Genomic DNA, 115,033 nt, shown 5'->3' with positions numbered 1-115,033 from the left:
GGCCATAGTCACCAAACACCGTGCCCTTCATCTCGATAAGGCTGGCCGGGGACAGTAACTGACCCCTCAGCAGCGCGGCTTGGAAGACGGAGATGTCCTCCACGGTGGACACCAGCCCTCCGTTGGCGATTCCGTCCGGGAGCCTGGTGCCGGTAACGTCCACGGTTTCTCCCGCCACTTGGACGTAACCGTGGACTACATCATCGGGGACAGTGGAGCCTGCATTCAGAAACTCCGTTGATTGGAGGTTCAAAGGTGTCAGGACGTCCGTTCGCAAGACAGCCCCCAGCGGCGCGCCTCGAAGCTGCTCCACCACCCGGATCAACAGGGCATCGGCATCGGGCGCCGCAGCGTCGGCCAGGGCATCGGCTTCGCCAAGAAGCTGACGGATCGTCACCGGACTACCTGCAGTGAGTGCGCCGGGAAGGTACGCCGTGACGGGGTCCTCCAACCCCAACCGGCCCTCTTCCACGAGCTTCATGACGGAGACTGCCAACATCGTCCGGAACTGGTCCCCTACAGGGAAACGGTCCCCCGGTTGTACAGCAGCCTGTCCCTCCCGGGTCAGGACTCCTTCTGCGAGCGTCCATTCCTGCTGGCCAACCTTGGCCTTGATGAGGACAGCCGATGCCCCTTCTTGCAGCTTCTCCCGTGAGAAGAGTTCAAGGGTGGCGCGGAGCTCCTGGAACGCAGGGGTGGTTACAGCGCTCGCCGTGGGCACCGGAGATGTGGTGGGTGTGGGTGCTGCGGGAGGGGCCGTCGTCGAAGGTGGAACTGTTGTTGGCATGAGCGGTACGGAGGTGGTGGGCTGAATCGGCTGCGGTTCGGGGGGTTCGGTGCAGGCGCTGAGGAAGAAACTGCTGAGCACCAATCCGCTGGCAAGCCAGCCGCATGCGAGGGCGGTAGTCGGTATCCCCCTCGGTGGACGTCGCGGCACACGCACTCCCGCTGCGGTCTCTCCGGCCTACTCCTCCGGCGTGCGAGCCCGGCTCGGCTGCACGCGCATGGGTTCGCCCGGCATCTTGGGGAATTCCGGTGGGAAGGGCATTTCGCCCTGACCGTTCTTGACGTCGCGCTCCCACCACTTCAGCAGGACGTCGATGTCTCCCGGGTGGTCGTGCATGGATTTCCACGGGTCGCCCACTTTAGCCAAGCGATCCGGGACTGTCTTGATGGTGTACTTCCCAGGATCGGCGTTCTCCAGTTCGTCCCACGTCAACGGGCAGGACACCTGGGCCGTGGGTACTGCACGGGGACTGTAGGCCCCGGCAATAGTCCGGTCCCTGTTGGCTTGGTTGAAGTCCACGAAAATCCTGGTCCCGCGTTCTTCTTTCCACCAGGCCGTAGTGACCTTCTCCGGCATGCGCCGCTCCAACTCGCGTCCGGCAGCAATCACTGCGTGACGGACATCCAGGAATTCATGCTTGGGATGGATAGGTGCATAAATGTGGAGACCACGGTTGCCGGAGGTTTTGATGAACGCCGTAAGTCCGGCTTCTTCCAGTACGGAGCGCAGTTCCAGGGCGGCCGGGATGGCGTCGTCGAAGTCTGTGCCAAGTTGGGGATCCAGATCGATCCTGAGCTGGTCCGGGTTGTCGGGATCATTGGCCCGGGACGCCCAAGGGTGGAACACCACGGTATTCATTTGGGCTGCCCACACTGCAGCCGCCGGCTCGTCGATCACCAACTGCGGGTGGGAACGGGCGCTGGGGTAGGTTACGGGCACGGACCGGACGTACTCCGGGGCGCCTTTGGGCGGGTTCTTGGAGAAGAACATTTCGCCTTCAATGCTGCCCGAGTACCGCTGGAGGCTGATCGGCCGGTTCCCGTTTGCCGTTACGAAAGCCTCGCCGACGTCGATGAGGTAGTTGGCAAGGTCCAGCTTGGTTAGTCCCGCTTCAGGCCACATCACCCGGCTGGGACTCGAAATCCTGACCTCGCGGGGGCCGTCAGGACCAGGGACAGTAACAGTGGTTGCTTCGCTCGCCATGGCCACAAGCTACCGCGTTTAGGCCGTGCGCGTCAGCACCCGGGACGTTTTGGTTTTGTGGGCAATGATGGAGGCATGCCAAACACTGAAACATCCGTGACCATAGCCGTCGGTGAAACCGAAGTGTCCGCCCTCCACATCCGGCCGCCGCAGCCCTTCGCCACCCTTGTTGTGGCACACGGAGCGGGAGCCGGAATGGAACACCCGTTCCTTGAAGGTTTCGCCAAGGCGATGGCAGTGGAAGGCGTAGCCACGTTGCGCTTCAACTTTCCCTACCGAGAGGCTGGCAGGCGTTTTCCGGACCGCCCGCCGCTGGCCATCGCCACCTGGCGGGCAGTCATGGACAAAGCAGCTGAGCTAGGCGACGGTGAGCCCCTTTGGGCAGCGGGTAAATCCTTCGGTGGACGCATGGCTTCCATGGCAGTAGCCGAGGGCATGCCCGCAGTGGGTTTGGTGTACCTCGGCTACCCGCTCCACGCACCTGGCAAGCCGGAGAAACTGCGGGATGAACACCTCTACGGCGTCACTGTTCCCATGCTTTTCCTCCAAGGCACACGCGATACGTTCGCTACGCCGGAACTGCTGGAGGCAGTGGTGGCGAAGATAGGCCCGACCGCGACACTCCAGTGGAGCGAGGGCGGTGACCATTCGTTCGCGGTCAAGGGCCTGAAACGTGGGGCGGCCGAGGTTGGGGCGGCGCTTGCCCCGGCAGTTGCTGCTTTCTTGCGGGCGAACGCCTAGACCTGCTTCGGCAGGGGTTCGTGGCGAAGGAAGGACCGACGAAAACGGCCCGTCCCTGCAGTGAGGGCACGGAGTTCTATGGCATACCGAAGGAGCTCCTGATCCGGCACTTCGGCACTGATTTCCGTTCCTTCACCGTCAGCGGCGGTAGTGCCGGTCACACGGCCCCTGCGTCCGGACAGATCACTCATCACCGCGCCCACGTATTCGTCGGGAACGCTGATTACAACGGATGAGACGGGTTCCAGCAGCTGGATCCTGGCCGTGGCCGCAGCTTCCCTCAGGGCCAACGCGCCGGCCGCCTGGAAGGCTGCGTCGGAGGAGTCCACACTATGGGTTTTTCCACCTACCACCGTCACCTTGATGTCCACCACAGGGAATCCGGCGGAGACACCCTTCAGCATTTGTGAGCGGACGCCCTTCTCGACGGATGTGACAAATGTCCCGGGGATTGCCCCGCCCACGATTTTGTCCCTGAACTCGAAACCCTCACCGCGGGCCAGAGGCTCCACCTCAATGTCACAGATAGCGAACTGTCCGTGGCCGCCGGATTGCTTGACATGCCGCCCATGTCCGGTTGCCTTGCTGGCAAAGGTTTCCCTGAGGGGCGTGATGACATCCACGGTCTGGAGTTTGACACCCTGGTTCCGCAGCCTGTCCAGGACCACCTCGGCGTGGGCCTCTCCCATGCACCACAGGATGAGCTGGTGCGTATCCTGGTTGCGTTCCAAACGAAGTGTTGGATCGGCTGCCGCAACCTTTCCGATGCTCTTGGCAAGTGCGTCCTCATCACTGCGCGATGCCCCTTCAATAGCTACAGGCATCAAGGGCTCGGGCATGTTCCAGGTCTCGATAAGTAGCGGCGCCTCACGGTCCGAGACTGTGTCGCCTGTCTCTGCGCTGGCCAGCTTGCTGATGGCGCAGATGTCACCGGCAATGCACAGCGGAATGGCCTTAAGGCTCGAACCCACAGGTGAGTAGAGATGGGTAATGCGCTCATCGGCGTCGTGGTCCTCATGCCCCCGGTCCGCCAAGCCCCTGCCGCCGATATGGATTGAAGAGTCTTCCCGCAGGGTCCCTGAAAAGACCCGCACCAAGCAGACGCGGCCGAGGAAAGGATCCACGGTGGTCCGCACTACTTCTGCGGCAAGTCGTCCGGCCGGGTCACACGGCAAGGGCTTCAATGAGGAGCCGTCCAGTTTCATCACCGCCGGGGTGATTCGTTCCAACGGCGACGGCAAGGCATCTGCCAACAGTGCCATGAGTTCGGGAAGGCCCAGGCCCGTTTCGGCCGACGTCGGCATAACCGGGAAGAAGCTGCCCCGTGCCACCGCAGTTTCAAGATCATTGATGAGGTCCGCAAGGGGCAGTTCTTCACCGCCAAGGTACCTGTCCATGAGGGTTTCATCTTCGCTTTCGGCGATGATGCCTTCGATCAAGGGTGCCCTGGCTTCTTCGACATCCGAAACCGGCTCCAGGTCCTCATTCGCAGTGTCGTCGGGATTCTCGCTGGCGTGGAGCACGCCGATGAGTCCGGCGTTGCCCACCGCTGGGAGATACAGCGGGAGGACAGCCTCACCGAACGCTGCCTGGCAACGCGCGACGGCGGCTCTGAAGTCAGCGCGGGGATGGTCCAGTTTGCTGATTACCACCGCTCGAGGCATCCGGATCTTCTCGCACTCGCCCCACAACGCGACAGTGGCACCGTCAATTCCGTCAACAGCAGACACAACGAAAAGGGCCGCATCTGCGGCCCTCAAACCAGCGCGCAGTTCGCCGGTGAAGTCGGTGTAACCGGGGGTGTCGATCAGGTTGACCTTGATGTCCCCCACAAGAACCGGGGCTACGGACAACGTGACGGATCGTTGCTGGTGGATCGCGGAGGGGTCCGAATCACTGACAGTGGTGCCTTCGCTGATGGAGCCCATCCGGGTGATGGCACCCGTTGCGGCCAGTAAGGCCTCCACCAGCATCGATTTGCCAGAGCCTGAATGCCCCACGAGTGCCACGTTCCGGATCTTTGCCGGATTGCTGGCGGCCAAGACGGCTCCGTTGTCACCGCGCTTGGCGTCGGTGGCGCCAGGTCCTGTTCCTTTTGCTGTTTCGCGCGTGCCCTTCGCTGACATGGGCACCTCCTGGTGTTGTATCCCGGCACGGTGTCCGAACACATCCAGTTCGAACGTTAAAGAGGATTGGACACCCTGAAGCGACCACAGGGCAAGGCCTGGCGGCGACGAAAGCCGGACTATCGGCGTCGGAGCCAGGAGCGCCGGTGAACAACGGCACTAAACCGTGAGTATCCCCCACAGCAACCACACCGACGCTACGGCGCATCCAGTGATCACCACCGTAAATCCGGTCAACCATACGAATGCAGGCACGCCGGTGGTTCGGCCCAGAATGAAGGCATCAGAGGCGGCCAAGCGGTCGCGGCGTCGGGTGTGTACGCCGGCAAGTTTGAATAGATCCCTGACACCGCCCACGGATAGGGCGACACCGAGCACAAGGACTACATAGTTGACTACTGTGGGAGTCGCGAACAGGATCAGGAGTTGCGCGATGGCAGCGCTCAACACGGCCACAAGGATCCCAGTGAGGTTCCTCAGGAAGATGAGGGAAACCAGCAGGATCAGCGCCCCGATGGACATGGCCGCGCCGGACCTGCCAGAGGCAAAAGCTGCGATCAGGCACAAACCGACCACTGCCGGCGCGGGATAGCCCCAGAATCCGGACCACGCTGCCCCGAAGGGACTCCGGCCACTGCTGACAAGACGCCCCGAATGGTCGAGGCCGATTCGGAGCCCATGGACAAAGCGTCCCGTCATGAGTGCGGCGTAGGCATGGCCCAGCTCATGGACGAAAGTGACGTAGAGGCCGAACCACCTCCAGGTTGCACGGGGGATGCTCAGGACGACGGCGCACGCGAGGATGCCCAGCAGGGCAGGTATGGGCACTGCGGTGGTGTGCGTGTCGGTGAAGCCGCGGACCACCGCTTCCCACCAATCTTGCGCGAGATTCAAGGCGTCCTCCAGAATCCCGGAGCTCCCGGAGCTACCGGTGCTACCGAATTCACAGCACCGTCGACTGAAGACGGGAATGCAGTCCGGCTATGAGGATCTCGAGGCCGAACTCGAAGGCTGCCTCGCCTCGCTCATCAGTGGGTCCGGCATGAGCCAAGGCGCTGGTGAGGGCGGGGTACCCCTGCGCCGGTGGCGCCCAGACGACGTCGGGAGCTGCCAGGTCCAGCGCGAACCCCAGGGCGAAACTATCAATGGTGGAAATCGCTGACATAACATCCCGGCCCCGGAATCCTGCTGCTTCGAGGGCCACCGCCAGGTTCTCGTAGAGGGCCATGACTTTGTCATCCTGAACGGTTTGGAGTACCAGCAGGGGCGCGAGTTTTGGGTGCCGAGCGAACGCGTCGCGATAACTCCGGACGATGGCTCGAAGTGACGCCTCCCAATCCCGTTCGTCCTCCAGGACGTAGGGGCTCTCGGAGATGATCCGGCCACGCATGAGCTCAAGGATCTCCTCCCGCCCACTGACATGGTTGTAGATGGAGGACTGGCTCACACCGATCCGCTTGGCCAGTTTTGGCAGGCTGAAGTCCCCTGCCTCGTCCACCAGCTCAAGGGCGGCGGTGACGAGCGCGTCAATCGATATCAGTGGGACCAGCGGGCGTGCCATACGGGTGTCTCCATTCGAGGTTGTTGTTACGACTCTAGCCAGAAGTTTGCGTCGAGGTATTGTGCGCGGGGTCACAAGGACCTACGATAAACGAAAGCCTTTCGCTTTATGTTCGGCTTCTCTTGAAAGCTCCCCTCCCCGAATACCCCAGAGGATCCCCATGTCTGACCTCGAAACCCGACCCCCGGCAGCAGACGCCGGAAATGGGCTCAAACGAAATGCCATAGGCACCGGCGGTATTGCCTTCCTGGTAATCTCGGCAGCAGCTCCCCTCACCGTGATGGCCGGCGTGGCACCTGTAGCAATCGGCGTTGCGGGCATAGGCGCCCCCATGGGCTACGCCATTGCCGGAGCTGTCCTGCTGGTCTTCGCCGTCTCCTTCATGGCCATGACCAAACACGTCAAAGCCGCCGGCGGCTTCTACACGTACATCACCTTGGCCATGGGCAAAACCGTGGGCCTGGCCTCAGCCATCCTGGCAATCGTTTCCTATAACTGCCTGCAAATCGGCGTCTACGGATTGTTCGCCGTCCAAACCCAAGCCATGCTCCTCGCACTCTTTGGTTGGGACGTGCCCTGGCCTGCCGTCGCTTTGGTGGCAATCGCGGCCGTGTGGTTCCTGGGATACCGAGGCATCGATGTTGGCGCGAAAGTCCTTGGCGTCCTGCTCATCGCAGAGACTGCGATCCTGGCCATCATGGGCTTCGGAATCCTTGCACGCGGCGGCGCTGAAGGCATCAGCTTCGCCTCGTTCTCCCCCGAGCATGCTTTCACTCCGGGTGTCCTGGCCATCCTGGCTGTCTGCTTCGCAGCATTCATGGGCTTCGAGTCCACCGTGCTGTACCGCCGCGAGGCACGAAATCCTGACAAATCCGTCCCCCGGGCAACCTACATCGCAGTGGGTTTCATGTCCGTCTTCTATGCCTTCATTGTGTGGACCGTCATCCAGGCCTACGGCGATGGAAACGTGGTTGTTGCCGCCGGCGAACTGGCCGATGGAATGTTCTTTGCCACAATCAACCAGTACGTAGGCCCTTGGGCGGAAGTAGTCATGTACGTGCTGATCGTGACCAGCGTCTATGCGTCCCAGCTGGCGTTCCACAACGCCATCAACCGCTACGTGTACATGCTCGCCAAAGACGGCGTGCTGCCCGCGTTCCTTGGCAGGACCCACCCCAAGTACAAGTCACCGCATCGCGCCGGGCAGATCCAAACCATTCTGGCCGCCGTCGTGATCATCATTTGTGCCGTCGCCGGCGCGGACCCCTACAAGCAGCTGCTGATCTGGGTCAACACGCCGGGCATCTTTGGGATCGTGGCCCTTCAAGGCCTCGTGTCGGTAGCAGCCTTCATCTACCTGCGGCGCAATCCCACCGCAGCCACACACCGATTGCTCATTCCCCTGAGCGTGACATCAGCCATCCTGCTGTTCGGCGTGGTGGCACTGATCGCCATCAACATCGAACTCCTGACCTTTGCGGATGCGCTAACGAACACCATCCTGCTCCTGGTCGCGCCCGTCGTATTCCTCGCAGGATTGCTGATTGCCCGCAGGCTGCGCACCAGCCGTCCTGACGTCTTCTCCCGGATTGGAAGCTTTGAAACCCATGACTCCTGACCTCATCGTCCTTGCCGACACCGTTCACACGATGGATGGGCGAGACCACGACCGGCCTGTCCAAGCCGTCTCCGTCAGCGGCGGGTTGATCGCCGCCGTCGGAAGCCGCCAAGACGCCAGGGACTGGCAACGGGCGGGAACACGGGTACTGGACCTCGGTAACGCAACGCTCACGCCCGGATTGGTGGATTGCCATATCCACCCGGTGTTCGGCTTGGACCTGACAATCGGCGTGGACCTCGCCGCCGCTACGTCGCTGGATGAAGTGCTCACACTTCTGCGGGCAGAAGCAACGCACGACGGCGGCTGGTTGCGAGGATGGGGACTGAACCCGAATGCCTTCGGAACAGTTCCGTTGCATCGCAGCGCGCTTGACGGCGTCTCCGGCGACCAGCCTGCATTCATCCGGTTGTTTGATGGGCATTCGGCATTGGCGAACAGCCGCGCCCTGGAGCTGGCCGGAATACATGGCCGATTGGAATTCGACCAAGCCTCTGAGGTGGTCTGCGACGCAGACGGCGTTCCCACAGGGCTCCTGCTCGAGGCTGCGGCCATGGAATTGGTTCAGCGCCACATCCCGCAAGAGTCTTTCGCCCAACGCAAAACGCGGCTGGCCGAGCTCCTGGGGAATTTCGCACGCTCGGGCATGACGGGCGGCCACATCATGGACCACAGCGAGGAATCCACCGCTCTCTTCCAGGCTTTGGAGGCGGACGGCGAACTCCCGCTACGGCTTCGGACCGCGCCGTGGTGCATGCCGGGCAGCGGTGAAGACGAATGGAAAGAACTGGCGCGCAGCATCGGCACAGGAGGCCGCCGCTGGTCCATCGAAGCCATCAAACTCTTCGTCGATGGCACGGTGGACAACGGAACAGCCTGGCTCTACGAACCTGATGTTCATGGCCAATCCACCGCACCGTTCTGGCCGCGGCCCGAGGAATACTCCGCCGCCGTCCGGTACTTCGCCTCCCGCGGTATCCCCACTGCTACGCACGCCATCGGCGATGCCGGGGTGGCCCACGTGTTGGAGGCCCTGGAATCGCTGCGAAACGACGTACCTGCTGACGTCCTGCGCCGTACCATCCACAGGATCGAGCACATTGAAACAGTTCCCGATGATCTGGTGGCACGCTTCAAGGGCGCAGGCGTGGTGGCCAGCATGCAGCCGACCCATTGCACCCACTACTCCCTTGCGGATCACAGCGACAACTGGTCAACGCGATTGGGTGCGGAGCGGGCGGACCGGGCATGGCGCTGCCGTGATCTTCGCGACGCCGGAGTGACTTTGGGTATCGGATCTGACTGGCCGATCGCACCCTACGAGCCGCTTCCAATCATCGCGGACGCCCAGCTGCGCCGTCGTTCGGGCAATCCTGAACAGGAACCCATCGCACCGTCCCAAGCCCTCACCGCGCTCCAAGCCTTGGAAGGATACACCTCCCACGCAGCGAAGGCTGCAGGTCAGTGGGACGTTTCGGGCTCCATCACCGTGGGCAAGCGCGCCGATTTCACGGCGTTCGAACTCGATCCCCTGGCAACAGCCCCGGACGAATTTGCCGCAAGCAGCGTGCTCGGAACGTTCTTGGACGGGGAAATCCAGTTCATGTTGGAGCGGCAGGCTTAGCCGGCCCCTCCGGGGACGAGGCTACATCCTGCTCTTCGTCCTGGCCGTGGCAGGTGCGGTCCACGGGTCTTCGGGCCAGGGATGCCTGGGATAACGCCCACGCATCTCGGCCCGAACCTGGGAGTAGGGACCCGACCAAAAAGAGGCGAAATCGTCCGTGACGGCCAAAGGCCTTCCTGCTGGGGATAACAAGTGAAACAGCACGGGGACCCTACCCTCCACGAGACGCGGCGTGCGGTCCCAACCGAAGCATTCCTGAAGCTTGACCGCCACAACCGGGCGGCCGTCGTCGTGACCACTGCCGCTGCTGTCCGAAACCTCGGGGTAGTCGATCCGGACACGCGAACCACTCGGCACCGCCAAGCGCTCCGGCACGAGATCTTCGAGCCGGGCAGCCTCCGGCCAAGGGAGCAGGCGCCTCAGTGGGTCAACGAGGTTGATGGAACTCACCGAGGCCCCGGCGGCAATCGCTTCCAGCTCCGGGCCCAGCCAGTCTTCCAGCTTGGCCAGCAGGGCGCCTTCGCGTACGTCGGGCCAGGGACTTCCGAGCTCGCGGTACAGCAATGCAAGACGGCGGCGCAGGGCATCAGCCGCGGTCGACCAGCCGATCATTGACAAACCTGCCTTCGCCAACGCCTCGGAAACTGCACGACGCCCGGACTCGGCGCTTGGACGGATGGGCGTGGTGGACAACACGATTGCTCCCATACGGCGCTCCAGCCTTGCCATTACCCGGCCTTGGTCAAACTTTGCCTGCACCGTCTCCGTGAGGAGATCCGGGGCGGCAGCCTCCGCCAATTCAAGCGACAAGGGCGCGGCGGAACGGATGACCGCGCCAGTGCCGACGGCATCGCGCCCCTGGGCGCGCGACACCTCGGCAACGGCAAGCCAGTCCTGCCCGCACAGTGAACTGCCAGTGGGGAGCCCGGCCCGCGTCCCTGACGAGAGCAAATACGTGGTGGATCCATCGCCGGGTACACGCCTGGCCACGCGGTCCGGGAAAGCCAGCGCCACCACAAAGCCGGGTGCTTCCCTCGCCGTGACGTCGGCAGGCGGCCTGGGATGCACGACGGCGGCCACCTCCTGCCGTACCCGCGTCTCCTTCTGTATCAGCGACTCCATCCGCCTGACGTCCTCCGCGAAACGTCGGGCGCCCGGATCTGATCCGGAACGCAGCGCAGTAAGCAGCTTTGTAAGGTCGGCGCCGGGCGCTCTTTGATCGCCGGAGACGAGTGCCACTGTTTCAGCCGCTGCGCGCCGGCCCACAACAGCCGATCCGTCCAACAAAGCGCGGGCAAGCCGGGGGTCGGCTGGGATGCGCGCCAAGGTCTTGCCCGGGGCGGTGACAGATCCGTCGCGCATAACAGCACCCAGTTCGCGGAGGACCTCCACGGCATCGTTCATGGCCGCGGCTGGCGGTGCGTCCGGTAGCTGCAAACCTGAACCGCCGGGCGCGCCCCAGCAGGCAAGGACCAAGGCAGCGCTGGTGAGGTCTGCAACGGAGATTTCAGGGGTCTGATGTGCCGGAGCTGCAGCATAGGCTTGCTGGTCGTAGCAGCGAACCACCGTGCCCGGTCCTTGTCTCGCTGCGCGACCGGCGCGTTGATCTGCGGAGGCGCGCGAACAGGAAACGGTCACGAGGCCGGACATTCCGCGGCCAGCGTCCCGTCGTGGTTCCCTTGAAAGGCCGGAATCGATGACCAACCGTACGCCGGGGACGGTCAGGGACGATTCCGCCAAGGACGTGGACACAATGATCCGGGGCGGCCCACCGGGCTCACGGCCGGATACGGCGCGGTCCTGGTCTTCCGGAGCGATCTGGCCGTGCAGCTCGAGCACCTCCACACCTTGTGGCAGCTGCCCGCGAAGACGAGTAGCGACGTCGGAAACTTCCCGGGCCCCCGGGAGGAAGACCAGTGCGTCTACCTCAGCGTTCCGGCTCAGGGCCGCTGCGTGGGATGTCGCAGCCGTGTGGGCCACATGATCGAGGAAACTGCGGGATACGCCCCGGGTATCCAGTCGATGCCCCCGGGCCGGAGCCCACTGGATCTCCAGCGGGTACAGCGCGGAAGGACAGTCGACGACCGGAGCCGGCCCGCCGCCGTCGAGCCCTGTCCCAAGAAGCTGCGCGAAACGCGGGGCATCGAGGGTTGCCGACATAGCCACCAGCGTGAGGTCACCGCGCAACTCACGGACCTCCGCGAGCATGCCGACCAACAGATCCGTTTCGAGTCCACGTTCGTGGACTTCATCCAGGACCACCGCGTGGACGTCCTCAAGGCCGGGGTCAGCCAGGAGACGCCGAAGGAGAATCCCTGGCGTGACGAATTCCACCACGGTGTCCTGGCTGGCTTTGCTCTCACCTCTGACGGTATAGCCCACCCTGCCACCAAGGCGGCTTCCGTCCAGAGCCGCAAGGCGGCGGGCGGCTGAGCGGGCGGCCACACGCCGGGGTTGAGTGACGACAACGCGCGGCTGGGCCGGGTTTTGTTCGGACACGAGATTGGCGAGCAGCGGTGGAACCAGTGTGGTCTTGCCTGTGCCCGGTGGCGCCTGCACAACTGCTGTTCCACCCACTACTGTGCCGCCGTCGCCCTGGTCTTTCAAAGCGATTGCAAGCTTGGCGAGGGATTCCGCAAAGACCAGCCCCGTACCGATGGTGTCCAGTCTGAAAGTCACCAGACCATTGTCCCTGCTGGATGGCAATGGAAAGGCCACGCCCTCAAAGGGAGCGTGGCCTTTCTTATGGTGCTGCTACTGGAGTGCTGCGTATCTAGCCGATGGTGGAGGCGTCGATGACAAAGCGGTAGCGGACATCGGAGGCAAGGACGCGTTCGTAGGCATCGTTGATCTTGCTGGCCGGAATGACCTCGATCTCGGCGCCAAGGCCGTGCTCTGCGCAGAAGTTCAGCATTTCCTGGGTTTCGCGGATACCGCCGATCGCGGAACCGGCGAAACGACGACGACCCATAATCAGCGAGAACACATTGACCGGGAGCGGCTCGGCGGGCGCGCCAACGTTGACCAACGTTCCGTCGAGCGTGAGCAGCTGCAAGTAAGCGCTGATATCGATGGAAGCACTGACAGTGTTGATGATGAGGTCGAAGGTGCCAGCGAGCTGTTCGAACGTGGCCGGATCGCTGGTGGCGTAGTAGTGGTCCGCGCCCAACTTGAGCCCGTCTTCCATCTTCTTCAGCGACTGCGAGAGCACTGTTACCTCGGCGCCCATGGCATCGGCAATCTTCACAGCCATGTGGCCCAGCCCACCAAGGCCGACGACGGCAACCTTCTTACCGGGACCGGCGCCCCAGTGGTGCAAAGGTGAGTAGGTAGTGATGCCGGCGCACAGCAGAGGTGCGGCGACGTCAAGGTCCAAGCCCTCCGGGATGGTGACGACGAAGTCCTCATTCACCACCACGTTGCTGGAGTAGCCGCCCTGCGTGATGGTGCCGTCGCGGTCTACGGCGCCGTAGGTGCCCACGTTTCCCTGAAGGCAATACTGTTCCTCGCCTGCCAGGCAGTTTTTGCACTCTTTGCAGGAGTTCACCATGCAGCCGACGCCTACACGGTCGCCCACCTTGTGTTTGGTGACCTCCGAGCCAACCTCGGTGACGATTCCCGCGATTTCGTGGCCGGGGGCCAAGGGGTATTGCTGGGGGCCCCAATCACCGCGGACAGTGTGGATGTCCGAGTGGCAGATGCCGGCGAACTTGATGTCGATGTGGACGTCGTTCGGACCCACCTCGCGACGTTCTATGGTGGTCAGGGTCAGGTCGCCCGTGGCCGAGGGGGCAGCGTAAGCGTTAGCGGTAGGCATGTTTCTCCTGCGTGGTGAACGTTGTTGGATGTTTCCATCTAACCTCCTTTCCCTGAGTGGAAGGAGTTACTGCTGTTAGGGGTAATGACAGGGACTCCCTTAGCGGGCCAAAGGTCATACCGTTGAAGCATGGACAACCGGACAGAGACGCGCGATTTCCTCTCCACGCGACGGGCGAAGATTACGCCCGAGCAAGCGGGACTGGCCGCCTATGGCGCCAATCGCCGCGTACCGGGCCTCCGCCGCGGCGAAGTGGCCATGCTGGCCGGAGTAAGCGTGGAGTACTACACCCGCTTGGAGCGGGGAAATCTTGCGGGCGTCTCGGAAAGCGTCCTGGAGTCCCTGGCGAACGCCCTGCAACTCGACGACGCCGAACGCGCCCACCTGTACGACCTCGCCCGCGCGGCGAGTGACGGTGGTAGGTCACGACGCCGGCCAGTCCGGAAGCAAGCCATCAGACCAGGCGTTCAGCTCACCCTGGATGCGATTAGCGGCTCACCCGCTTTCGTCCGGAACGGTCGGCTGGATCTCCTGGCAACGAACGCCCTGGGGCGCGCGTTGTACTCGGACATTTACGATAGCCCCGCAGGTCCCCCCAACCACGCCCGTTTCCTTTTCCTCGATCCGCGCAGCCGGGATTTCTATACGGATTGGGAACGGGCGGCCAACGACACGGTGGCCATCATGCGGACCGAGGCAGGCCGCGATCCTTACGACCGGGGTCTCAGCGACCTTGTGGGTGAGCTGTCCACGCGCAGCGAGGAATTCCGGGTTCGTTGGGCATCCCATAACGTGCGCCAGCATTACACCGGGAAGAAGCACTTCCGGCATCGGGTAGTTGGCGATCTGCATTTGCTGTACGAAGCCCTTGAGTTGTCCGCCGATGCCGGCTTGACGTTGACAGTCTACAACGCGGAACCCGGGACGGGTACGGCGGATGCCCTGCAGCTACTCGCAAGCTGGGCCGCGACGACCCCCGCAATTTCCGAAGATTCCGGGGAGCTCCGGACCACTTTATGAGCCACTTGGCCATGTGGGAAACCGCTGGCATCACTGATGGTTCGGAAACGACGTGGGGTGAGTTGGTCACCGACGATGAGTACGGCTACCCCGAGTGATCGGGGTTGATCGTTTGCTGATGACGCATTGACCGAGGTACGAAGGGCGAAGATCCAGGGGAAACGCTTTTCCTAAAGCTGCCTCAGCGGAGTCAACGATGTGAACCCCAATACCAGCCGGCATACTTGATGCCTACGCTGTAGGCATCTTTCCTTCGGTTGCCACCGGAATGCCCTCTTCTTCGCCGTCACACAGCAGGGTCATTGCGTAGGAGCTAAAAATGTCAGACCCCCGTGACAGGGTTGATTTATGGGAATCATCGGGCAGGTGGTGGCACGGCGGGTCGGTTCGCCGCGCGCCAATGAGCTGCTTCGTCAGCGCGCCCGGCGATCTGTAGGCGTACCTGCCCGGCTGACCGCGTGCTGGGATTCCACTGACAAGGACACTGAGCATGTTGGCTCTGCGGCGGCAGGCACCGACGCGGAATCCTCACTGGCTCCTGAGCTACTTCCTGGACTCGAGTCGGCGCCCGCTGCCGGAGAGTCTGTACCTCCAGGGTCGCCCGACTGGTCCGCGCCCGGCTGGTCCGCGCCCGAAAACGCAGCACCCGAGGAGGAGGTGCCCGGGCAGTTGCCCTGGCCAAGGGCCTCCGCCCCCGACAAGTTGCCGGATTCTTTGTGGCCGGAGCCGCTGCCGCCGGTATCCTCGCCGTCGGGTTTGCCGGCACTGGAAGCGGCCCTCCTTGAGAGTGCAGCCGCAGCGGACGCGCTGAGATCAATAGCTGCCGATGAGGCCCGGTTGTTTGGGTTCGTTGAGGCTGCCGACTTTGCGGGCAGCATCGAAGAGATCTCCCGGTCGTTGGAGTACCTGCAGGTTGTCGCGGCGCAGGCGGTGGAAAGGACCCGGAAGGAAGCACAGCAAACAGGACCTGGGTCGTTGGGGTCGACGGGTGGCGCGCCGGAGTGGCGGACCGGTTGGACAGAACCAGAGTCAGGATCCGGTGTGGGACCAAGATCCGGTGTTGCGCCGGATTCCCCTGGTGAAGCACGCTCCACGAGCGCAGAAGCTTTCAGGAGCGGGGCCGTTTCCGTGCCCGGTCCGGGGCCCGTAACTAGGCCCGGATCCGTATTCGGGGCGGGATCCGGAGGACCGGCTGCTGATTCAAAAGTGAGCCCTTTGGATGACGGGTACCGGAATGCCGCTGAGTTCCTTCGGGCCCGGCTGCGGATCAGCATCGGAGAAGCCCGGCGCAGGCTCGCCCTCGCCCCCGAGGTCCTCCCCCAGACGGGAATGGCCGGGCAACAAATCCCGGCCCGACGCGAAATACTGGCCGAGGCCCTCTCCGCAGGAGACCTGCCGTCCCGGTCCGCGACGATCATCAGCACCGCCCTGGACACCGTCCGGCAACTCACCGATGAGGACACCATCACCCGGATGGAACACGCCCTCACCACCACCGCCCTCGAATCCGACCCGGACTTCGTCACCAAAATGACCAAACGCTGGACCGACAGGATCGACCAGGACGGCCCCGAACCGTCCGAAGAAGTCCTCCGCCAACTCCAAGGCGCGTTCCTCCGCCGCCGACGCCGCCACGGACTCCACCACCTCGAAATCTTCGCCACCGCCGAACAATACGAAACCCTCACCACCGCCATGAACACCGCCACCAACCCACGACTCACCACCGGCAACAATCCCACCGGCAACAATCCCACCGGGCCAGAACACAGACCAGAACACAGACCAGGCAAAGCAGACCTGGACCGCCGCAGCCGGGCCCAGAAACTCCTCAACGGCCTCGTCGGAGCCTGCGCCCTCGCCATGACCACCGGGAAACTGCCCCCCAACGGCGGACTCCGACCCCAACTCACCGTCACCATCGACGAACGCGACCTCTTCGAACGACTCAACAACCACAACCACCAACGACTCAGCACCGGCCCGGCCGGGAACCCGCTCAGCACCGGCACAGCAACCTTCACCGGCCCGATCCACCCCAACACCATCCGCAAAATCGCCTGCGACGCCGACATCATCCCCGTCCTGCTCGGAACCGACTCCCGCGTCCTGGACATCGGCCGCACCACCCGGATCTTCCCACCCCACATCCGCAAAGCCATCACCGCCCGCGACGGCGGCTGCACCTTCCCCGACTGCACCACACCCGCGCCCTGGTGCGAAGCCCACCACACCACCTACTGGTCCCACGGCGGCACCACATCAACACACAACGGCACCCTGCTCTGCAGCCACCACCACCACCTCATCCACAAAGAACAATGGCGCATCGACATCACCACGGGGACCCCCTGGTTCATCCCCCCACCCCACCTCGACCCCCAACAAACACCCCGACGCAACCACCACCACACACCCCAGAGAACATAAAGATGTAGTGTCGCGGGCGGAAGCATTGGTGACTTGTCAGTTCCCTTTGCCTGCCAATTCTGCGATCTTCCGCTCCAACGCGCTCCGTTCGGCGGCGTTCGAGCAGAGGTCGAGTGCTTCCCACAGGGCTACCTTGGCTTCCGCATGTCGGCCGAGCCGGGTGAGGAGCTCGCCTCGCACTGTCGGCACTATGTGCGAGCCCTTCAGCTCACCCCTGTTCGCAAGGGCATCCATGAGTTGCAGACCGACGGCTGGCCCCGAAGCCATGGCAACTGCAACTGCATGATTCAGTTCAACAACAGGGGATGGAACCAGCCGCGTCAGTGCCTCGTACAGAATCACGATTCGTTGCCAATTCGTCTCCTCTGCAGTTCGAGCCACCGCGTGGCATTCCGCAATGGAGGCCTGCAATCCATACGCGCCAAGACCTCGGCCGGCCGCCACCGCCGTCGAGAGTGCCGCCCTACCCCGGCGTATCGCGGACTGGTCCCACCGCCGTCGGTCCTGGTCTTCGAGAAGAACAGGCAGGCCGGCCGCGTCGAGCCTGGCAGGAAAACGTGCTGCCGTCAGTTCCATCAGGGCCAAGAGGCCAAAAACCTCGGGCCCAGGGGCCAGCCGCACCAAAACCCGGGCCAGACGACGTGCTTCGCCAGCCAGTTCCGTGCGCATCCACGAGTCACCGCCGGAGGCAAAGGCGCCTTCCGAAAAGATCAGGTAAACCACCTGAAGCACTGAGCCCAGTCGATCTGCAATTTCAGACTTCTCCGGCACCGCAAAGGGGACGTGCGCTGCTGCCAGGGTTTTTTTGGCGCGCGTAATGCGGGCCTGGATGGTCGGAACGGGAACCAGGAACGACCTGGCAATCTCTTCCGTGCCCATGCCGCCCACCACACGAAGCGTAAGGGCAATTCGCGCTTCCTTTGACAGCACGGGATGGCAGGAGACAAACATCAATGAGAGAACGTCGTCATCGATCGCATCAGGGTTGAATAGAGAGTCCACGCCCGGCTCATCTTCGGACAGATCGCGGGCCAGCAAGGCGTACTTTTCGTCGCGAACAGCACGACGCCGGAACGAATCGATCGCCCGACGCCGGCCGGCAGTAAGAAGCCAACCCGACGGTTGCGCGGGGATGCCGTTCACGGACCAGGACACGAGGGCTTCTGCCAGCGCTTCCTGTGCCAGGTCCTCTGCCAAAGTAAAGTCCCCGGTATAGCGGGCAAGGGCGCCGACGATGCGGGCGGATTCGCTCCGCCACACCGCTTCGACGGCGGCCCTTGACTCATTGCTGCTCACGCCGGTTGTTGATGACCGGGGTTCCGGCGGCGAATCTCAGAGCTGGCCGGTCTGCTCGCGCCATGCGCGTTCCTTTTGGATCCATTCGTTGTCCTGAGGGAACTCGTCAATGCTGGTGACGCGACGGATTTCGGTCTTGGTACCTGCAGTCATTGGCGCACGCTTCGCCCATTCGATCGCTTCCTGTTTAGAAGCTACGTCAAGGATGTAATAGCCGCCGAAGAGTTCCTTTGTTTCACCGTAGGGGCCGTCACTGACCACCGGGGTTTCACCGGTGAAGTCCACCACCACTCCGTCCTTGGCGTCGTCCAGGCCTTCAGCGGCCAAGAGGACTCCGGCGCGGATCAGCTCGTCATTGAATTTGCCCATTGCCTCAAGGATTTCGTTGAAATCGATGTTCTCGAACTTGGCGTAGGAATCGTCGTCTGCCCGCATGATCAACATGTACTTTGCCATTTGACTCAATCTCCTGTGTTGTGGAAAGCCGCCCTTCGACCTTCTCATCCATAGGTCGAACAGCGCGAGCAGAAATCGACAACTGCTTGAAAACAAATTCCTGGCTCTTTGTTGGTGCCACCGGCGTACCCTGAAGGGACGGTGGGAAACGATTCTGTTGAGTCCGCCGGTAAGTGGTTCGAGGCATCATGGCACCAGAACGTTCGTCCGATGGAATTCAATCGGACCGGGTTGCCGCCCGGACGGTTCTTTCGTACTCCACACTCCTGAAGTCCGTGCGCAATGCCGGATTGCTGAAACGCCGCAGAGGGTTCTACATCACGGTGTTTGTGATCCTGATGGTGGCCTGGGCGGGGACCTGGAGTGGGTTCGTTTTGCTGCGGGACACGTGGTTCCAGCTTCTGATCGCGGCGGGAATGGGCGTGGTCCTCACCCAGTTCGCATTCCTGGCCCATGAAGCCGCGCATCGGCAGGTGTTCAAGTCCAAGGGCATGAATGAGTGGTCCGCGCGGCTTGTTGGTACAGGCCTGGTGGGTATCAGCTATTCAATGTGGGCGCAGAAACACACCCGTCACCACAACTTTCCCAATGTGATCGACAAGGATCCGGACATCCATACCGGCGCTATCGCGTTTCACCCTGAAGCGGCAAGCTCGCGCCGGGGCGTCATGGTGCATGTAACACGCAAACAGGGCTGGTTATTGTTTCCCTTGTTGTTCTTCCTCGGTGTTAGCCTGCATATTGATTCCCTGAAGTATCTGCTGCACCAGAGACAAGTCGATCACCGCTGGGTGGAGATTCCGGTCATCATGCTGCGTCTGCTGGTGGTGCCCGTCCTGGTCTTCTCGTTGCTGCCTTTGGGTATGGCGTTCGCTTTCCTTGGAGTGCAGTTGGGCGTTTTCGGTTTCTATATGGGTGCGTCTTTTGCCCCCAATCACAAAGGCATGCCGGTACTGCCCAGTTCAACCAGGACAGACTTCCTCAACCGTCAGGTGCTCACTGCCCGGAACATCTCCGGTGGCCGGTTCATGGACACACTGATGGGCGGACTGAACCGGCAGATTGAACACCATCTCTTCCCGGACATGCCTCGCCCATACCTGCACCGCGCCTCCGGCATCGTGAAGGAGTGCTGCGGCGAACTGGGCATCCCTTATACCGAAACCAGTTTGGTGGCCTCTTACACGGCGGTAGTCAAGTACTTGGATGACGTCGGACTCTTCGCGGGTGAGCCCTTCGAATGTCCGGTGGTGGACCAATTCCGACATCGGTAGGCCCATCGACAAGAGCTACGTAGAGGAGCCCCCGGATCAATCCGAGGGCTCCTCTACTGCAGGCATTGGCGCCCTTAACTTAGCGCCCGCCTCCCCCGATGACCCCGGCTTCAACAGCTTTGGTCACGGCATCAGCTTCGGCTTGTGTGAGCTTGCCGTCCGTGACCGCCTTGTCCAGTTTGGTCTTCAGGGCGGCGGAACGTTCCGCTTGGCCCGCGGCTCGGATTTCTTCCAGTGCAGAGGTGACCTTGGCTTCGTCTACGCCCAATGCTTCAGCGAGCGACTTTGCCAGGGCAGCGTCCAGTGCTGAACGGTCAGGCCTTGCTCCTTCCGTTCCTTCGGCAGGCGGCGTGGAGGGTTTGGTTGCTTCACGGAACGCCTTCAGGGCTTCGGTGACTTTGGCTTCGTCCACACCAAGCTTTGTGGCCAACTCAGCTGCTATTTGTCCCCGATCGCGTCCGTGCCCGCCGAGCTTTCCCCCACGATCCGACGGGGTGGTTGCATCCCCGGACGACGTGGCGCCAGGGGACGACGTAGCGCTGGGCGACGGTGTGGTGGCTGCCGTCGCGATGCTGGTTGCACTAAGACCCGCGCCTAGTGCCAGGGCTCCGGCTGCCATACCCAGGCTGATTCTCTTGATTTTCGACATGTGCCTCTCCTCAATGAGCCGTTAGTACGGCTGGTGTGTGAGGGACGGTCAATGGATCCGTCCTCCTAACACGATGAGAGACCCACCCCAGCCCTGGCTGTTTCGAACCTGTCATTGGGCTGTGAAAGTGAACGGGTTTCTGTGATGGGTGTCCTCAGCGGACCCGATCGAGCGCGTCCAGCAGCCGCTTGACCGATCCACCCAGATTCCAGTCATTGGCCAGCTGCTCAAGTTCGGCCCGCGCGTCTCCGGTGACCGGATGCAGCTCGGCGCGTAGTTCTTCCAGCGTCGGCACCTTTAAGTCACGCACGACATTCACGACGGCGGGCGCCACCTTTAGGTAGTCAGCTGCCGCGGACAGTTTGGCCCGGACGGAAGCTGACAACCCGCCGTCGGGAGCTTCCGCCGCCTCAAGAAGTCCGTCCAAGGAACCGTGCGTGCCAAGCAACGATGCCGCAGTCTTTTCGCCGATGCCGGCGACTCCGGGCAGCCCGTCGGAGGCATCGCCCCGGAGTGTTGCGTAGTCGGCATACTGTTGGGGCAGTACGCGGTACTTGCCTACCACTACGGCGTCGGTGAGGACTTCCAGGTTCTTCATGCCGCGGGCCGTGTAAATGACGCGGATCCCTCGGTCGTCATCCACGAGCTGGAAGAGGTCGCGATCACCAGTTACCACGTCCGTCGGGAAGGTCGCCTGGCTCGCATAGGTGCCTATGACGTCATCAGCCTCATGCTCGTCAACTCCCACCACAGCGATCCCGGCAAGGTCCAATACTCTGCGGATCATGGGAATCTGCGCCTCGAGCGGGTCCGGGACAACCTCAACATCCGGACCATTCGGAACGATCTCTGCGACCCTGTGCGACTTATAGCTGGGAATCAGGTCAACGCGCCATTGAGGGCGCCAGTCGTTGTCCCAGCAAGCCACCAAGTGCGTGGCTTCGTAGTCGGTGGTGAGGCGGGCGATCATATCCATCAGTCCCCGCACCGCGTTCACGGGCGTTCCGTCGGATCGACGAATGGAATCGGGCACACCGTAGAAGGCGCGGAAATACAAGGAGGCAGTATCCAAGAGCATTAGTCGCGGCATACCTGATCCTGACATGCCCATGGGTCAATCCGTCGGAAGCTACACAAGGGTCCATCATAAGACTGTTCAAGGACTTGAACACGGATGTGAGCCGCATTACCATTGTGTGAGCGATAATAGAACACACTGTTCTATTATCGAACATTCAAATGCGATAGCCCACAAAGAAGTGAGGAAAGCCCGTGCAGTTCCACCACCACGGTTACGTATCCGGTGACCCCCGGGTTGAGCCGGCCGCCGGCGTCGGCATCAACCGCCCAGCCGAGCTTCCCGACGAGGTTGACGTCCTTATCGTGGGCACTGGCCCTGCAGGGATGCTGACCGCAGCACAGCTTTCCCAGTTCCCGGATGTCACCACACGTATCATCGAGCGCCGCCCGGGGCGCTTGGCCATCGGCCAGGCAGACGGTATCCAAGCCCGCAGCGTCGAGACCTTCCAAGCCTTCGGATTTGCCGAACGCATCACCTCCGAGGCCTACCGCATTACGGAGATGGCATTCTGGAAGCCCGACCCCGCCGACCATTCGCGCATCGTCCGGGCTGCCCGGGCAGTGGATGATCCCGCGGGGATCAGCGAATTCCCGCACCTGATCGTCAACCAGGCCCGGGTCCTGGACTACTTCGCAGAATTCATGGCCAACTCCCCCACACGCATGACACCGGACTACGGATACGAGTTCCACAGCCTCAATGTCACCGGAAAGGGCGACTACCCGGTCACCGTAACGCTCGCCCACACTTCCGGGCCCAACGAAGGCCGGGAACGGGTCATTCGAGCCAAGTATGTGGTGGGCGCGGACGGAGCGCGCAGCAAGGTCCGCGAGTCCATCGGCTGCCACCTCGCCGGCGACCAAGCCAACCATGCCTGGGGAGTCATGGACGTACTTGCCGTCACAGACTTCCCGGACATCCGAACCAAGTGCGCCATCCAGTCCGGCGCCGGCGGCAGCATCCTGCTGATCCCCCGCGAAGGCGGGCACCTGTTCCGGATGTACGTGGACCTTGGCGAAGTTAACCCCAACGACAAGGGCGCCGTGCGCAAGACCACGATCGAACAGATCATCCAAAAAGCCAACGACATCCTCCACCCCTACACGCTGGATGTGCGCAACGTGGCCTGGCACAGCGTGTACGAGGTAGGCCACCGGCTAACGGACAGGTTCGACGACGTTCTGCCGGAGGAGCGCGGCACCCGGACCCCGCGGGTGTTCATCACCGGCGACGCCTGCCACACCCACAGCGCTAAAGCCGGCCAGGGCATGAATGTGTCCATGCAGGACGGTTTCAACATCGGTTGGAAGCTCGGACATGTCCTCGAGGGCCGGAGCCCCGAAAGCCTGCTGGACACCTACTCGGCTGAACGCCAAGTGGTGGCCAAGAACCTCATCGACTTCGATAAGCAGTGGTCCACCTTGATGGCCAAGAAGCCCGAAGAGTTCGAAGACCCCGCGGAACTGGAGACTTTCTACACCAGCACCGCCGAGTTCCCCGCGGGCTTTATGACGCAGTACGCGCCCTCAATGCTGGTTGCGGAGGCGCAGCACCAGGAACTCGCCACCGGCTTCCCCGTGGGTAAACGCTTCAAATCAGCGCCAGTCCAGAGAGTTTGCGACACCAACCCCATGCACCTGGGCCACCACGCCAAGGCGGACGGCCGCTGGCGCATCTACGTCTTCGCTGATGGTGCCCAGGCGGGCGCGCAAGGACCGGTGGCAGACTTCGCCGAGTGGATCACGAACTCGCCGGCCTCGCCGCTGGCCGCGACGCCGTCGGACGCTGACCGTGACGCTTGGTTCGATGTGAAGGTGATCTACCAGCAGGACCACACCAGCATTGATATCAACGCTGTACCCGCGGCGTTCAAACCCACCGTAGGGCCGTTCAAGCTCACCTACCTCGAAAAAGTCTTCGGCACAGACCCCAACAACGACATCTTCGAGCTGCGCGGTCTTAGCCGCGACGGCGTGGTTGTGGTGGTCCGGCCGGATCAGTACGTCGCCAACGTGCTGCCGTTGTCAGCGATGGCTGAACTCGGCGATTTCTTTGCACCGCTGCTTTCAGCGGGGCGAACTGAAGCCACCTCGGAGAAGCCGGGATTGGTGAGCAACCAAGCATAGCCCGCCGGACGTTTGTGGTTTTTGTCCCCGCTTAGGCGTACAACAGGCGTATGGGCAAAAGTCGCGTCGGGGCCCTGATTGTCCTGGTGCTCATTGCGTGGTTCCTCAATGGTTGCACCGGTGGTAACGCCGGTCCGTCTCCGTCTCCAACTGCGTCCAGCGCTGCGATTGTTTCGTTGGAGGGCACCATCAAGCGCTTCATGGATGACGGGGTCACGTCTGTAGTGGTGCAGGTCCGCTGGCCGGGCGGAGAATGGTCGAAGGCCTACGGCGTCCGGGACGGCGGGACGAACGAACCGGCACGCCCCGAAGACAGGTTTTCCATAGGTAGTGTCACGAAATCGATGACCGCTGCCGCCGTGATGAAGCTCGTGGACGAAGGCCTCATAGGGCTTGATGACCCGGTGAACGGGATCCTGGAGAGTTTTAACACCCCGTTGAAGCCTCCGGGACCCATCACCGTGCGCCAACTCCTGAGCCACACATCAGGGATGCCTGAGTTTCTGTCCGTGTATGAGCAATCCGGGACGCCCAAAGAACTGATAACAAGTGGATTCAGTATGCAGCGCGGACTGGAGATGACTGCAACGTTGCCTTGGGACCCCAGGAACGTTGGGCACTTCGCGTATTCGAACAGTAACTACCTTGTCCTCGGACAGCTGCTGGAGAAGCTCCGGGAAAAAGCAATTGGGGATGTGCTCAGGGACGACATCTTCCGGCCGCTCGGCCTTGACCGCTCGACCCTTAGTGCACAGGACCGGGAAGCGCAGGACAACCTTCGTACCTATGTAGAGGTGGATGGAGAACGCGTGGAGGTCACGCAGGCCGAGCAGTTGATCGGCTTCCCGGGAGGCGGCGTGGTCTCCACCGCTGAGGATGTCAATGACTTTTTCCGCGGCCTTTTCACAGGCGGATTGATATCTGCCCCAGCCCTCAAGGAAATGAAGACAGTGGAATCCACAAACTATGCCCTCGGACTCATGCGGTGGCGTGACACGTGCTCCTCTTCCGGCTATCGCTACGGTCACCGCGGGAGCGTCACCGGTTACCTCACCAACGCCGTGGTGAGTGACGACGGCGACTCTCAGATCGTCATCGCGATGGCACTGCCCACACTGCCTATGAAAGTCGGCGATCCAGTCACCGCACGCAAGGTGGATCAGTACGATTCGCAGATGGAATTGGCCGCCAACAAGGCACTGGACCAGTTGTGTGCTTGACTCCTAACGCCCTGGGGTAACGCTGGTCCAAACGCCACACCGTGACTGCTGTTCTATAGTGTCGGAGCCGTCAGGCAGAATGTGATTCATGGGGCGTTGGAGCGAAGAGACAGTGATGAACGCCGCCCCGGACTCGTCCTCGCTTGCAGCAGCACGGAAACTGGCGCATCCGGGCCCGTGGTCCGACTCGGGTAGCAACGATGTCCTTGTCTGGGGAAAGTGCCAAGGCAGCGGGAAGACGCCATACCAAGTGAGCGTGGACATCGTCGCACCCGCCTACCGGTGCTCGTGTCCCAGCCGGAAGTTTCCCTGCAAGCACGCGCTGGCCTTGCTGCTTCTTTGGTCCCGGGGTGAGGCTGCCGAGGCCGGAGCCGACACCGCTGATTTCGCAAAGGAGTGGGCCGATCAACGTGCTGATCGTGCCTCGGCAAAAGAACGGCGTCGGGCCGAGCAACCAGTAGATCCCGAAGCGCAGGCAAAACGGCTCGCCGCCAGGCTCGCCCTCATGGATGCCGGGATCGATGATTTCTCGCGCTGGCTAACGGACCTCGTACGAACCGGACTTGCCGCTGCGCGCAACCAGCCGTATTCGTGGTGGGATGGCGTGGCAGCCCGCTTGGTGGACTCCCAACTCCCCGGTTTGGCCGAACAAGTGCGGGAAATGGCGTCCCAAATTCACGGTAGGACGGACTGGGCAGACCATCTCCTCCTTCACTCGGGCCGTTGGTGGGCCCTGACAAAGGCATGGTCGGCAAGAGAGGCGCTCTCCCCGGACGAATTCGCTGACGTCAAAGCTGCCCTCGGCTGGGCCACGGCGTCGGCTGGCTTACAGGACACCGAGGCTTTGGCGGGCCCGTGGCTGGTGCTCGGAGCTCACCGCAGTGACGACGGACGCCTCCAGCAACAACGGACGTGGCTTCGCGCACCCGACGGAACGATAGTTGTCATCCTTGACTTCGCCGGCCAAGGCCAGGGGCTGGCTGCGCCGCAACTCGCGGGAGCGCAGCTTCATGTCACAGTTGCCCACTACCCTGGTTCAGCGCCACAGCGTGCTTTGTTCACCGGACCCATCACCCCGCAAGGCATAGCCACAAGTCTCGGCACCGGCTACAGCATCCGGCAAGCCCTCGAACAGGAGTCAGCAGCAGTTGCCCGCTCGCCGTGGCGGACCAGGCATCCCGTACTGCTGGAAGGAGTCACCATCAACCCGCAGGGCCTGGGGTGGCTGCACGATCGGAGCGGCGACGCACTTCCTTTGGTGGATGCTCCTCTCGACTCCCTGCTGGCGCTGACAGGTGGCCATGCTGCCGATATTTTCGGCGAACTGGAAGATGGCCACCTGCGTCCGCTGACCGTCGTCGTCGATGGAATGGTGGTTACCCCATGATCTGGTTGGCCGAACTCCGAACTGCGGCCCTCGTGGGAACGGCACGGCACGACGCCCCCGAGCCGCCCGTCGAACTGCGATTTCGTGCTCCGGATGGCCTGACCCGTGAGGAATCCCTGCTGGATCAAGCGGCCCTGGCCGACGTCATAACCCGTGCGTCCCGGACGGCATCCTCAGGCCCAGCCACTGGTCTGGCTTCCCCGGCCCCGGCTGACACAGAGCCCCAAGCCAGTGGCGATGCCGCCCGGCTTCTGGAGCTGTTACTGACTCAGCCGCCCGTGGGACTCGAGCTAAGAACCCAGCTGGTTGTGGACTGGCTGCAGTTTGCCGAAGAATCACGACGGCGGGTCCCCCACCGCCTGCTTCCGGCGTTGCTCAACTTGGCGGAGACCAGATCTGCTGTTTTCAGGCGTCTCAAACCGGCGATTGGTACGCGCGGCTGCTGGTTGCAGGACCTCAAGAGCCCACCGTCCCACGAACCGGCAGCAGAATGGTCTGAACTTGGGAGCGCTGCCGCAGCGGAGGAGTTTGAACGTTTGCGGGGCCGGGACCCGGCAGCGGCGCGCGAGCAACTCCATGCGCACTGGACGTCGTTAAGCGCCAAGGAGCGCGCCGGCAACCTGTCTCTGTTTGCCGCCAACCTCAATGAGGACGACGAAGCATTGCTGGAACAAGCCTTGGACGACAAAGCGAAGAGCGTACGCGAGGTTGCACTCCGACTCCTCGACCAACTCCCCCGGAGTGCGCGTGCGGCCCGAATGGCAGCCCGGCTCCTACCCCTGTTGCACGTCAAGGGGCTCCTGAACAAGCGATTGGAAATCGATCTCCCCCCGGACCCTGACCCGGAGGCACTACGCGACGGAATTCCCGCCGACCCGCGCAGAGGTGAAGCTGATCGGCTTGCACGGTTGGACGTGATCATCCGTGGTGCGCCGCTGGAGGTTTGGACATCGGCAACCGGCCGGAACCAGGCGGCCACCGCGGCGCTGCTGCAGGGCGAAGAGCGCACCCTGGAAGCACTGATCGCCACCACTGCTGTCCGCGATGATGCTGAATGGGCCCGTGCACTGCTCACGATCAAGACAGACAGAAGACTCCTGGGTTGCCTCCCTCCCAACGAGCGCGCACAGTGGCTGGAACGGCACGTTCGGGACAGTGGCGACGAACCGCTGGCGCTGGCTTCACTACTGCAGGACGTCCCGCAGCCTTGGTCCGCGCCGTTGGCCGAAGCGGTTCTGACATTGATTTCGGGCAAGGATGGCGGTCGCCTAGCAGCGACGCTGGCCGCAGTCCTGCCTACCGCCCTTCCGCCCGCGGCCACCGAACAATGCCGGCAACTTTTGGCGCGAACAGACGACGACGCCGTCCGGCGCCGGGTGCTGCGCGACGCCGTCCAATACCAATCATTCAGACAATCCCTGACGGAGGCTTTCCGATGACAGATGCCCAGAATGCAACGGAGGTTCTTCGCGCCCACGCAGAGAATGCGTACGCCGATGAACTCAGCGCCTTGGCCGCTGTTGACGACCGTCCGCGTCCACCCAGTTGGCGTCTCTCCCCGTGGGCTGTCACCACCTACATCCTCGGTGGGACCTTGGCCAATGGGACCCTGATCACTCCAAAGTACCTAGGCTCTGAACGCTTGGTGGAAATCGCCGTGGCGTCACTGGCAACAGACCGTGCATTACTATTGCTGGGCGTTCCGGGAACCGCGAAGACATGGCTGGGTGAGCATCTGGCTGCAGCCATCTCAGGCTCGTCCACGCTGGTAGTTCAGGGAACTGCGGGTACGCCGGAAGAGGCTTTGCGGTATGGATGGAACTACGCCCGCCTCTTGGCGGATGGACCCTCCCGCACAGCCATGGTCCCGGGTCCGGTCATGCGGGCCATGGAAACAGGAAGCCTGGTCCGGGTGGAGGAACTTACGCGTATTCCTTCCGATGTGCAGGACTCCCTCATCACCATCCTCAGCGAAAAGTCCCTGCCGATTCCCGAGCTCAACGAGGAAGTACAAGCACGGAAGGGCTTCAACGTGATCGCCACCGCGAACAACCGCGACAAAGGCGTCAACGACCTCTCGTCTGCCCTTCGCCGCCGGTTTAACACTGTGGTCCTGCCGCTCCCGGACAGCATCGACCAAGAGGTGGAGATTGTGACCACCCGTGTTCGCAGTCTTGGTGAGTCCTTGGAGCTGCCGGCGGATTTGGCTGCACTTTCCGAGATCCGGAGGGTGGTCACCGTCATGCGCGAACTGCGGTCCGGCGTTACCCAGGACCAGCGCACCACCATCAAATCGCCATCGGCTACACTGTCCACGGCAGAGGCCATTTCGGTGATGACCAACGGGCTCTCCCTGGCGGCGCACTTTGGAGATGGCACCGTCCGGGCGGAGGATGTAGCCGCAAGCCTGGTGGGCGCAGTGGTCAAGGATCCCGTCCAGGACCGCGTGATCTGGCAGGAGTACTTGGAGACCGTCGTCCGGAACCGGCCTGAATGGAAAGACCTCTACCGGGCCTGCCGTGACCTCGAGTCGTCGAACTAAAACATGACAGACGTCCACATTCTGGGGATCCGCCACCACGGTCCGGGTTCGGCCCACTCCGTCGCCGAAGCCTTGGCAACCCTTCGACCCGATCTTGTGTTGGTAGAAGGGCCGCCGGAACTTGATCAGGTCATCCCCCTGGTCACGGATCCGGACATGGTTCCACCGGTCGCCGGCCTGATTTACGCGGCGGACGAGCCCCGCTTGGCCTCCTTCTATCCGATGGCTAGTTTCTCGCCTGAGTGGGTAGCAATCCGATGGGCCTTGGCCACCGGAAAGGCCGTACGTGCCATCGACCTGCCTGCGGCACACACCTTTGCACTTCGAGTGGCGGATGAACGTGCTTTGTCGGCTTCGGCGGAGGATGAGCTTACGGCCACCGCCGACGGCGAAGACACCTCCGACGTCGTCGAGGAACCGCCCGCAGACCCCCGGCAGGAAGTGCCGCACCAGACAATCCGGCATCCTTTTCGGCCCGACGCCATTGGCATGTTGGCCGAGGCTGCGGGGTACAGCGATGCGGAGCGCTGGTGGGAGGACGCTGTGGAGCACCGGAACACGGACCCTGTTGAGCGGTTCGAAGCCCTCATCGATGCGATTTCGGAAATCCGCGGCATGGATCGGCGACCTGCTGACCATCCTGACGTGGTGGAGAACAACCGCAGGGAAGCTGCGATGCGGCGCATCCTGCGCGCTGCCATGCGGGAAGGGCACGCGCGCATCGTTGTGGTGTGCGGGGCCTATCACGCTCCGGCATTGGTACCCGCCGGCTTTCCATCAGTTTCTGCCGACAATAAAGTACTCGCCGGTTTGCCGAAAACCAAGGTGGCCGTCACATGGGTTCCCTGGACCTCGAACCGGCTCAGCTTAGGCAGCGGATACGGCGCAGGGGTCACTGCGCCGGGCTGGTATCAACACCTGTTCGCACATTGGATGGGGAACGATCCCACAAGGGATGTGGCCACCACCTGGCTGGTTCGGGTAGCCCATGCGCTTCGCAAAGAGAACCTGGATGCGTCCACTGCGTCGGTGGTAGAGGCCAGCAGGATGGCTAGCGCGTTGGCCGCCGTTCGCGGAAGACCCAGCCCTGGCCTACCCGAATTGGACGATGCCGCGCAGACTGTTCTTTGCGACGGCTCTCCCCTGCCGCTGGCCTTGGTTCATCGCGAACTTACTGTTGGCCGTGAGCTAGGGAACGTCCCTGACTCTGTGCCGACGCTCCCGTTGGCCGCTGACCTCGCCACTATCCAGCGCAAGCTACGCATGAAACCAAGCGCCTTGGAAGAAGTCATGGTCCTGGATTTGCGCAAGCCGAACCACTTGGCGCGTTCGGTGCTTCTCCACCGCCTTGCGCTGCTGGGCGTGGACTGGGGTCAGCCGACCGACACCGGAAGGACCACCGGCACTTTCAAGGAAGCGTGGACCCTCCTATGGAAGCCTGAATTGGCTGTTTCCGTGGTGGAAGCCAGCCGATACGGCACCACCGTTGCCTCAGCCGCAAGCACTTTCGTCTCGGAACAGGCACAGGCAGCCGAAGGCCTGCCGGTCCTTGGCAAACTGTTGGAAGGCTGTCTCCTGGCCGAGCTGCCCGACGGTATTGCCGGCGTCGTGTCCGCCCTGGCTGAACGTACTGCCCTTCAGCAGGATGTCGCTCCCCTTTTGGAAACCATAGCCCCCTTGGCCCGCACTTGCAGGTACGGCAACGTTCGAGCGGTGGATGTGAGTAATGTTCGGAAGATCCTCGATGCTACGGTGGTGCGCGCCTGCGTGGGACTGCCCACGGCCTGTGCAGGCTTGGACGACGATGCTGCTGGTGCGATGCGCCGGGCCATTGATTCGGCGCAGGATGGTTTGGCTTTGCTGCCTGAGCTGCCGTCGGATGACTGGCATACAGCGCTTGCCGCTGTGGCCCGATCAGACACAATCCATGGTGCGGTGGCTGGCCGGGCCACTCGGCTTCTGATGGACGCGGGATTGGTGGAAGGAGACGACGTGGCGACACGTCTTAGTCGTCGACTCTCCATCGCCACGCCTGCACCGGAAGCCGCTGCTTGGCTGGACGGTCTGCTGTCCGGGGACGCCACGCTGCTCATCCACGATCGGCGCCTCCTGCAAATCGTAGATGACTGGGTGGAAGGAGTGGACGATGAGGTGTTCGAGGACGTCTTGCCATTGGTCAGAAGGACGTTCTCGGCTTTCAGCAGGCCCGAGCGGCGCGAAATCGGCGAACAACTGAGCCGGGTCGGGTCTGGCGGCACCACCGCGGAGGCCATCAACATGGACCTGGCTGGAGCTGGCCCGGCACTACAAACGATGGCAAGAATTCTGGGATGGGAGGCCACGGCATGACGGGTATTTCCGACCCCACGCATGGTTCAGACGCGGGCGATGTATCCGGTAATGCTTCCGCCGGTGCCAGCCGGGACCGGTTGAGCCGGTGGCGTCTGGTGCTGGGCGGGCAGCACGCGGACGGCATCTCAACAGAGGATGGCGTGCCCGTGCAGCTATCCGGCGATGATGTTCGGCGTGACCAGGCACTGGAAGAGCTCTACGGTGGCGGGTCCGGGCAGCGTGGCGGACTGGGGTCATCGAGTCCACGCGTGGCCCGTTGGCTCGGGGATATTCGCGGGTACTTTCCCTCCTCGGTGGTCCAAGTGATGCAGTCTGATGCCATGGACCGGCTAGGCCTGAGGCAGTTGCTGTTGGAGCCGGAGATGCTGCGCACCGTACAACCGGACATCGGGTTGGTGAGCACCCTGGTGGGGCTGGGGCGGGTAATCCCCGAAGAGTCCAGGGAAACCGCCAGGTCAGTTATTCGGCAGGTCACCACGGAGCTTGAAGAACGGCTCCGCGCCAAGACAATCCAAGCAGTCTCAGGTGCCCTCAACCGTTCCGCCAGGACGCGCAGGCCAAGGCACAGGGATATCGACTGGAACAGGACCATTGCCGCCAACCTCAAGCACTACCAGCCCGAGTACCGTACGGTGGTGCCTGAGCGGCTGCATGGCCATGCAAGGCGCAGCACCGAGATTCAGCGCGAGATCATCCTGTGTATTGACCAATCAGGGTCAATGGCCGAATCCGTGGTGTACTCCAGTGTCTTTGGAGCAGTGCTCAGCTCCCTGCGGTCCGTGAGCACCAGGTTGGTGGTTTTTGACACCGAAGTTGTAGACCTGACGGACGACCTGGATGATCCCGTTGATGTGCTGTTCGGTGTACAGCTGGGCGGAGGGACCGACATCAACCGTGCCCTTGCCTACTGCCAGGATCAGATAACCAAGCCCTCCGAGACCATCCTGGTGCTGATCAGCGACCTCTATGAAGGCGGCATAGCCGACGAGATGCTGCGCCGAGCCGCCACAATTGTGGGTGGAGGGACCACCATGATTGCTTTGCTGGCTTTGAGCGACAGCGGCCACCCGTCCTTCGACTCAAGTCATGCAGCGGCTCTGGCCGGCATCGGCGTGCCGGCTTTCGCGTGCACGCCGGATCTCTTTCCGGAGATGATGGCCGCGGCCATTGAGCGCCGGGATGTCGGCGAATGGGCAGCCTCCCAGGACATCCCCACAAGTCACGAAACGTAGTTCTCCATCCACGGCGCACTGGCGGAGGACGGGCAACGGGGCGAGAATTAGCTGGTGGTCCCTCCTCGCACCGGCGAGGGCGGCGACACCCTGAATGACGCCGCCCGCAAGATCCAACGCGTTTATCTGACATTGACGCTGGGCAATACCGTTGCGGCGTCCTTCATCTGGGGAATCAATACGCTGTTCCTGCTGGATGCCGGTCTAAGTAACCTGGAGGCGTTTGCCGCCAACGCATTTTTCACCGTGGGCATGGTGCTGTTTGAGGTCCCTACGGGAGTGATCGCTGACGGGTGGGGCCGGCGGGCGTCGTTCCTGCTGGGAACGGTGACGCTGGCCGTGTCCACTTATCTGTACTTCGTGATGTGGCAGATTTCCGCGCCGTTCTGGATGTGGGCTGTGGTCTCGGTCCTTTTGGGCCTCGGCTTTACGTTCTTCTCCGGTGCGGTTGAAGCATGGCTCGTGGATGCCCTGCGTTTCTCGGGCTACGAAGGCGGGCTGGAATCTGTGCTTGGCCGAGGCCAGATGGTGCAGGGTGTTGCGATGCTGGTGGGCTCAGTAGCAGGAGGGGTGATTGCCCAGGCCACCAATCTTGGCGTGCCCTTCCTCCTTCGTGTGCTGGTGCTGCTCGCCATGTTTGCGGTGGCCTTTGGACTCATGCACGACGTCGGCTTCACGCCTGAGCGTTCGACGCACCCCCTCCGCGCGACCCGCGCGGTGCTATCCGCATCGATCGAGAACGGCTTGAAAAACCCGCCCGTGCGTTATGTGATGCTGGCCGCCCCCTTTAGTGCCGGCGTCGGTATCTACGTCTTCTACGCACTGCAGCCGTACCTGCTTGACCTTTTTGGAGATCCCAGGGCCTATTCGATCGCGGGCTTGGCCGCCGCAATCGTTGCGGGATCGCAGATCCTCGGGGGCTGGCTCGCACCGCATGCCCGGCGGCTTTTCCACAGGCGCACCTCCGTGCTCATCCTTGGAGCGATGGTGGGTGGCATCATCCTTCTGGTCCTCGGTTTCACGCGTATCTTCTGGGTGGCGCTGATATTGCTCGCCCTCTGGGCCGTCGTCGGTTCTGCCGCCACGCCCGTCCGGCAGGCCTATGTCAACGACATGATCCCTTCGAAGCAGCGGGCCACGGTCCTAAGCTTCGATTCCCTGATGGGCTCCAGCGGCGGCGTAGTCATCCAGCCGGTCCTCGGCCGGGGAGCCGACCTCTTCGGCTATCCGGCATCATTGGCCATGGCAGGATTCATCGAGCTCATCGCGCTGCCGTTCCTGCTGGCCAGCCGGAAGCAGGGCGCAGCAGCCGACCGGGCCAGCACTACTGAAACCTCCCCCGACACGGAAACCTCCCCGGACACGGAATCCTTGCCGTGAGTAAGGTGTTCGGGGGCATGGCTGCCAGCTTGGACGGGTACATCGCGTCAGCGACCGGAGACCTTTCATGGCTGAACGAAGCCATGGCGAAGGACGAGGACTACGGTTTTGAAGCCACTGAACGCAGAACCGGGGCTTACATCGTGGGCGCCAACACGTACCGCGAGGTAGCAACCATGGGAGGCGGAGGGTCCAAAGTCCCAACGTATGTGGTCACCCACGATCAAACACTCGCTACCAAGGGCAACACGGAACTCTTCTCCGGTGATCTGTGGGAACTGGTTGCACGGATCAAGGAAACCACTGCTGTGGAGAAGGACATCTGCCTTTTCGGCGGTGGTGAGTTGGTCACGGAATTCGTCGACCTGGGGCTGATCGATGAGTTGGGTATCTCCGTGATCCCCGTGATCCTGGGCGGTGGCGTTCCGTTCTTCGGCCGGGTCAGCCGGTGGACGAAGTTGGAACTCATGGAGTGCCGTCATTACCCGTCCGGAATCGTCCTGCTGAATTACCGGTTGAAGGGCCCGGGGACTTAGGGAAATCGGTCAGCGCAGGGCATCTGAGATTGACTTCGCTCCTCCGTGGCTGCTCTGTCCACCGTCAACTGGCAGGTCCACTCCAGTGACGAAAGCGGCCATGGGGCTCAGGAGGAAAAGCACGACGGCGGCCACCTCCTCCGGCGTCCCGGTCCGGCCCAGCGGGGTTTCGGCGATGGTGGCTTCCCGGAATACGGGGTTGGCATCGGCCGTCATGGGGGTCTCTATGAATCCTGGATGTACCGAATTGACACGGATTCCCTGCGGCCCGAGTTCCGTGGCGGCGGCGATGGTTAGCCCACGCAGAGCCCATTTGCTGGCAGTGTAGGCAACCGGATAGTGCCCGCTGAGCGCTGCCACTGATCCAACATTGACGATGGAACCCCCGGACTTCATCAGCGGGACGCAGGCCTGCATTCCCAGCAGTGCCCCCGTAACGTTCACATCGGATACCGCGGCGAGATCGGCCGGGGTTACCTCGAGCAGGCGGCTGCGTCGGGTGATGCCGGCGTTGTTGACCAAGCCGTCCAGCCGGGCGTGCTCGTTTTGCAGGAACTTAGCCAATGCCGTCCACTCATCCGTCCGGGTGACATCGAGCTGGCGGTAAGTAATACGGTCCGGGTATTCATCGGTTGCCGTCTTCATGGCTGCCGAGGGTTCCGCGGCCAGGTCTGCCGCGACTACGGCGGCTCCTGTCGCGGCCAACATCAGGGTTTCGGCAAGGCCCTGGCCACCATTGGCGCCAGTGACCACAAAGTTTCGATCAGTCATGTCAATCACGGCAAAGAAGTCCTTTATTTCCGAAACGGCTCATCCGGGCAGAACAGCCGACCAGCCGCCGTCGCCATGAGGTTGGCGCCGGTGACGTAGGAGGCCTCATCGGAAGCAAGGAACAGCGCGCAGTTGGCATCGGACTCGGTGGCGGGAGTGCGGATCATGCCGGGACTGACACAATTCGCGCGTAGAAATACGACGTCCACCTCGTGCCGGAAATTCCAGGTCCAGTCGACATAGCTGATCGCCTCCAACGCTGCAAAGCGGGTGGCGGCCGCGTTGGCGAAGAGTACGTCAACCCGGCCATGGAGCCTGTCCGCGACGCCTGCCCATGTCTGTCATCCCACCATCCTGTGGCCACGTCAGCTGATGGGGAATACCACATTCAGGATAGGAGCTATCCATGCCGTGGATGGGCGCTGGCTAGCTGCTTTGACCTGCCGACACAACGACAGGATGCGCCGTCACGGGAAAGATCTCATGGAGCTGTGAACAGGCACGCTGGACTACGGAACGGAGCCAGACGTTTGCGGGATCCTCGGTCTGTGAGGGATGCCAGTACATGGCCTCCACCAAAGCAGCTTCGAGCTCTTCGGTGAACTCAAGGACTTCGATGTTCGCCCCTCGCTGCGCCCTTGAGGCCAGCATGCGCGGAACCAGCGCCACAAGATCCGTGCCCTCTACCAGGAGCGGCAGTGACAGGAAGCCGGCCACCACGGCCGCTACACGTCGTCGAACGCCTCGGGATTCAAAAAGCTTATCGGCCGGTGTGCTGATGCCCTCGCCGAAGTATCCAACAGCGTGCGGCACCGCAACGAGGTCCTCCAGCGTCAATCGGGGCAGCTGGAGAACCGGATTTCCTGCATCGGCCACAGCCACGAAGCTGTCCCGGAAAAGCTGTTTGCTCTCACCCTGCATCCTGTAGCCGGTGGGCCCCACCAACAGGTCCATCCTGGAATATTCGGCCATGGTTCCCTGGAGCCCGGACGTGGGGACGAAATCCACCACCACCCGTGGCGCCTCCTGCTGAAGGATCCCGCGCAAAGGACCCACGATGAGTGCCGCCGCGTAATCAGATGCGGCGATCACAAACTCCCGCTCGCTTCTGCTGGCATCGAACCCGGACCGGACGCGCGTGGCCCGCTGGATGTGGAGCATGGCTTCATCAACCAACGGGACCAAAGATTGCGCGAAGGGGGTGAGCTCATAGGTGCGCCCGTTGCGGACCAGAAGTTCGTCGTCGAAATGCCTCCTGAGCCTTGCCATCGCAGCACTCGTGGCCGGCTGGCTAAGCTGCAGCCGCTCGGCCGCCCGGGAAACATTCCGCAGCTCCAACAGAACCTGGAGTTGTGGCAGCAGGTTCAGGTCTAGGTTCTTCATGCCCCTAGGTTATCCAGCGGTGGAGGACATTAGTGCGTTGCGCTCACAAGCCGCGGTCCTCGAACCAGGACGGCCAGCAGCGCGAGGGCACAAGCTCCGCCCAATGCCCCGAGTGCGAGGGCGAGGTTCCCCAGGGCGGCAGCCGTTGCGCCGAGGACGATGGGCGTCAAGAATTGCCCGATGAACAAAGTTGCTGTCCAGATACCTGTGCCACGGCCGCGCTGGGAAAACTCCAGGCCGTTGACGGCCCACGTCAGGAGTGTCGGCAACAGCACACCGGTACCGGCGCTGGCCACAACGGCACCCAGTATTGCCAAAGGAACGCTGGCCGCTGCCGACACCACGCAGAGCCCGACGGCGGCAAGGCCGAAGGCGCCCACCAGCAGTTTGCGGGTGCCCAACTTGGCGAGGTAACGGAAGGAGATGGCACCTGCTGCAGTGGCCAAGGAAGCAACCGCGGCCGCTCCACCGATGAGCCCGGTGTCCGTAACGCCCAGCCCGGTGATGACGTAGGGCAGGTGGACGATCAAAGCGTAAAACACAATGCCACCGAACAGTGTCACAGCGGCTGGCGCACCGATTTGTCGCCATGGCACCGGCTGTTTCGCTGTCGAACCGCCGTGGGCTTGGCCCTTTGCCGGCTCCCACAGTTTGAAAATCATGGGGACCACCAGCACGGCGCTGACGGCGTACAGCCAGAAGGGAGTCCTCCAGCTGATGCTGCCCAGGATGCCACCCAGTGCAAAGAAGGCAGTGGCTGCCAGCGCGCTGACCATGGTCTGGAGACCCAAGTACTTGTTCCGCTGCTGACCCGCGTAGTAGTCCGTGATCAGGGTGGTGCAGCACGTCATGATGGCAGCCTCGGCGATACCTACGCCGACTCGCGACAAAGCTATGGCACCGAGGGAGTCCAGCCATAGAGGCGCCGTTCCGAAGAGGGCGTACGCCAGCATCGCAACTATAAGAAGTTGCTTGCGTCCCACACGATCCGCCACGTACCCGGCCAGCGGCGAGAACAACGCCACAAACAGGGCCGGCAAGGTAAGGACCAAGGGAACCAGGATGGCGACTCCGGCGGTATCGGCGAAGACCTGGTTCAGGGTGGGGAGTACGGGTGCCAGCAGAACTGCACCCAGTACGGGCATGCAGCTGCCGGCGACCAGTAGCGCAGCCTGTGTCTTTCCGGCCGCTCGGCCGGCAAGTGGCGGGCGGGTTTCAGTTGCCGTTGGGTCCATGGTGCTCATGAGGTGTTCCTTCGCCTTTGAAGATGGTCCCCGGGGTGGCAGAAGCGCCGGGAGGGACTGCATTCACTGTGGCAAGTGGTCAGTAGGCGGAGAATAGCGGTTTTGGTATAGCAGGTATTTGTTTGAGTGATATCCAGCCATGCACTGCAACTATTTGTTCAACAGATAGTTGCTATCAGATAGTTGCCCTTCTCCGAATACGTGATGTGGCTCATGGTTGTTACAGGACCTGCAGATAACTGTCCGAGCAACCAGAGCACTTAGAAGGAATTCATCGTGGAAACTCCCCTCTCCCATCTCGCCCACCTCGAAATCACCACGCCGGACATCGAAGCCTCGGCACGGTTCTATGAGGAAAAATTCGGCATGCGCATTATCGACCGCGTAGATGGCAATGTTTACCTGCGATGCTGGGGCGATTACTACCGTTACAGCCTGGTCATCACCGAAGGCCCGGAGGCCTCTTTGGGGCGGATGGCGTGGCGTACCAACTCGCAGGCCGCGCTCGAAGCCGCAGCAGCCCGCGTTGAAGCAACCGGGGTGCAGGGCACATGGACTGCCGGAGGCCACGGCTTCGGCAAAGCCTACGAGTTCACGGGCCCTTACGGACACCACATGCGCCTGTTCTATGACGTGGAGAAGTTCGTCGCAGAACCCGGCTTTGAATCCACCTATCCGGACCGTCCCGAGCGTCGCAGCAGCCATGCCGCTGCTCCCCGCTTCCTGGACCACGTCACGGTCGCTTCCTCTGACGTCCGGGGCTTCGCCAAGTGGTACAACGAGGCTCTTGGCTTCCGCGTCATGGCCTTCGTCGACCTGGATGAAGCACCCATCACGGTGTTCTCAGTGCTGACCACCAACGAGAAGTCCCACGACCTCGGCGTCGTGCTCGATACCTCCAAGCGCGCCGGCCGCGTCAACCACATCGCATTCTGGGTGGACGCTACCGAGGACCTGCTCCGCACCGCCGATGTGATGATGGAAAACGGCACGCCCATGGAATATGGTCCGTCCATTCACGGCGTGGGCGAGCAGAACTTCCTGTACTTCCGCGACCCGTCGGGCCTGCGGGTGGAGCTGAACTCCGGCGGCTACCGCAACTACGTTCCGGACTGGGACGCCAACACGTGGAAGCCCTCAGAAGGATCCAACAACTTCTACAAGAATGGTGCGATGCCACACTCCATGACAGAATCCTTCCCGCCGGCCGAAGGGTTCACCGCGACGGAGGAAGGCGCTTCCGCAGAAATGAAAGAAGCCCTCCTGAACCCCTACGCAAAGCAGGGTCGGGGCTAAATCCATGGCGAACGCAACATACTCCCTGATCCGGTTCCAGGAACCCGGCGACAGCAAAGCCAAATCGGGCCTGCTGGTAGGCGAACGTGTCCTGCCACTGGATACGGACATCAACTCACTGATCCAGCACTGGGAAACCACTGAAAGCGAGCTTGACGAGCTTGCCGCTTCGGCCGGTGAGCAGTCAGGTTTGGCACTCGCCGGCGTCGAGGTCCTGGCCCCGGTGGAACCCGCCCAAGTGCTGCAAACCGGAGCCAACTACCGCAAGCACGTGATTGACCTTGCGGTGGCACACCGGGAATCCGGCCAGGACGCAGAAGAGGTGCGGGCCAGTACGGCGGCCATGATGGACAAGCGCGCAGGCCAAGGGACGCCGTACTTCTTTATCGGGCTTCCTACCGCCATTGCTCCGGCTACAGCCGACCTCGTCCTGCCGGGTTATAGCAAGTCCCACGACTGGGAGCTGGAACTGGCGGCCGTGATCGGTAAAGAAGCCTTCCGTGTCACTCCCGAAGAGGCCCTCGAATACGTCTTCGGATACACCATGGTCAATGACATCACCACGCGGGAGTACGTCTTCCGCAAGGACATGCCCGCCATCGGCTCGGACTGGTACCGGGCCAAGAACGCCCCCGGCTTCCTGCCCAGCGGTCCCCTGCTGGTTCCGGCCAAGTTCTTTGGCGACCCACAGGACGTCCAAGTCACGCTGAAGCTCAACGGCAAGGCCATGCAGGACGAGTCCACTCAAGACATGATCTTCGGCGTCGCCAAGCTTGTCAGCGAAGCGTCGCAGATCATGCCGCTCCGACCGGGCGATCTGGTGCTGACAGGCAGCCCCGCCGGAAACGGCCAGCACTGGGGCAGGCTCCTCCAGGACGGCGACGTCATGGAAGGCACTATCACGGGACTCGGTACCCAGCTCATCCACTGCAAGGACGAACAGTGACTACCGACGCAGTTGACGCGCCCACGATTCAGCGGGCGGATCCGATGGCCAGCATCACCGCTGCCGCCAAGCTATACAACAACTGGGGTCGCTGGGGTGAAGACGATGTCCTGGGTACCCTCAATTTCATAGACAATGGCAAGCGTGTAGAGGCGGCCTCACTGGTGAAGTCGGGCGAGGCATTCTCTTTGTCCCAACCGTTCGACACCAATGGACCCCAGAAGGGCTGGCGTCGCCGAACCAACCCGGTCCACACCATGACCGACACCGGTGTGGATGCTGAGCGCGGCAACCAGGGATTTCCCCATGGGTTCGGCGGGGCTGATGACGTGATCGCCATGCCGCTGCAGTGTTCAACGCAATGGGACGGTTTGGGCCATATCTTTGATCGTGGCAAAGCCTGGAACGGCCGGGCAGCAGGCGACGTCGTGACGTCAGAGGGCGACCTGGTGACAGGAATCGAAACCGCTGCCGCCAAAATCATTACACGCGGCGTTCTGCTGGACGTTGGCCGCGCACTGGGCCCGGAGCTGGGACGGGCTGACGGAGAATTACCCGACGGCTTCGCCATCACTCCGGAGCACCTGGAGCGGACCATTGAGCGCCAGGGAGCCACCTCCGCAGTTCGCCGCGGTGACATCGTGGTGATCCGCACGGGCCAGTACACACGGGCCCGCCGCGAAGGCTGGGGTGAGTACGCAGGCGGGTCGGCGCCGGGTCTGTCCTTCACCACCGCATCGTGGCTGCACGCCTCGGAAATCGCCGGGGTAGCAACGGACACCTGGGGCTTCGAGGTCCGGCCCAATGAGTTTGAGGGTGCTTTCCAGCCGCTTCACCAGATCGCCATTCCAAACCTCGGATTGTTCCTGGGCGAAATGTGGGATCCGGATACTCTGGCCGAGGCGTGTGCGGCAGACGGCAGGTACGAGTTCATGCTCACCGCCGCTCCACTCCCCATCACGGGCGCTGTCGGTTCACCGGTCAACCCCATCGCCGTCCGCTAGCAAATCTGTTACAACGCAGCACAATAGGCAGTAACGCCGTCACCACAAAGGAGTCAAAGATGGCAGCAGTACAGAGGGTCGGAATCGTCGGAGCGGGAGCCGCGGGACTGGCCGCCGCCATCCTTCTGGCCGAAGCCGGCGTCGAGGTGGAGGTTCTGGAGAAGGCCACCGAACCGCAAACCCTGGGCTCCGGCATCACCTTGCAAGGAAACGCCTTGCGCATCCTGCGCACCCTGGGTGTTTGGGAACAGGTGGAAGCAAAAGGCTACGGGTTCAGCACCCTCGGCCTGCGGGCGCCCAATCCCGACGGCACCGTCCTGGCGGTCCTCGAGGACATCAAAACCGGTGGTGACCACCTCCCGGCCACGTTGGGAATGTACCGCCCGGACTTGACCGCGATCCTTCGGGAACGGGCCGTAGACGCCGGTGCAAGGATCAGCTACGGCAAGACCGTCACAGCTATGACGGACGACGGCGGCACCGTCACCGTCCGCACTGCCGACGGCGGCAGCTCGCGCTATGACCTGCTTATTGGCGCCGACGGACTCCACTCGGCCGTCCGCAAAGCGATCGGCATCAACGAGGAGCCACAACCCACCGGCATGGGTATCTGGCGGGCCTTCGTCGAGCGGCCCGAGGAAGTCGTCAGGACTGATCTCACCTACGGTGGGCCGTGTTTCATCGCCGGATACTGCCCCACCGGACCTGACACCATCTACGCCTACCTCGTGGAGAAAGCCCAGGAACGCCGGCACGAGGACGGACCCAAGGTGATGGCGGAACTCGCCGCTGCGTACGGCGGCCCGTGGAACGAGATCACATCCAACCTGGACCATGGCGCGCGTATCAACTACACCTGGTTTACCTCGCACCTCGTCGAAGGCCCCTGGAACCGTGGGCGCATCGTCATCATCGGCGATGCAGCGCACAGTTGCCCGCCCACTGTTGCCCAGGGCGCTGCCATGGCTTTGGAAGATGCTGCGGTACTCGCCGAGCTGTTGATTGCCGCAGACCACGTGACTGAGACTCTCTGGAAGGAGTTCGCCGACCGTCGCTTGGAGAGGGCAACCGCCGTGGTGAGGGCGTCCGTCCAGTTGGGCCAGTGGATGCTGGACGGCGTCCGGGACGCAGACGTTCCAGGCCTCATGAACTCGCTCTCCACCATGCTTAAGGAACCCGCATGAACCACATCGCCACAGTTCAACACCCCGTTGTGGATGTCCACGCGCATATTCTCATTCCGGCCCTCCAGCAGCTAGTGGCCGAAGGCGACCCTCAAGGATTCGCTGAGCTGCAGGCTCTGGAAGTGAGGCGAAACGGGCCCGAGTCCATGGCCAACTCCGGCCTGATGATTAAGGAGCGTTGGCCAAAGCTCACTAACCTCGAACGTCGCTTGGCCGACATGGATGCCCAAGGTGTGGACGTGCAGCTGGTTTCGCCCTCGCCGTCGCACTTCTACTATTTCGCCGGTGGAGACCTCGCGCTCAAGCTCGCCAAACAGTCCAACGAGGCAGTGCGCGATGTGGTGCAGCAGGCGCCCGACCGGTTGAACGGATTAGGTTTGGTTCCGTTGCAGCACCCGCAACTCATGGTCGAAGCCTTGGAACATGCCGTTCTTGGCTGTGGCCTCATGGGCGTGGAGATCGGGTCCTTTGCGGCCACTCCCGGAGACCCGGAACACAGCACCGTTGAACTCTCCGATCCACGATTGGAACCCTTCTGGAACCGAGCCTCGGAACTGGGCGCCATTGTGTTCCTGCACCCGTTCGGTTGCTCATTGGACGAGCGATTGGATCGCTTCTACCTGGCCAACACGGTCTCCCAGCCTGCAGAGAACGCCGTAGCTCTGTCCCACCTGATTTTCAGTGGAGTGCTGGACAGGCACCCCGGCCTCAAGATCCTCGCCGCACATGGGGGTGGCTACCTTCCCACCACCATCGGCCGGTCGGACCACGCCTGGAAGGTTCGCCCTGAGGCGCAGCGGTGTGCCGAAGCGCCGTCGTCCTACCTTCAGCGGATCTTCTTCGACTCCCTGGTGCACGGGCCCAGCGAACTGCGCGCCCTCGTCGAAGTCGCAGGCCCCGGGCAGGTGATGCTCGGGTCGGACTACCCGTTCGACATGGGCTCCGACAATCCCGTGGGTGAAGTCCATGGAGCCGGGCTCCCCATGACCGATGCCGCCAAGGTTCTCGCCGGAAACGCTGCCGCCCTCGGCATCACCGCTGCGGCAGCCCTCACCGCCCGCTCTACAGCGTAAGGAAGAAGACATGGTCAAGATCGCCCGCTGGAATGACGACGGCGGTACTCACGCCGGGTTCGTGGCTGACGGCAGTTGCTTCGCGTTGCCCGGAGGACAAACCGTGAACCACCTGTTAAATGCGGGTTTGGCCGAAACGCTGGAGATCGCGGCAGAAACTCTTCGAACGGCACAGTCCGTCCCCCTATCAGCCGTGAAGTTACTGGCACCGCTAGTACCGGCCACTATTCGCGACTTCGTGGCGTTCGAGGAACATGTGGAAGGCGTACGGAAGAGTATTGACGGCGTGGCCGGCGTGGTGCCCGAGTGGTATGAGGCACCCACCTTCTACTTCACGAATCCGCATACTGTGACCGGCACGGAAGAAGTGATCGGGATTCCGGCGGGTTGCAACGAACTGGACTTTGAAACAGAAGTAGCGGCCGTCGTCGGACATGTCCCGGGAAGTGACGGGAGGAACCTGTCTTCGGCGGATGCACACCGGCACATCTTTGGCTACACAGTCCTCAACGACTGGTCGGCGCGGGATCTCCAACGGCGTGAGATGAAGGTCAGCCTTGGCCCCTGCAAGGGAAAAGACTTCGCCAATACCCTCGGGCCGTGGATCGTGACCGCTGATGAATTCGAGCACCTGCACGACGCCGAAGGCTTCTTGCCGATCGCCATGGCCGTTGAGGTCAATGGCGAACACATTGGACAGGATCTGCTGTCCAACATGGGCTGGCCGTTCGCCGAACTCGTAGCGTACGCATCGCAAGACTCAGTGGTGCGGCCCGGCGACGTTTTGGGCTCCGGGACATGCGGTAGAGGATGCCTCGCTGAACTTTGGGGACGGAACGGTGCCAAGACTCCCCCACCCTTGAAGACCGGAGACGTGGTCCGGATGACCGTGGAGGGAATCGGAAGCATCGAGAATACCGTTGGTGAGCGGCGGACGGCCATCACCAGGGTTCCTGCGCTGAGCCGGCCGCGTCACCGTGTTGCGGCCACTGCTGAGAGACTGTAGGTAACAATCGTCGAAAGGGCGGAATTCTTGATTTCCCTGCAGCAGGACGCGCAAGGCTTTATCCGAATGAACAGGCACTTCCCGGGAACCGTGTCAGTGAGCGTGGTTTTCGCCGACGGAACCACGGAAGTCTTCACCGGGCGGCGGCTCAACGAGATTTATGACCAAGCGCTGGCAGCCTACCGTGCCGGCAACCACCTGGACGCCAAAGGGTTCAACCGGGGCCCCAGGAAGAAGGTCCGGCAGGGCATTGAGTTCGTGCCGGTTTCGCCGGGAATGTCCAGCTGACTCAGCTTCTTCCTGAGGCATGGTTGACGCAGAACGGCGTCCACGGCCTCGCCTCCAACCTGCCCTCGGGTATGGCCACGCCGCACACCGCGCACAGTCCGTAGGTTCCTGCCGCTATCCTCGCCAGTGCGTCATCGATCTGCTCCAAGCCAACCTGGCTTTGGCTCATGAGGGCGGACGCTTGGGAGAGCTCGAAGGCTATGGTGCTGCCCTCGGGATCGTGTTCGTCGTCCACATTGGAGTCTTGCCGGGCGAGGCTAACCGAACTGATGTCGCTTCGCAGCGCCTTGAGCAGTTCGAGTTTGCGACTCCTTTCCTCCTCCAAAAGGACCCGAAACCGCTCGACGTCAACCATGGCGGGTCATAGTTCCACTGTGCCGCTTTCGCCCACGCTGAAGCGGGAGTGGGTGACCTTGGACTTGACCCATTGAAGTACCGTTGCTGCCGTTCCGCCCGGGCTCGTCCAGTACTCTGCCGAATCCGAATCCACGTGAATCAGGCAAACTTCCGGGGTGTCCGGACCGTCAGGGAACCATGCCTCCACAACCTGGTTCCACATCTCGTGGATCTTCTGCCGGTCCGTGACCACGTGGGCAGTCCCTGCTACGGATACCCATTCGGTGTTCTTGCCGAAGGAGACATTGACTCGCGGATCCTGCCGCACATGGGCAACCTGGGAGGTTCCCAGCCCCGTAAAGAACCACATATCGCCGTCGTCCTTGACTTCCTGGACAGCAAGCGGCCGGCTGACCAGCGCGCCTTCTTCGTTGACAGTGGTCAGCATTCCGATCTTGGAATCGTTGATGATGTCCGTGACTTTGCTGATGGGTTGCTCTTCAGTCATGCGGGCCTCACTTCTCTTCGCGTTCGGGGCCTTTCCCCACAACCACCCTATTAGTAAGGCTACTGATTTGCTAGGCAGCCAAGGAAAGCCAAGGACAAAAACCAAATCACGGGCCTTTCAGGGAATCTTGCTGCGGCTTCATCCGTTCTGTTTGATAGTGACATGCCGACGGCGGTCAGGCTTGCCCACTCGGGCCAGGCGAAACGACGGGAAGTTTGGGGACTACCATGACGTTGAATGAAACTATCGCCCGGCTTCGGGCCGCGCACCTCATGGTCCGCGATGCCCATGAATGGGACAGCCTTTCCGCAGCTCTCTCGGCCGCCTACAACAGCGGCGACGATGACCTGATTGAGCAACTGCAGCAGCCCTTTGTCCAGTCCTGGCGCACGGTCACACACTATGTCCTGCGGGACACTTTCGATGCAGCCGGCATCTCCGTGGGCGACCCAAGCCAGCCTTGGGGAATTGCCACCTTGACCGCCAACGGCATCAGCCGCGAACCTGTTCTCTGCCACGTGGACCCAGCAGACCCGCAGGGTTCGGCAGTTGCCGCCGCGGACGGACCAAAGTTGCTTACTTTCGCCGAGGCCATGACCTTTTACGCGGACTGCCTCACTCCACTGTTTGAACACGTTAGCCAAGGTCAGGCACTGAACGTTAGGTAAGGGTAGTGCCGCTAATACTTGGCGGGTTATGACAGGGAAGAAGGCTGTTCGAGTAGGGAGCGGAGCCGTGCGTTCGGATCGGAAATCTCGGCCCCATGCGAGAACAGCATCCTGTTGTGCGATACCTCGGCGAGTTTTCGGAGCGATGATTCAGCCTCCACTGGGTCAGCAGTAAAGGGAGCGGGAGGGCGAACCATGACCCCGTTCATGGTGCCTACCGCATCACCGACGAACAACAGGCCGTCACTTTCATGCAGCAAACTGATGTGCCCTTGCGTATGCCCGGGAGTGTGGATGACGCGCAGCCCGCGGATTGAAGCACCGTCGGCTGCGGCCCGGGCGTGGGAAGGCAAAGCGCTTAACTCCGCCTCGCCTGCCCACAGTAGAGCATCCCCCGCTCTCGAAAGGACATCGTCCAAACCGCCTACATGGTCTGCATGGGAGTGGGTGAGCACCACATCGGAGACATCACCCCAACGGGCGCCCAAACGTTCCAGCGCCTGGTGGATATGCATGGCACTGCCTCCCATACCCGTGTCAATCAAAACAATCCCACCGGAAACAGGCAGCACGAAGCAGCGAACATCGAAACTGATCTCTGTGGGGCCCGCAACGCCTGCAGGCAGCTGCACCTGCTGGACAATGACGTCGGGCAAGGGGCCGGCTTCCGGTTGGGATTCAGGTAAATTCGGAATTGATTCGCTGCCTGCACCCATGTGGACTCAACCCTGCCTTGCTGGTGGCGGGCCCTCGATGACAGTGGGTATGTACTCCAGTAGCTGCGAGCGCCCATCGAACGTCCGGCTGTCCACCAATTCCAAGGCGACATCCGGGTAGCCGTCATAGATTCGCTCACTACCGGTCCTCCCGGTTATTACGGGAAAAATCACCAAGCGATACCTGTCCACCAGACCGGCCGTCAGCAGGGAACGGCAAAGGCTCAAGCTGCCCAGAGTGCTCAAGGTGCCGGTGCGGGTCCGCTTTAGTTCCCGGACGGCTTCCACAGCATCACCTGAAATGAGTTCCGAGTTGGGCCATGCCAAGGGCTCCTTCAGGGTGGAGGAAAAGATGATCTTTGGCATGGCAGCCAACCCGCTCAGGCTGGCGCCCTCCTCCTCTGAAAACCCCGAACTATCTTCAGAGGCTTCCACCGACATACTCGACATCACCCGGTATGTGTTCGCGCCCATCAGTGTGGTGAAGTCCTTCTTTCCCTCTTCATCCAACCAGGCCAGGTACTCCGGACCTTCCAATCCCCACCAACCAGGCCAGCCTTCGGCAGAAGCGTAGCCGTCCAGGGAAATGATCAGGTCCACCATCAGCCTTGCGGTCGTCTCACTCATAGCAGTCTCCTAGGTTTACGGTGCGCGTTGACCGTGCGCGCAAATGCTAGCCCCGGAGTAAATGGACGTTCAAGGGGTTCCCGCTAGAGAAGGAGAAGGACGAACCCGCCGAGGGTGCTCAGTATCCCAACACCAGTGAGGATCCAGCCGAGAATCAGGACAGTGTTGTCGTGGCGCGGCGGATGCAGCGAGCATCGGGAGGGATGGCAGAGGTCGTAGTGGACAAGCACAGCGCCTGACTCAACGTTCCTGTCATGGGCAGGGATATCAAGCAGGACCTTTTGTTCCTCGTTCGCCCGATCCACCCAGCGCACTCCCAGAAACCCACCTGCGGCGAACTGTTCTCCGTTGGCAGTTGCCCAAACGCACCGGCGCTTGGCAATGACCCACGCCCACAAAAGCAGAGGCACGCCGGGGACAAACCCCACCCACGTCATCATTTCCAAGATGGGGCCAAGAACATCCAGGGAACCGGCCATGACTCGATCCTAAGCGCCTAAGCGTGTGGATCGAGACTATGTTCCAGACCAAAGACCGGGATGTCAGGAAATGCCTTCCGTTGCAGCGTGGGATCGAAAGCCGCTTGGCCCGACTCCATCCAGAGTGCCGCCGCTGCCATTCTGGCCATGAAAGGCGAGAACGGCCGTGCAGCAACGGACATCATACGCAAGGCGGGCACTGGTATTCGCTTGATTGAACCTCCGCCGGCGTTGGCCAGTATTGCACCGGCAAGTGCATTGAACGAATGGGTCCCGGATCCCCACTCTATGGTTCGCCCTCGCAATGCCGGTTCCGCAAGGGCACGGACAACCAGTGCCGCGGCGTCGGCCGTGGAGGTGAATGTCACCGGGGCGCGTCCCGATCCGAAGACCAGCACCTTGCCCTTCTCCTTGAGGGGCTGGCTCATGGAGGCTAGAAACTGTTCAAGGTTGGCACCCATTCGAATAATCGTCCAAGCCATTCCCGAGGACCTGAGAGCCTCTTCTGCAGCAAACTTCATGCGGAGAAACTCCAGTGGCGCGTCCGCAGCAGCGCCGTGCATGGACATCATCACCAAGTGTTCCACCCTGCCGTGTTTCGCCGCTTCCAGGAGCCGCAATGCACCATCGCGGTCAACACTGCGCGGAGTGCCTCCCCTTTTCAATCCGAATCCCGACGCCGCAAACACCACCTGCCGGCAACCAGCTACGGCAAGCATGCAGTCCGACCTTGAGGACAAGTCACCGGGAACCACCTCCACGCCGCTAAGTCGCGTTTCAGGAAATGGTTGCGAGTTGCCGCGAGCCATGATGCGGACGGCCTGCCCGGTACCCGCCAAGTCGCCCACCACACGCACACCAAGGCGACCTGTGCCGCCCACGATGAGGATCATGGGCTGGGCGCCACAAGCAGGTGTAAGCCGGCGATGGAACTGACCACGGCGGAACCTCCTTCGTGTACGTTGCCCCAACTCTAGCGGCGAACGTCATCGGAGGTTAGACCATGCGGTCCACCCGTGAACGCCAGAGCAGATATACAAAGTAGGGCGCGCCCACTAGCGCCGTCATGATTCCGGCAGGTATCTGGGCCGGCGCTATGACGGTGCGGCCAATGACATCGGCGAGCACCACGGTGCAGGCGCCGATCAATGCTGCCACGGGCAGGACCCTTGAGTGCCGTGCGCCTACGAGTGTGCGGGCGGCGTGGGGTGCCACAAGTCCCACGAAAGCGATCACGCCCACCGAAGAGACGGCACCGGCGGTCAAAAGCACAGCCACCGTAAGCAGGAGCACCCGGGATCCGGATAGCCCTACGCCCAGCACGCGCGGAGAATCGTCATCCACGGCAATCAGATCGAGATCCCGCCTCATGCCCGCCAGCACAGGCAGCGCAAGCACCAGGGCCAGCAGCGGTGGCAGGACAGAGGCAAAGTTGCGGCCATAGGTAGAGCCTGACAACCAAGTGAGGGCCTTTGTCTGGTTGAACGGATCTGTCGTCACCAGGAGGACGGTGATAGCGGCCGCCAGCCCCGCGGAGATGCCGATGCCGATCAACACCAGCTTGTTCTGTTGAAGCCCGCCGCGGAAAGCCAATCCGAAGACCAGCAGGGCAGAAAGTGCCGCACCCCCAAGCGCGGAGCCAGTGACCACCCACGAGCCCGCCGTCGGGACTGTGGTGATGACGATGATTGCTGCGAGTCCGCCACCGCCGGAGACGCCAAGAATGCCGGGCTCGGCCAGGGAATTGCGGGACACCGCTTGGATCAGTGCACCGGCGAGGGCCAAGGCCGCGCCGGCGAGGACCGCCGCCAGGACACGCGGCATTCGTGTACCCAGGACGGCGCTGACACGATTTCCCGACTGCCCGGTGAGCCAGTTGACGAGATCCCCGAGCAGGAGCTTCGCATCGCCCAGTAGGGCACCCGCTACCAGCAAGCCGGTGAGCAGGACAAGGAGCCCGATCAATACGGTGAGGAAGAACCTGCGGGTGCGAAGTCTTGCCAGGGCATCACCGGCAACACTCAACCCGGCGTCGGACATCCGCATAGCCAGGATCACTAGGAATACGGCCCCGAAGACCGTAGTGACTGCGCCGGTGGGGACTTCAACGCCTGCTTGGGCACCGAAAAGACCACGAACAAGGACGTCCGCTCCGATGACCACCACTGCACCGGCCAAGCCGGAGATGGGCAGCAACGCCCTATGCCGGCCAAGGCCGCGAAGACGGGAGGCCAGAAGACGCACGATTGCAGGGGCACAGAGTCCAACAAATCCGATCGGGCCGGCGATCGTCACCGCCGCTGCCGACAGTACGACGGCAAGCACGACGGCGCCCACCCGGGCCAGGCGCGGATCCGCACCCGCCAGCCTGGAGGCGTCGTCACCCAAGCCGAGCAGGTCCATCCGACGTGCGAGGAGAAAGAGTGCGGCGATACCCATGAGGACTATGGGCGTGAACTGGATCAACTCGTCGGTGCGGGACTGGGCAAGGCTTCCCTGCCCCCACGCATACAAACCCGTGGTTTCCTGACTGAACAAAAGAAGGAGTGCGCTGGTGGCCGAATGCAGGCCCAACGCCAGCGCTGTGCCGGCGAGCACCAGGCGAATCGGACCTCCGTTCCCGTTGGCACCACCGCCCGACAGCGCCAAAACAAGCACCGCCGCCGCCAGACCGCCGATGAAGGCAATGCCACCGGACAGAAGGGCCGGAAGGGAAAGACCGAAAGCGGCCACAGCCACTATCGCGAAATGAGCGCCGGCGTTCACAGCCAGCGTGTCAGGGGAAGCAAGGACGTTGCGGGTGGCCGACTGCAAAGCCGCGCCAGCCACCCCCAACGCCACGCCGACCAACAAACCGGCGAAAAGTCGCGGTACCCGCGAGGCAACCAACACTGCGGTTTCCTGGTCCGTTCCGCCTCCGGTGAGCAGCCCCAACAGCTGGAAAGGGCCGACGTCGGCCGTTCCTTGTGTGAGGTGGATCAGCGAAAACAGAGCCAGGATAACCACCCCGGCGCCAGCCACCAGGACCGGTCCGGAGCGACGGCGGACATTTCGTCCAGTCGACGCGGCAGGTACGGGAGCACCCGCCACGGCCGTGGGAACGGTCATGGCGGGCCTCTTCACAGTGTCGGTCATGCGGATGGGACTACTTGGTGAGGGACGCGACGATTGCGTCGACGTACTGGGTCATCGAGGCTGGGCCACCGAACATCCAGATGCCGTCAGAGAGGCGGTGGACCTTGCCGGCCGACACGAACGGAAGCGACTTCCAGACTGCGTTGTCGGTCAACTGCTCGGTGAAGTCGCCATCGGCGCTGTTGGTGATGTAGACGAAATGGTCGGCATTGACGGCGGTCAAGCCCTCGACGTCTGTGGAGCCCAGCCCGTAGGCAGGGTCGCCTTCAACCGTCCACGGATTCACGAGACCAAGCTCGGTGTTGATGTCGGCCAGCAGGGATCCCTTGGTGAACGGGCGGATGGACACCTTGCCATCAGCAACCCAGCCGTCTGCGAAAGCTACGCGTGAACCGCCCAGGCCTGCCTTCTCAAGATCGGCCTTGCCCTCGGCCACGGCGGCGTCGAAGGCTGCGATGGCCTCATCAGCTTTCTTTTCGGTACCGGTTGCCTTGGCTACAAGCTTCAAGTTGTCCTCGGCCTGCGCGATCTGACGGCTGCCATCGGCGGACTTGACCACAACAACGGGAGCCAGCTCTTCCAGCTGCTTGATCACAGGCTCGGCGAGGTCGGTGGTGGCAACGATCAAGTCAGGATCGAGGGAGGCAATGGTGTCAAAGCTGGGCTCGTTGCGCGTTCCGATGTCGGTGGGAGTGGTGTCCAGCTTGCCGGCCGTAACCCAAGCGCTGAAACCCTTGACGTCCGCAACGCCTACCGGCATGACGCCGAGGGTGGTCAAGTTCTCCACCACGTTCCATTCGGTGCCGACCACGCGCTTGGCGGGGCCATCCAGCTTGACCTCGGTGCCGCGGGCGTCTGTCAGGGTGATGGCCTCTCCCGCGCCGGCACTGTTCGAAGCGGAGCTCGCAGGGCCTTCAGTGGTTCCGCAACCGGTGAGCAGGACTGCCACGGCAGCGGTGGCGGCCAGGGCTTTGTGGATCTTCATGGACACAGGGGTCCCTTTCGTGTTGGGGGGCTTACGTTTATGAGGGGGTTTCAGCTGTCGCTGTGCCGGCCTACAGCGCGGGTGCGCAGCCTGCCGGTCAGCGGGTCAGTGTGGGTAACGATGGGAATTGAGTAGACGTCACTGAGGAGCTCTGCATCGAGTGCCTCATGCGCCGGTCCGGCGGCTGCGATCCGGCCTTCCGACAGAACCACCACGTGATCGGCAAGTGCGGCTGCTTCGTCGAGGTCGTGGAGGACCACGCCGATTGCCACACCGTGAATGCGGGCAAGGTCGTATACGAGATCGAAGATCTCCACCTTGTAGCGGAGGTCCAAGTGGTTGGTTGGTTCATCGAGCAGCAGCACCGATGTGTCCTGCGCAAGGCAACTTGCCAGCCACACCCGTTGCAGTTGCCCGCCCGAAAGTTCGTGGACGCCCCGACTGGCAAGTTCCGCCACACCGGTCAGCCCCATGGCGCGGTCGACGGCGCCCGGCCCCTCGGGATCGGCAGCGCGCCACCGCCCGCGGTAGGGATGGCGGCCGAACTCGACGACGTCCCGGACGCTGAGGCCGTGCGGCACGGGCCGGCTTTGCGAGAGCAGGGTCACGTGCCGGGCGAAATCGCTGCGCTTCATCATCAGCGCATCTGCAACGTCGCCGTCCGCAGGTTTGACCGTCACGGTTCCGGAAGAGGCCTCGTGCAACCGGGCCAGCGCGCGCAGCAGGGTGGATTTGCCGCTGCCGTTCGGGCCTACCAGGGCAACTATGCGCCCCGGCTCCAAGCGGAGCCCGGCTCCATGGACAACGTCCTTGTCCCCGTAACGGAGGACCAGATCCGTGGCCTCGAGCCCCGAGAGTTCAGTCAGTTCAATCACAAAACAGAAGATTAGCTTAGGCTTACCTAATTTCTAAAAACGTGTCGGAGGATGTCGTAGCGAACGTGTCAGCGTAGGCCGCTGTGACATGCAAGGCTTGACCCATGGACCTGGAAATCTCCCCTTCGCTGACGATCCCCGCCGCGGAACTCAATTGGCGATTCTCCCGCTCCTCCGGGCCGGGCGGCCAACACGTCAACACCACGGACAGTCGGGCCGAATTGATGTGGAACGTCGACGGTTCTGCCACCCTGACTGACGAGCAGCGGCAGTTGCTGCTCAAACGCCTGGGGCGAAAACTCGTCGGCGGAACCATCACAGTGACTGCATCGGAGGAACGATCTCAACTACGTAATCGTGAGATCGCCATGGCCAAGCTTGCTGAGCTGATAAGGACGGGCCTCGTTCCCGAAGCTGTTCGCCGCGCTTCCAAACCGACCCGCGGCTCCGCCCGCCGCCACCGTGTGGCAAAAGAACTGAGGTCGGCCACCAAACAACAACGACGGCGACCTGCCGCGGAGTAGCCCCGGGCATTATTTTGGGGCGAAAAGCAACTAAGTACTACTGATTTCAACCCACTGCGAACGCCATTCCGGGGCCGGGAATGCCTCACTCCAGTACGCCGTTTCTTTCGCAATCCTGCCGTCGCGGAACTCAAAGATGAAGACGGTTTGATAGCTCGGACCCGCGTAGTCAAGTAACGCCTCAGCCACCACCAAGTTGCCTCCGCTGAGCAGGCGCTTGGGCGTGATGGTGGGCAACTGCGGAAAGGCGTTGTAGATACCCCTACGGTTCTCCGCTCCGCGTACCACTTCCCCGGATTGAGGCCAATGCATCACGGCGTCGTCGTGGAACAGCTCATCCATGACTTCGATGTGGCGATCATTGATGCAGTCGATCAGCCGCCTGACCACATTCTCATTGACGCCCTGCTCAGTAACGCCCTGTTCACCAACAATTTGTTCAGCCATGATCGGCATTGTCCTCTTGGGGACCGGATTACGCCATGGCTTACTGTTCCCGCATCAACATCTTGATCAGGTAGCGGGACGTTCCTCGATTCCACACCACTCCGCGATGAACAAGGCGATGCTCTTGGTGATCCGCCGGATCGATTCAACAGAAACCCGTTCGTCGAAGCCATGGATCGATTCTGAGACGGGGCCGTACACCAGCGTGGGAGTGTCCGCGTAGAGGGTGAACACCCGTCCGTCGAGGTAACCGGGGGTGGTGAAGCTGTCCAGTTCAGTGCCGAACACCTGTGCATGTGTACGCTCCAGCACGGCTTCGGCCTCACTGCCCGGTTCCAATACGTAACCTTCTGCAAAGAAGCCTGTCTTGGTAGGAACGGCATCAATGGGCTGCTCACCGTTGCCCAGGTTCGCCAAGCATGCCTTGAGCTCGGTCCAGGCCTGATCGGCGCTGATGCCCGGGTAGACCGCTGCGCGAACGTCGAACTCGCACCACGCCGGTACGCTGGAGGGCCAGTCCCCACCAACTATGCCCCCAAAGTTGAAGTTGATGGGGTGGTCCAGATCCTCAAAATACCGGTGATTCGCCTGCTCCGTGTTCCACTTTTCTTCGACTTCCCGCAGGGCTGCCATGGCAGTATAGGCGGCATCGATGGCATTGAAACCCGAGCCCATTTCCCGCGGATGCGTCGGCTTTCCGGATACCCGGACCTTGAACCACAGGACGCCCACGTTGGCCCGCACCAACATGTCTTCCTCTGGTTCGGGAATGACGACGGCGTCGGCGCGGTAGCCGCGCATCAGGGCGGAAAGCGATCCGTTGCCGGTGCATTCTTCTTCCACCACCGACTGGAGGTGAATCCGACCCGCGGGATCGAAGCCGGCGGCACGAACGGCGTCGAAAGCGAACAGGTTCGCCGCGAGCCCTGCCTTCATGTCACCTGCGCCGCGGCCGTACATCCATCCGTCAATGATCGGGGCGTCCCAAGGTGAACGTGACCACATTTCCGCTGGACCTTCCGGTACGACGTCAACGTGCCCGTTGAGGATGAGGGACCGCCCCGTCTCGGTGACCGGCTGGTACGTGCCCACAACGTTGGTGACGTTTTCGTAGGAAACGGTCACGGCTCCGTGCCCCGAATGGGTGGAAAGCTCCCCCGCGTCCAGCTCCCATTGGTCCATCGCCAAGCCCCGGGCGGCCATTGCGGCATGGAGCAGTTCCTGGGCGCTGCCCTCCTTGGTGCGGAGCGAGGGGTGTTTGACAAGTTCCTGGGTGAAGGAAAGTTGGGCGTCAAAGGCGGCGTCGACGGAATCGAGGATTCGCCGGGATTGTTCGTCGGTGATCATGTTCAATTCCCCTGGGCTGTGGTGTCGGGTTGTCCGGTGGCGCTAGTTATCCCGGACCAGGCGCTTATCCTCCACGCGGAGGCGCTCCCCCAGGAAGCCGCCCACCGCGGTAAGCAGCGAGATGATGACCAGGATCAGAGCAGCGCCCCATGACTGGTTGCCGGACACTCCGAGCATGGCCGTAGCAAGCAAGGGCATGAATCCGCTGGTAGCGCCGGCGATGTTGTAGCCCAGGGCCACACCGGAGTAGCGCAGCTTCGGGGGGAACAGCTCGGTCAGCAGGGCACCGTTGACGGCGTAGGCGATGGCAATCAGCATGATTCCAACGGTGATGGCGAGGGTGATCAGCAGCGGCGACTTGGTGTCGATCATGGCGAACAGGGGAAACGCCATGACGGCGCTGGCGATGCCGCCCCACATGGTGACCTTGCCGGGGCCGATCTTTTCGGCCAGGCGTCCCATGAAGAAGGTCACTACGATTTGCGCCACGGCGGCAATCAGCGTGGCGTTGACCATGACATTGCGGTCCATGCCGAGGGTATTTGATCCATAGCTGACGACGAACGTGGTGATCATGTAGAAGCCACCAACGCCAAGCAACGCAGCGAGCACTGCCACTACGAGGCGGCCACTGGCATGACGGAAAACTTCGAATGCCGGGACCTTGGACGTCTCGCCCATGGACAGCAAGTCCTTGAAGATCGGCGATTCCTCAACCTTGAGGCGGATCCAGAGGGCAACACCCAGCATGGGGAAAGCCAACAGGAACGGAATACGCCAGCCCCACGCATCGAAGGCCTCAGACGGGAAGAGCAGGACCAGGGAGAAGGCGCCGGAGGCGAGCAGCGTGGCTACGGGAGATCCCACTTGGACGAGTGCTGCGTAGCGGCCGCGCTTCTCGGCGGGGGCATGCTCGACCGCCATGGTTACCGCACCGCCCCATTCACCGCCGACAGCCAATCCTTGGACAAGCCGCAGCACTGCCAGGAGGATGGGCGCCGCCAAGCCAATGCTGCCGAAGTCGGGCAGCAGGCCGATGAGTGCAGTAGCAACGCCGATCATCACGATGGTGATGAGCAGTGCCGGCCGGCGTCCGAAGCGGTCACCGATGTAACCGAAGATCATGGCCCCCAGCGGCCTGGCAGCGAAGCCGACGCCGAACGTGGCAAAGGAGGCCAGCAAGGCAGCGGTGGGGTCCATGTTGGTGAAGAACAGCCGGTTGAAAACCAGTGCCGCAGCGGTTCCGAAGAGGTAGTAGTCGTACCATTCCAGCGCGGTACCAACTAAGGCGGCACGGGCAATCTTTCCGGCGTCCTTGCCGGAGATGACCGGAGGGGCGCCCTCGGTGGTCGGAACGGGATGTGAGGTGGTCACGATGTGAGCCTTTCGAACGGGTGGAGTCTGGTTCGCATGCAACTGCCGGGATGACTCCGGCTGTTTATTGGGGAGTTATCTACGACACTAAGGCAGTGAGAACGCACTCATCAATGACAATATCCACCCGCTTCGCTTCAGCTAATTGTGCAAACTCACAATGCTGGAGGCTTTTCCTCATAAGCGCTCATGGCTACCAGTGCCAAGGCCGCTTCCTCAGGGATGGTCATATCCAAGCCGATCACTTGCTGCAGGCTGTGCAACCTGTTAACAGTAGTATTTCTGTGGCAATAGAGCTCCTCCGAAGTTTCCTTGATGGACCCGGTTCGTCCGTAAATGCGGGCAACCTGGAGCAGTCGCTGCCGCTCGTGGGGTGTGCACTGATTCAGGGCCTCGGTGACTTGGGCGGAAAACCCCGGGAGTGTTTGTTCCAAGAGAGCGGAGGCTATGGCCATCCATGTGTTCTCCACGGTTGCCAACCCGACGGCTGCACCCCCCTGGTTTGCCAGCACCAGTGCGGCTGTGGCAGCTGGGGGGACACCAACCAGCCCCCTGACATCCGGCACATAACCGGCCGGAAAGCCCGGTCCGGCCTCCCGCCAACTCCTGCCTTTTCGCTGCTGTCGAAAAATGTAAAGGGCTCCGGCGTGCTCGTACAGGAACGCTCGGGAGCCTGATTCGAATTGGCGCTGGGCCTGAGCGATGTTGCCCGCGGCTACTCCCAACACTTCAAACGTGTCGTCGGCCTGCACACCCAAGGCCGCAGCCATGTCTTGAACCTCGCCGGCGGCGGCCGTCTCTTCACTATTGATGCCTATACCGCTGTTGAATAAGCGCGAAAGGATTCTTTGCCTGTAGAGCTGCTTATTGCGGGTCAGCCGGGCTTCCTCCTCGGCGTACGCCTGCTGGATACTGCTGACGTATCCTTCCACGGTATCCAGGACCCGGGTCATGTTGGCCACCAGGAGGGCGATTCCGGAGTCTCCTGCGACCCGCTCCAGCCCCTTCCAGAGGACACGGAAGTCATTCCGTATGGCCTCCAGGAATGCATCAAGCGGGACTCCCTGACTGGCCCTGCGTCGCGCAACTTCACGCGGCAGGACCTGCAAGTCCGGCGGTAATTCCACCCCGGCCATGCGGAACAGAAGCAAGTCCATGGTGTCCTCCGCTGTGCGGTAAACATCCTCTGCGGGTACCGACGCTTGGCCATAGGAGATGTCGGCGAAGCGTTCCAGGAAGTCACTGACCAGCAGGGACCGCTCCTTCCACAGGCGTTCGATCAAGCCGGTCCATTCCGGCTCGGTCGACGGCGGAGGGTTGAAGACCCGGGAACGGGCGGAGAGGGAACCAGTGCTTTCGCGAGAATCCGGGCTCATATGTCAATTTTAGGCAAATGCCCAAGATCTGTCTGCAAGGCAGCGGCTTTTGTCCATTGAAGTCGCCATTTTTCCAGCGTTGAATGGAAGTCGGCCCCATACGCTCCGGAAATCCGGGGCCCTATCAAAGAGGATTCATGCTCGTAGACCTCCTGATCCGCAACGCCCACATCCTGACGCAGGATCCCTCGCGCCCCACAGCGGAGAGCCTGCTGATCCACGAAGGCAAGATACTCGATATCGACCCCGACGCCGGCATGGCCGCCCGGGCCACGCGCACCATCGACGCCAAAGGCGCCACGGTCGTCCCGGGCTTCAACGACGTTCATGCCCACAGTGTGTGGTTCGGGCTGGGCCTGCTGGAGGCCGGGCTTGGGACGGTGAAAAGCCTGGAAGAGGTTTACGACGTCATCGCGGAAGCTGCAGCCACGGTAGGCACCGATGAATGGGTTGTTGCCTCAGGTTTCAGCCCACTCCTTCTCGACGGCAAGCAGCCGGACCGCGACCGGCTGGACGCCGCCGCAGGCGGGCGACCTGTGTGGATCAAGCACTCCTCAGGCCACGCCTGCACGCTCAATGGAGTGGCGCTGGACTTGATTGAGGCCGAAGGCGCTGACCTTGAAGCCGGGATCGACGGCGGCGCGGTGGTCATGGGCATGGATGGCCGGCCCACAGGACTTTTGGAAGAAAATGCCATGCGGCTCGTCCAGGACCTCCTGCTGCCCTATCCGCTGGAGACCATCGAACGTGCCCTCGATCTGGCCACCTCGCATTACTTGACGGAGGGGATCACGAGCGTCACTGATGCTGGAATTGCAGGCGGCTGGATTGGGCATTCGCCCCAGGAATTCGCGGCCTATCAGAACGCGAAGGACAAGGGTCTCCTCAGTGTCAGGATGCAGCCGATGATCGTACTCGATGCCCTGCACCCGTTGCAGGGCCATGCAGCGGATTCCGTGACCAGCGGACTAGACACCGGTATACGTACAGGCCTGGGCGATGATTGGCTCCGGTTGGGCCCGGTCAAGATCTTCAGCGATGGTTCTCTGCTTGGCAGCACCGCCTTTGTCACCGAAGAATACGTCGGCTGCACCCACAACCACGGCTACCTTCAGATGGACGCGGAGAAGCTGCGCGAAGCAGCACTCAAGGCCTATAGTGCCGGCTGGGCGGTTGCGATGCATGCGATTGGCGACCACGCAATCGACCATGCGATTGACATCCTGACAGAAGCGCAGGACACCTACGGCCCCAACGCCATGCCCAACCGGATCGAGCACGGGGGTGTGGTCCGCCCGGAGCAGCTGGACCGGATTGCGGCAGCCGGCATTGTTCTGGTTCCCCAGCCGCACTTCATTACCGAGTTCGGCGATGGAATGGCCCGCCTGCTGGGACCGAAACGCACACTATGGTCTTACCCGGGCAAGAGCCTGCTGACACGCGGAGTGGTTCTGCCTGGCAGCTCCGACCGGCCTGTCTCCAACGGACGCCCCCTGGATGTCATCCAGTCGTTCGTGGAGAGGTTGACACCAACCGGGGAGGTCTACGGTCCTGCTGAGAGGATCACAGCTGCGGAGGCACTGGCCGCCTACACAACAGGGTCGGCTGCAGCTACGGGCGCCGAGGACGTGAAAGGCCGCTTGTCGCCCGGGTACTTGGCTGACTTGGTGTTCCTCAACCAAGATCCCACCAAAGTGGTCCCCTCCGCCATTGGAGCCACCCAGGTCCTGGCAACCATGGTGGGCGGGGAAATCCGTTTCGGTGCGGACAGGTTCCCTCCACGCGTCCGAACTGAAGAACTTGAACCAGCAATGAGCACTTCCACCAGCACTCACAGCTAAGGAAAACCATGAGCAAAACTTACTCCGACTTCCTGGATGACTTCGCGGCAATGTCCTCCTTTGGCTCCACCGACGGTGGTGGGGTGGACCGGCAGGCAGGCACCGCCGAGGACCACGGCACCCGCCGGTGGTTCGGGCAGTGGCTGAGCCGGCACGGGTACACCGAGACGGTGGATGAAGCCGGAAACCAATTCGGTACCATCGAGCTGGTTCCGGGAGCTCCTTATGTATTGCTTGGCTCCCACCTTGACTCCCAGCCTTTGGCTGGAAGGTACGACGGCGCGTATGGGGTGCTTGCTGCGGCCACGGCCGGAAGCACCGTGGCCGCGGAAGCCCGGGCCGGGAAGGTGAACCCCGCCTACAACCTTGCCGTGGTCAATTGGTTCAACGAGGAAGGCAGCCGTTTCCCGCCAAGCATGATGGGAAGTTCGGTCTTTACCGGCAAGCTTCCGCTCAAGGATGCATTGGCTACGACTGATCACAGTGGAAGCACCGTGGCGGAGGCCTTAGCCGATGGGCATCTTTTCCCGGATGGTACCGCGCCCACTCTCAGCAAGGTGGCGCGCTACGCGGAGATCCACATCGAACAGGGCCGGAACCTTGAAGAAAGCGGCATGCAGGTGGGGGTGGTGGACCGTACGTGGGCTGCAAGCAAGTTCCGGGTAACCGTCGACGGAGCCCAGTCACACACCGGCGCCACACGAATGGAGGATCGCCGGGACGCCCTCTACGGTGCGGCTCTGCTCATCGCCGCCGCGCGGGAACTGGCAGCGGAGTTTGAGCCCGGCCTATTGCACACCTCGGTGTCCGAACTGTACGTCCTTCCCAATTCCCCCGTCACCATTGCCAGGCAGGTCATCATGAACCTTGACCTTCGGTCCCCGGACGAAGAGGTACTTGCCCGGGCAGTCGATCTTTTGGGGAAATGGGCAGGTGAAGCCAGTGACCGATCCCGCACCGATGTCCACATGGAGCTGACACATCAGTGGGGCTTGGTGGACTACCAGCCAGAAGGTGTTGCCCTTGGTATCGCAAGCGCTGAACGCCTGGGCTTCACGCACACGAACATCATGACGGTTGCCGGCCACGACTCGACCAACATGAAAGACGTTGTCCCCACAGTGATGCTGTTCGTTCCCAGTGTGGAGGGAATCTCGCACAATGAGGCTGAGTACACCAAGGACGAAGATGCGCTCCGTGGTGTCGAGCTGCTGGCAGAGGTGACGCGTCGCCTTCTCCAGGGCGACATGGGCTAGCTGATTCTAAAGCTGACCTTGCCACTGGACCCGAACCAGTGGATGCTACCTCCCTGGTAGTCCTGCACTACAGCGCCGGCTGAAGCGTACTCATCGGAGATCGGGTAACCGAGCTTGCCTTTCTCGAACCCGTGCTGGGCCCAAAGGTTTCGAATCGCACCCATGCTGAGGTGTGCGCCACTGGAAGGCGAGTAATAGATGGAACCGTTTTCGTACGCCTGCCCCACGCCACCGTTCACCATGCCCCGGATCTCGTCGGTGACCGGGTACCCCAGGATGCCCGCCTCGTAGCCGAGGGAGGCCCATTTGCGGCGGATCAAGCCAGTACTGACGTGCGCTCCGGTTGCGGGCGTGAAGTAGATGGAACCACCTTCGTATGCTTGACCGATGCCGCCCTTGGCCATGCCGGTTATCTCGTCCGTGGTTGGGTAGCCGAGGTAGCCTCTTTCGTATCCGGTGGAACCCCATGCAGCACGAATGGCGCCCATACTGATGTGCACGCCCGTGCTGCCGCCCCAGTAGATGGATCCGTTCTGATATGCCTGGCCCAACGCTCCCCGGGTCATCCGTATCTCATCGGACGCCGGGTAACCGAGGAATCCGTTTTCAAAGCCTGTTGAACCCCACTTGCCGCGAATCACTCCGGTGCTGAAGAAAGTACCGGACAGTGGCGAGTGATAGATGGAGCCGTAGTGGAAAGCTTGGCCGGCACCACCATTTTTGAGGCCATACATCTCGTTGCTGATGGGATCACCGGCGTAGGCAGGCCCGCCGATGGCGGCGTACTTGTTGGTGATAGCCCCGAACGGTGAGCTGCTGTAGGGAGTAAAGACGTCCTCCACGGCGCCCATGATGATGCGGTCACCGGGCCGGTTCGTCTTCAGGAGTTGGGTTACGGTCCCCAAGTGCGTCGAAATGCAGCCAGCGCTCGGGACGTTGCCGGCGTGGAAGAAGATCGCATAGGACGCCCCTTGAACAGTTGGCATATCCGGGTATCGGTTCCAGTTGATCACCGCGGCTTGCTCATAGAATCCTTGGTTCATATACGTCCAAAGGTTCTCGTCCGATTCGCCGCCCGGCCCCTCGAAATACTGGTTATAGGTGGGTCCATGTTCACCTCCCCAGCGGGAATTGGGATTCACCGTGTAGTACTTCAAAGCTGTACCCGGATTGGACCGGCCCAAGGCCTCCGTGAAACTGAAGCTTCCGGTGGGAGACTTCCAAGTGTCTTCCCACGCCAGGTTCTGCGCCGAGAACCCCTTGGAACCGGCGAACCCGGTGGTTTGCCACTCCTGCGCGTACCCGCTCCCCGCCCGTACACACCCCGTGATGACCACGGCCGACTGCGAACGGTCTGTCGCAGTGGCGAACGTGACACGATTGGCCGCATAAGACGGAAACTTCACCTGCCCGGCACTAAGGCGCTGGCACGGATTGTAGACCTGTACGCCCGCTTCCGCCGGCATTGCAGGCACCAACGACGCCACCGCCAAAACCGCCGCAAGGAACCAGACGGACACTATTCTTCTGATCACGACTCTTCCCCCAACGAGACCATCAAGCGAAAGATTCACAGCGAAACTTTCAACGCAGCGCGAACGCTCCCGAACAAAAGGTTATGGGACCGGCTGGCAAGATCCCCTCATGGCCACAACGAATCGCGTGGGTTACTGGCGCCCGATAGAGTCATTTCAATGGACAGCAAACTGACAATTGCCCGGCGCCCAGCTTCCACCCAAGGGTCAGCAGGGTTTGCCGACGCTGAGGACGGGTTCGTCAGGGTCCGCGGAGCCCGCGAGAATAACCTCCGAAACGTGGATGTGGACGTACCCCGCGACGCAATCGTCGCGTTCACTGGAGTTTCGGGCTCCGGAAAATCGTCCCTGGCATTCGGCACCATTTTCGCCGAGGCCCAACGCCGCTATTTCGAATCCGTGGCCCCCTACGCGCGGCGCCTCATCCAACAGGGCCACAATCCCAAGGTGGAAGCGATCACAGGGCTGCCACCCGCCGTCGCCCTCCAACAGCGCCGGGGCACGGCAACCGCCCGTTCCAGCGTTGGCACACTGACCACGCTGTCCAATTCCCTGCGAATGCTCTTCTCACGTGCCGGGAGTTACTCGGAGGGGGCCGGGCAATTGGACTCCGACGCCTTCTCCCCCAACACTTCTGCCGGCGCTTGCCCTGAGTGTCACGGGCTGGGTGTCGCCCACACGGTCACTGAGGCGTCCCTGGTTCCCGACCCGTCCCTCAGCATCCGGGACGGTGCCATCGCCGCGTGGCCAGGCGCCTGGCAAGGCAAAAATCTCCGCGACATCCTCACACATCTTGGTTACGACGTCGACACCCCCTGGCGAAAGCTACCGAAGAAGGACCGCGATTGGATTCTCTTCACCGAGGAGCAGCCCGTTGTGGAAGTGACGCCGCAACGGGACCGCGTAGCCAAGCCCTACAAGGGCCGGTTCTGGAGCGCCAAAAGCTATGTGCTTCACACCTTGGCCGACTCCAAAAGCACCACGATGCGTGACAGGGTGCTGCGCTTCATGGAAACTGGACGCTGCCCGCAGTGTGGCGGCAGCGGGCTCCGCCCGGAAGCCCTTGCCGTCACGTTCGCTGGCAAGACCATCGCTGAGCTCAATGCGCTGCCGATGACCGACTTGGCCAACATCATCCGCCCCACCACGGAATTGACGGCGGCCGGCACAGCCTCACGGACTGAGACCTCCGGCGAAACCAACGAGGTAGCCGTCGCCATCACCCGAGACCTTCTGAGCCGGGTCACGGTACTTTTGGATCTGGGCCTGGGTTACCTCGCGCTGGGTCGTTCAACACCGACGCTCTCTCCCGGCGAGATGCAGCGCCTCAGGATCGCCACACAGCTGCGTTCCGGGCTTTTCGGCGTCATTTACGTGCTTGATGAACCATCTGCAGGACTTCACCCGGCTGATGCCGAGCCGCTCCTCGCAGTGCTCGACCAGCTCAAGGGCTCAGGCAACTCGGTATTCGTGGTGGAGCACAACATGGATTTCGTCAGGGCAGCCGATTGGCTGGTCGATGTCGGACCCCGCGCCGGCGATGGCGGTGGCCAGGTCCTCTTCAGCGGTCCCGTGGCCGGACTTGCTGACGTTCAGGATTCCATCACGCGGCCATTCCTGTTCCCTGACAGCGACAACGCCCGCCCACCAAAAGAGATCCGTCCTCCAAAAGCGCCCCGCCAGCCAAAGGAGTGGCTCAAGCTTCAGAACATCAACAGGCACAACCTTCGCGACGTGAAGGCCGACTTCCCATTAGGCGTGCTGACAGCGGTCACTGGCGTGTCCGGCTCGGGTAAGTCCACTTTGGTCAGTCAGGTTCTCGCCGAGGTGGTGGGTGCCGAGCTGCATCCGGAAGCAGAAGCGCCGCACGCGGCGAACACTGTGGGCTTGGTATCCGGGCTCCACCAGCTCGACCGGCTCGTCAAGGTGGACCAGAAGCCCATCGGGCGGACCCCGCGCTCCAACCTGGCCACCTACACCGGGCTCTTCGACGGAGTCCGGAAGGAATTCGCAGCCACTGATGCAGCCCGTTCCCGTGGCTTCGGGGCTGGCCGGTTCTCGTTCAACGTGGCCGGCGGCCGTTGCGAAACCTGCCAGGGAGAAGGGTTCGTGGCAGTGGAACTACTGTTCCTCCCCGGGAGTTACGGGCCCTGCCCCGAATGCCACGGTTCGCGGTTCAACCCCGAAACCCTGGAAGTCACTTACCGTGGACACAATATTGCCGACGTCCTGGGCATGACCGTGAACGCGGCTGCCGAATTCCTGTCCGATCTTCCCGGCGTTGCCCGCAGCCTCCAAACCCTTCGCGAGGTGGGCTTGGGCTACCTTCGCCTGGGTCAGCCCGCCACTGAGCTTTCAGGCGGCGAAGCACAGCGCATCAAGCTCGCCACCGAACTGCAGCGCATCCAACGCGGCCACACCCTGTATCTACTGGATGAGCCCACCACTGGCCTGCACCCTGCCGACGTTCAACTCCTGATGGCCCAGTTGCAAAAGCTAGTGGATGCAGGCAACACGGTCATCGTGGTGGAACATGAGATGGATGTCGTGGCAGGCGCTGATTGGGTGATCGATTTGGGTCCCGGCGGTGGCGACGCCGGCGGCGAGATCATGGTCGCAGGCCCGCCAGCCGTCGTCGCGCGTTCCCAAACGAGCCGGACAGCGCCCTACCTCGATGCTGCTACCCGGCGGCGGTAACTACCGCCGAGGAATGTTCCGCAGGTTGCTTCGCGCCATGCTGACAGCCTCCCCGGCGCCGCGGTTAAGAACCACCTTGGACATGGCCGTAGCGAATCCAATAACCTGCGACCCCGAAATTTTCGGCGGGATGGACAGGGCATTGGGGTCGGTGATGAGCTCCACCAAGGATGGGCCGGGGTGCGCAAAAGCTGCCCGGTACGCTGCCTCGATGTCCGCCGGATCCGTGACGCGCACGGAGTGGAACCCCAGGGCTTTGGCCACCTCTGCGTAGTTGGCGTCCGGAACGTCCACTCCGAAGTCGGGCAGCCCGTCTACCAACATTTCGAGCTTGACCATGCCGAGCGTGGAGTTGTTGAACACCACCACATTCACGGGTAGCTTGTGCGCGGCCACTGTGATGAGCTCGCCCATCAGCATGGATAGGCCACCGTCGCCCGACACGGAAATCACCTGTCGCCCGGGATAGGCCACTTGCGCGCCAATGGCGTGCGGAAGGGCGTTCGCCATGGATCCGTGGAGGAACGAGCCGATCAGCCGACGGGTGCCCAGCGGGTTGATGTAACGCGCTGTCCAAACGTTGCACATGCCGGTGTCGGCCGTAAAGATCGCGTCGTCCGCTGCAACCTGGTCCAGGAGCGAGGCCGCGTATTCGGGGTGGATGGGCTGCTTTTTCTCTACTTTGCGCGTGTAGGCGCCCACGGCTTTGTTCATCAGGCGGTCATGCTTCTTCAGCATCTGGTCAAGGAAACGTCGGCTCTTCTTCGGCGTCACCAAAGGCAGCAAAGCTGTCAAGGTGGGGCGTACGTCGCCATGGACTGCGATGTCGACGTCGGTCCGCCTCCCCAGCCGCTGTGCGGCCCTGTCAACCTGGGCCGTGCGGGTGTCCGGCAGGAACTGGTCGTAGGGAAAATCAGTGCCGAGCAGGATCAGCAGATCCGCGTCTTCAATACCCTCGGCTGCCGCTCCATAACCGAGCAGCCCGGTCATTCCGATGTCAAAAGGGTTGTCGTACTGGACGAAGTCCTTGCCCCTCAGGGAGTGGCCTATTGGTGCGTTTATCAATTCTGCCAGGGCGATCAGTTCGTCATGCGAGCCTTCGACGCCGGCACCGGCGAAAATAGCCACCTTACCGGCGTCGTTTATGGCATCAGCGAGTTCCCGGACGCTGGCTGGATCGGGCACCAGGGCCGCCGGACGGAAGGTGGCCGGCGCAGGGGTTGGTGCCACAGCTTCAAGCCCGGCGATGTCGCCCGGAAGCGTAACAACCGCAACTCCCCCAAGGCCAACTGCGTTCTGTATGGCGCTGTGCATGACCCGCGGTGCTTGCTCGGCCGTACTGATCATCTCCGAATACACGGAGCACTCGTTGAAAAGCCGGTCGGGATGCGTTTCCTGGAAGAAGCCGCTGCCAATCTGCTTACTGGGAATGTGCGACGCGATGGCAAGCACCGGGGCTCCGGTGCGGTTGGCGTCGTACAACCCGTTGATCAGGTGCAGATTGCCGGGACCGCATGAGCCCGCGCAGACCGCTAATTTTCCTGTCAACTGCGCCTCTGCAGCGGCAGCAAATGCGGCCGCCTCCTCATGGCGGACATGGATCCAGTCGATGCCTCCCTTCGTGGAGCCTCCAGTTTGCCGGACAGCGTCCACGATTGGGTTAAGGCTGTCGCCAACGATTCCGTAGATCCGCTGCACTCCCGCAGCCTGGAGTTGTTCGATGAGTTGGGTGGCAAGTTCCTTGGCCATAGTGTGCAGGCTCCCTCAATGGTGGTGTTGGGCTGACAGGGCCAATATAGTCGGCCCGCCCCGTCCCCACCTGTGAACTCCTTCTGCTTAAGCTGCCAGCCGCGTCTCGAACAGGCGCTCTGCCAGGCTCAACAGATGACATGGGACATTCTCATCGCGACCGCTGGTCCCGTGACCGAGGAAAACGGCAGTGCCACTGACGGTGCTTTCCATTGGAGTGCCTGCCTCGCGGATCAAGACCTCGGCCCGCGGGTTGAGGGGCAAAGGAATGTGCATTGCTTGGTCATTCAGGAGAACGTGCCAACCCCGACCCGTTATTGCTTCAACATTTCCTCCCACGAGAGACTGCTGAATTGTCATGACGGGCTCGATTCTCTCCATCCGAATACACTCACTGAGGCGCGCAGGAATAATGAGCGCAGTAATGAGCTGCTGCATTGGTGTGATTTCCACTCCTATTGCTACGCGGCCTACCTACCGCTGGTTTTTCCGGGGTTTCGAAAAGAGGTTTTCACTACCTTCAGCCTTCGCCCTCTTTTCGGCCCTCTTTTCGGTAATGGTCTTCCCTGACTTCTTCGACTTGGCACTGCTTGGCGATTTTCCCGACATTTTTTGCTCCTTGGTTCTTGGTTATGACAACACCATACCAACTTATATTTTTAAAGCCATTTGCAGAATTCTGGTTTTTGCCGAACGGAGTTTAATGCTTTTCTCCAGCCTGGCTCTGGCTGGGAGGGCTGTTGCTTGCTAGCGTGGCCGCATGAACCCGTCGAAGTCTCCGGCCGAGATCCTCGAGATTGCCGGCAATGAGGTCCGCATCTCCAACCCGGACAAGGTGGTGTTTCCCGAGCCAGGGCTGACGAAGCTCGATCTGGTGAAGTACTACCTCGCAGTGGCTGAGGGGGCGCTACGCGGCGCTGGCGGCCGTCCCATGGTGCTCAAGCGCTTTCCCAAGGGCATCGACGCCGAACCGTTCTTCCAGAAGCGCGTCCCTGAAAACCATCCTGACTTCATTGACACAGCCACTCTCCACTACTCGTCCGGCACCTCCGCCGAGGAGACGGTGATCCGCGATGCTGCAGGTTTGGCGTGGGTGGTGAATCTCGGATGCCTGGACCTCAATCCGCACCCTGTCCGTGCGGAGGACCTTGACCACCCGGACGAACTGCGGGTGGATTTGGACCCTATGCCCGGCGTCGACTGGTCCCGGATTGTGGACACCGCCTACGTTGCGCAGGATGTCCTGGATGATGTCGGGTTGGTGGGGTGGCCAAAGACAAGCGGCTCCCGGGGGCTCCATATCCTGGTCCGAATAGCACCGCAGTGGTCTTACCGCGATGTGCGGCTCGCCGCCGAGACCCTTGCCCGCGAGGTGGAAAACCGTGCTCCGGGGCTGGCAACTGCCAAATGGTGGAAGGAGGAGCGTGGGGAGAGCGTATTCGTTGACTTCAACCAGAACGCCAAGGACCGCACCGTAGCTTCGGCTTACTCTGTCCGTTCCCGGCCCGATGCCCGCGTCTCTACCCCGCTCACTTGGGAGGAGGTGCGCTCCGCCCGGCCGGAGCAGTTCACAGTCCGCTCAGTACCCCATCGTTTTTCGGATCTGGGGGACCCCCACGCGGGAATCGACGACGCGGCCGGCTCGCTGGATGGACTCCTTTCCCTGGCTGCCGAGCTTGGCCCAGCCGAGAAGGCGCCCAGGAGCGGCGACGGCTCGGGTCGCCGGATGTCAACGATGCCGCTGATCGAGGTGGCCCGCACCAAGACCAAGCCCGAGGCCGAGGCAGCTCTCGATGAATGGAAAGCCCGGCACGCTGACCTGGTTTCCCTGCTGCACCCTGCCGACGTCCTTGTCGACGGGATGCGGGGCTCAAGTTCCCTTTGGTATCGGGTGCGGGTAAACCTTCAGCACATCCCTGAAGACAGGCGCCCGCCCCAAGAGAAGCTCATCGCAGATTATGACCCGTGGGCGGGCAAGGAATGGTCCGGCAGACCAGCTTCCTGACGCTGTCTGGAACCTGGAGATGCAGCTAGTCCTGGCCGATGGTGATGCCCGTAATCGGCGCACCGGCACGCTCGTAGGAAAGCAACACCGCTCCCTTCGGGAACGCCCGAGGTGGTTGCGCAAAACGAAAAGCCGCCGGGACTCCCGAGCCATCGGTAAACAACCGCTTTCCCGAGCCGAACGTGAGCGGGTAAAGGAAGAGGTTCAGTCGATCGAGAAGGTCGGCCTCCAGCAGCGAGCGAATAAGGTGTCCGCTGCCGAACATGTGGATATCCAGGAACCGCTCCTTCAATTCAGCCAGCTCCGATACCCCGGCAAGTGCCGTGGTGCCTTCCCATTCCGGGCGGGTCAAAGTTCCTGAGACAACAAACTTTGGCAAGGCGTTGAACGTCTCGCCGATGTGGTCCTTCTGATGCGGCCAGAACCCCGCGAAGATGTCATAGGTTTTTCGCCCAAGCAACAAGGCGTCCATGCGGTCAATCCCCGCCCCGATGGCTTCGCCTGTCTCGTCGTCAAAATATGCTCCCTGCCAGCCTCCGAATTCGAAGCCACCCTCCCTGTCTTCTTCCGGGCCCCCCGGTGCCTGGTAGACGCCGTCGAGCGTAATGAACAGATTAGCGGTGAGGATTCCCATCATGTGCTCCTTCTCATGCCCCCTGCCGAATGCCGCGGGAGCTGTGGCGCCTTCCTCGATCAGTATGCTGCTTGGCGGGTTGCTCGCGGAACCCTGAACCGCTGGTTCGAGGGCCCCAGGACTTTCGACGCAGGACTTCTGGCGCAGCGAGAGTGGTGGCGGTAGCTTTGGAGTACTTTTCCTTGAAACAGCCAAGGTACCGGAGGCACTGCCGATGCAAGGCTTGTCCACGTCACTGGTCCTCATCGCCGTCCTGGCTGTCGTGGCACCGCTTGCCACCCGGCTCCTTGACCGTTGGATCAAAGTGCCGATCGTAGTCTTTGAAATTCTTCTTGGCATCCTGTTCGGCCCCAGCCTCCTGGGGTGGGTGCAGTCCACCGCATTCACCGATACATTGGCCGACTTCGGGCTGGCCATGTTGTTCTTCGTGGCCGGCAACGAGATCGATTTCACGGCGATCCGAGGCCGACCCATTTACCGCGCGTCCGCAGGCTGGCTCATTTCCTTGGCCGCAGGTATAGGGGCGGGTTTCGTCCTGGTCCCTTCACCGGAAGCGGCCGTGATTATCGGAGTTGCCTTGTGCTCCACGGCTTTGGGCGCGCTGCTGCCCATCCTTCGGGACGCCGGCGCCGCCAAGTCACCGGTTGGTATCGCGGTAACTGCCTTGGGCGCGGCGGGCGAGTTCGGTCCGCTAATTGCCATCTCATTGTTCTTCAGTGGGAAACAGCTCGGCATCGCATCAGGAGTCCTGCTCGGCTTCGTTCTCCTGACTGGTGTGGCAATTTACTTCGCTTCCCAGGCACGGCACACGTTATTCCATGCCCAAGTCACTGCCACACTGCATACGAGCAGCCAATTCGCCATGCGTTCCATCCTGTTGATTCTTAGCGGGCTGGTAGTGCTCAGCATGATCCTGGGACTCGATATGCTGCTCGGTGCCTTCGCCGCCGGGGTCCTCTGGAAGGTCACCATCGCGCGCGCTCCTGAAGTAGACCGGAACGTCATAGAGACGAAGATCGATGCCGTCGCCTTTGGCTTCCTGGTGCCCATCTTCTTCATCGATACCGGCATTGACTTCGATCTGGGCGCCCTGACATCCAATCCCCTGACGCTGGCCATGGTCCCGCTGTTCCTTGCCCTGTTGCTGATCATCCGCGGCCTCCCGTCTTTGCTCGCTGCGCCTCCTGGCTCCACCCGAGCAGACAAACGGGCCCTCATGCTGTTCGGTGCCACAGCTTTGCCAATCATCGTTGCCGTGACAACCATTGGCCGCGAGCATGGGTTCATCAGCAGTGGAATTTCCTCAGCCCTCATAGGCGCGGGGATGCTCTCGGTACTCCTGTTTCCGCTGCTGGCCCTTCGCGCACTAGGCCGCGCAGAAGCAGCGGACCGTGCTCTGCTCCCACCCAAAGCGTGACGCGGCCCGGCTGCCCTGAAGCAGCCCTGGCGAAGGCAACAAGCAAACGACGTCGGCCTCCCGCCGTCGGACGTTCTTCCCACCGACGCCTACGCGTCTCCGCAAATGTGTTGCCCCAAGCGGAACCGGCCCATAGGCTCGTATCGTGAGTGGCAGGGACGGCAAACCGACCAGCGGGACCGACCAGCGACCGGGTGAAGGAAATAAAGGCATGGCAACAGGAACAGTTAAGTGGTTTAACGCTGAAAAGGGTTTCGGATTCATCGCCCCGGACGATGGAGGCCCTGACGTGTTTGCTCACTACTCAGCGATTACGTCGAGCGGATACCGTTCGCTGGAGGAGAACCAGAAGGTGCAATTCGACATTACGCAGGGCCCCAAAGGTCCGCAGGCGGAGAACATTCAACCCGCCTAGGTTCACAACATGGGATTTAGAACAAGGGGACCGGTCAGGCCGTTTGCCGGACCGGTCCCTTTGCGTCTCCTACGCCCGGCCTTTGAGGATCAGGTGCCAGTAAACCTGCGGAAACATATCGCGGTCGACCCACCAGGAGAGCCGGCTTTCTTTCCATGTGGGAACCTTTGGGATGGTCGGCATGGGCCGGTATTGGGGGTCGAACTCGGCGAATACCACTGTGCTCCGCGAAACGGTGAACGGACATACGGAGTATCCGTTGTACTTCTGGCTGAGCGTTTCGCCTTTGCGGGCCGACAACAAGTTTCTCGCCAGAACCTTGGTCTGCTTGCGCAGCGCCCCGCCGGCTTTGGAGTTAGTGGTTCCTGCAGCGTCGCCCAGTGACCAGACATTGGGGTACCTGGGGTGGCGCAACGTTTGCGTGTCCACCTCCACGAAACCGTGCTGGTCCCCGTCGGCTGGCAGGGTCGTGGTTTTGAGCCATTCGGGCGCAGACTGGGGCGGAACGGCGTTGAGGACATCGTAGGCCAAGTCTTCTGACGTGTTGTCCGCGTAGTTCCGGATAGTGGCCGTACGTGCAGCGGGATTCACGGCGACCAGTTCGCTGTTTGTCCTCAGTTCGATTCCGTACTCGGCAATCTTACGGTCAAGCTCCCGATCTATTTCGGGAATACCGAAAACTGTGGGATAAGGCTGGACCATGACAACCCGGATGTTCTCCAGGACGCCTTGCTCTTTCCAGTAGTCACAGGCCAAATACATCGGTTTCTGGCTGGCTCCACCGCATTTCACAGGTCCCGAAGGCATGGTGAAAATGACGGTGCCCGATTTCATAGCGCTCAAGAGGGTCCAGAGTTTCGGCGCAAGCTCGAACTCGTAATGAGAAGAACCGTACGGTGATTGCACCGCCTCGGCCAGCCCGGGCACGGCATCCCAGTTGTACTGCAGCCCAGGGCACACCACAAGGTGTCCGTAGGTCACTGTGGAACCGGACGCCAGCGTCACTGAGTTAGCATCTGCATCCACCGTGACCGCCCTGTCCTTGATCCACGTGACGCCTTTGGGCGTCACGGACTCCTGGCTTCGGACTGCTTCTTTGACCTGGGCACAGCCACCCGCGATATGCGAGAACAAGGGCTGGTACAGGTGATGCTCCTTGGGCTCGATGAGGGCGATGTCCTTGAGGCCATATCGCTTCAAGCGGGCAGCCAGTGACACACCTGCATTGCCGCCGCCGATGATGATTACCTCGTGTTGCGGTGCCATGCGACTAACTCTTTTCAGTCAATGCGGAGCCCTTGTGCGCTGCCCTGGCACCGGTTTTTTCTGACTCCACTACATACTGAGGCTCGTCCTCACTGGCCACGTGTTTGTTGCCATCCAGTACAAACTCGCTGGTTTTCTTTACCACGATCTTTCCGTGCGTCTTGCCCTGCGGGGTGTTCCACTCCACGCGTGTTCCCTTGCTCAGTGCCATGTCCGCTCCTAGTGTGGTGTCCCTCTCCGACTTCGACTGCCCCACAATAGTAAGCATGATGATCATCTCGCGATACCTGGCAGGACAGACGGATACAAAGTGCCAAGGAAGGGAATTCTGATGTTGATCTGCGCGACCTGCGCCGTTGAACGCGATGAGCCTACGCCGGACGTTTGTCCCATCTGCGCCGACGAACGGCAATACGTGCCCGAGGACGGACAGCAGTGGCTCACTCTGGACGAACTGGCTGGTGCCGGGCGGAAGATCGTGCTGGAGCAAAATGAACCCGGCCTCATAGCAGTCAGCACCGAGCCCAAAGCAGGTATCGGGCAGACTGCCCAGCTCGTGGTCACGCCCAAGGGCTCGCTGCTGTGGGATCCCGTGGGTTACGTCGATGACAACGCTGTGGCAGGGGTCCTCGAACACGGCCCCGTTGCAGCTATCGCCGCCAGCCATCCGCACATGTTCGGCGTGCAGGTGGAATGGTCGCGCCGTCTTGGCAACGTCCCGGTCCTGGTCGCCGAGGCCGACCGCGAATGGCTCGGCCGCAGCGACCCAAGCGTTACCTACTGGTCCGGCAGCACAACAATCGCGGATGGATTGGTCCTGCATCAGACGGGTGGGCATTTCCCAGGCAGTGCGGTGGCGCACTGGGCAGCAGGAGCCGGTGGCAAAGGGGTATTGCTGACGGGTGACACCGTGTTTCCCAATCCCGATCGTCGCACGGTCGCGTTCATGCGCAGCTATCCCAATCGTTTACCCCTGTCCGGGGCGGTGGCGTTACGTATCGCAGCCCAGCTGGAAATGCTGACGTTCGACCGTATCTACGGCAACTTCAACAACGTCATCGCCTCCGGAGCGAAAGACGCACTGCACGACTCGGCCCAACGGCACGCAGCATGGACGCGGGGAGACTTCGACCACCTGACCTGATTCCGGGTTATTCCTGCGGCGGCCGCTGTCCACCTTGGCTTTCTGTATCCGCCTCCCCGCGGGCTGGTTCTTCCCTTCCGGTATTGGTCCGCCTGGTGATTAGCCAGGTAATGAACCACAGCACCACGCCGATGGCCATAAGGCCGCCAGCCACTTGGTACTGGATGGGGTTCCTGCCCACCCATGGACCAGCGAGGAAGGCACACAGTACGGCTGCCACCAACGGCAGTTGTCCCGGAGACGTGAAGAACACCTTCCGGTGGGGATCCCGCTTTCGGCGAAGAACGACGCAGGCGACGTTTACCAGGGTGAACACGCACAGCAGCAGGAACGCCGTGGTCCCGGAAAGATTGGCCACGATGTTGCTTGCGGGGTCGATGCTGACGTACCAAATCAGCCCCATGGCAAGGACGGTGGAGAACGCGATGCCAGCCCACGGCGAACGACGACCCGGCAATACTCTTCCCAAGGAGCGGGGCAAAACGTGCTGGCGTGCCATGCCATAAATCAGCCGGCTGGCCATCAACATGTTGATCAACGCCGTGTTGGCCACTGCGAACACGGCGAGGAAAGGAAAGATCCTGTCGATGGGGAAATCCGGTGATCCCTTGTGCACTACTTCCAGGAGCGCTGCTCCTTCAGCTTCCCTGATCTCCCCCAGCTCTGCCGGGGTCAGCACACTCACCACGGACACAGCCACCAGCATGTAGAGGATCACTGCGATTCCGAGGCCAGTTAACATGGTGCGGGGGAAAATCCGCTCCGGATTCCTGGTTTCCTCAACCATGTTCACGGAGTCCTCGAAGCCAACCATGGCAAAGAATGCAATGGACGTAGCTGCAGTGACGGCTAGAAACAGCCCCTTGTCCTGGTAATCGGTAAAAACGAAGATCTCCTGGACATTGCCGGTTCCCTGGGCCATGACGAAGAAGCCAACCCCGATCACCACGCATAGTGCCAGCACCTCAACGGCGGTGAGTATGACGTTGAATTTAACGCTTTCCCCCACGCCGCGCAGGTTGATCACCGCAAGCAGCAGCATGAAGCCCAGCGCCACGGCGGTGATCACGCCACGGTCCGGCACATCCATCCAGCCGTTAACCTCCAAGCCGCCAAAAAAGTTCTGGGCAAGGACATTGGCGGATGTCGACGCGCTGGTAATGCCGGAGCAAACAACAGCGAACGCCACGAGGAACGTGACGAAATGGATCCCGAAGGCCTTATGCGTATAAAGCGCGGCGCCTGCTGCCTGAGGGTATTGCGTCACTAACTCAAGGTAGGAAAACGCAGTGAGGGTGGCGACGATAAAGGCGAGCAGGAAGGGCAACCAGACGATGCCGCCAACTGTCCCTGCCATGGTCCCGGTGACCGCGTAGACGCCAGCTCCCAGAATGTCGCCGACAATAAAGAGCAGGAGAAGTTTGGGTCCAAGCACGCGTTTTAGCTCTGGTTCCTCACCTGCGGGCGTTGCTTCCAAGGCGTTGTCTGACGTGGTGCTCATGGTCCACCCCCGGCCCGTACACGGCCCCCCGGACCATGTAAGTGATCTGATTTATCTCACTTTGATCCTGCGGTTAGGGTTTGGCAACACTAATCCGGTGAAAAGGCAGAACCGCCCTTCCGATCCCGGCCTGTTTCCCTATGGCCGGATACTCGAACCGTAGTGTTCGGCCAGCCTCGCCAGTCCCTCATCAATCGAAACAGCAGGCTTCCAGTTGAGGAGCTCACGGGTTACGCGTTGGTCGAACCAGTGCGCGGTGGAGAGCTGTTCAGCGAGGAACCTGGTCATCGGCGGTTCCTCTTTGCGCCCCGCCCAGGTCCAGAGTTTTTCCACTACTGCTCCGACTGCCCTTGCCGCACCGCCCGGCACAGACCACGACGGCGGGGCCACGCCACCCGCTGAGCAGATGCCGGCCAGCAGCTCGCCGATGGGCCGGGGCTCCCCATTGCTCACCACCACGGCCTTGCCATGGACGTGCTCCATCCGGTGCAGGGCAGCAACGATGGCAGACGCGGCGTTGTCCACGTAAGTCGTATCGATCAGGGCAGCGCCGGCGTCGAGCAATGGCAGACGACTGTGGCTGGCGCGAGCCAGGACGCGTTCCACCAACTGGGTGTCGCCGGGGCCCCACACAATGTGGGGCCGCACTGCTGCCACCCGGAACTCCGGTCGATCTGCCGCGAGGGCCAGCAATTCTGCCTCGGCCTTGGTGCGGGCATAGTCGCCGCGCGCGTGGTGTGGGTCAGCCTGCGCCGCCCCCGATCCCACGATGGCTGCCCCGGAGTGGGCCACCGACGGTGACGAGACATATACGACGTCCCGCACGCCGGCCGCCTGTGCGAGGTTGAGCAACCGGAGTGTCCCCTCCACATTTACTGCATCAAACTCGGCCGCGCGCCCTGTAATGGACACTTTGGCGGCGAGGTGGATGATTCCTTCCGCCCCGGCGACTGCGTTGCGGAGAGCCGCTACATCGTCAATGGAACCGCAGAAGTCCTCCGCGCCGTCCACGCCCGACGGGCGGCGCTGGAAGGTTGCGACGGCATGGCCTTGGCGAAGCAGTTGCCGTGCAACCTCCCCTCCCAGGAGCCCGCTGGCACCGGTGACCAGAACCCTCATGGCTTCCCCGGACGTCCGCCAGCCAGCACCCGTGAAGCCCAGCGGGCCAGGCGGGTCCTGTCGATCTTGGCGTTGTGCCGGATGTCGGTGGGCTGTGCAGGGACCACCAGCACAGCGCTGACATCGACCCCGGCTTCGGCGGCCGCTCGTCGGACACGCCCCGCGAGTTGCGGCCCGGCGGGGCCGGCTTTGGGCACGGGAGGCGCGGTCTCCACTACCGCAACCACTGCCTGGGTTCCCGACGGTCCAACCCCGGCGATGGCGGCCACCCGTACGCCGTCCAGGCGTTCGATGGATTGTTCTGCCCCGACCGGCGTCACCACAGTCCCAGGCGCCGTCACAACATGGGCAAGGCGTCCCTCCACCCAAAGACGGCCAGCGGCGTCGAAGTGTCCCACGTCGCCCGTGCGGTGCCATCCGCTCACGCCGGCACTCTCCCGTTGGGTCAGCCAGAGCCTGTCGTAGGCTTCCTTGACGTGCGGCGCGCTGACCAGGATTTCGCCGGTGACCCCTGCCTCGGTCACAAGGTCCGATCCGGGTGCGGTTCCATCCGTCGCCAACGGAACAACAGCCAGGTCGGCTCCGTGAACCGGATTCCCCACGCAAACCCCGTTCCCGGCCCCGAGGACGGTCCCGGCAGCCGCGTCGGTTTCCGCGGCTTGAATTTCTTCCAGGCTGATGTCCGTGACTGGAAGCGCCTCCGTCATCCCGTAGGGCGTATGCAGGGAGGCTTGGGGCATCAACTGCTGCACCTGTGCCAGGAGCGGCTCGGGGACGGGCGCGCCTGCGGATAGGAGTAGCTCAATTTTGTGAAGAGCAATGCGCCCTGTCCCGCTCAGGGCATCCCGGGTGGCTATGACGTTACGCAACGCTGCGGGCGAGGCGAAGACCACGGTAGCGGAGATGCCAGCGACGGCGTCCGCCAGTGCTCGGGCCGTCAAGGTGCGGGGCGCAGTAACGTCCATGGCCGGGGTTACCGAAACTGCTCCGAGCGCCGGACCCAGCAAAGCAAAGGGGGCGAAGCCCGCTACAAGGCGGGTACCGGAACGGATCCCGAAAGTCGCGGCAACCGTATCCCGCATCGCGGCCAACTGCCCGTGGGTGTATAGCACTCCCTTAGCGGGGCCAGTGGAACCGGACGTGAACAAGACAGCGGCTGGGGCAGCTGGATCCACACTCGTCCTTGGCATCTCGTCGCCACGCCCGGCGCCGCCTATGGCTCCACGCCTTCCCAAGGCCGCGAGCGAGGTCTCAACCCCCAGGATTCGACGGCGGGTGGCGGGGAGGTCCTGCACGCTGATGCGCCGCCCCGGCCAGCCGAGCACCGAGGCTGCAGCGAGTGCCTTGTCGATGCCAATGATGAAATCCGGGGTAGCACCCTTCACCGCGCGGCTCATGCCTTTGGTTCCCAGACCGGCGTCGGCCACCACTACTACCGCACCCACCTTCAGGCAGGCATAGAGGGCCACGGTGAGTTCGGTGCCGGGTGGGACCATGAGGCTCACCCGGCTACCGCGCCCTACACCGACTTCCCGAAGGCCGGCGGCCAGGTCAAGGATGTTCCGGTCCAGCTGTTGCCAACTGAGCGAACGGCTCACGCTGCCGTCGGGCGCCATTTCGGCCACAGCAATGTCTTCGTTTGACGGTCCAGCCGCCAGCTCGCCGAGAAGTCCCCACAGTGGACGGAGGGCCGGGTCCTTCTCCTCGGCCATATCCTTGACCGGCTCTCCGCTGACAGTAGAAACGGGAACTTGGGAATCGTCGCCACTGATTGCGACACCATGTACGGCAAGCCAATCAAAGATGGGCGTGGCAATGTCCCGGTCCTCCGGCAAGAGGTGTCCGGCTCCTTCGAAGCGATGGACGTCAGCGTGCGGAAGCCGGCCGATAAGGTCTTTGAGGTACCTGTCGGAGAATATTGGATCCTTGGGCCCCCAGAGCATCAGGGTGGGAACCTTCAACCCGCGCAGGCCTTCGGCTACACGGGTAAGCGCCGGGAAGCTGGGATGGTCAGCGTCTGCAGGGATGTCCGCAACAAAATTCCCCACCCCTGCCCGCCGTCCGGCTCCGCGGTAGGGTGCCATGAAAGCCCTTCCGACGTCGGCCTGCAGCGGCGGGTTCGCCAGTGAGTGCGTTACCCGCAGGAACGCGTCCGACGTCGTGGTGCCCCACTTGTGTACGGCGGGGTGCAAGGCGAGCCGAAGGGCTGGCGGGATTGGCGAATCCGAGGGTTGATGTACGGCCGTATTGGTCAGCACCACACCCGTGACGAGCTGCGGATGTTCCAGCGCCCAGCCCATGCTGACCACGCCACCCCAGTCGTGGCCTACCGTCACCACCGGCCCCTCCAGACCCAGCGCATCAGTGAGATCACCGAGATCGTGGATCCTGTCAGCCAGGCGACGGAATGTGCCGGTACGCTCTGAATAACCCATGTCCAGCTGGTCCACGGCAACAACCCGCCACGGATGGGCGGAGTCTGATCCCGCACTCAACAGCGTCCGCCAAAGGTAGGACCAGGTGGGGTTGCCATGCACGCACAGCAAAGTCCCGATCGGGGTCAGGCCACGGCGCGCGAGCTGGGCGCCGTTATCCAGCAAGTGCCAGCGGCGAACAGAGCCCGGAGCGTCAACCTCCGACGTGGACACTACGCGGATTGTCCGCGACCATTCAGGGTCCACACCGGGCCAGTTGGCGGCTACCAAACGATTTCCACCATTCCTGCGTTCAGTCCCGAGCCAACCCCCATGCACAGGACCCGGTCACCCGATGTCAATGACTGCGCCTGGGCTGCGAGCGTCATGGGGAGCGACGCGGGCCCCACATTGCCCCAGTGCGGGAACGTAATGGGGACCTTCTCCGGGTCCAGGTCGATGGCATTGATGATCGCCTGGGTGTAGGCATTGCTGACCTGGTGTGTGACATAGCGGTCCATGCTGGCCCAGTCCCACTCGGGCTGGGCTTCATGCCAGGCATCCACCACAAGCTGCAGGCCGCCGTCGAGCAAGCCCTTGGTATCGGTGGACATGCCATCGATACCTCCAACGCACAATTCGTGGTGTTCCGTGCCGGCCCGCATGACGCCGCCCACAAGCCGATGCGCCCCCGGGTGCTCGTCCACAGGGCCCAGGACGGCCGCGGCGGCCCCGGACCCCAGAGTCAACGTGGCAAACTCCCGGTTGAAATCCTCGCGCGTGGTCTCAGGCCTCTGGAGTCGCTCCAGCGTGGCCTCTTGAGTGCCCTGCGCGTCCTCTCCGTTGACGATGACCGCATACCGGATCTGGCCCGAGTCGATCATGTTCGCCGCCAGGATCAAGCCGTTCACGAATCCGAGGCAGGCGTTGGCCAAGTCAAAGTTCATGGCCGACGACGGCAGGCCGAGTTCGTGGTGGATTTTGACCGCCACGGACGGCTCAAGGTTGCGCCTGGTAACCGATGTATTGATCAGCAAGCCGATTTCCGAGGCTTCGACGCCGGCTTCAGCCAAGGCTTTGGCGCCCGCCTCCACCGCAGCGTCATCGAACGATGTCCCTGCGGCCCACCAGCGGCGATGCGTGATGCCTGCAACGCGCTCGAGCAATCGCGGTGGAAACTTCAGCCGCTGCAGGGTCGAAGCCAATCTCCGGTCGAAATCCGTGGAGCTCACTATCCTCGGAGCCTCGACGCTGCTCACCGAGAGCAGCGCGGTGTTGCTGTGCCGGAAGGTCGCATTCCCTGCCAAGTTAAGCCCCTGTTCGTTTCTGTCCTGCCTTCATGCGGTGACTGTACCCATAAAGTGCAACCCCAAGACGTTAACTATGCCGGTGCGAACCGGTTCCTGCATATTTGGCGCATGTCGGACCCAGTCAAGAGCAGGCGGGATGATGAGGGGCTAGCCTTCCCGAGCCTTCCGCGTTGCGGCGTCGTTGGCCTTCTGCAGCGCTTCCACCAGCTCATTCTTGTCCATTTTCGAGCGACCCTTGATGTCCAACTCCCGCGCGCGCCGGTAGAGGTGCTCTTTGGAGGCATTGGCATCCACACCCCCGGCCGTGGGCTTGGCTGAATCCACGCCCTCCTCCGCGCGGGCATCGGAAGGTCCGCGTTCCTCCTTGGGCTCCCAGTGGTCGCCCACCTTTTCGTAACTGTGCTTCAGAGCCGCAAACGCCGTGCGGGCTGCCCTGCTCGAATCGTTGTCATAAGACTCCATGGCCGAATCGTAGGTCTTGGCAAAAGTGTCCTGGGCCTTCTGGTCCGAGCGCTGCAGGGTGGACGGCAACTCGTCCTTGCGGGCGTGATCATTCTTTCCGGTCTTTGGCAATGCACTCATCCTCCCGACGTCTTGTGCTCTGACATAAACCATTTGACCATCGAAAGTTGACTGCTACCATCGAGGGAGAAAGTATGTCCTATCAAGCGAACAAATGGCTACATACCTTGAGCATCCGCCCGGAGGCAACAGGTTGCGCCTGAAACCCGGGGTATCCAGTGGTTACAAAACTTGGTCTTAACATCGACCGCTCTTCTCCCGTGCCTCTTTACCACCAAGTTGTACAGGGTATCGAGGCAGCCATCCACAGCGGAGTATTGGAACCCGGCAGTCGCCTTGAGAACGAAATCGATCTTGCAGCCCAGCTCAATCTGTCCAGGCCAACCATGCGTAAGGCCATGGACGAGTTGGTCCGCTCCGGTCTCCTGGTTCGCAAACGCGGGGTAGGTACCCAAGTGGTGTCCAGCCAGGTCCGGCGACCCTTGGAACTTTCCAGCCTTTTCGACGACCTGACCAATAACGGCAAGAAGCCCACCACCACCGTGCTCAGCTTTTCCCACGAGGAAGCAGACGCCGCCACCCTCGCGGCGCTTGAGCTTCCCGCTGGCTCCAAGGTCTACCACTTCACGCGTCTTCGCAAAGTTGGGGGCAAACCACTGGCCCTGATGGAGAACTGGGTGCGGGATGACATCGCCACCATGGACGAAGCCATGCTTGCGGCAGAGGGGCTCTACTCAATCCTGCGCCGTGGCGGCGTCAACTTCCGCCTGGCCACGCAACGTATCGGCGCCATGATTGCCAATGACTACCAGGCACCCCTCCTTGAGACCGAGGTGAATTCCGCCTTGGTCACCATGGAACGCACGGCTGTGGATGACACCGGCCGCCACGTTGAGACCGGCCACCACGTCTACCGCGCCGATTCCTACAGCTTTGAAATGACACTCGTACAGCGCTGATACAGCTAATACAAAGGACTCCCCTTCCATGACGAATTGGGTTTACCCCTTGGGTTCCGCCGCCGACGGCGTGTGGGACATCTCGCTCGGCACCTCTGATTCCACCATTGCCATTGATGGCTGGCAACACACTGGCCTCAAGGTCGCAACCATCCCGGCGGGCGCCGCCGTCGAGCTCCCAGCTGTTGGTGAGGAACGTATTGTGGTGCCCCTCAGCGGCGCTTTCACCGTAACCGTCGACGGCGTCGACCATGCCCTTGCGGGCCGGGCCTCCGTGTTCCACGGACCCAGCGACGTCTTGTACTCCGGTACCGGAAAGTCCGTCAGCATCAGCTCGGCAGACGGCGGGCGTGTAGCAATTGCAACTGCCCCTGCGCAGACCGCCTACCCGACCCGCCTCGTCACTGCTGCCGAGACACCTGTGGAACTCCGGGGCGCCGGTAACTGTTCACGGCAGGTACACAACTTCGGCACCCCGGCAGCACTGGAGGCCGACCGTTTTATCGTGTGCGAGGTCATTACTCCCGCCGGGAACTGGTCCTCCTATCCCCCACACAAGCACGATGAGGAAAAGGACGGCGAAACCCACCTTGAAGAGATCTATTACTTCGAGACACAGGTAGCCGTCGGCTCCGGCGCACCGGCTGATGCCGATGCAATCGGCTACCAACGGGTCTATGCCTCGGATGAGCGTCCCATCGACGTTTCCGCAGAAGTTCGGACCGGCGACGTCGTCCTGGTGCCCTACGGCTGGCACGGCCCCGCAATGGCAGCGCCAGGCTACGACATGTACTACCTGAACGTCATGGCAGGCCCTGGGCCCGTTCGCGAATGGCTGATCAGCGACGACCCCCACCATGGTTGGGTACGGCAAAGCTGGGACGGCCAGGACATCGATTCGCGGCTGCCATTCGGCGCCTAGTACAAGGCATGAAAGTGCCCCTTCTTCGAATCCAACATTTTCGAAGAAGGGGCGCTTTTGGCAGAATCGTCAGTTGGTTACTTTGAGGGCAACGCTCACGGGCGTGCCGGTTGCCAGCGATTCCTGGGCCGCATCTGCCACACGGGAGGCTGCTACCGCGTCCTCCGGGGTGCACGGATTTTCGCGCTCCCCCATGACCAGCTCCACAAAGGCAACCATCTCGGAGCGGTACGCCTGGTCGAAACGCTCCGCGAAGGTCTGGTGCGGTTTCCCTCCGGGGAAAGTGACGTCAGCCTCAACCGAGGTCAATGCGCTCTTCCCATCCAGGCCCACCATCACCGAGCCATCCGAGCCCTGAATCTCCAACCGCACGTCGTGGCCTGCCCCGTTGTAGCGGCTGGCAGAAACCGTGCCCACCGTGCCGTCGTCGAAAGTGATGAGTGCCAAGGCTGTATCCACGTCGCCCACATCGCCGATGGCCGGGTCTCCATTGTTGGAACCCTTGGCATAAACCTCCACGATTTCGCGGCCCGTCAGCCACCGGAGGATGTCGAAGTCATGGACTGAGCAGTCCCGGAACAGCCCCCCGGATGTCGCCAGGAACTCGACCGGGGGTGGCGTCATGTCGCAGGTAACTGCGCGCAAGGAGTGGATCCATCCCAATTCCCCGGCTTCATACGCCCGCTTGGCCTCCAAATAGCCTGCATCGAAGCGTCGCTGGTGGCCGATTTGCACCACGCCGTTGTTCTCCCTGATGTAGTCCAGCACAGGCAGCGCATCGGAGACGTTCATGGCCACGGGCTTTTCGCAGAACACCGGAACGCCGGCGTCCACTCCGGCGCGGATCAGTTCCGGATGGGTTGCCGTTCCTGTAGCAATAACCAAGCCATCTACACCTGAGTCGAGCATCTCCGTCACCGAAGTAACGAACTCTGCACCTAGTCCAGCAGCGATGGAACGTGCATGCTCCGTAGCTACATCGGTCAGCTTCAGGCGGATATTTACGCCCCTGCGACCCAGAGTTTCCTTAAGGGCGACGATGTTTTTGGCGTGCATGACGCCGATGCGTCCTACGCCAACCAAGCCAAGAATGACATCACTCATGATTTTCCTTTAGAGGTTGAAGGGTGACTGGTATCGGGAACACCACGCCCAGCTGGCGTCGAATCTCATCGGCTACTTCCAGCGTGCGGATGGAGGCTGCCAGCGTCCGTTCGCTGGTTTGCATCCTGCCTGCGGCAATAGCCCTTGCCACGGCCGTGGCTTCGTAGTGAAGGCCTTCGAAGTGTCCGCCTGCTGGTTCAGCGTGACGCAGCCGCGATCCGTCAGGAAACCTGACTTCGAATGCACCGGGCATGTTGAACGGACCCTCGATGACCAAGGTGGCGTTTGAGCCAACAATGGTGGCCGTGGTGGGCGTGAAGTTATGGAGGTGGGTGTTCACGACTGCCTGGGCGCCACCGTCGAACTGCATAACGGCGGACAATTGCGCATTAACCCCCGATTCATGAGGTTGACCGATTGCATGCAGCTCACGAGGACTGCCCAACACCTCCGTGACCAGCGCCAGGGGGTACGTGCCTAGATCAAGCAGCGGACCACCGGCCAAGTCCGGATTAAAGATTCGATGCGAAGGATCAAAATGCTCACCGTACTCGGCCACCACGGTGGTGATGGTGCCCAGCGTTCCGGCATCGAGTATCTGCCGGATCACATCGAATTTTGGCAGGAAGAAGGTCCACATGGCTTCCGCGGCGAAGACACCTGCAGCCTCGGCACGCGCCGCGATGTCCCGTGCCTGGTCTGCGTCGAGTCCAATCGGCTTTTCGACCAGGACGTGCTTGCCGGCGTCGATAGCCAGGACCGCGGCCGCGTGGTGGCCGGTATGCGGCGTACACACGTAGACAATGTCTATGTCCGGGGCTGCCGCAAGTTCCTCATAACTGCCATAGGCGGCGGGAATGTTGAACGCCTCCGCAAACGCCTTGGACCGGTTCAGGGAACGGGAGCCGACGGCGGCAATCACCTGCCCGGTGTGCGCCTGGATGGATTCGGTGAAGCGCTCGGCGATCCATCCGGGGCCCATGATGCCCCAGCGCAGGCTGGGAGCATGGCGGGATTCCGGTACACGGGAGTAAGGGAGCCTCATTGGCGTCACGAGTAGCTGACTTTCGTAGACGTTCCGTCGCTGTGCAGCGACTGGATCATGGCTTGTGCAACGAGGGAGGCGTTGAGTCCGTCCTGTGCACCGGCAAGCGGAGTCGGCTCTCCGCCCGCGAGCGCGGAAATCCAAGCCTGCAACTGAATCCGGTACGCGTCAGCGAAACGGGGGCGCCAGTCCGCAGGGATTAGCTCCTGCCTGGCTCCTTCCTGTTCGAAGGCCAGCGGGGACGATTCCTGAAGGGCAGTGGTACCCAGTTCTGAGACCACCTCGCAGCGCGTGGTGTAGCCGTACTGCGCGTTGAGGTACAGCTCCAGCGTGGTGAGTGTCCCGTCTGCAGTGCGCAACGTCATGAAAGCCGGATCCTGTAGTCCGGTTTCGGCATGTCGAGTGCTCTTTCCGGCCTGCCATGACACTTCCGTAATGGGCGAATCCAAAAGCCAAGGAACTATGTCCAACTCGTGGATAGCCGAATTGGTGATAGCCGATTCTGCAGTTGTTCCTGGCCCCGCTGAGCCATTCCTGCTGACACAGTGAACCATGAGGGGTTCACCCTGCTTTTTCCCGCGCACGGATTCCCGCAGAGCCACATAACCCGGATCGAAGCGTCGCATGAAACCGAGGGACAAAAGCGAAGTACCCGTTGCGGCCACGATGTCCGCGTCGGCCGCCACTACTTCCAGGCTTTCAAGAAGCGTTGGTGCCAGCGGCTTTTCGCAGAGCACAGGGGTCATTGCTTCGAAGCATTCAAGGACCAGGCCGGCGTGCGTGGAATCGTGCGAGGCAACGACGACGGCGTCCACCTCACTTGAATAGATCAGCTCCGATGGGTCTGAGGTAATACGCGCGGTGGGCGGTGCCGCCGCGGCGGCACGGTCGACGTCGAGGTCTGCCACAAAGGTGACTTCGGCTCCGCCGATGGTGCTGGAGAGGTTCCTGATGTGGTCTGCACCCATGACTCCGGCGCCAATGACGCCTACCCGGATCGGCATGGTGTTCCCTTCTTTTCCTAAGTGTGTGCGTTTTGTGCGCACAGTGTGGCGGGGTGTTCCGGGGGGACCGGAAGCACCCCGCCGATACTGCTACTGGGCCTGCTGTTACTGAGCCTGTGCTGCTGCTAGGCGTGCTTCGGAGCGCCGGCGTTCACGCTGTCCGTCACGTCCGCAACTTCCGCTTTGACCTCTTTCACCACGTCGCCGTGGCCACCCAGCTGCTCGAGCTCATGTGCGAGTTCAGCCAGTTCAGCGCCGCCGGCCATCTGGGCTGTGAGTTCGTCCAGGGTGATGTCCTTCTTGTCGTAGTAGCCAATGGATTTGCCGCGCTTGAGCAGCAGGAAACGGTCCCCGACCGGGAAGGCGTGGTGCGGATTGTGGGTGATAAAGATGACGCCCAGACCACGGTCGCGGGCCTGGAGGATATAGCGCAGGACCACGCCTGACTGCTTCACACCCAGCGCAGCCGTGGGTTCGTCCAGAATCAGGACCTTCGCACCGAAGTACACGGCGCGGGCAATCGCGACACACTGGCGTTCACCACCGGAGAGCTGACCAATGGGTTGCTCCACATCGCGCAGGTCGATGCCCATCTCGGCCAATTCCTTCAGCGTGATGGCCTTCATCTGTTCGACGTCCATGTACTTGAACGGTCCGAAGCCCTTGGTGAGCTCTGATCCGAGGAAGAAATTCCGCCAGATCGGCATCAGCGGTACCACTGCAAGGTCCTGGTACACCGTGGCAATGCCGGCGTCCAAGGCATCTCGGGGGGAGCCGAACTTCCGTTCCTCACCCATGATGTTCAGGACGCCTTCGTCGTGCTGGTGGAGGCCGGCGATGATCTTGATCAGCGTTGACTTACCCGCGCCGTTATCTCCCAGAACACAGGTGACACGGCCGTTGTCCACGGCCATCGTGACGTCGCGCAGGGCGATGATGTTGCCGTAGTGCTTGCCGACCCCTTCCAAGGAGAGGAGATGGACGGGCGTGTGGGTGAGGGGATCGCGCTCATTCTGGAGCAACGTTTCCTGGTCGATCGCTTTGGCATTCATTTCCCGGGCCCCTTACTTGAGTTCCGCGCGTCGCTTGACGATGAGGTTGACGATGGTGGCGAGCAACAGCATCAAGCCCAGGAAGAACTTGAACCAGTCCGGGTTCCACTGCGCGTAGACGATTCCCTTGTTCGCCATGCCAAAGATGAAGGCACCAATCGCGCCACCCACGGCCGAACCATAGCCGCCGGTGAGGAGGCAGCCACCAATGACGGCAGCAATGATGTAGAGGAACTCGTTGCCCACACCTTCGCCGGACTGCACGGCATCGAAGGCAAAGAGGTTGTGCATGCCCAGGATCCAACCGCAGAAACCAACCGCCATGAAGAGACCGATCTTGGTCTTGGTTACAGGGACACCAACTGCGCGGGCGGCATTGGCGTCACCGCCCACGGCGAAGATCCAGTTGCCAACGCGGGTGCGCAAAAGGATCCACGATGCCACTGCCACGAGGACGATCCAGAAGAACACCGTGATCTTGACTTCCACGCCGCCGATGCTGATGGAGGAGGCGAACACCGCCCGTGCTGATTCGAATCCGTCCAATTTAGAGATCGACGGCGAGGAAACGCTGCCGCCGATGAGGCGGGTCAGTGCCAGATTGAGGCCCGTAAGCATGAGGAAGGTCGCCAGGGTGACGATGAAGCTGGGGAGCTTGGTCTTGACGAGAATCCAGCCGTTGATGAATCCGATGCCGAGCGAGACCACCAGAGCCAGCGTGACACCCACCCAGGCATTGAGCGAGAAGTTCCAGCTGAAGAGCGAGGCAGTCAGGGCGGAGGAGATCACGGCCACACCAGTGGAAAGGTCGAACTCACCACCGATCATCAGCAGTGAAACCCCTACCGCCATGATGCCAATGGTCGATGAGCCGTAGAGCACAGTGGCGAGGGCGTTCGGTTGGGTAAACGTCTGGGAAACAGAAGCGAAGAAGATGAACAGGACAACTGCTCCGACCAGTGCACCGACCTCGGGCCTCGCCAGGAACTTTTGGACCGGACTACGGCGTCCGACCCGTTCGTCGCCAGGGGCCGAAGCCCCCGTCGGCGGCAGAGTTGTTGTATTTGCCATAGGAATGACTCCTTGTTGGTCAGGCTGCGTGGCGGTTCTCCGCCACGCAGCCGGATGCCTGGATCTAGCGGACGCCCTGCTGGGCGAACTTGAGGACGTCTGAGGCGTTGGCCTTGTCCACAATGGTTGGACCGGTCAGGACGGGCTGGCCGCCGCCGATCTTGAAGCCGCCGCGCTTTGCCTGCCACAGGGCATCGACTGACATGTAGCCCTGAAGCCATGGCTGCTGGTCGACTGTGAAGATCACTTGGCCGTCGACGATCTTCTGGGCAAGTTCGGCATTCAGGTCGAAGCTGGCTACCTTGGACGAGCTGCCGGCATCGGTAACCGATTTGAGCAAGGTAAGGGTGATGGGAGCGCCGAGACCGATGATCACATCAGCATCTTTGGACGCCTGAAGTTTGGCCGTGGCCGTTGACTGGACAGCGGTCATGTCTTTGCCGTCGACGTAGAGGATTTCGGTTGCCGGCACCTTGGCCTTTACACCGGCGCAGCGCGCTTCGAGGCCCACATGGCCCTGCTGCTGGATGACGCAAACCGGGTGCTTGTAGCCTTCTGCGGCGAGCCGGGTGCCGACTGCCTCGCCGGCAAGCTGTTCGTTGGATCCGAAGTGCGTGAAAGCACCGAGCTGGCTGGAAACAGATTCACCTGCATTGAGGCTCACCACGGGGATACCCGCATCAGTGGCTTTCTTCAATACATCCTTCAACGCATCCGGAGTTGCCACCGTGACAGCAATGCCGTCAACCTTCTGGTCGATGGCCTGTTGAACAAGCTGGGCCTGGCGCCCTGCTTCGGGATCGCTGGTGTACAGAAGTTCTACATTGTCCTTGCTTGACGCTTCTTCTGCCCCCTTGCGGACAATGTCCCAGAAGGTGTCGCCTGCCGCTGCGTGAGTAATCAGGGCCACCTTAATGCGGTCTGTGCCGGCTACCTGTCCAGCGCCTGCACCCCCACCGGAATCTGCAGGTTTGCCGCCCTGGCTGGAACAGGCGCTCAGGGCCACCAACGGAACCACTGCTGCGACGACTGCCGCTTTGCGCCACGAGAATTTTGCCACCGTTATCTCCTTTGATGTCAGCTTCGGGCGTCCGGGGACTCGTTCCCGGATCGCCTGCTACCTCGATCATGGTGACCGAACTCACAAATGTCAAGAGTTTGTCCTGACATTAGTATGTTTGTACGTGGCATCCTCCTCCAGCACTCAGGATCGTGGCGCCGCCGTAGTGCCCCGAACTACCAAAATGGGGTCAATCAGCTTGCGCTGCGATACCGGGGCAACGCCTTGGATGCGATTCAATAGCGCTTTGGCAACATCCACCCCCACCACATCGCTGCGGTTGTCCACGGACGTCAGTTCGAGATAGCGGGACTTCGCCAGCGCTGAATTGTCATAGCCAATCACCGTGATATCCGTTGGGACCGACAAGCCGCGGGCCTTGATCGCGCCAAAGGCGCCCAGCGCCATCGTGTCATTGGCCGCAAAAATTGCCGTCGTGTCCGGGTGGCGATCAAGGAGCCAGCAAGCCGAAGAGTACCCGTCCTCCTCCGTGGTATCGCCCTCCTCCCCCACGATCAGCGGTTCTACACCGGCTTGATGGAGTCGGTCCCGGAAGCCGTCCCTGCGGTGGGCTGCAGCGCCGCCAGAGCCCGAAAGGTGCCCGATCCTGCGGTGCCCGAGTTGCAGCAGGTGGTCCGCCGCCATCGCGCCGCCACCGTCGTCGTCGTTGGTGATGAGGTCAGCGTCGGCCGGAACTCCATTCCGCCACCCCGCAACCACGGTGGGAACTTCCGTGCCGCTCAGCGCCGTGGCGCCAGGTTCGGCGGCGATCACCAACCCGTCCACATGCATGGCCAGCAATCCGTCAGCAGCCTCCTTGATGCGGTTTTCACCCGGGCGGGAATCGGCGAGCATGACCTGATAGCCATGTTCGGTCAACACTGATTCCAGTCCGCGCAGCAGGTCAACAAACCAAAGGTTGCGGTAGTCGTCAATGACGAGGCCGATGCTCTTGGTCCGGCTGCTCGCCAGCGTGGTGGCCGCCCGGCTGGGGCGGTATCCCAGCTCGGCAATGGCAGTTTTGACCGCCTCGCGGCGCTTCTCACTGACTTTCGCGGGGTTCTGGAGGACCAGCGAGACCAGCGACGGCGAAACGCCGGCCAGCTTAGCCACATCATAAATCGTTGGGCGCCGCGCCTGCGGCGTACTTGTGCTCATGGGGCCAACTTCCGTAGGGGCGGTCCGATGGGGATGAAGGATTGACAGGACATATAGACATGGCTAATCTCAAATCCAACCTACAAAATTGTAGCGCTACAAAATGCCGTCGAGTCTCCCCCGCCGCGGCAGAATTTCAAAGGAGAAATCATGGCTGAAAGCCTTGGCGTCGCGGTCATCGGCGCAGGCATGGCCGGCAAGGCCCATGCAGCGGCCTACCGGACTGCGTCCACCCTCTACAGCCCGGTGCTTCCGGATATCCGTTTGGTCTCCATTGGTGACGTGAACGCTGAATTCGGCTCGTTGGCGGCCCGCCGCTTCGGCTACGAACGCAATGACACCTCATGGCAGGCAATTGCAGCAGCGGACGATATTGACGTTGTAAGCGTTGTCATTGCGAACTCATTGCACCGCGAAGTGGTTGAAGGCCTCCTGGCCGCCGGCAAACACGTGCTGTGCGAGAAGCCGTTGAGCGATTCGCTGGAAGATGCCCGTGCCATGGCGGACACTGCCCGGAACGCCAACTCCATCGCCCGTATTGGATTCACCTTCCGCCGCACCCCGGGTATCGCCTACATCCGCGACCTTATCCAGAACGGCACCTTGGGGAATGTCCTGCACTTCAGCGGCCGGTACTGGACCGACTACGGTTTCAGCCCCGAAGCGCCGATGAGCTGGCGCTATAAAGGTGGCCCCGGCTCCGGTGCGCTGGCCGACGTCGGAAGTCATCTGACGTACGTCTCCGAGTTCCTGTGCGGTGACATCAAGTCCATCAGCGGCGGCCGGCTCACCACTGCGATCCACAAGCGTCCGTTGCCGCTCAGCGCCGTCATGGGTCATGACCATGTGGCCGTCACCGACACCTTCGAAGCTGTTGAGAACGACGACTACGCGGCATTCAACGCAGAGTTCGCAAACGGTGCAGGAAGTTTCGAAGTCTCACGTGTAGCGGCAGGACACGCCAATAGCCTGCAGTTCGAGGTGTTCTGCGAAAAGGGCGCAGCCAAGTTCGACCAGCGCCGCCCATCGGAAATCCAACTGTTCCTCAATGACGGATCCGGCAATCAGAACGGCTACCGCCAGGTGATCCTCGGCCCCGGCCACCCGTACATCACCGGCGGCCTCGCCATGGACGCTCCCGAGGTGGGTTTCGGCCAAAACGACGCGTTCGGCTACCAGGCCCGCGCGTTCCTCGAGGAGGTTGCAGGCCTTGGCGAAGACACATCCCTGCCTCGCTGCGCCACCTTCGACGAAGGCGTGCGCAACATGGAACTTCTCGGTGCCGTCACCGAATCCGCCCTCAACAACGGGAAGAAGATCACACTATGAAACTCGGCGTCTACAACGCAATCCTGCACGACCGGCCACTCCCGGAGGCGCTCAAGGTCATCGCAGACCTAGGACTGACCGGCATTGAAATCAATACCGGCGGCTTCCTGCCGGCAGTTCATGTACCCACCATGGATCAGATCCTGGAGAGCGACGCGGCCCGCGATGATTACCTGGCGCTGTTTGAGGGGACCGGCGTTTCGATCGCCGGCCTGAACTGCAACGGCAATCCCTTGCACCCTAGGCGCGAAATCGGCGAAAAGCATGCTGAAGACATCCGCCGCTCCATTCGACTGGCGCATCGGCTGGGACAGAAACGGGTAGTCACCATGTCCGGGCTGCCCGGCGGCGAGCCCGGTGCTACTACCGTCAACTGGGTGGTCAATGCCTGGAACTCTGCGGCACTTGACGTGTTGGACTATCAATGGGGCGTCGCCGCCGATTTCTGGAGGGAAACCGACCGCCTTGCTGCGGACCACGACGTCAAGGTGGCACTCGAACTGCACCCGCAGAACATCGTGTTCAACACTGCGGACGTCTACAAGCTCATCGAACTCACCGGCGCCACGCATGTCGGTGTGGAACTGGATGCTTCGCACCTCTTCTGGCAGCAGATGGATCCAGTTGCAGTGGTCCGCGAGCTCGGTCCGCTGGTGTTCCAGGCGGCCGCAAAGGATGTCCGGGTGAATACCGGGAATGCAGCCCTTTACGGGGTGCTGGACAACAGCTTCCGCCGGCTCTCTCCGGATGAGAACCGCACAAACCTTGGTGGCGACGAGTGGGCCAATGAATGGCCGAAAAAATCCTCATGGGACTTCGTGGCCCTGGGCCGCGGCCACGACACCGCCTTCTGGACTGAGTTCCTGCGTGCGCTGCACGAGGTGGACCCGGACATGCTGGTCAACATCGAACACGAGGACGTTTCCCTAGGTCGCATCGAAGGGCTGCAGGTGGCAGCCCAGGTACTCCTGGACGCTGATGCGGCACTCTCTGCGTCATTGAACCCGACGGCCTGAGGCTTTACGGCCCGGCCCCTTGGGACTACTTACCGGGCTCTAATGGGGACGGCGCTTAGGCGCCGTCCCCATCCTTTTGTATCCACAAATCACGTAGGCCCACACAGCAAAAGGAAGGGACAGAACATGAGACTTGGCCTTGTTGGATACGGAGCAGGCGGGAAGTACTTTCATGCACCGTTCATTGAAGCCGCCGAGGACATCGAACTTGTGGGGGTTGTAGCCCGCTCGGATGCAACCAAGGCGTCTGTGAAATCGGACTTCCCGGGGCTGCCTACCTACGCGAACCTTGGCGGGCTCCTCGCCGCAGGCGTGGATGCCGTCACCATCACCACCCCTCCGCACACGCGTTATGACCTGGTGATGGATGCCATTCGTTCCGGCGTTCATGTTGTGGCTGACAAGCCTTTCGCCCCTACCGCAGACGCAGCGCGTGAACTTGCGAATGCCGCCTGGGAGGCAGACGTTGTCTTGAACGTTTTCCATAACCGCCGCCGCGATGCGGACATCCTGACGCTCGCCAAGGTGTTGGCATCAGGAGAACTGGGCGAGCTATGGCGCGTGCACTCCATCATGGACCAGGACAACGCAGACAGCTTGGAAGTTGGTACCAGCGGCGGGCTCTTGCGCGACTTGGGCAGCCATCTGGTTGACCAGATGCTGTGGCTCCTTGGGCCGGTGAGCCATGTGCACGCCACCCTGGACTGGACTGACCGATTCGGGGAACGAACAGACTGCGGCTTCATTATCACCCTGACCCACGCTTCGGGAGCGGTTTCCAGCGTATCCGCCAGCAAGCTCAACCACTCCACCACCAGGGAATTGCGCGCCTACGGAAGCGAGGGTAGCTACATTGCTTCGGGTTCCGACGTTCAAGCGGATGCTTTGCTGCAGGGACGCAGGCCTTCAGCGGAACCCGAAACGTGGGGCATCGACGCGCAGGAGAATTGGGGAACCCTGTCCCGCACGGGAAAGCGCGGGCTTGTGCCGTCCGCGCAGGGAAACTACACCGGCTTTTACACAGAGTTCGCCAAGGCGGTCCGCGGCGAAGGTCCCGAACCAGTGCCGGCATCAGACGGGATCCGGACCCTCGAAGTTCTGGACGCAGCCCGCCGCAGCGCGCTGGAGAATGTTGTGATTGCGCTCTGACGAGTTCTTGCTCCGGGACGTAGAAACGCCCGACGCCTGCCGGCGTCGGGCGTTTCTACGGGGTCAGCCGCCCCGACCGCTACCGGCTTTAGTTCGTTCGGGCGACGTAGTCGTTCATCGTCTTTAGCTGGTAGCGGGAAACATCTTCCGCGTTCTCATCCTCAGCGAAAACCGACGAGACCATCACGGTGTTCTCCTTGTCCAGGAAACCGATCTCCTTCAGGCCGCCAAAGAATTCGTCCCAGTTCACGTCGCCGTCGCCGATCTTGAGGTGCTGGTGAACGCGGACGGCATTGCCGGGCGGGTTGGTGATGTACCGGAGGCCGTGGGACGCATGATGGTTCATGGTGTCCGAGACATGCACCAAGCGAAGCTTGTCCCCCGCTGCCCGCATGATCTCCAGCGGCTTGTTACCCATGTGGAAACTGTGCGAAGCGACGTAGACCATCCCGATGTTCGGGGAGTTTACGCCCCTAATGACACGGAGAGCGGCCAGGCCGTCCTCCACGAAGTCGTCCGGGTGCGGATCAATGAGGACGTCCAGGCCTTCGCGTTCGATGATCGGTAGCAGCTCCTCCATGGAACGGTAAAACGCACGTTCAGACTCCTCTGCTTTCTCCGGTCGGCCGCTGAACTCGGTGTTCATGGTCTGGACACCCAGGTCCACCGTGATCTGGATGGCGCGCTTCCAGTACCGGACTGCGGCTTCGCGGGCGTCCTCGTCCGGACCTGACCACCGCAGGACCGGCAGGACCGACGCAATTTCGACGCCGACGTCCTTGCAGGCTGCCTTCAGTTTTCCGACGAGTTCATCGTCGGCCTTTGGGTGGTTATAGAACGGAATGAGATCCGCATGCGGGGTCATCTGAAGGTATTTGTAGCCGAGATCGGCCGCCACGCGAGGGAACTCCAGCAGGGTGTGGCTGTGGTGGAACGGTGTGGGATCCAGTGCAATCTTCATGATGAATGTCCCCTACTTGTAAAGGTCAGGCTTGATGTTCAGCTGAACCTTGACCTTTTCGCCCGACTTCTGGGCTTCGACGCCGGCCTCGCAGCAGGCCGCGGTGGCGTAACCGTCCCAGGCGGTTGGACCGCCGATTTCGCCGCGAAGTGCGGCGTCCACCCAGGACTGCACCTCGACGTCGTACGCAGCTCCGAATCGCTCTTCAAAACCTGGGGTGACGTTGCCGCCCCATTTGCCCGCGGACTGGATGTACGGGCCGTTATCGGCGCCGATGCTCACAATGCCCTCTTCAAAGGATGCTTGCGTGGCCACCTGATAACCGAATTTGGCGTTGACGAAGATTTCGACGTCGGCCAGCACACCTGACTCGGTTTCCAGCAGCACGTGCTGGGGATCGTGCTGGCCGTTCGGCGCACTGCGCGTGGGCTTGCCCAGGCGGACCTGCACGGAGGTGATTTCTTCACCCGTGAAGTAGCGGATTGCGTCGAACTCGTGGACGACGGAGTCGTTGATCAGCATTTCGTTGGTGAATCCCTCGGGCGTGCTCGGGTTGCGGTGCTGGTGGTGCAACATCAACAGCTCCCCCAATTCGCTGTTGCGGATGATCGCACCCAAAGCCGAGTACTCGGCGTCGAAACGGCGCATGAAACCCACCTGGATGCGCTTGTGACCCAAAGCCTGCTCGGCCTGGACAACTTTCCAGGCGCTATCAGCGTCCGGGGTCAGCGGCTTCTCACACAAGATCGGGAAGTCTTTCTCCAACGCCTTATAGAGGATTTCCTCGTGGAGGAAACCGGGCGTTGCAATCAGGACGGCGTTGACATCACCGTTGTTGAGTGCCTCGTCGGCACTGACCAACGCCACGGCGCCGTCGATTCCCTCAATGGCGGCTTGCGCACGGGCAAGGTCGACGTCGACGACGGCGGCTACTTCAGCGCCGTGGATGCGGGTGCTGAGGCGCTTGATGTGGTCCGCACCCATGCGGCCTGCGCCGATGACGGCAACGCGGAGAGTCTTGGTCACTGTATCTGTCCTTCGTGAAGTTTTTCGGGGTGGCTGTTGCTGGCGGTGCTACTGGACCCTGGTGCGGGATCCGCAGGACAGCAGGTAATTGCGGGTCCGCTTGGCGATGGGCATCGGCACATCGAACGCAACCGGGTACATGTCCTGCTCCACGATGCCGAAGATCGGCCGGTTCAGGGCTTCCACGGCTTCGATGACCGCGCGCAGGTCAGGCAGGCCGTTCGGTGGCTCGGTCATGACGCCGGCGAGGTTGGCAGCTGCCCATGTCATGTTCTTCTCGTTTACCTCGGCGAGAACCTCCGGGTTGATCTGCTTGAGGTGCAAGTAGCCGATACGGTCCGGGTAGTTCTTGATGAGCTCCAGGCTCGATGCGCCACAGTACTCAGCGTGCCCTGTGTCCAGACACAGGTTCAAGTACCGCGGATCGGTCGCAGCCAACAGTGTTTCGATGTCCTTCTGGGCACCGACGTGCGAATCAGCGTGCGAGTGGAACTGCTGGTGCAAACCAAAGTCCTCCAACAGGACCTTGCCCATCCGGTTGTGGCCTGCGAACAAATCTGCCCATTGCTCGTCGGTAAGTTCACCGTTCTCCACGGCTTCACCGGTGACGTCGTCGCGCCACATCGCGGGGATGACCACAATATGTTCACCACCCATTGCTGCCGTCAGTTCGGCAACCTTTCGGGCGGGTTCCCATGCTTCGTCGTATTGTTTGGCACCACGGTGGAAGGCAGTGAAGACCGTACCTGCGGTGACCTGGAGGTCACGCTGCTTCAGTTCCTCAGCCAAGCGGATGGGGTCGTTCGGCAGGTAGCCGTACGGGCCCAGTTCGATCCATTTGTAGCCGGACTCCGCAACCTCATCAAGGAACCGCTCCCAGGGAGTCTGCTGGGGATCATCAGGGAACCAGACGCCCCAGGAATCAGGGGCGGTGCCGATGATCAGCTTGTTCTCAACATCAGTCATGACAGCGTTGTCTTTCTCTGGTCGCTAGTTGGAGGGGAAGTTGTAGGAGGCGCCGGAGGCGTGGGTGGGTTCGGGCCAGCGTGAGGTGATGACTTTGCCGCGGGTGTAGAAGGAGACGCCTTCGGGGCCGTAGATGTGCTTGTCGCCGAAGAGGGAGTTCTTCCAACCGCCGAAGGAGTGGTAGGCCACCGGGACGGGCAGGGGCACATTGATGCCCACCATTCCTACCGTCACCGAGCGCTGGAACTTCCGGGCGTTCGCACCCGAGGAGGTGAAGATTGCAGTGCCGTTGCCGTAGGGGTTGGAGTTGATCAGCGCGATGCCTTCTTCGAGGTCGGCGACGCGGACCACTACCAGGACCGGTCCGAAGATTTCCTCGGTGTAGGCGGTCATTTCGGTCTTTACGTGGTCGATCACGGTGGGGCCCACCCAGAAGCCGTCTTCGTGGCCTGGGACCACCAGGTCGCGGCCGTCCACCACCATGGCAGCGCCGGCGGTTTCGGCTTCGGTCACGATCTTGACGATGCGTTCCTTGGACGCCGGGGTGATAACCGGACCCATTTCGGCGTCGGGTTCTGTGCCGTTCTTGACCTTCACGGCCAGGGCGCGTTCTTCGACCTTCTTCACGATCATGTCAGCGGCGTCACCCACGGCGACGGCAACGGAAATCGCCATGCAACGCTCGCCTGCGGAACCGAAAGCAGCAGCGGCGAGGTGGTCGGCGGCGTTGTCCAGGTCAGCGTCGGGCATCACGATGGCGTGGTTCTTCGCACCGCCCAGGGCCTGGACCCGCTTGCCGTGCTTGGTGGCGGTCTCGTGGACGTACTGCGCGATCGGGGTGGAGCCAACAAAGGAGATGCCGTCCACGTCCGGGTGGGTCAGCAGCCCGTCCACGGTTTCCTTGCCGCCGTGCAGGACCTGGAACACGCCATCAGGAAGGCCGGCCTGCTTCCACAGTTTGGCCAGGAGCATGGAGGCGGACGGGTCACGCTCTGAAGGTTTGAGAATGAACGCGTTGCCCGTGGCGATGGCCATCGGGGCCATCCACAGCGGCACCATGACCGGGAAGTTGAAGGGGGTGATCCCGGCAACAACGCCCAGAGGCTCGCGGAAGGAGAAAACATCGATCCCGGTGGAGACCTGGTCCGAGTAGTCGCCCTTGAGCAGCTGCGGGATTCCGCAGGCGAACTCGATCACTTCCAGGCCGCGGCCGATCTCGCCCTTGGCATCGGAGAGGACCTTGCCGTGCTCGGCGGTAATCAACTCGGCGAGGTCATCCACGTGCGCGGCAACCAGCTCACGGAACTTGAACAGCACAGCGGTGCGCTTGGCCAGGGAAATGTCACCCCACGAATCCGCCGCCTTGCGGGCCGCGGCAACGGTGGCGTTCAGGTCGGCGTCGTTGGCCAGCCGCAGTTCAGCGGACACCTGGCCGGTGGCGGGGTTGTAGACGGGCTGAGTGCGGTCGCCTTCGCCGGTGGTTTCAGCGCCGTTGATGAAGTGGTGAATGGTGGTCAGTGTGGTCGTCGTCGACATATGCGGACTTCCTTTTAGTCTGTGGGGTTCTAGCCGAGCAGTTTGCGCTGGCGGTTCTTGTGGTCGGTGTACGTCTTGTAGGCCTGCCGGGTGGATTCGAGCTCGGAAACCTGCGAGACGGGAACGTCCCACCAGGACTCGGAGCTCGGGGCATCCAGCAAAGGATCAGACTCAACGTGGATCACGATTGGGCCCGTTTCCGGGGCCGCCTTGGCTTCCTTGATCGCGGCGCCCAGGGCTTCAATCACGTGCTCCCCCGGTTCGATCCGGATAACCCTCGCGCCCAGGGACTCTGCGTTGGTGGCCAGATCGATGGGCAGGTTCTCACCGGCGTCGAAGCTGTGCTGTTCCTTGTCCAGGACCCGGTACTGCGTACCGAACCGCTGCGAACCGAGGGATTCGGAGAGGGAACCGATGGAGGCGTAACCGTGGTTCTGGATGAGGACCACAATCAGCTTGATGCGTTCGGCGACGGCGGTCACCAGTTCGGTGTGCATCATCAGGTAGGAGCCGTCCCCCACCATGACAACCACATCTCTAACAACAGCGCCGGGGCCGGCCTTGGCCGCTTCGGCCAGCGCCGCACGCTTGACGCCCAAACCGCCCGGGATTTCGTAGCCCATGCAGGAGTACGCGTACTCCACGTGGTAACCGAAGGGGTCCCGGACCCGCCACATTTTGTGCAGGTCACCGGGCAGCGAACCCGCCGCGCAGATGACCACATCCTGGTCATCCATGGCCTTGTTGGTGGCGCCGATGATCTCGTTCTGCGCCGGCAACGGCGTGTAACGGGTCTCGAAGGCCTCGTCCACAATTCCGTTCCAGCGCTTCTTCTCGGCTGCGACCTTGTCTTCAAGATCAGCACCAACCCGGTAACCGCCCAATGCCTGGTTGAGCTTCACCAGTGCCTTGCGCGCGTCAGCAACGATCGGCAGCGTGGTGCCGTGCTTGTACGCATCGATCGGCGCGACGTTGATGTTCACGAACTTCACGTCCGGGTTCTGGAATGCCGTACGGGACGCGGTGGTGAAGTCCTCGTAACGGGTGCCGATCCCGATGATGAGGTCCGCTTCGGCAGCGATGGCGTTGGCCGCCGTCGTGCCCGTTGAACCGACCGCACCAAGGGAGAACTTGTGGTCCCACGGCAGGACGCCAACACCTGCTTGGGTGTTGCCCACCGGGATGCCGGTCAGCTCAGCGAATTTGGCGAGTTCCTCGTTGGCATACGCATAGAGGACGCCGCCGCCGGCGATGATCAGTGGGCGCTTCGCGGCGCGGATGGCCTCGGCCGCGCGGCGAATGTCCTCGTCCTCTGCCTCGGGCCGGCGGATCCGCCACTCCCGCTCGGCAAGGAACTCCTCCGGAACATCGAAAGCCTCGGCTTGCACATCCTGAGGCAGCGAAATAGTCACAGCGCCGGTCTCAGCCGGGTCCGTCAGGACCCGCAATCCGTGGTGGAACGCAGAGAACAATTGCTCCGGACGGGATACCCGGTCAAAGAACCTGGACAACGGACGGAACGCATCGTTGACCGTGATGTCATACGCGTACGGGAGCTCCAACTGCTGCAACACCGGATCCGCAGCACGGGTCGCGAACGTGTCACTCGGGAGCAGCAACACCGGCAGACGGTTGGTAGTAGCCAAGGCAGCACCCGTCAAAAGGTTCGACGAACCCGGCCCAATGGAGGTACTGATCGCAAACGTCTGGCGACGACGCGTGTGCCGGGCATAACCCACGGCCTGATGCACTTGGGCCTGCTCATTACGGCCCTGGTAATACGGCATGATCGTTGGGTCCGCAGCCTGATACTGCTTCAGGGCCTGGCCCACACCGGCCACGTTGCCGTGTCCGAAGATACCGAACGTCCCTGGAATCAGCCGCTCACGATACTCCACACCATCGATCGAATCCACGGTGTACTGCTTGGAAAGGAACTCGACCACAGCCTGCGCCACGGTCATCCGACGGGTTGCTGTACCCATTACTAGCTACTCCGATACTTTCACTGGGATACGGTCTGACATGGTTCGCTCATCCGCCGCGGCGGGCAGGGGCGCAGGGTTGTTCAGCAGCGAGGCTGCCGTCGCAACGGCACCTGCCACATCGCCGTCGTGCGGGTAAAGCAGCGTCCTTCCGACAGTGAGGCCTCGAACACCAGGCAAGGCAAGAGCTGCCTGCCAGCTGGCGAAAACCTCGTCCTGGCTACCGTCGGGGTCACCGCCCAGCAACACGGTAGGCATGGTTGTGGACGCCATGACGCGTTCCATCTCTGCCACAACCGGCAATTTCATCCAGGTGTAGGCACTGGTGGAACCGAGGCCTTCGGCAATGCCGACAGATTTGATCACGGCGTCAGCGCGGAGATCATTGCGGACCTTGCCGTGTGCATCACGGACGGAAAGGAACGGCTCCACCATGGCGATGAGCTTGCGCTCGGCCAAAGAATCAATGGCTTTCGCCGTCGCCTCGAGAGTGGCTACCGTGTCAGGGTCACCCAGGCAGATGCGCGTGAGCATCTTGCCGCCATCCGCACCGAGCGCCTCCAAAGCAGCAGCAGTGTGCCCGGTGAAGCGATCGTCGAACTCGTTGACCAGCCCTGCCAAACCACCGCGGTTCATGGAGCCGAAGACGAGCTTGCCTTCCAAGGCACCCAGCAACAGAAGGTCATCCATGATGTCCGGCGAGGCGAGGATGCCATCAACTGCAGGGTTCGCCAACGCGATCTGCAGACGATCCAAAAGGTCCCTGCGATCGGCCATGGCCATTGGCTGAGCACCAACGGCGAGGGCACCCCGCGCCGGGTGGTCCGCGGCGACAATGAAGTTCTGCGCGCTGTGTTTCAGGCCAGGATGGCGACGGCGGGTGGCTGCTGCCCGAGCTACGGCCTCGGGGTCCTCCAACCGGATACGGCTCAAGTGCTCGTAGCGGCGGGGATCGTCATTAAGGCTCAACGAACTGCTCCTTCACTGAACGTGTCGGCTGTGAGTGCGGCGGCTGACAGACTGGCGCCGGGGATGGGGCGGCCGCGTTCTGCGAGCAGCGAGGTAACTTCCTCCGGCGTCGGCATCGCGTCTGCACAAGAGAGACGCGAGGCGACGATTGCGCCGGATGCGTTTGCGTAATCCAGGACTTCCGAAAGGGGCCAACCGGACAACAGTCCGTGGCAGAAGGCACCGCCGAACGAGTCGCCAGCGCCCAAACCGTTAACGGTTTCCACTGGTACAGGTGCCGAGACCACACGCTCCGTGCGGGTCTTGGCCATGACGCCGTCCGGACCGAGTTTGACCACGGCAATTTCGACGCCGGCAGCCAGCAGGCGGTCCGCCTGCTCATCAGGAGTCCCATCACCTACGGCGACAGCGCATTCCTTGTCGTTACCGATCGCGACGGTAACGTGCGGGAGGACTTTGGCAACCTCGGCGCGGGCTTCTTCCTCGGAGGCCCAGAACATTGGACGGTAGTCCAGGTCCAGGATGGTGAACTGACCCTCTTTAAGGCCGGTTCGCGGACGGGCCTGGTGGGCTTTGATGTGCGCCTCACGGCTGGGCTCCTGGCAGAGGCCGGTGACGGTGGACCAGAAAATGCCCGTATCACGGATCGCCTCCAAGTCCAGTTCTTCAGCTCTGATCTGCAGGTCCGGAGCAGTGGGAAAGCGGCCGTAAAAGTACAGTGGGAACTCGTCCGTAGCCGGCTTGATCGCACAGAAGGTCACGGCCGTGGGGTACTCCTTGACCGGGGAGACGAAGGAATCGTCAACATTGAACTTGCGCAATTCCCGGTGAAGGTAGTTTCCGAAGGCGTCGTCCCCGGTACGGGTGATGATTCCCGCGCGGCGCCCGTGACGCGCGGCGGCGACGGCCACATTGGAGGGCGAACCTCCAAGGTATTTGCCGAAGGACGTCACATCCTCCAGATCCACCCCAATGTCGTTGGGGTAGATATCAACGCTGATGCGCCCGATCGTAAGCAGTTCGTGGGTCACGATAATCGTTGACCTTTCTCTTGTGAACTCTGAACCTTTGAGCGCTGGGCCCCAATGCCTTGCCACCCCTCAGTGAGCGGGGCCACATGACTACTCTGCACCAGAATCAATGTCCTGTCAAAGGTTTGTACTGACATATTTACAACATGACACGGGACGCCCTACTTGCGCGGCACTGCGAGTTCTCCAGTGACATATTGGCTGCGCCCAAAGCCGAACGACCAGTCGCCCGGCGAGTTCTCCACATAGCCCACGAAGACATCCTCGCCCGGAATTCCCAGCTCCGCGAGATCGCCGGCGATAGCTTGGAAAAGGGAGCTCTTGGCCTCCTGGCTTCGGCCGCCTTGGGTGAAGATCTGGATCATGACAACGCCATGGCTGCGTTCAAAGCCGAGGCCTGCATCCTGGGCAACGATCTGACCCTGCGGGTGCTCGGTCAGGATGTGGAAGTAGTCCCGCTCCGGGATCCCGTATTCCCTGAGGATGGCATCGTGGATCTTACGGCTTAGCGCGGTCAATTCTTCCGGCAAGCGACCCTGATTGACGTCGATTCGAATAAGCGGCATATCTACACTCCTAAGTTTGTCCTGTCATACTAACAAATATCAAACATACAACTCAAGACTGCAGGATGCGTGGACGCGTTTTGAACTCTGAACGCTAACGACAACTAACCCCATGCCGGTTGGCACAGAGGTCGGGTGTCTTTGCGGGTGTGTCGAAATGCTCAGCAGCGGACTGCTACAGCGCCGCCCTGATTTTCTTCAGGTGCAGCCCACGGCATGGAATGGCCGCAGAAACAAGTGCTTGGCTGTGCTGGTGCTGCGGATCCGCAAAGAACTTGTCCGTGTCGGTGAGCTCCACAAGACGACCTTGGTAGAGGACTGCGACCCGCTGGCACATGTGCCTCACCACGTCCATGTCATGGGTGATGATCATCAGGGTCAGCCCACGGTCCCGGTGCAGGCGTTGCAACAGTTCAAGAATGGTCCGCTGGGTCAGCGCGTCCAGGGCCGACGTCGCTTCGTCACAGATAAGTACTTCAGGGTCCAACAGCAACGCCCGGGCGATAGTGACCCGCTGCAATTGCCCTCCGGAGCATTGACCCGGACGCCGATCCAGGAGGGCGGGATCCAGCTCCACTTCTTCCATTGCCGCCACGAGCCTGCGGGACCGTTCACTTGCTGTGAGATCCTTTTGCGACCGGAGCGGCGCTTCAAGGCTGGCACGCAGGGTCATGCGGGGGTCGAAGGAGTCATGGGGTTCCTGAAACACCAGCTGAATGGCCGTAGGGCCTGCTCCAGCCGCGATCAGCGTTCTGGTGATGCTGCCACTGCTGATGCCTTCCAGCCCAACAATGGCGCGAGCGAGAGTGCTCTTACCGCACCCGGATTGGCCAAGAACGCCCAGGATTTCGCCTTGTTTTACATCCAGTGAAATCGAATCCAGGGCAGGCCGCCCGCTGCGTTTGCCGGATCCGAACTGCTTGACCACATTGGTCAGGGTCAGGGCGCTGCGCTGGTGGGCGGGGGCAGCCGGGATGCTGGTGGGCGCCAGGTTGGACGCGTCGAGGAGCTTGCGTGTGTAGGCGGTCTTGGGGCTGCCCATGACCGTTTCCGTGGTGCCGGATTCAACGATTACACCCTCATCCATGACCAATACCCTGTCCGCAAATGCGGCCACCGAAGCAAGGTTATGCGTGATGTAGAGGATGCCCAGACCACGCTGAATCCGTTGCCGGTCGAGCAACTCCAGGATTTGTTGTTCCAGCACTTTGTCCAAGGCTGACGTCGGTTCATCGGCCAAAAGGATCTCAGGCTGGCCTGCCAAGGCCATGGCCGTCATGGCACGCTGCGCCATGCCGCCGGAAAGCTGGTGCGGGTATGAGCCCGCACCCCGATGCGGATCCTCAAAGCCCACGTCCGCAAGCAATTGGAGAACCTTTGTCTTTGCAGCTTGGCCACGTAGGCCGGCATGCAGCTTAAGGGGTTCCCGCAGATGTCCGCCGATGGTCTTGTTGGGGTTGAACATTTTCTTTGGCTGCTGGAACAGCATCCCCAGCCGGCCACCTCGAACGCGGTTCAGCTCTGCTTCCGAGGCCTCCGTTATGTCCAGCGCACCAAGCCGGATGGACCCCGACTCAATACTTAACTGTGGAGGCAACAACTGCAGCACAGACCGCGCAGTCATTGTCTTGCCGGAACCGGAGCCTCCCACCAACGCCACAAACTCGCCGGGTTTAACGGCCAGGCTGACACCTGCGAGGATAGGGCGCCCCGTACCCTCACTGCGGACCGTCAGGTTCTCAACGACGAGCTCAGGCATGCTGACCCTCCACCACGAGGACGTCAACCGGATCGGAGGCCCGGCGTGATGCCCGTTGACCGATCAATGTCACGCACAGGGCAACGAGGAACACGGCGAGTCCAGGGGCAATGATTCCCCACGGAGCCCTCTCTGCGTACGGTTGCGCCGCTGCCAGCATGGAACCCCAATCAGATTGCGGCGGTTGCACGCCGAGTCCAAGGTAGGACAACGCTCCGACGCTGATCAGGAGCTGACCGAAGCGAAGTGTTGCCTGTCCCACCATGGGGGCGGCAAGGTGCGGGAGGATGTGACGGAAAACAATGAACGACGGCGAACATCCCACCACTCGCGCTGCTTCGACAAAGCCGCGTGCCGAGACGTCATAAGCCAGTGTCCGGGCCAGTCGTGCAAACGGCGTCCACCCTGTCACGGTCAGTGCCACCAGCAGCGAGGTGAAGCCAGTGCCCATGGCAGCGACGATGAAAAGCGCCACCACCATCTCCGGAAGTGCCAGCAGGACGTCGTTGGTGCGGGTGAAAAACTCATCCAGCCAGCCCTTGCGGCGGGCGCTAAGAACACCCACCACCAAACCGATGACTCCGGTCAGCACTGTGGCCAGTGCGGCCACCACCAGGGAGAAGCGGCCGCCGTCGAGCAAGCGGCTCAGCGTGTCCCGCCCGAGGTGGTCAGTTCCCAGCCAATGCGTAGCGCTGGGTGGTGCAAGTCGTGCGGCGAGGTTCTGATCGTCTGGAGGGAACGGCGCCAACCACGGCGCAGCTGCCACGGCAGCAACAATCAGAACGAGTATTACGACGGCGGCGGCGTCGATTGCTGAACGGCTACGCAAGGGCGCCACTCACCTTCGGGCTAAGGATCCGGTGCAGGAAATCGGCAAGCGTCGTGATTGCGACAGCCAGTGCCACTACCACCACCACGCCGCCCTGGGCCAACGGTATGTCGCTGTTGATGACGGCGTCGTAGAGAAGCCTTCCCATCCCTGGAATGGCGAAGATCACCTCCACAATCACCGAGCCCCCCAGCAGGCCCGCGAACCACACCGCGAACAGAGTCGACAACGGGACCAGGCCGTTCGGCACAACGTGCCGCAGGATTGTCTGGACGTGGCTCAATCCCCGGGCTCGCGCGGCGGAAATGTGTTCTGCCTCCAGGGCATCGATCATTCCTGACCGCACGGCCGAAGTGAAGAAGCTAATGGGCCGCAATGCCAGTGTTGCCGCCGGGAGGACGATGGACGACGCCGTGTTCCACCCCGCGGAAGGCAACAAGGACAACTTGAGGGCGAACACGAGCACTAACAGCGGGGCCAACCAGTACTCGGGCATGGCGATGAAGGACTGCGTGACGGTGGTGATCAACTTGTCCGCCTTGCTGCCCTGCTTCAGCGCAGCAATAATCCCCAAGGGCAGCGACACCACCACTGCAGTGCCCAGGGCCACGAACACCAGGCTCAGGGTGATGCCCAATGCGGGTAGTACCTGGTCTACTACTGGCGTCCTGCTGATATGGGACAAGCCCATATCCCCGGTGAAGAAGTCCCCCAGCCAGCGCAGGTACTGGACGGGAAGAGGATCGTTGAGTCCCAGGCTCTCGCCCAAGGCCCGAACGGCGGCCTCATCCACTACATCCCCGGCCACGCGGGAGCGGATGATTTTCCGGACAGGATCACCCGGGGTGACATAGGGAATAAGGAATACAGCGAAGGACGACAGCAGGACGGCGACCACGAGGGTCGCCGTCCGCTTCGCAAGGAACGTGATCATACCGGTTTGTCTATCGGTCCCGGTTTCGTTGCTAGGAGCCCGACTTGGCAGTTTGCGCGGTCAGGACGTAACGGGAAAGCGGATCCTGTACGTAGGACATGACATTGCTGCGGACGGCATCGGTGGCCTGTTCATTGACGAGCCAGAGGTTGACCGCCTGGTCATCCAGAAGCTGACCGGCTTTGCCATACAGCTTGTAGCGCTCTTCGGTGTTGGACGTGCGGGCCGCTTCGGTGATGATCGCGTCAAACTCTTCATTGCAGAAGTGGCTGAGGTTGTAGGTGCCTTTGCACGTGTAATCGGCCGTCAGGAAGCCGATGGGATCAGCGATGTCGATGAGTCGATTGCGCTGGCTCAGGATCATGTCGTAGTTCCCTGCCAGAACGTCCGGCTCAGCGGACGCGTATTCCTTGGCCTGGATGGCCACGGGTACGCCAATGTTCTTGAGGTTGTCCTGGATCACGGTTGCGACGTCGGCGAACTCGGCACGTTCTACAATTGCAATGATTTCCAGCGGCTTATCGGCCGTGTATCCGGCATTGGCGAGAAGCTTCTTCGCTTCTTCAACGTTCTGCTTCGGCGAGCTAGCCGTGCTCGACGCCCATGGCTCCGAAGGCGCATAGGGTCCGGCTGCCGGAAGTGCTGCACCCTCGTAGACGCTGGCGGCCAACGCCTCAAGGTCCAGTGCCGAACGGAGTGCCTTGCGGAAATCAACGTTGTTGAAGGGGGCCCGGCCGTTGTTCATGTACAGCGTGGCGGTTCGTGGTGAGTCTTCCTTCAGCACGGAGACTTCGGGCGCATTCTCGAGCGTGGACAAAGCAGAGGCCGGGATGGAGAGCGAAATGTCCGCTTCGCCGGTTTGAACCTGGGCCGCGCGTGTAGCGCCGTTGGTGATGAAGCGCACCTCAGCCCCTGCGAGCTGCACTTCTCCACCCCAGTAATTGTCGTTGCGATCCAATGTCAGCGATTGTTTCGCCTTCTCTGAAACCGGGGTGAACGGGCCGGTGCAGTGACCGAAGGGATCAACGGTGGCACTCGCGTAAGCGGCCGGAGCAAGAATACCGGTGTTGACGCTTGCCAGGCGGAATGGTACCAAGGGGTTTTCCACGGGCGTGGTTACGCGAACGGTCTTTGCATCCCTCGCCTGGACAGCACTGACCACGCTGGGGCTGAACGCCCTGGCAGGCACCTTGGCCTTGAGCACGTGGTTGAGCGAGGCGGCCACAGCCTCTGCGGTCAGATCGGTACCGTCCTGGAACTTCACGCCTTCACGGACGGTGAAATCCCATTCCAGCGGTGAAACCTGCTTCCATTCCGTTGCCAGGAAGGGAACCACTTTGCCTTGGGCTGAATCGTACTTGGTAAGGGTTTCCAAGCAGCCCGACAATGACAGGATGTATGCCGCGTCGGACTCCGGAGCCCAGTTGGCCACAGGTGCGCGGAAGTTGTCTACCACGATGCGCTGGTTGGTGTCAGCCACCTTTTCGGCGGATACGGGCTGGCCCCCGCTGAGGCCGCAACCGGAAAGAGTGAGGAGGGCTGCCAGCCCGAGGGCTGCCGTGGATCGGCTGGGAGTGCGCAAAGGGAACCGCCTGCTATTTATGCCCGAACGGGTGGGCATGGGGAAAGTGAAGACTATTTAGGTTAGCCTTACCTCTACCAATCCGAAAATTGACGCTCCGGAATTCCGTAATAATGTGCCCAGGTTCACGGCAGCGCAATCCGGAACAGGGATCAGGAAACGGGAACGAACCCAAGCCTCTTGTCGACGACGTTGCGCAGCGGTTCACCCCTGCTGAACCGCCAGAGGTTTTCCACGAAAAGCTTCCCGAGATCATCAAGGTGATCTTCGGTATCGCCGCTCATATGAGGGGTAAGGATCACGTTGTCCATGCTCCACAGCGGGTGCTCCTCAGGAAGTGGTTCCGGGTGGACCACGTCCAGCGCCGCACCGGCGATGGATCCTGAGCGAAGCGCATCCACAAGCGAGTCAGTTCGGACCAGTTCCCCGCGCCCCACATTAATGAGGTGGGCCGTGGGCTTCATGGCTGAAAGCACCTCGGCGTCCACCAAGCCTTTAGTGTCGTCGGTCAGGGGCGCGGCTAACACAACGTAGTCGAAGTCACCGACGACCAACGCCAGGTCCTTGGAAGAATGGATCTCCTCAAAGTATTCATCCCCTGGTCGGCTGCTGCGCCCGGCGCCGCTGACACGCAGGCCAACGGCGCGGAACAAGGAGGCGATTTCCCGACCAATGGAGCCCGTTCCCACTACCAGCGCTCGCTGGCCCTGAATTTTCCGGGTGACACGGTGCTGCCAGCGCCTGCCCTGCTGGAGTCTCAGCGAACCTTGCGCGTCCTTCGCGATGTCCAGGACGAACCCGAGAGCGAACTCGGCTATGGCGCGGCTCAGGACGCCACGCGAGTTCGTGTATTCAACGCTGCTGTTGATCAGGTCATCGAACAAGAGTTGGCTCACACCCGCAGCTGAGACATGCACCCACTTCAAAGACGAAGCTGCCGCCCAGTTCTCGCGCAGGGCAGGTGAGAAGGAATGCCATTGGTAGAGAACGTCCGCACCGTCCATTGCCTCGGGGAGACCGTCAGCCTTGGTCAAGCGGACTTCAGCGAGCTCCGCGATTTCGTCCAATCGGGGCGGCAGGGCTTCACGGTACAGGACAGCCACGATGGGCCGCTTGCCTTCGACATTGGTCATGACGACGCCGCTGCTGCCGCTGGCTTGGGAGCGCCGGCTTCCGCGTTGCCCAGAGCGTCCAAGACGTCAATGGCAGCCAGGACAGCCGCTGTGAACTCCGAGGTCGACGACGTTCCTCCAACGTCACGGGTACCCAGGCCCTCTCGCAATACGGACTCGAAAGCCAACTGCAAATGCTCGGCGGCTGCCGGGTGGCCCAGGTGATGGAGCATCATTGCCCCTGACCACATCTGACCTACAGGGTTAGCCAACCCCTTACCCGCAATATCCGGGGCAGATCCGTGCACCGGCTCAAAGAGGGATGGGAAATCCCCTTCGGGGTTCAGGTTCGCGCTGGGAGCCACACCGATGGATCCCGTGACGGAGCTGCCCAAGTCCGAAAGAATGTCGCCCAGCAGGTTTGAAGCGACGATGACGTCCAAGGTCCATGGCTTCAGCACGAGGTGCGCGGCCAACGCGTCCACCAGTTCACTGGTGAGCGTCACGTCAGGATAGAGGCGGGTGGTTTCTTCCACTACTTCGTCCCAGAACGGCATGGTGTGGATGATGCCATTGCTCTTGGTGGCCGAGGTCAAATGACCCTTGCGGGAAGACGCGAGCGACGCGGCATAGTGCGCGGCACGCGATACTCCCAGACGCGTGAAAATGGTTTCCTGGACGGCAGTCTCATGAGGCAGTCCGCGGTAGGCCCGACCCCCGACCTCCGAGTACTCCCCTTCATTGTTTTCGCGCACGATGAGGATATCGATCGGTTCCTTGTTCGCCAGCGGCGACTTGACGCCGTCGAGCGTTTTCACGGGCCGGAGGTTGATGTACTGCTGGAATTCGCGGCGAATGGGGATCAAAAGGCCCCACAGCGATTCAGCGTCCGGAACCTCCGGGGAACCTACGGCGCCCAGGAAAATGGCGTCGTGTTGCGCCAGCTGTTCCAGCCCGTCCAGCGGCATCATTCGCCCGTGCTCCCCGTAGTAGTCCGAGCCCCAACCGAAGTGGGTGAACTCAAGGCTGATTGAGTGGAGCTCCGCGATCCGTTCGAGGCATTCGATGGCTGCGGGAACAACTTCTTTTCCGATTCCGTCGCCCGCGATAACTGCGATTTTGTGGGTCGTCATGATGCATTCCGTTCTGAGGTGGCAGTGAGTTGCTGCCAGCGGGTGGCGGGCTCGGCCAGTTTGATGATGGTGCTTTTGGGTTCGGTCATCTCACGTACCGCATGTTTGACGCCTTCACGCCCCACGCCGGATTTCTTGAAACCGCCGAAGGGCATCGAATCAATCCGGACATCACTGGTCTCATTAATGACAACGGCCCCCACGTGCAGCTTGTCGGCTATGGCCAGGGCCAGCTCGATCGACTCCGTGAAAACGCCGGCTTGAAGCCCATAGTCGGAGTCGTTGGCTGCCTCGATGGCGTCAGTGACCTGGATGAACGGCATGACGCTGACCACAGGGCCAAACACTTCTTCGCTGATGACCAGGGCATCGGCGGGCACATCCGTGAGCACGGTTGGCTGGTAGAACGCACCACTACGCTGGCCGCCCACCTGGACGGTGGCACCAAGAGTTTTGGCCTCCTCCACCCATTCCTCCACGCGCCGGGCTTCGGCTTCGCTGATCAATGGTCCAACGTCCGTGGCGCGATCGAATTTAGCCCCGACACGCAGCTCCCGGGTTCCGGCCACCACCTCTTCCAGGACGTGATCGAACAGGGAGACGTGAACGTAGACCCGCTGCACGGACAGGCAGTTCTGGCCCGCCACGCCAAAAGCACCGGCCACGATCGCAGCGGAAGCTGCTTTGGCGTCGGCGTCCGCGCAGACGATCGTCGCATTGTTGCCGCCAAGTTCGGACAGCATCTTCTTTGCTCCCGCAGCGGCAGCAATGCGGTCAGCAGTTTTCGGTCCACCAGTGAAGGAGATGAGGTCCACTTGCGGGTCCGTCACGATCGCTTCCGAGACGCCCGGGCCGGAGACAATTGCGGCAAGGCGACCATCGGGAACGCCCGCTTCCAACAACAGTTGGATGAAGGCAAGGCCCGTCAGCGGGGTTCGACCTGAGGGTTTAAGTACGACGCCGTTGCCTCCGATGAGCGCCGGGCCCAGCTTATGCGCCACGAGATTGAGCGGATCATTGAAAGGGGTGATGGCCGCGATAATTCCCACTGGTTTGCGGTTGTACCAGCCAATTTTGTTGGCTCCGGCCATGCTGTCTTCAAAAGCGAGAGTCTCTCCGACGAGTTCGCTCGACGCCGCAGCGGAGAGCCGCAGTGTCTCAATGCACCTGCGCACTTCACGCTCAGCCTCGGTGATGGTCTTACTGCTTTCCGCGGCAATGATCCCCGCAAACCGCTCGCCTTGGTTCGCAAGCAGCACTGCTGCACGTTCCAAAGCCTCCCGCCGTTCCCGGAGAGCCCAATCATCTTCTTGAAGGTGGCGAAAAATGAAGGCAACCGCCCGGCGAACGTCCTGTGGAGTGGAAGAACACACCGTCCCCAGCAGGAGCCCGTCTTCGGGATCCCTGACTTCAAGGATCCTGTCAGCCGTCTCCCAACGTCCTTCCAGGAAGGCACCGCCTGGCAGGGTGGCGATGCTTGCCCGCCTGTAGGCGGTTTCTTCCCCTGTTTTGGGGCGCGCTGCAGCGACTTTGGTTGATGAACTCATGGGATCCTTACCCTGCCTATTTGATGCGGTCGATGATCTTCGCGGCGCCACCAATAAACGGCAGGAACCACGGCGGGCCGAAGTGGCCCGGCACAGGCGGGTTCTTCAGGTCTTCCCACACGTTCGCCTGCTTATCGCCAGCCATGTAGTGGGCCATCCTCTTGCCCATGTGGGCGGCCATCTGTACGCCGTGGCCGCTGTAGCAGAGCGAGTAGAACAGGCCGTCATGAACGCCGGCGTGCACCATTTGGTCCATGGAAAGGTCCACCAAGCCGCCCCAGATGTAGTCCACCTTCACGTTGGCCAGGTAGGGGAAGAGCTCAGTCATGGCCTTATGCAGGATCTCGCCACTCTTGACGTCTGATTCAGGGTTGGACATGGCGAACCGCGCCCGGCCACCGAAGAGCAGCCGGTTGTCAGGGGTGATCCGGAAATAGTACGTCAGCATCTTGCTGTCCGAGGCCTGTCGCCTGTTCGGCAGAATGCGGTTCACTACGTCTTCCGGCAAGGGTTCGGTGACTATGATGAAGCTGCCCACCGGAATCACACGACGCTGAAGCCACGAGGTGACGTTGCCGGTGTAGCCGCTGGTGGCTACCAGAACCTGCTTGGCACGGGTAATGCCGCGGGTGGTGTGCACATCGTGCACTGTCCCCGCGACCTTGTTCAGCTCGGTGACCGATGCGTTCTCGCAGATCGTTGCGCCGTTGTCGGCTGCCACCTTCGCCAGCCCGTGCACGAACTTCCCTACGTGGAGCCCCGCACCAAGCGGATCCATCATGGCGCCCTGGTAAAAGTCCGTGCCGATTTCGCTGTGGATTTCGGACTTGGGAATGACCTTTACCTGGTGGTCAACCAGGTTAGCGAGCAGCTCCTGGGACTTCAGGAAGCCGTCGTAGTGGGACTTGTGGAACGCGAGGGAGAGCTTGCCGAAGCGCTTGAAGTCGCAGTCGATGCCGTTGTCGTGCACCAGCTTCTCGACGGTTTCAATAGCATCGTTGTATTCGCGGAACATCTCAACGGCACGGGGAGCCCCGTAACGCTTGACTGCCGTACTGAACCCGATGGCCAAACCAGTGGTAGCCATGCCCCCGTTGCGGCCTGAGGCACCCCAGCCAACGGTGTGGCGTTCGAAGACAGCAACAGAGGCGCCTTGCTTTGCAAATTCGAGTGCTGCGGATAGCCCGGTAAAGCCCGCGCCGATGATGGCTACATCTACGTTCTCCGGGACTGGAGTGCGGCGGTAGTCGCCGGATGGCTCTGCAGTATCGAGCCAGTAAGGAACAAGTTTCACGGTTGGCCTTTCGCCTCGTGGTCGATTTAGAGACCGAGGTACTTGTTGATCTCGTCCAGGGATTTGGCTGTGCTGAGGTCGTAGCCATCGCCAATGGGGTCATAGCCGCGGTCAAGCATCCAGAGGTTCCTGAAACCCAGGTCGTGCATGGGATGCATGTCGTAGCGAGTGTGGGAGGAGATGTGCAGGAAGTCCTCGGGCTTGGCATTCAGGGTGTCCAGCATGTATTCGAAAGCTTGGTATCGGGGCTTGTACGCCTGGGCCTGCTCGGCGGTGAGGACTGAATGGAAGTTTGCGCCGAGCTTGGGAATGCTGATGTCCAGGAAGCTGGTGTCCGCGTTGGACAGAGCCACGAGCTGGTAGTTGTCGCCCATGAGCTTCAGCGGAGCCGGCACGTCGTCGTGGGCAACCCAGCCGCGGACAGCATCAGCAAATGCTGCGCCCGCACCTTCAGTGGGTCCAATTCCCCAGCGCTTGCACACACGGTCAAAGGAATCCTGGAGGATCTGCTCATACGGCTTGTAATCGCCAAGTACTTCGTCAAAACGGTATCCGCGGAACTGCTTCTTGAAGGTGGGCCACTGCTCTTCAGAGATTCGACCATCAAGCAGGCGCCGGGTAGTGGGATCGATGTCGAAGTTGATGAGTGTTCCGTAGACATCAAAGGAGATGTACTTCGGCCGGGATTTGGTCTCTGCCATGTCAAGTCCGTTTCTTTTCGGGATATGGAGGCGGGCGGGCCGCTTGTAGGGGTGTCGAGTGAGGCGGATGCACCGTGAAATCCTGCTGGGTAGTCCGGGAGCTTCTCGACCGATGACTCGACTCTAGGCCGCAAAATTGTCAATTGTCAACAGTTTCCGCTGGCTAAGTAGAACGATTCTCAATGAACAGGATTGCTGAAAAAAATTTCTGTCAATTGTTGACAATCTACTGTTGAGGGGGTTGCATTGCAGTAGATGACGGAGAGATCCGGATCACATTACTACCAAGACCTTCTCCCCTCCCCACCGCCCGACTCCCTCGAAGGGAAGCACCATGAAGATCCGAACCAAGGCACAAACCGCAGCTGCCGGACTTGCCGTACTGCTGACACTGAGCGCCTGTGGAGGCACCGCGAACAGCGACTCCGCAGACAACAGCAAGACTGCGAACACCACCGACATCTCCGAGGGCGTCCAGCCCGATTCAGCTGCTGTTGCCATGTTGCCTCAGTCCGTCAAGGACAAGGGCGAGCTCACAGTGGCCATGGACCTGCACTACCCGCCCACCACTTTCCTGGCCGAGGACAATACGACTCCGATCGGACTCAACCCGGACATCGCCAGGCTTATTGCGAAGAAGCTGGACCTCAAGTTGAAGTTCGTGGACACGAAGTTCGACACGATTGTTCCCGGCCTCGACGGCGGCCGTTTCGATTTCACTGCCACCACCATGTCCAAGACTGAGGAACGCCTCAAGGTCCTGGACATGATCGACTACTTCAAAGCCGGCAACTCCGTGGCCGTGGCCGCAGGCAACCCACTCAAGCTCACCGTTGAGACCCTGTGCGGTAAGAACATCGCAGTGACGCAAGGTTCAACCGGTCAGCTCAAGCGCCTCCCGGCTCTCAGCGAGCAGACGTGCACCTCAAAGGGACAGCCGGCCATTAACGGCGTGACATTGCCCAACGTCCCGGACGCGCTAACCCAATTGCACTCCAAGCGCATCGACGGAATCCTGTACGACACAACTGCACTCGGGTGGGCCGAGAAGCAGCAGCCGGGCTCCTTCGAACTCGTGGGTCGGGTCGATGTCGGGTCCAGCGATCTGACGGCAATCGGCTTGAAGAAGGGCTCACCCCTGACTCCGGCCTTCCAGACGGCTCTCCAGTCCGTCCTTCAGACCCCGGAGTACAAGGAGTCCCTCGACAACTGGGGCTTGGACTCGGGAGCCATCACCGACGCCAAGCTGAACTAGTGGGCGCCCCGATGAAGCAAGTGATGATGGAAAGAAGCAATGTGATGAGCGGGTTGGATTCGGCGTTGAAGCCGCGGTTGAAGCGGCGCAGCACGTTTGAGTA

101 protein-coding genes (1 of these 101 cut by a window edge) are annotated in these 115,033 nt (G+C 61.8%); 38 read left to right on the top strand and 63 right to left on the bottom strand.

All coding sequences use genetic code 11. From position 1 onward, the window contains the following. Window positions 1-721 carry the 5' portion of a serine hydrolase domain-containing protein gene (locus ACIQTW_RS00505; protein ID WP_402932521.1) on the bottom strand. The gene continues 236 nt to the left of window position 1, outside the view, so the window shows 721 of its 957 coding nt (coding positions 1-721); the start codon lies at window positions 719-721; its stop codon lies beyond the left edge, outside the window. A 243-nt stretch (window positions 722-964) separates the two neighbouring features. Beyond that, window positions 965-1,990, bottom strand: a complete 1,026-nt coding sequence (ligD, locus tag ACIQTW_RS00500) for a non-homologous end-joining DNA ligase (RefSeq protein WP_402932518.1) — start codon at window positions 1,988-1,990, stop codon at window positions 965-967. A gap of 75 nt (window positions 1,991-2,065) precedes the next feature. Between ligD (ACIQTW_RS00500) and ACIQTW_RS00495 the strand changes: the two genes are divergently transcribed. Continuing rightward, on the top strand, window positions 2,066-2,731 hold the full coding sequence (locus ACIQTW_RS00495) for an alpha/beta family hydrolase (protein ID WP_402932515.1): 666 nt from the start codon (window positions 2,066-2,068) through the stop codon (window positions 2,729-2,731). Here ACIQTW_RS00495 and ACIQTW_RS00490 read toward each other — a convergent pair. From ACIQTW_RS00490 to ACIQTW_RS00480, 3 genes are all read right to left on the bottom strand, one after another. After that, a complete protein-coding gene (locus ACIQTW_RS00490) occupies window positions 2,728-4,857 on the bottom strand; it encodes an elongation factor G-like protein EF-G2 (RefSeq protein WP_402932513.1) in 2,130 nt (709 codons plus the stop codon). The two genes, ACIQTW_RS00495 and ACIQTW_RS00490, sit on opposite strands and share 4 nt — an antisense overlap. 159 nt (window positions 4,858-5,016) lie before the next feature. Further along, window positions 5,017-5,751 (bottom strand): M50 family metallopeptidase, encoded by a 735-nt coding sequence (locus ACIQTW_RS00485; RefSeq protein ID WP_402932510.1) that lies wholly within the window; start codon window positions 5,749-5,751, stop codon window positions 5,017-5,019. Between the two features lie 49 nt (window positions 5,752-5,800). Next, on the bottom strand, window positions 5,801-6,418 hold the full coding sequence (locus tag ACIQTW_RS00480) for a TetR/AcrR family transcriptional regulator C-terminal domain-containing protein (RefSeq protein WP_402932507.1): 618 nt from the start codon (window positions 6,416-6,418) through the stop codon (window positions 5,801-5,803). Window positions 6,419-6,578: 160 nt separating this feature from the next. Between ACIQTW_RS00480 and ACIQTW_RS00475 the strand changes: the two genes are divergently transcribed. After that, complete coding sequence (locus tag ACIQTW_RS00475; protein WP_402932504.1) at window positions 6,579-8,036, top strand: APC family permease; 1,458 nt, start codon at window positions 6,579-6,581, stop codon at window positions 8,034-8,036. Beyond that, window positions 8,026-9,660, top strand: a complete 1,635-nt coding sequence (locus ACIQTW_RS00470; RefSeq protein WP_402932502.1) for an amidohydrolase — start codon at window positions 8,026-8,028, stop codon at window positions 9,658-9,660. Before ACIQTW_RS00475 ends, ACIQTW_RS00470 begins: the two co-directional genes overlap by 11 nt. Window positions 9,661-9,681: 21 nt before the next feature. Here the strand turns inward: ACIQTW_RS00470 and hrpB are convergent, their stop codons facing one another. Then, complete coding sequence (hrpB, locus tag ACIQTW_RS00465; protein WP_402932499.1) at window positions 9,682-12,339, bottom strand: ATP-dependent helicase HrpB; 2,658 nt, start codon at window positions 12,337-12,339, stop codon at window positions 9,682-9,684. A 94-nt stretch (window positions 12,340-12,433) separates the two neighbouring features. Beyond that, complete coding sequence (locus ACIQTW_RS00460; RefSeq protein ID WP_402932496.1) at window positions 12,434-13,477, bottom strand: NAD(P)-dependent alcohol dehydrogenase; 1,044 nt, start codon at window positions 13,475-13,477, stop codon at window positions 12,434-12,436. Window positions 13,478-13,606: 129 nt separating this feature from the next. Here ACIQTW_RS00460 and ACIQTW_RS00455 point away from each other — a divergent pair, with 129 nt between their 5' ends. Next, the gene (locus ACIQTW_RS00455) at window positions 13,607-14,497 is read left to right on the top strand and encodes a helix-turn-helix transcriptional regulator (protein WP_402932493.1); all 891 of its coding nucleotides are present in this window, start codon (window positions 13,607-13,609) and stop codon (window positions 14,495-14,497) included. Between the two features lie 348 nt (window positions 14,498-14,845). Beyond that, window positions 14,846-16,927: a DUF222 domain-containing protein gene (locus tag ACIQTW_RS00450; RefSeq protein ID WP_402932491.1), complete on the top strand. Its 2,082-nt coding sequence runs from the start codon at window positions 14,846-14,848 to the stop codon at window positions 16,925-16,927. Window positions 16,928-16,963: 36 nt separating this feature from the next. Here ACIQTW_RS00450 and ACIQTW_RS00445 read toward each other — a convergent pair whose 3' ends face one another. Continuing rightward, window positions 16,964-18,223 carry an RNA polymerase sigma factor gene (locus tag ACIQTW_RS00445; RefSeq protein WP_402932488.1) on the bottom strand — a complete coding sequence of 420 codons (1,260 nt, stop codon included), beginning with the start codon at window positions 18,221-18,223 and terminating at the stop codon, window positions 16,964-16,966. 36 nt (window positions 18,224-18,259) lie between these two features. Next, window positions 18,260-18,679: a YciI family protein gene (locus ACIQTW_RS00440; RefSeq protein ID WP_402932485.1), complete on the bottom strand. Its 420-nt coding sequence runs from the start codon at window positions 18,677-18,679 to the stop codon at window positions 18,260-18,262. 188 nt (window positions 18,680-18,867) lie between these two features. Here ACIQTW_RS00440 and ACIQTW_RS00435 point away from each other — a divergent pair, with 188 nt between their 5' ends. Continuing rightward, window positions 18,868-19,953, top strand: coding sequence for a fatty acid desaturase family protein (locus ACIQTW_RS00435; RefSeq protein ID WP_402932482.1), 1,086 nt, complete (start codon window positions 18,868-18,870; stop codon window positions 19,951-19,953). Window positions 19,954-20,032: 79 nt separating this feature from the next. Here the strand turns inward: ACIQTW_RS00435 and ACIQTW_RS00430 are convergent, their stop codons facing one another. Continuing rightward, window positions 20,033-20,602, bottom strand: coding sequence for a Clp protease N-terminal domain-containing protein (locus ACIQTW_RS00430; RefSeq protein WP_402932479.1), 570 nt, complete (start codon window positions 20,600-20,602; stop codon window positions 20,033-20,035). A gap of 154 nt (window positions 20,603-20,756) precedes the next feature. Beyond that, complete coding sequence (locus ACIQTW_RS00425; RefSeq protein WP_402936150.1) at window positions 20,757-21,707, bottom strand: 5'-3' exonuclease H3TH domain-containing protein; 951 nt, start codon at window positions 21,705-21,707, stop codon at window positions 20,757-20,759. 167 nt (window positions 21,708-21,874) lie between these two features. Between ACIQTW_RS00425 and ACIQTW_RS00420 the strand changes: the two genes are divergently transcribed. From ACIQTW_RS00420 to ACIQTW_RS00380, 9 genes are all read left to right on the top strand, one after another. Further along, window positions 21,875-23,809 (top strand): FAD-binding monooxygenase, encoded by a 1,935-nt coding sequence (locus tag ACIQTW_RS00420; RefSeq protein WP_402932477.1) that lies wholly within the window; start codon window positions 21,875-21,877, stop codon window positions 23,807-23,809. A 50-nt stretch (window positions 23,810-23,859) separates the two neighbouring features. Continuing rightward, window positions 23,860-25,029, top strand: coding sequence for a serine hydrolase domain-containing protein (locus tag ACIQTW_RS00415; protein ID WP_402932475.1), 1,170 nt, complete (start codon window positions 23,860-23,862; stop codon window positions 25,027-25,029). 88 nt (window positions 25,030-25,117) lie between these two features. Then, a complete protein-coding gene (locus ACIQTW_RS00410) occupies window positions 25,118-26,416 on the top strand; it encodes an SWIM zinc finger domain-containing protein (protein WP_402932472.1) in 1,299 nt (432 codons plus the stop codon). Beyond that, window positions 26,413-27,855 carry a DUF5691 domain-containing protein gene (locus ACIQTW_RS00405; protein WP_402932469.1) on the top strand — a complete coding sequence of 481 codons (1,443 nt, stop codon included), beginning with the start codon at window positions 26,413-26,415 and terminating at the stop codon, window positions 27,853-27,855. Before ACIQTW_RS00410 ends, ACIQTW_RS00405 begins: the two co-directional genes overlap by 4 nt. After that, window positions 27,852-28,958 carry an AAA family ATPase gene (locus ACIQTW_RS00400; protein ID WP_402932466.1) on the top strand — a complete coding sequence of 369 codons (1,107 nt, stop codon included), beginning with the start codon at window positions 27,852-27,854 and terminating at the stop codon, window positions 28,956-28,958. The genes ACIQTW_RS00405 and ACIQTW_RS00400 overlap by 4 nt, the downstream gene beginning before the upstream one ends. 3 nt (window positions 28,959-28,961) lie before the next feature. Continuing rightward, complete coding sequence (locus ACIQTW_RS00395) at window positions 28,962-31,307, top strand: DUF5682 family protein (RefSeq protein WP_402932463.1); 2,346 nt, start codon at window positions 28,962-28,964, stop codon at window positions 31,305-31,307. Further along, a complete protein-coding gene (locus tag ACIQTW_RS00390) occupies window positions 31,304-32,542 on the top strand; it encodes a VWA domain-containing protein (protein ID WP_402932460.1) in 1,239 nt (412 codons plus the stop codon). The genes ACIQTW_RS00395 and ACIQTW_RS00390 overlap by 4 nt, the downstream gene beginning before the upstream one ends. A gap of 54 nt (window positions 32,543-32,596) precedes the next feature. Further along, on the top strand, window positions 32,597-33,922 hold the full coding sequence (locus ACIQTW_RS00385) for an MFS transporter (RefSeq protein WP_402932458.1): 1,326 nt from the start codon (window positions 32,597-32,599) through the stop codon (window positions 33,920-33,922). Window positions 33,923-33,939: 17 nt separating this feature from the next. Then, a complete protein-coding gene (locus ACIQTW_RS00380) occupies window positions 33,940-34,458 on the top strand; it encodes a dihydrofolate reductase family protein (RefSeq protein WP_402932455.1) in 519 nt (172 codons plus the stop codon). 9 nt (window positions 34,459-34,467) lie between these two features. On the opposite strand, the gene ACIQTW_RS00375 is transcribed toward ACIQTW_RS00380, so the two are convergent. The 4 genes from ACIQTW_RS00375 to ACIQTW_RS00360 form a co-directional block, all read right to left on the bottom strand. Beyond that, a complete protein-coding gene (locus ACIQTW_RS00375) occupies window positions 34,468-35,229 on the bottom strand; it encodes an SDR family NAD(P)-dependent oxidoreductase (protein WP_402936148.1) in 762 nt (253 codons plus the stop codon). 23 nt (window positions 35,230-35,252) lie between these two features. Continuing rightward, on the bottom strand, window positions 35,253-35,396 hold the full coding sequence (locus ACIQTW_RS00370) for a hypothetical protein (protein WP_402932452.1): 144 nt from the start codon (window positions 35,394-35,396) through the stop codon (window positions 35,253-35,255). A 259-nt stretch (window positions 35,397-35,655) separates the two neighbouring features. Continuing rightward, on the bottom strand, window positions 35,656-36,612 hold the full coding sequence (locus ACIQTW_RS00365) for a LysR family transcriptional regulator (RefSeq protein WP_402932450.1): 957 nt from the start codon (window positions 36,610-36,612) through the stop codon (window positions 35,656-35,658). Between the two features lie 29 nt (window positions 36,613-36,641). Further along, entirely contained in the window at window positions 36,642-37,856 is a 1,215-nt protein-coding gene (locus ACIQTW_RS00360; protein ID WP_402932448.1) for an MFS transporter, read from the bottom strand. Window positions 37,857-38,132: 276 nt separating this feature from the next. On the opposite strand from ACIQTW_RS00360, the gene ACIQTW_RS00355 reads away from it, so the two are divergent. Genes ACIQTW_RS00355 through ACIQTW_RS00325 form a run of 7 tightly spaced genes read left to right on the top strand, consistent with a single transcriptional unit; the run spans window position 38,133 to window position 44,653 of the window. Continuing rightward, complete coding sequence (locus ACIQTW_RS00355) at window positions 38,133-39,152, top strand: VOC family protein (protein WP_402932446.1); 1,020 nt, start codon at window positions 38,133-38,135, stop codon at window positions 39,150-39,152. Window positions 39,153-39,156: 4 nt separating this feature from the next. Then, complete coding sequence (locus ACIQTW_RS00350; RefSeq protein ID WP_402932443.1) at window positions 39,157-40,098, top strand: fumarylacetoacetate hydrolase family protein; 942 nt, start codon at window positions 39,157-39,159, stop codon at window positions 40,096-40,098. Between the two features lie 44 nt (window positions 40,099-40,142). Then, window positions 40,143-41,102 carry a cyclase family protein gene (locus tag ACIQTW_RS00345; RefSeq protein WP_402936146.1) on the top strand — a complete coding sequence of 320 codons (960 nt, stop codon included), beginning with the start codon at window positions 40,143-40,145 and terminating at the stop codon, window positions 41,100-41,102. 59 nt (window positions 41,103-41,161) lie between these two features. Then, a complete protein-coding gene (locus tag ACIQTW_RS00340) occupies window positions 41,162-42,286 on the top strand; it encodes an FAD-dependent monooxygenase (RefSeq protein WP_402932440.1) in 1,125 nt (374 codons plus the stop codon). Continuing rightward, on the top strand, window positions 42,283-43,359 hold the full coding sequence (locus tag ACIQTW_RS00335; protein WP_402932437.1) for an amidohydrolase family protein: 1,077 nt from the start codon (window positions 42,283-42,285) through the stop codon (window positions 43,357-43,359). Before ACIQTW_RS00340 ends, ACIQTW_RS00335 begins: the two co-directional genes overlap by 4 nt. A gap of 10 nt (window positions 43,360-43,369) precedes the next feature. Next, on the top strand, window positions 43,370-44,365 hold the full coding sequence (locus ACIQTW_RS00330; protein ID WP_402932434.1) for a fumarylacetoacetate hydrolase family protein: 996 nt from the start codon (window positions 43,370-43,372) through the stop codon (window positions 44,363-44,365). Between the two features lie 27 nt (window positions 44,366-44,392). Then, on the top strand, window positions 44,393-44,653 hold the full coding sequence (locus ACIQTW_RS00325) for a hypothetical protein (protein ID WP_402932431.1): 261 nt from the start codon (window positions 44,393-44,395) through the stop codon (window positions 44,651-44,653). A 1-nt stretch (window position 44,654) separates the two neighbouring features. Here ACIQTW_RS00325 and ACIQTW_RS00320 read toward each other — a convergent pair whose 3' ends face one another. Then, on the bottom strand, window positions 44,655-45,008 hold the full coding sequence (locus ACIQTW_RS00320) for a TraR/DksA C4-type zinc finger protein (RefSeq protein ID WP_054808897.1): 354 nt from the start codon (window positions 45,006-45,008) through the stop codon (window positions 44,655-44,657). A gap of 6 nt (window positions 45,009-45,014) precedes the next feature. Further along, window positions 45,015-45,497: a pyridoxamine 5'-phosphate oxidase family protein gene (locus ACIQTW_RS00315; protein ID WP_017199667.1), complete on the bottom strand. Its 483-nt coding sequence runs from the start codon at window positions 45,495-45,497 to the stop codon at window positions 45,015-45,017. A gap of 227 nt (window positions 45,498-45,724) precedes the next feature. On the opposite strand from ACIQTW_RS00315, the gene ACIQTW_RS00310 reads away from it, so the two are divergent. Continuing rightward, window positions 45,725-46,165 carry a hypothetical protein gene (locus tag ACIQTW_RS00310; protein WP_402932426.1) on the top strand — a complete coding sequence of 147 codons (441 nt, stop codon included), beginning with the start codon at window positions 45,725-45,727 and terminating at the stop codon, window positions 46,163-46,165. A gap of 26 nt (window positions 46,166-46,191) precedes the next feature. On the opposite strand, the gene ACIQTW_RS00305 is transcribed toward ACIQTW_RS00310, so the two are convergent. The 7 genes from ACIQTW_RS00305 to ACIQTW_RS00275 form a co-directional block, all read right to left on the bottom strand. Further along, window positions 46,192-46,881, bottom strand: coding sequence for an MBL fold metallo-hydrolase (locus tag ACIQTW_RS00305; protein WP_402932423.1), 690 nt, complete (start codon window positions 46,879-46,881; stop codon window positions 46,192-46,194). A gap of 6 nt (window positions 46,882-46,887) precedes the next feature. Beyond that, window positions 46,888-47,508, bottom strand: coding sequence for a dihydrofolate reductase family protein (locus ACIQTW_RS00300; RefSeq protein ID WP_402932420.1), 621 nt, complete (start codon window positions 47,506-47,508; stop codon window positions 46,888-46,890). Window positions 47,509-47,591: 83 nt separating this feature from the next. After that, window positions 47,592-47,987 carry a hypothetical protein gene (locus ACIQTW_RS00295; protein WP_402932417.1) on the bottom strand — a complete coding sequence of 132 codons (396 nt, stop codon included), beginning with the start codon at window positions 47,985-47,987 and terminating at the stop codon, window positions 47,592-47,594. A 17-nt stretch (window positions 47,988-48,004) separates the two neighbouring features. Continuing rightward, window positions 48,005-48,880: an NAD(P)H-binding protein gene (locus ACIQTW_RS00290; RefSeq protein WP_402932414.1), complete on the bottom strand. Its 876-nt coding sequence runs from the start codon at window positions 48,878-48,880 to the stop codon at window positions 48,005-48,007. A gap of 103 nt (window positions 48,881-48,983) precedes the next feature. Then, window positions 48,984-51,122 carry an iron ABC transporter permease gene (locus ACIQTW_RS00285; RefSeq protein ID WP_402932411.1) on the bottom strand — a complete coding sequence of 713 codons (2,139 nt, stop codon included), beginning with the start codon at window positions 51,120-51,122 and terminating at the stop codon, window positions 48,984-48,986. 10 nt (window positions 51,123-51,132) lie between these two features. Next, window positions 51,133-52,113: an ABC transporter substrate-binding protein gene (locus ACIQTW_RS00280; RefSeq protein ID WP_402932408.1), complete on the bottom strand. Its 981-nt coding sequence runs from the start codon at window positions 52,111-52,113 to the stop codon at window positions 51,133-51,135. 44 nt (window positions 52,114-52,157) lie between these two features. Next, window positions 52,158-52,982, bottom strand: a complete 825-nt coding sequence (locus tag ACIQTW_RS00275) for an ABC transporter ATP-binding protein (RefSeq protein WP_402932405.1) — start codon at window positions 52,980-52,982, stop codon at window positions 52,158-52,160. A 104-nt stretch (window positions 52,983-53,086) separates the two neighbouring features. Between ACIQTW_RS00275 and arfB the strand changes: the two genes are divergently transcribed. Then, the gene (arfB, locus tag ACIQTW_RS00270) at window positions 53,087-53,506 is read left to right on the top strand and encodes an alternative ribosome rescue aminoacyl-tRNA hydrolase ArfB (RefSeq protein WP_402932402.1); all 420 of its coding nucleotides are present in this window, start codon (window positions 53,087-53,089) and stop codon (window positions 53,504-53,506) included. Between the two features lie 30 nt (window positions 53,507-53,536). Here the strand turns inward: arfB and ACIQTW_RS00265 are convergent, their stop codons facing one another. The 4 genes from ACIQTW_RS00265 to ACIQTW_RS00250 all read right to left on the bottom strand — a co-directional run bounded on the left by ACIQTW_RS00265 (window position 53,537) and on the right by ACIQTW_RS00250 (window position 58,050). Next, on the bottom strand, window positions 53,537-53,953 hold the full coding sequence (locus ACIQTW_RS00265; protein ID WP_402932399.1) for a nuclear transport factor 2 family protein: 417 nt from the start codon (window positions 53,951-53,953) through the stop codon (window positions 53,537-53,539). Window positions 53,954-54,019: 66 nt separating this feature from the next. After that, a complete protein-coding gene (locus tag ACIQTW_RS00260) occupies window positions 54,020-55,300 on the bottom strand; it encodes an ArgE/DapE family deacylase (protein WP_402932396.1) in 1,281 nt (426 codons plus the stop codon). A 42-nt stretch (window positions 55,301-55,342) separates the two neighbouring features. Further along, window positions 55,343-56,674, bottom strand: a complete 1,332-nt coding sequence (locus ACIQTW_RS00255) for an MFS transporter (protein ID WP_402932393.1) — start codon at window positions 56,672-56,674, stop codon at window positions 55,343-55,345. Between the two features lie 155 nt (window positions 56,675-56,829). Continuing rightward, window positions 56,830-58,050, bottom strand: coding sequence for a helix-turn-helix domain-containing protein (locus ACIQTW_RS00250; protein WP_402932390.1), 1,221 nt, complete (start codon window positions 58,048-58,050; stop codon window positions 56,830-56,832). A gap of 137 nt (window positions 58,051-58,187) precedes the next feature. On the opposite strand from ACIQTW_RS00250, the gene ACIQTW_RS00245 reads away from it, so the two are divergent. Both ACIQTW_RS00245 and ACIQTW_RS00240 read left to right on the top strand, forming a co-directional pair. Next, window positions 58,188-59,891 (top strand): amidohydrolase, encoded by a 1,704-nt coding sequence (locus tag ACIQTW_RS00245; protein WP_402932387.1) that lies wholly within the window; start codon window positions 58,188-58,190, stop codon window positions 59,889-59,891. Between the two features lie 8 nt (window positions 59,892-59,899). Then, window positions 59,900-61,147: a M20 family metallo-hydrolase gene (locus ACIQTW_RS00240; protein WP_402932384.1), complete on the top strand. Its 1,248-nt coding sequence runs from the start codon at window positions 59,900-59,902 to the stop codon at window positions 61,145-61,147. Here the strand turns inward: ACIQTW_RS00240 and ACIQTW_RS00235 are convergent. After that, window positions 61,144-62,682 (bottom strand): hypothetical protein, encoded by a 1,539-nt coding sequence (locus tag ACIQTW_RS00235; protein WP_402932381.1) that lies wholly within the window; start codon window positions 62,680-62,682, stop codon window positions 61,144-61,146. The genes ACIQTW_RS00240 and ACIQTW_RS00235 overlap by 4 nt on opposite strands. A 159-nt stretch (window positions 62,683-62,841) precedes the next feature. Here ACIQTW_RS00235 and uvrA point away from each other — a divergent pair, with 159 nt between their 5' ends. After that, window positions 62,842-65,379 (top strand): excinuclease ABC subunit UvrA, encoded by a 2,538-nt coding sequence (gene uvrA, locus ACIQTW_RS00230; protein WP_402932378.1) that lies wholly within the window; start codon window positions 62,842-62,844, stop codon window positions 65,377-65,379. On the opposite strand, the gene ACIQTW_RS00225 is transcribed toward uvrA, so the two are convergent. Both ACIQTW_RS00225 and ACIQTW_RS00220 read right to left on the bottom strand, forming a co-directional pair. Continuing rightward, window positions 65,380-67,128 (bottom strand): pyruvate dehydrogenase, encoded by a 1,749-nt coding sequence (locus tag ACIQTW_RS00225; protein WP_402932375.1) that lies wholly within the window; start codon window positions 67,126-67,128, stop codon window positions 65,380-65,382. 87 nt (window positions 67,129-67,215) lie between these two features. After that, entirely contained in the window at window positions 67,216-67,488 is a 273-nt protein-coding gene (locus ACIQTW_RS00220; RefSeq protein WP_402932372.1) for a hypothetical protein, read from the bottom strand. 52 nt (window positions 67,489-67,540) lie between these two features. Here ACIQTW_RS00220 and ACIQTW_RS00215 point away from each other — a divergent pair, with 52 nt between their 5' ends. Next, the gene (locus tag ACIQTW_RS00215) at window positions 67,541-67,879 is read left to right on the top strand and encodes a hypothetical protein (protein WP_402932369.1); all 339 of its coding nucleotides are present in this window, start codon (window positions 67,541-67,543) and stop codon (window positions 67,877-67,879) included. Window positions 67,880-67,888: 9 nt separating this feature from the next. Continuing rightward, complete coding sequence (gene ligD / locus ACIQTW_RS00210) at window positions 67,889-69,133, top strand: non-homologous end-joining DNA ligase (protein ID WP_402932366.1); 1,245 nt, start codon at window positions 67,889-67,891, stop codon at window positions 69,131-69,133. 25 nt (window positions 69,134-69,158) lie between these two features. On the opposite strand, the gene ACIQTW_RS00205 is transcribed toward ligD (ACIQTW_RS00210), so the two are convergent. Next, window positions 69,159-69,767 carry a dihydrofolate reductase family protein gene (locus ACIQTW_RS00205; RefSeq protein WP_402932363.1) on the bottom strand — a complete coding sequence of 203 codons (609 nt, stop codon included), beginning with the start codon at window positions 69,765-69,767 and terminating at the stop codon, window positions 69,159-69,161. A gap of 214 nt (window positions 69,768-69,981) precedes the next feature. Between ACIQTW_RS00205 and ACIQTW_RS00200 the strand changes: the two genes are divergently transcribed. Next, window positions 69,982-71,184, top strand: a complete 1,203-nt coding sequence (locus ACIQTW_RS00200; protein WP_402932360.1) for a cation:proton antiporter — start codon at window positions 69,982-69,984, stop codon at window positions 71,182-71,184. Between the two features lie 211 nt (window positions 71,185-71,395). Further along, a complete protein-coding gene (locus ACIQTW_RS00195) occupies window positions 71,396-71,599 on the top strand; it encodes a cold-shock protein (RefSeq protein WP_014921815.1) in 204 nt (67 codons plus the stop codon). Between the two features lie 69 nt (window positions 71,600-71,668). Here ACIQTW_RS00195 and ACIQTW_RS00190 read toward each other — a convergent pair whose 3' ends face one another. Both ACIQTW_RS00190 and ACIQTW_RS00185 read right to left on the bottom strand, forming a co-directional pair. After that, a complete protein-coding gene (locus ACIQTW_RS00190) occupies window positions 71,669-72,865 on the bottom strand; it encodes an NAD(P)/FAD-dependent oxidoreductase (protein ID WP_402932357.1) in 1,197 nt (398 codons plus the stop codon). A 4-nt stretch (window positions 72,866-72,869) separates the two neighbouring features. Continuing rightward, entirely contained in the window at window positions 72,870-73,076 is a 207-nt protein-coding gene (locus ACIQTW_RS00185) for a DUF2945 domain-containing protein (protein ID WP_402932355.1), read from the bottom strand. A gap of 120 nt (window positions 73,077-73,196) precedes the next feature. On the opposite strand from ACIQTW_RS00185, the gene ACIQTW_RS00180 reads away from it, so the two are divergent. Continuing rightward, a complete protein-coding gene (locus ACIQTW_RS00180) occupies window positions 73,197-74,009 on the top strand; it encodes an MBL fold metallo-hydrolase (RefSeq protein ID WP_402932352.1) in 813 nt (270 codons plus the stop codon). A 7-nt stretch (window positions 74,010-74,016) separates the two neighbouring features. On the opposite strand, the gene ACIQTW_RS00175 is transcribed toward ACIQTW_RS00180, so the two are convergent. From ACIQTW_RS00175 to ACIQTW_RS00155, 5 genes are all read right to left on the bottom strand, one after another. Continuing rightward, complete coding sequence (locus ACIQTW_RS00175) at window positions 74,017-75,510, bottom strand: APC family permease (protein WP_402932349.1); 1,494 nt, start codon at window positions 75,508-75,510, stop codon at window positions 74,017-74,019. A gap of 138 nt (window positions 75,511-75,648) precedes the next feature. Then, window positions 75,649-76,629, bottom strand: a complete 981-nt coding sequence (locus ACIQTW_RS00170) for an NAD-dependent epimerase/dehydratase family protein (RefSeq protein ID WP_402932346.1) — start codon at window positions 76,627-76,629, stop codon at window positions 75,649-75,651. Continuing rightward, on the bottom strand, window positions 76,626-79,334 hold the full coding sequence (locus ACIQTW_RS00165; protein WP_402932343.1) for an alpha/beta fold hydrolase: 2,709 nt from the start codon (window positions 79,332-79,334) through the stop codon (window positions 76,626-76,628). Before ACIQTW_RS00165 ends, ACIQTW_RS00170 begins: the two co-directional genes overlap by 4 nt. Further along, window positions 79,328-80,350 (bottom strand): 3-oxoacyl-ACP synthase III, encoded by a 1,023-nt coding sequence (locus ACIQTW_RS00160; protein ID WP_402932340.1) that lies wholly within the window; start codon window positions 80,348-80,350, stop codon window positions 79,328-79,330. The genes ACIQTW_RS00165 and ACIQTW_RS00160 overlap by 7 nt, the downstream gene beginning before the upstream one ends. A 150-nt stretch (window positions 80,351-80,500) precedes the next feature. After that, window positions 80,501-80,935 (bottom strand): ChaB family protein, encoded by a 435-nt coding sequence (locus tag ACIQTW_RS00155; RefSeq protein ID WP_402932337.1) that lies wholly within the window; start codon window positions 80,933-80,935, stop codon window positions 80,501-80,503. Window positions 80,936-81,093: 158 nt separating this feature from the next. On the opposite strand from ACIQTW_RS00155, the gene ACIQTW_RS00150 reads away from it, so the two are divergent. Both ACIQTW_RS00150 and iolB read left to right on the top strand, forming a co-directional pair. Then, window positions 81,094-81,834, top strand: coding sequence for a GntR family transcriptional regulator (locus ACIQTW_RS00150; RefSeq protein ID WP_017199821.1), 741 nt, complete (start codon window positions 81,094-81,096; stop codon window positions 81,832-81,834). 28 nt (window positions 81,835-81,862) lie between these two features. Continuing rightward, a complete protein-coding gene (iolB, locus tag ACIQTW_RS00145) occupies window positions 81,863-82,756 on the top strand; it encodes a 5-deoxy-glucuronate isomerase (protein WP_402932334.1) in 894 nt (297 codons plus the stop codon). A gap of 69 nt (window positions 82,757-82,825) precedes the next feature. Here the strand turns inward: iolB and ACIQTW_RS00140 are convergent, their stop codons facing one another. The 7 genes from ACIQTW_RS00140 to ACIQTW_RS00110 all read right to left on the bottom strand — a co-directional run bounded on the left by ACIQTW_RS00140 (window position 82,826) and on the right by ACIQTW_RS00110 (window position 90,250). Beyond that, on the bottom strand, window positions 82,826-83,860 hold the full coding sequence (locus ACIQTW_RS00140; protein WP_402932331.1) for a Gfo/Idh/MocA family oxidoreductase: 1,035 nt from the start codon (window positions 83,858-83,860) through the stop codon (window positions 82,826-82,828). Then, the gene (locus ACIQTW_RS00135; protein ID WP_402932328.1) at window positions 83,853-84,905 is read right to left on the bottom strand and encodes a Gfo/Idh/MocA family protein; all 1,053 of its coding nucleotides are present in this window, start codon (window positions 84,903-84,905) and stop codon (window positions 83,853-83,855) included. The genes ACIQTW_RS00140 and ACIQTW_RS00135 overlap by 8 nt, the downstream gene beginning before the upstream one ends. A 5-nt stretch (window positions 84,906-84,910) precedes the next feature. After that, a complete protein-coding gene (locus ACIQTW_RS00130) occupies window positions 84,911-85,909 on the bottom strand; it encodes a Gfo/Idh/MocA family oxidoreductase (RefSeq protein WP_402932325.1) in 999 nt (332 codons plus the stop codon). A gap of 125 nt (window positions 85,910-86,034) precedes the next feature. Next, a complete protein-coding gene (locus tag ACIQTW_RS00125; protein ID WP_091467187.1) occupies window positions 86,035-86,961 on the bottom strand; it encodes an ATP-binding cassette domain-containing protein in 927 nt (308 codons plus the stop codon). 12 nt (window positions 86,962-86,973) lie between these two features. After that, the gene (locus tag ACIQTW_RS00120) at window positions 86,974-88,032 is read right to left on the bottom strand and encodes an ABC transporter permease (RefSeq protein WP_402932321.1); all 1,059 of its coding nucleotides are present in this window, start codon (window positions 88,030-88,032) and stop codon (window positions 86,974-86,976) included. A 64-nt stretch (window positions 88,033-88,096) separates the two neighbouring features. Next, window positions 88,097-89,092, bottom strand: coding sequence for a substrate-binding domain-containing protein (locus ACIQTW_RS00115; protein ID WP_402932318.1), 996 nt, complete (start codon window positions 89,090-89,092; stop codon window positions 88,097-88,099). Window positions 89,093-89,236: 144 nt separating this feature from the next. Next, window positions 89,237-90,250, bottom strand: a complete 1,014-nt coding sequence (locus ACIQTW_RS00110; RefSeq protein ID WP_402932315.1) for a LacI family DNA-binding transcriptional regulator — start codon at window positions 90,248-90,250, stop codon at window positions 89,237-89,239. A 150-nt stretch (window positions 90,251-90,400) separates the two neighbouring features. Here ACIQTW_RS00110 and ACIQTW_RS00105 point away from each other — a divergent pair, with 150 nt between their 5' ends. From ACIQTW_RS00105 to ACIQTW_RS00095, 3 genes are all read left to right on the top strand, one after another. Next, window positions 90,401-91,579, top strand: coding sequence for a Gfo/Idh/MocA family protein (locus ACIQTW_RS00105; RefSeq protein WP_402932312.1), 1,179 nt, complete (start codon window positions 90,401-90,403; stop codon window positions 91,577-91,579). After that, entirely contained in the window at window positions 91,576-92,595 is a 1,020-nt protein-coding gene (locus ACIQTW_RS00100) for a sugar phosphate isomerase/epimerase family protein (RefSeq protein ID WP_402932309.1), read from the top strand. The genes ACIQTW_RS00105 and ACIQTW_RS00100 overlap by 4 nt, the downstream gene beginning before the upstream one ends. Window positions 92,596-92,721: 126 nt before the next feature. Continuing rightward, window positions 92,722-93,744, top strand: coding sequence for a Gfo/Idh/MocA family oxidoreductase (locus tag ACIQTW_RS00095; RefSeq protein WP_402932306.1), 1,023 nt, complete (start codon window positions 92,722-92,724; stop codon window positions 93,742-93,744). 88 nt (window positions 93,745-93,832) lie between these two features. Here the strand turns inward: ACIQTW_RS00095 and ACIQTW_RS00090 are convergent, their stop codons facing one another. From ACIQTW_RS00090 to ACIQTW_RS00010, 17 genes are all read right to left on the bottom strand, one after another. Then, window positions 93,833-94,705: a sugar phosphate isomerase/epimerase family protein gene (locus ACIQTW_RS00090; protein ID WP_402932303.1), complete on the bottom strand. Its 873-nt coding sequence runs from the start codon at window positions 94,703-94,705 to the stop codon at window positions 93,833-93,835. A gap of 12 nt (window positions 94,706-94,717) precedes the next feature. Next, window positions 94,718-95,731, bottom strand: coding sequence for a Gfo/Idh/MocA family protein (locus ACIQTW_RS00085; protein WP_402932300.1), 1,014 nt, complete (start codon window positions 95,729-95,731; stop codon window positions 94,718-94,720). Window positions 95,732-95,779: 48 nt separating this feature from the next. Then, window positions 95,780-96,697 carry a sugar phosphate isomerase/epimerase family protein gene (locus tag ACIQTW_RS00080; protein ID WP_402932297.1) on the bottom strand — a complete coding sequence of 306 codons (918 nt, stop codon included), beginning with the start codon at window positions 96,695-96,697 and terminating at the stop codon, window positions 95,780-95,782. A 24-nt stretch (window positions 96,698-96,721) separates the two neighbouring features. Beyond that, a complete protein-coding gene (locus ACIQTW_RS00075; RefSeq protein WP_402932294.1) occupies window positions 96,722-98,233 on the bottom strand; it encodes a CoA-acylating methylmalonate-semialdehyde dehydrogenase in 1,512 nt (503 codons plus the stop codon). A gap of 29 nt (window positions 98,234-98,262) precedes the next feature. Then, complete coding sequence (gene iolD / locus ACIQTW_RS00070) at window positions 98,263-100,218, bottom strand: 3D-(3,5/4)-trihydroxycyclohexane-1,2-dione acylhydrolase (decyclizing) (protein WP_402932292.1); 1,956 nt, start codon at window positions 100,216-100,218, stop codon at window positions 98,263-98,265. 6 nt (window positions 100,219-100,224) lie between these two features. After that, window positions 100,225-101,187 carry a deoxyribose-phosphate aldolase gene (locus ACIQTW_RS00065; protein ID WP_402932289.1) on the bottom strand — a complete coding sequence of 321 codons (963 nt, stop codon included), beginning with the start codon at window positions 101,185-101,187 and terminating at the stop codon, window positions 100,225-100,227. Then, the gene (gene iolC / locus ACIQTW_RS00060) at window positions 101,184-102,218 is read right to left on the bottom strand and encodes a 5-dehydro-2-deoxygluconokinase (protein ID WP_402932286.1); all 1,035 of its coding nucleotides are present in this window, start codon (window positions 102,216-102,218) and stop codon (window positions 101,184-101,186) included. The genes ACIQTW_RS00065 and iolC overlap by 4 nt, the downstream gene beginning before the upstream one ends. A 161-nt stretch (window positions 102,219-102,379) precedes the next feature. Next, on the bottom strand, window positions 102,380-102,784 hold the full coding sequence (locus ACIQTW_RS00055; RefSeq protein WP_402932283.1) for a tautomerase family protein: 405 nt from the start codon (window positions 102,782-102,784) through the stop codon (window positions 102,380-102,382). Between the two features lie 175 nt (window positions 102,785-102,959). Next, window positions 102,960-104,543 carry an ATP-binding cassette domain-containing protein gene (locus tag ACIQTW_RS00050; protein ID WP_402932280.1) on the bottom strand — a complete coding sequence of 528 codons (1,584 nt, stop codon included), beginning with the start codon at window positions 104,541-104,543 and terminating at the stop codon, window positions 102,960-102,962. After that, window positions 104,536-105,381, bottom strand: coding sequence for an ABC transporter permease (locus tag ACIQTW_RS00045; protein WP_402932277.1), 846 nt, complete (start codon window positions 105,379-105,381; stop codon window positions 104,536-104,538). The genes ACIQTW_RS00050 and ACIQTW_RS00045 overlap by 8 nt, the downstream gene beginning before the upstream one ends. Further along, window positions 105,365-106,306, bottom strand: a complete 942-nt coding sequence (locus ACIQTW_RS00040) for an ABC transporter permease (protein WP_402932274.1) — start codon at window positions 106,304-106,306, stop codon at window positions 105,365-105,367. The genes ACIQTW_RS00045 and ACIQTW_RS00040 overlap by 17 nt, the downstream gene beginning before the upstream one ends. Window positions 106,307-106,337: 31 nt before the next feature. Beyond that, window positions 106,338-107,927, bottom strand: coding sequence for an ABC transporter substrate-binding protein (locus tag ACIQTW_RS00035; protein ID WP_402932271.1), 1,590 nt, complete (start codon window positions 107,925-107,927; stop codon window positions 106,338-106,340). Window positions 107,928-108,040: 113 nt separating this feature from the next. Then, window positions 108,041-109,021, bottom strand: a complete 981-nt coding sequence (locus tag ACIQTW_RS00030) for a D-2-hydroxyacid dehydrogenase (protein WP_402932269.1) — start codon at window positions 109,019-109,021, stop codon at window positions 108,041-108,043. Continuing rightward, on the bottom strand, window positions 109,018-110,133 hold the full coding sequence (locus tag ACIQTW_RS00025) for a tartrate dehydrogenase (RefSeq protein WP_402932266.1): 1,116 nt from the start codon (window positions 110,131-110,133) through the stop codon (window positions 109,018-109,020). The genes ACIQTW_RS00030 and ACIQTW_RS00025 overlap by 4 nt, the downstream gene beginning before the upstream one ends. Further along, the gene (locus ACIQTW_RS00020; RefSeq protein ID WP_402932263.1) at window positions 110,130-111,680 is read right to left on the bottom strand and encodes an aldehyde dehydrogenase family protein; all 1,551 of its coding nucleotides are present in this window, start codon (window positions 111,678-111,680) and stop codon (window positions 110,130-110,132) included. The genes ACIQTW_RS00025 and ACIQTW_RS00020 overlap by 4 nt, the downstream gene beginning before the upstream one ends. A 16-nt stretch (window positions 111,681-111,696) precedes the next feature. Beyond that, window positions 111,697-112,974, bottom strand: coding sequence for an NAD(P)/FAD-dependent oxidoreductase (locus ACIQTW_RS00015; protein WP_402932260.1), 1,278 nt, complete (start codon window positions 112,972-112,974; stop codon window positions 111,697-111,699). Window positions 112,975-113,000: 26 nt separating this feature from the next. Beyond that, window positions 113,001-113,675 (bottom strand): haloacid dehalogenase type II, encoded by a 675-nt coding sequence (locus ACIQTW_RS00010; RefSeq protein ID WP_402932257.1) that lies wholly within the window; start codon window positions 113,673-113,675, stop codon window positions 113,001-113,003. A 334-nt stretch (window positions 113,676-114,009) separates the two neighbouring features. On the opposite strand from ACIQTW_RS00010, the gene ACIQTW_RS00005 reads away from it, so the two are divergent. Continuing rightward, window positions 114,010-114,930, top strand: a complete 921-nt coding sequence (locus ACIQTW_RS00005) for a transporter substrate-binding domain-containing protein (protein WP_402932254.1) — start codon at window positions 114,010-114,012, stop codon at window positions 114,928-114,930. Window positions 114,931-115,033 lie beyond the last annotated feature (103 nt).

It is taken from the genome of Paenarthrobacter sp. NPDC090517, from assembly GCF_044769165.1.
Classification (GTDB): domain Bacteria; phylum Actinomycetota; class Actinomycetes; order Actinomycetales; family Micrococcaceae; genus Arthrobacter.
This window is presented reverse-complemented; position numbering and strand designations above follow the sequence as displayed.

Excerpts from the sequence above, each read along its gene's own strand:
- ACIQTW_RS00450 (WP_402932491.1), top strand. The coding sequence starts at position 14,846 with ATGGGAATCATCGGGCAGGTGGTGGCACGGCGGGTCGGTTCGCCGCGC.
- ACIQTW_RS00290 (WP_402932414.1), bottom strand. The coding sequence starts at position 48,880 with ATGATCCTCATCGTGGGCGGCACAGGTCGCCTTGGTGTGCGTGTGGTG.
- ACIQTW_RS00330 (WP_402932434.1), top strand. The coding sequence starts at position 43,370 with ATGGTCAAGATCGCCCGCTGGAATGACGACGGCGGTACTCACGCCGGG.
- ACIQTW_RS00490 (WP_402932513.1), bottom strand. The coding sequence starts at position 4,857 with ATGTCAGCGAAGGGCACGCGCGAAACAGCAAAAGGAACAGGACCTGGC.
- ACIQTW_RS00240 (WP_402932384.1), top strand. The coding sequence starts at position 59,900 with ATGAGCAAAACTTACTCCGACTTCCTGGATGACTTCGCGGCAATGTCC.
- ACIQTW_RS00340 (WP_402932440.1), top strand. The coding sequence starts at position 41,162 with ATGGCAGCAGTACAGAGGGTCGGAATCGTCGGAGCGGGAGCCGCGGGA.
- ACIQTW_RS00430 (WP_402932479.1), bottom strand. The coding sequence starts at position 20,602 with ATGTCGAAAATCAAGAGAATCAGCCTGGGTATGGCAGCCGGAGCCCTG.
- ACIQTW_RS00360 (WP_402932448.1), bottom strand. The coding sequence starts at position 37,856 with ATGAGCACCATGGACCCAACGGCAACTGAAACCCGCCCGCCACTTGCC.
- ACIQTW_RS00455 (WP_402932493.1), top strand. The coding sequence starts at position 13,607 with ATGGACAACCGGACAGAGACGCGCGATTTCCTCTCCACGCGACGGGCG.
- ACIQTW_RS00140 (WP_402932331.1), bottom strand. The coding sequence starts at position 83,860 with ATGAGTGATGTCATTCTTGGCTTGGTTGGCGTAGGACGCATCGGCGTC.
- ACIQTW_RS00180 (WP_402932352.1), top strand. The coding sequence starts at position 73,197 with ATGTTGATCTGCGCGACCTGCGCCGTTGAACGCGATGAGCCTACGCCG.
- ACIQTW_RS00175 (WP_402932349.1), bottom strand. The coding sequence starts at position 75,510 with ATGAGCACCACGTCAGACAACGCCTTGGAAGCAACGCCCGCAGGTGAG.
- ACIQTW_RS00415 (WP_402932475.1), top strand. The coding sequence starts at position 23,860 with ATGGGCAAAAGTCGCGTCGGGGCCCTGATTGTCCTGGTGCTCATTGCG.
- ACIQTW_RS00195 (WP_014921815.1), top strand. The coding sequence starts at position 71,396 with ATGGCAACAGGAACAGTTAAGTGGTTTAACGCTGAAAAGGGTTTCGGA.
- ACIQTW_RS00495 (WP_402932515.1), top strand. The coding sequence starts at position 2,066 with ATGCCAAACACTGAAACATCCGTGACCATAGCCGTCGGTGAAACCGAA.
- ACIQTW_RS00435 (WP_402932482.1), top strand. The coding sequence starts at position 18,868 with ATGGCACCAGAACGTTCGTCCGATGGAATTCAATCGGACCGGGTTGCC.
- ACIQTW_RS00305 (WP_402932423.1), bottom strand. The coding sequence starts at position 46,881 with ATGGGTGCAGGCAGCGAATCAATTCCGAATTTACCTGAATCCCAACCG.
- ACIQTW_RS00265 (WP_402932399.1), bottom strand. The coding sequence starts at position 53,953 with ATGGCTGAACAAATTGTTGGTGAACAGGGCGTTACTGAGCAGGGCGTC.
- ACIQTW_RS00185 (WP_402932355.1), bottom strand. The coding sequence starts at position 73,076 with ATGGCACTGAGCAAGGGAACACGCGTGGAGTGGAACACCCCGCAGGGC.
- ACIQTW_RS00400 (WP_402932466.1), top strand. The coding sequence starts at position 27,852 with ATGACAGATGCCCAGAATGCAACGGAGGTTCTTCGCGCCCACGCAGAG.
- iolD (WP_402932292.1), bottom strand. The coding sequence starts at position 100,218 with ATGGGTACAGCAACCCGTCGGATGACCGTGGCGCAGGCTGTGGTCGAG.
- ACIQTW_RS00425 (WP_402936150.1), bottom strand. The coding sequence starts at position 21,707 with ATGTCAGGATCAGGTATGCCGCGACTAATGCTCTTGGATACTGCCTCC.
- ACIQTW_RS00470 (WP_402932502.1), top strand. The coding sequence starts at position 8,026 with ATGACTCCTGACCTCATCGTCCTTGCCGACACCGTTCACACGATGGAT.
- ACIQTW_RS00320 (WP_054808897.1), bottom strand. The coding sequence starts at position 45,008 with ATGGTTGACGTCGAGCGGTTTCGGGTCCTTTTGGAGGAGGAAAGGAGT.
- ACIQTW_RS00405 (WP_402932469.1), top strand. The coding sequence starts at position 26,413 with ATGATCTGGTTGGCCGAACTCCGAACTGCGGCCCTCGTGGGAACGGCA.
- ACIQTW_RS00225 (WP_402932375.1), bottom strand. The coding sequence starts at position 67,128 with ATGGCCAAGGAACTTGCCACCCAACTCATCGAACAACTCCAGGCTGCG.
- ACIQTW_RS00395 (WP_402932463.1), top strand. The coding sequence starts at position 28,962 with ATGACAGACGTCCACATTCTGGGGATCCGCCACCACGGTCCGGGTTCG.
- ACIQTW_RS00020 (WP_402932263.1), bottom strand. The coding sequence starts at position 111,680 with ATGAGTTCATCAACCAAAGTCGCTGCAGCGCGCCCCAAAACAGGGGAA.
- ACIQTW_RS00295 (WP_402932417.1), bottom strand. The coding sequence starts at position 47,987 with ATGGCCGGTTCCCTGGATGTTCTTGGCCCCATCTTGGAAATGATGACG.
- uvrA (WP_402932378.1), top strand. The coding sequence starts at position 62,842 with ATGGACAGCAAACTGACAATTGCCCGGCGCCCAGCTTCCACCCAAGGG.
- ACIQTW_RS00170 (WP_402932346.1), bottom strand. The coding sequence starts at position 76,629 with ATGAGGGTTCTGGTCACCGGTGCCAGCGGGCTCCTGGGAGGGGAGGTT.
- ACIQTW_RS00390 (WP_402932460.1), top strand. The coding sequence starts at position 31,304 with ATGACGGGTATTTCCGACCCCACGCATGGTTCAGACGCGGGCGATGTA.
- ACIQTW_RS00375 (WP_402936148.1), bottom strand. The coding sequence starts at position 35,229 with ATGACTGATCGAAACTTTGTGGTCACTGGCGCCAATGGTGGCCAGGGC.
- ACIQTW_RS00260 (WP_402932396.1), bottom strand. The coding sequence starts at position 55,300 with ATGATCACCGACGAACAATCCCGGCGAATCCTCGATTCCGTCGACGCC.
- ACIQTW_RS00475 (WP_402932504.1), top strand. The coding sequence starts at position 6,579 with ATGTCTGACCTCGAAACCCGACCCCCGGCAGCAGACGCCGGAAATGGG.
- ACIQTW_RS00365 (WP_402932450.1), bottom strand. The coding sequence starts at position 36,612 with ATGAAGAACCTAGACCTGAACCTGCTGCCACAACTCCAGGTTCTGTTG.
- ACIQTW_RS00010 (WP_402932257.1), bottom strand. The coding sequence starts at position 113,675 with ATGGCAGAGACCAAATCCCGGCCGAAGTACATCTCCTTTGATGTCTAC.
- ACIQTW_RS00480 (WP_402932507.1), bottom strand. The coding sequence starts at position 6,418 with ATGGCACGCCCGCTGGTCCCACTGATATCGATTGACGCGCTCGTCACC.
- arfB (WP_402932402.1), top strand. The coding sequence starts at position 53,087 with ATGGACCTGGAAATCTCCCCTTCGCTGACGATCCCCGCCGCGGAACTC.
- ACIQTW_RS00100 (WP_402932309.1), top strand. The coding sequence starts at position 91,576 with ATGAAACTCGGCGTCTACAACGCAATCCTGCACGACCGGCCACTCCCG.
- ACIQTW_RS00190 (WP_402932357.1), bottom strand. The coding sequence starts at position 72,865 with ATGGCACCGCAACACGAGGTAATCATCATCGGCGGCGGCAATGCAGGT.
- ACIQTW_RS00205 (WP_402932363.1), bottom strand. The coding sequence starts at position 69,767 with ATGGGAATCCTCACCGCTAATCTGTTCATTACGCTCGACGGCGTCTAC.
- ACIQTW_RS00250 (WP_402932390.1), bottom strand. The coding sequence starts at position 58,050 with ATGAGCCCGGATTCTCGCGAAAGCACTGGTTCCCTCTCCGCCCGTTCC.
- ACIQTW_RS00005 (WP_402932254.1), top strand. The coding sequence starts at position 114,010 with ATGAAGATCCGAACCAAGGCACAAACCGCAGCTGCCGGACTTGCCGTA.
- ACIQTW_RS00370 (WP_402932452.1), bottom strand. The coding sequence starts at position 35,396 with ATGATCCGCACTCCCGCCACCGAGTCCGATGCCAACTGCGCGCTGTTC.
- ACIQTW_RS00050 (WP_402932280.1), bottom strand. The coding sequence starts at position 104,543 with ATGCCTGAGCTCGTCGTTGAGAACCTGACGGTCCGCAGTGAGGGTACG.
- ligD (WP_402932366.1), top strand. The coding sequence starts at position 67,889 with ATGAACCCGTCGAAGTCTCCGGCCGAGATCCTCGAGATTGCCGGCAAT.
- ACIQTW_RS00120 (WP_402932321.1), bottom strand. The coding sequence starts at position 88,032 with ATGGCAAATACAACAACTCTGCCGCCGACGGGGGCTTCGGCCCCTGGC.
- ACIQTW_RS00335 (WP_402932437.1), top strand. The coding sequence starts at position 42,283 with ATGAACCACATCGCCACAGTTCAACACCCCGTTGTGGATGTCCACGCG.
- ACIQTW_RS00095 (WP_402932306.1), top strand. The coding sequence starts at position 92,722 with ATGAGACTTGGCCTTGTTGGATACGGAGCAGGCGGGAAGTACTTTCAT.
- ACIQTW_RS00380 (WP_402932455.1), top strand. The coding sequence starts at position 33,940 with ATGGCTGCCAGCTTGGACGGGTACATCGCGTCAGCGACCGGAGACCTT.
- iolB (WP_402932334.1), top strand. The coding sequence starts at position 81,863 with ATGACGAATTGGGTTTACCCCTTGGGTTCCGCCGCCGACGGCGTGTGG.
- ACIQTW_RS00200 (WP_402932360.1), top strand. The coding sequence starts at position 69,982 with ATGCAAGGCTTGTCCACGTCACTGGTCCTCATCGCCGTCCTGGCTGTC.
- ACIQTW_RS00315 (WP_017199667.1), bottom strand. The coding sequence starts at position 45,497 with ATGACTGAAGAGCAACCCATCAGCAAAGTCACGGACATCATCAACGAT.
- ACIQTW_RS00410 (WP_402932472.1), top strand. The coding sequence starts at position 25,118 with ATGGGGCGTTGGAGCGAAGAGACAGTGATGAACGCCGCCCCGGACTCG.
- ligD (WP_402932518.1), bottom strand. The coding sequence starts at position 1,990 with ATGGCGAGCGAAGCAACCACTGTTACTGTCCCTGGTCCTGACGGCCCC.
- ACIQTW_RS00345 (WP_402936146.1), top strand. The coding sequence starts at position 40,143 with ATGGCCAGCATCACCGCTGCCGCCAAGCTATACAACAACTGGGGTCGC.
- ACIQTW_RS00035 (WP_402932271.1), bottom strand. The coding sequence starts at position 107,927 with ATGCCCACCCGTTCGGGCATAAATAGCAGGCGGTTCCCTTTGCGCACT.
- ACIQTW_RS00055 (WP_402932283.1), bottom strand. The coding sequence starts at position 102,784 with ATGCCGCTTATTCGAATCGACGTCAATCAGGGTCGCTTGCCGGAAGAA.
- ACIQTW_RS00460 (WP_402932496.1), bottom strand. The coding sequence starts at position 13,477 with ATGCCTACCGCTAACGCTTACGCTGCCCCCTCGGCCACGGGCGACCTG.
- ACIQTW_RS00300 (WP_402932420.1), bottom strand. The coding sequence starts at position 47,508 with ATGAGTGAGACGACCGCAAGGCTGATGGTGGACCTGATCATTTCCCTG.
- ACIQTW_RS00040 (WP_402932274.1), bottom strand. The coding sequence starts at position 106,306 with ATGATCACGTTCCTTGCGAAGCGGACGGCGACCCTCGTGGTCGCCGTC.
- ACIQTW_RS00125 (WP_091467187.1), bottom strand. The coding sequence starts at position 86,961 with ATGAATGCCAAAGCGATCGACCAGGAAACGTTGCTCCAGAATGAGCGC.
- ACIQTW_RS00075 (WP_402932294.1), bottom strand. The coding sequence starts at position 98,233 with ATGTCGACGACGACCACACTGACCACCATTCACCACTTCATCAACGGC.
- ACIQTW_RS00155 (WP_402932337.1), bottom strand. The coding sequence starts at position 80,935 with ATGAGTGCATTGCCAAAGACCGGAAAGAATGATCACGCCCGCAAGGAC.
- ACIQTW_RS00090 (WP_402932303.1), bottom strand. The coding sequence starts at position 94,705 with ATGAAGATTGCACTGGATCCCACACCGTTCCACCACAGCCACACCCTG.
- ACIQTW_RS00105 (WP_402932312.1), top strand. The coding sequence starts at position 90,401 with ATGGCTGAAAGCCTTGGCGTCGCGGTCATCGGCGCAGGCATGGCCGGC.
- ACIQTW_RS00220 (WP_402932372.1), bottom strand. The coding sequence starts at position 67,488 with ATGACAATTCAGCAGTCTCTCGTGGGAGGAAATGTTGAAGCAATAACG.
- ACIQTW_RS00130 (WP_402932325.1), bottom strand. The coding sequence starts at position 85,909 with ATGCCGATCCGGGTAGGCGTCATTGGCGCCGGAGTCATGGGTGCAGAC.
- ACIQTW_RS00310 (WP_402932426.1), top strand. The coding sequence starts at position 45,725 with ATGACGTTGAATGAAACTATCGCCCGGCTTCGGGCCGCGCACCTCATG.
- ACIQTW_RS00135 (WP_402932328.1), bottom strand. The coding sequence starts at position 84,905 with ATGAGGCTCCCTTACTCCCGTGTACCGGAATCCCGCCATGCTCCCAGC.
- ACIQTW_RS00215 (WP_402932369.1), top strand. The coding sequence starts at position 67,541 with ATGAGCGCAGTAATGAGCTGCTGCATTGGTGTGATTTCCACTCCTATT.
- ACIQTW_RS00025 (WP_402932266.1), bottom strand. The coding sequence starts at position 110,133 with ATGACGACCCACAAAATCGCAGTTATCGCGGGCGACGGAATCGGAAAA.
- ACIQTW_RS00245 (WP_402932387.1), top strand. The coding sequence starts at position 58,188 with ATGCTCGTAGACCTCCTGATCCGCAACGCCCACATCCTGACGCAGGAT.
- ACIQTW_RS00285 (WP_402932411.1), bottom strand. The coding sequence starts at position 51,122 with ATGACCGACACTGTGAAGAGGCCCGCCATGACCGTTCCCACGGCCGTG.
- ACIQTW_RS00350 (WP_402932443.1), top strand. The coding sequence starts at position 39,157 with ATGGCGAACGCAACATACTCCCTGATCCGGTTCCAGGAACCCGGCGAC.
- ACIQTW_RS00440 (WP_402932485.1), bottom strand. The coding sequence starts at position 18,679 with ATGGCAAAGTACATGTTGATCATGCGGGCAGACGACGATTCCTACGCC.
- ACIQTW_RS00080 (WP_402932297.1), bottom strand. The coding sequence starts at position 96,697 with ATGACTGATGTTGAGAACAAGCTGATCATCGGCACCGCCCCTGATTCC.
- ACIQTW_RS00110 (WP_402932315.1), bottom strand. The coding sequence starts at position 90,250 with ATGAGCACAAGTACGCCGCAGGCGCGGCGCCCAACGATTTATGATGTG.
- ACIQTW_RS00030 (WP_402932269.1), bottom strand. The coding sequence starts at position 109,021 with ATGACCAATGTCGAAGGCAAGCGGCCCATCGTGGCTGTCCTGTACCGT.